Origin of the sequence: Myxococcus sp. NMCA1, from assembly GCF_026810205.1 — a bacterium.
In the GTDB taxonomy this organism is placed as follows: Bacteria; Myxococcota; Myxococcia; order Myxococcales; family Myxococcaceae; genus Myxococcus; species Myxococcus xanthus_A.
Map to the genome: position 1 here is coordinate 5,714,645 of NZ_CP113950.1, position 115,343 is coordinate 5,829,987.

Consider the following 115,343-nt stretch of genomic DNA (forward strand, 5'->3'; position numbering starts at 1 on the left):
AGCGCGGCGACGTCCGCCTGCTGCGCTGGCGTCAACGTGGTGTCACGGCCCAGGAGCACGAGGTGACGCGCGCCCTGCTCCACCATCCACTTCGCCACCGCGAAGCCCAGTCCTCCCAGGCCGCCCGTCACCAGGTACGTCCCATCCGCACGGAGTCGCCGAGCCCCCGTGGCCGGCACCACCACGCGTGCCCCGGGATGATTCAGGGTGAGCGTGCTCACCTCCTCCACGGCGGAAGGCAGGCCCCCGGCTTCGAAGGCATCCTTCACCTCGCGCCACAGCCGGGCGAACCGGTCGGGCTTGCGTCGCGCGAAGGTGTGCACGTCGACCATGCACCACGCGACGTTCGCATCCCCGGCCGAGGGCGCTTCGGACGTCCCTCGCAGGTCGATGACGCGAGCCCCCTCCGCCAGCACGGCGAGGCTCGGCTCGAGGCCGACAGCGCCCGGCGCGATGACGGCCAGGTCCACCCCACGGCCCCCCGTCATGTCCAACAGCCCCGTGGCGAATGAGGCGTCCTTGGGGTCCACGACGTGGGCAGCGCCGAGCTCCCGCAAAGAGGCCCGCTGGTCGCCCGTCGCGGCTTCGGCGAAGACCTCCGCCCCCATGCGCCGAGCAAGCTGGATGGCCGTTCGCCCAAGTCCGCTCGAGGCACCGAGGACCAACACACGGTCTCGCTTCTCCACGCGTCCCAGGTGGAACAGGCCGTACCAGACAGGCAACACGGTCGCGGCCAGCGCCGCGGCCTCTTCGTGCGACGACGAGGGCGGACGCAGCGCGGTGTTCCCAGCGGGCACGCACAGATGCGACCCGAGGCCCGACGTCACCAGCGCGATGCGATCCTCGCCCACGGTGACGTCGTTCACGCCCTCGCCCACGGCCACGATGCGCCCACTGCATGCGGTGGCACCTGCTTCGTCCCAGCGCTCCGGGTTCGACGGCCCGCCCAGCTCCGGACGCGCCGCCACATCGACTTCGAGCTCGACCTCTCCAGGCCCAGGCGGACGGCGGACCGCGGACCGGTACTCCTGGCGTCCTTGAGCATCACGCTCGACCCGGAAGGACTGGCCCTCGGCGGGGACGATGGCCTCATGGGAGGCCCTGCCGGGTACGCCACGGACAATGCGGCCGACATGTCGCCCATCAGGGCGGAGGGAGATTTCCTCCTCCGCGTCCGCCACGAGCAGCTCGCGCACCAGCGCGCCGGTGGCGTCCTCAGTGCTCATGACCGCGGACACATCCACCCGAGTGCACTTCAGCTCGGCGTGCTCCTGCGCGAGCGTGCGCCCCAGGCCCCACAACGGGGCCTGCACGACGTCCGAAGCGGAACGGCTGTCCGAACCGTGGTGGACCCCCTTCGTCACCATCCACAGACGGGGCGGAGTCGACAGGCCCATTCGGGAGAGCCCCTGCACGAGATGCAGGACGCCGCCGCAGCCCATCAACGGGTCCACGTCGCCCGATTCCAGGCCCGTCAGGTGAATCACGCCGCGCGCAGCGGCCCCCTTGCCGAACGTCTCCGCCAGCACCTCATCGAAGGCCATCGGCGACGACACGTCCACGGTGCGGCGGCCCGGCCTGGAGCCACCCAGGTCGATACGGGTGACTTCGCCCTGGCGGGCGCGGAGCTGTGACTCCACCGTGTCCGCCAGCTCGCAGCCATTCGCGATGAGCAACCAGCGTCCGCCCGCTTCGGTTCCCTGTGCAGGGGGTTGCTCGATGGAGGAGGCATGGCGCCACTCCGGAGCGAAGTAGAGGTCCCTGCCCTCCGCATCCGCCACGGGAGCGTCCAGCTGCTGAACCCGCAGCCCCAGCGCCTCCAGCAGCAGCGTGCCGGACGCATCGCGCAGTACGAGGTCGAACTCGTAGACGCCTCGGCGCGTGCCCTCGGGTGTCCGCATCCGGACGTGGCAGAAAGCCTCCGTCGCGGGCTGTGCGTGAAGCCGCAGGTTCTCGAGCGCCACCGGGACGGCGGGCCCCGCATCCTGTGGCACGTCCTCCGAAGGCACCGCGGCGGACACCAGCTGGAAGCAGGCGTCGAGCAACGCGGGATGGATTCGATACGCCGGGGCCCGCGTGGCCAATGACTCCGGCAGGCGGAGGTGGCCGAGCGCCTCCCCTCGCCCCCGCCAGACCTGCTGCACGCCCTGGAACGCGGGCCCGTAGGCCACGCCGTTGCGTGCCAGCGTCTCGTAATGCGCCGCCTGGGTCAGGATGTCGGGGCATCGCTCGCGGATGGCCTCCAATGACTCGGACGCCTGCCCCGCGTGCCCTGCTTCCAAGAGGCGGAGCCGGCCCACGACGTGCGTCATCCACCCCGTCGCTTCCGCCTTCTGGCTCGAAAGCTGGAACGTCAGGGTGCGGCCCTGCTCGCCGTGCAGCGCCAGTTGGACGGTGCGCTCCTGGCCCTCGGGCAGGAGCAGGCCCTCCTTGAAGGAGGTGTCGACCAGTTCGTGCGCGGTGCCTCCCGACATCGCGTGCGCCGCGGACAGCGCCATCTCCAGATAGGCCGCTCCCGGCACCACCACCGAGCCCGCCACGCGATGGTCCGCGAGGAACGCGGGCTCACTCGCGCTCAGTGTGGACTCCCAGAAGCGAGTCTCCTGCTGCACGGAGGTCGTGAACGAAGTGCCCAGGAGCGGATGCCCCCCCGAGCGCACGAAGCGGCCTCGCGCTGCACGCGTGGGCCCCAGCTCCAGCCAGTGCCGTTCCCGCTGCCAGGGATACGCGGGCAGTGCGATGCGCCGCCGCTTGTCCGGATGCAGCCGGAGCCAATCCACGCGGTCCACTCGGGTGGCCAGCGCGCCCAGGGATGCGAGCAGCGACGGCCACTCCTCCTGTTCCCGAAGGAGGCTCGGGACGACCAGGCCTCGGCCAGAGGCGTCGCCTTCCCGCAGCATCGCGTCCACGAAGGGCACCAGGATGGGATGCGGGCTCAACTCGATGAACAGGACGTTCCCATCCTGGATGAGACGCTGCACCGCGTCCGCGAACAGCACGGGCTGCCGCAGGTTGCGCACCCAATACGCGGCGCTCAGCTCCCGGCCGTCGATGGGGGCCCCCGTCACCGTCGAGTAGAGCGGCACCGTGCTTCCCGTGGGACGGATACCAGCCATCCGCTCCAGCAAGTCCTGCCGAAGCGGGTCCATCTGTGGGCTGTGGGACGCCACGTCCACCTTCACCCAACGGCAGAAGACCTCGCGCTTCTCCAGGCGCTCCAGCACATCCTTCAGCGCCGCCGGGTCTCCCGAGAGCACCGTGGCCTTCGGGCCGTTGCTGACGGCGATGGCAATCCGGTCCTCCGCGCCCCGAATCTCCGCCTCGGCCTGTTCGCGCGAGAGGTCCACCACCGCCATGGCGCCCTTGCCGCTGACCCGCCGGAGCAGCTTGCTGCGCTCACAGATGATGCGCGCGGCGTCGTCCAGCGACAGCGCCCCCGCGACATGGGCCGCGGCGACCTCACCCATGCTGTGCCCGACCACCGCGTGCGGCTCCAGGCCCAGTGAACGCCACACCGCCGCGAGCGATATCTGCAAGGCGAACAGCGTCGGTTGGATGACGTCGATGTCATTCCAACGCGGCTGCTGCCCGGGGCTCGTCAACAGCTCGCGCAGCGACCAGTCCGTGTAGCGGCCCAGCGCCTCGTGGCACCGGTCGATGGCCTCACGGAAGGTCGTGTCCTGGGCGTACAGCTGCCGTCCCATACCGAGCCACTGTGAGCCCTGGCCGGGGAACACGAAGACCACCTTCTGGCTGTTGCTCCGGCGCCCGACGGACAAGCCGGGGTGGCTCTCTCCGGCGGCGAACGCGTCGAGCTGCGCGGCCAGCTCCCGCGGGGACTTCGCCGCGAGCGCGAGCCGATGGTCATGGTGCGTGCGGCACAGGGCCGCCGTGTAGCTGAGGTCCGCGAGCGCCCCCACGTCCTCGCTCTTCAGGAACGTGCTCCACGTCCGGGCCAGGTCGGCCAGCGCTGGCTCCGTCTTGGCGGACAGGACGACGAGCTCCGCGGTATCGGCCTCGGAAGCGGCGGGCGTGGCCGCGGGCGCAGGGGCCTCCTCCAGCACCACGTGCGCGTTGATGCCGCTCAGTCCGAAGGAGCTCACGCCCGCGATACGCCGCCCCTCGTGGGCCGGCCAAGGGACGCGCTCGACGGGGACACGCGCTGGGATGCGGTCCCATTCCACGTGGGGATTGGGCGTGTGGAAGTGCAGGTGCGGTGGAATCTCCCGGTGCTGGAGCGACAGAATCGTCTTGATGACGCCGGCGATTCCGGCGGCCGGCTCCAGGTGGCCGATGTTCGTCTTCACCGAGCCGATGAAGAAGGGCCGGTCCTCCGGACGTCCCTTGCCCAGCACGGCCCCCAGGGCCCGCAGTTCAATGGGGTCGCCCAGCGGCGTCCCCGTGCCGTGGGCTTCGATGTAGCCCACGAGGGCCGGCGGCACGCGCGCGTTCTCCAGCGCCTTCGACACGACGGCTTGCTGCGACGGTCCGTTGGGCACCGTCAGTCCGCCGCTGGCCCCGTCATGATTGACGGCGGAGCCACGAATCAGCGCGAGGATGTCGTCGCCATCGCGCTGTGCGTCCGACAGCCGCTTGAGCACGAGGATGCCGCAGCCCTCCCCGCGCACGTACCCGTCAGCCGCCGCGTCGAAGGTCTTGCAGCGGCCGTCGCTCGCGAGCGCCTGCATGCTGCAAAGGCAGACGGTCGTCTCAGGGGACAGGATGAGATTGACGCCGCCCGCGAGCGCGAGATTCGACTCGCCGCGCCGGAGGCTCTCGCAAGCCAGGTGGAGCGACACCAGCGAGGACGAGCACGCCGTGTCGACCGGCATGCACGGCCCCTGCAGGCCCAGCACGTAGGAAATCCGGCCCGGGACGAAGCTGTAGCCGTTGCCCGTCGCCATGTACCCGTCGAAGCGGGTCGCGTCGTTCTCCTTGAGCAGGCGCGCCATGTAGTCGCTGGACATCACGCCCATGAAGACGCCCGTCTTGCTGCCCATGAGCTGACCGGGCGCCACACCCGCGTTCTCCAGGGCCTCCCACGCCACTTCCAGCGCGATGCGCTGCTGCGGGTCCAGGCTCGCCGCTTCCCGGGGCGCGATGCCGAAGAACTCTGCGTCGAAGTGCTCCACGTCATCGAGGAATCCACCGCGGGTGCCGTACATCTTCCCCGGCATCCCGCGCGTCGCGTCGAAGTAGCCCTGTACGTCCCAGCGGGACTCGGGCACCTCGCGGAGCGCGTCGACGCCGTCTCGAAGGATTCGCCAGTACGACGGTCCATCGACAGCGCCACCGGGGAAACGGCACCCCATGCCGATGACGGCGATGGGCTCGGTCCGGGCGCGTTCCACCGCATCGAGGCGGGCCTGCATCTTCTCCACGAGCAATGCGGCGCGCTGCAACGCGGAGGGTTCAGCTGACTTTGGCGGGTTGCTCATGTTCCTTCTTCCATCAGTGCGGCGAGCTTCGCTTCGAGCGAGGCGGCAAGCTCATCCGGCGACAGCTCCATGATTCGATCGAGAAGCACCGTGTCCTGAGCCGCGCCCTGTCCTTCCGCGGCCGGCTGCGGTTCCTGGCCGAAGACTTCGCCCAGCAGGTAGGCCGCGATGGCCTCCGCCGTCGGGTAGTCGAAGACGAGCGTCGAAGGCAGCGACGCACCGACCGTCTTCTGCAGCCGGTTGCGCAGCTCCAGCGCCATCAACGAATCCATGCCCACTTCGAACAGCCGCTGCCGGGGCTCCAGCGGCGTGGAGGCATCCAGGCCGAGCACCCGCACCGCCGCGTCCAGGACGTGCTCCAGCAGCAGCGCCATGCGCTGGCGGGGTTCCGCGGTGTCGAGCCGGCGCCGCAGCTCGGAAGCCGACGGGCCGTCCGCCTCGGGCTCGGCACGCACCTGTCCCGCGACATCGGCGAGCAGCGTGGGCGCCGCCCCCCGAGAGAACTGCGCCAGGTAGCGAGACCACTGCACCTGCAACAGGGTGAGCTGCGGCTGCGCGCGGCTGAAGGCCTTGCCGAAGGCCTCCAGCGCCTCGGCCGGGGTGAAGGCCTCTACACCCTGTGCCTGGTAGCGGGACGCGAGCTCCGCGGCCATGCCCACCTCGGCCCAGGGCCCCCAGTTGATGCTCAGCGCCGGAAGCCCCAGGGCACGCCGGTGGTGCGCCAGCGCGTCCAAGAAGGCATTGGCCGCCGCGTAGCTTCCCTGCCCCGGCGCCCCCAGCAGCGACGACGCCGACGAGTACAGGACGAAGAAGTCGAGCGGCTTGCCCTGCGTCAACATGTGCAGGTGCCACGCCCCATCCACCTTGGGCGCGAGCACCCGGGTGAACCGCTTCCAGTCCTGTTGCAGGAGGACGCCGTCATCCAGCACACCCGCCGCGTGGACCACGCCCCGCAGAGGCGCCAGCTTCTCCGCTTCGTCCAAGGTGCGACGGACGTCCTCTTGCTTCGACACGTCCGCCTGGAGCACGAGGACCTTCGCGCCCGCCGTCTCCAGCGCGCGAATGGCCTCTTGCGCGTCGGGACTGGGGCAGCTGCGTCCGATGAGCACCAGGTTCCTGGCGCCCTGATCCACCATCCACCCGGCCAGCGCGAGGCCCAGGCCGCCAAGCCCGCCCGTGAGCAGGTAGCTCGCCTCCGGGTTCAGGCGGGGCAGCTCCGCCTGAGCCACATCCCTCGAGGCGCGAAGGCGGGCCACGTGACGTTGCCCTTCGCGAATCACCACCTGCCGCTCACCGTCGGTGGCGCCCAGCTCGCGCCAGATGGCGGCAGCCGCGTCACCCGGGGCGGAGGGGTCCAGGTCGATGAGCGCGCCACACAGCTCGGGGTGCTCCTGAGAGAAGACGGCGCCCAGGCCCCAGAGAGGGACCTGCTCCATCGCCAGGGGCGTGGGACGCGTGTCGAGCGCTCGGGCGCCCCGCGTCACCCACCAGATGCGCGCGGTGAAGGCGGAGTTCGCCAGCGCCTGGGCCAGGGACAGCGCGCTGCCCGCCCCCAACTGGTGCGCCTCTCGCAGGACCTCCACATGCTCGCCACCGGGTCCACGCAGCGCCCAGAGGTGGACGATGCCGCCCAGGGACTCGCCGGGAAGCACCGCCTCCTGGAGCAGCCGCGCGTAATCCTCCGGCCGCTGGGCATCCAGCGTGAAGCGCCCTTCACCATGACGGACGAACGCCGCTCCCGGGTGGACCAGCACCGGGCGGCCGCCCTGCCTCAGGATGCGCTCGGCGAGCGCCTCCGCGGTGCCCGAGGTGTCAGCGAACACAATCCAGCGACCGGCTTCGGGCGCCGCCTCGGGCACGGGCTGCGGCTTCCAGCCGAGTTCGTAGAGTGAATCCCGCTGGCCGTGGCGCAGCACCGCCATCAGGGCCTCGCGCGGTGCTCGCTTGTGCTTCAGCCCCTCAATCTCGATGAGCACCTGTCCATCCGCGTCGACCACGAGGACGTCGCCGGTGATGACCTCTCCCACCGCCTCCTCCGCGTCCCGTCGCACGGCGTAGGCCCAGACGGGGCCGGTCGGCTGCGCATGGAAGCGGAAGCGCTCCACGGAGATGGGGACGTAGACGGTGCTCAGCATCGCGTCCTCGCGGATGAGGTCCGTTCCCATCGCCTGCAGGAACGAGTCGACCAGACCCGGGTGGACGTACAGGCTCCGGTCATCCTGCTCCGTGGGCAGGCGCATCTGGCACAGCGCCTCGCGGCCCCCACTATGGATGCGCTCAATCCAGCGGAACGCGTGCCCCAGATTGAAGCCGATGTCCCAGTTGCGCTCGTAGAGCCCTCCGTCGAGCTGACGTGAGCAGCGTGCCTCGATGTCCTGTCGAGAAAGCGGCGCGGGACGCGCGAGCCCGTCTCCCACCGACAGCGTTCCCGTGCCGTTCAGCAGCCATCCCTCGGTCTCCTCGTCGGCGGTGGCGGAGAGGCTGTAGAGCTCGAAGTCGTACCGGCCCTTTCCCTTGGGCGCGAGCACGAGCTGGACGAGCTGCTCCTCGTCGTCCGCGAGCACGATGGGCTGCGAGAAGACGCACTTCTCGATGGTGTACGGCCCCGCACCGAATGACTGCGCCGCCGTCGCGATGATGCGCGCGATGTGGCACGAGCCGGGCACGACGATGGTGCCGTAGAGCCGGTGGTCCTCCAGGAACGGCAGCGACTGCGCGCTGTAGCGTCCCTCGAAGACCAGCGACTTGCTCAAGGGCGAGCGCACCCGCTGACCGACGAGCGACTGCGCGGTGGTGAGCGTCGAGACCGTTCGGGACGTCTTGGAGACATCCAGCCAGTGCCGCTGGTGCTGCCACGGGTAGACGGGCAGCGCGACACGGGTGCGGTGGCGATCGCCGTTCAGCGCACCCCAGTCCACGTCCACGCCCTGGGTGTAGAGCGTGGCCAGGCTGGAGAGAATCTGCGCCTGCTCGGGCTGTCCCTTGCGCAGTGATGGCAGCCAGGTGCCCGCGTCGTCCCCAAGGCTCTTGAGCGCCATGCCCGTGAGCGTCGGATGGGGGCCGACCTCCACGAAGACGGTTCCTCCCAATGCCCGCAGCGCCTTGAGTCCGTCATGGAAACGCACGGCCTCTCGGACGTGGCGGCGGAAGTACCCGGCGTCGAGCACCGTGCCCTCCCCTAGCACCTGCCCCGTGACGTTGGACGCCAGGTGGATGCGCGGCGCCCGGAAGGTGAGGTGTCCCGCCGCCTTCTCGAAGGCATCCAACATCGGATCCATCAGTGGCGAGTGGAACGCGTGGGACACGGTGAGCCGCCGGGCCTTGAGGCCCTGCGCCTGGAACGCGGCGGAGAGGGCCTCCACTGCCTCACGCTCGCCCGCGATGACGGTGTCCGCGGGTCCGTTGACCGCGGCAATCGACACCCGGTCCTCGTACGGGGTCAGCGCTTGCGCGACGACCGCCTCGCTCGCGGTGATGGACACCATCTCCCCGTTGCGAGGCAGCGCCTGCATGAGCCGCGCGCGTCTGGTGATGAGCCGGAGCGCGTCCTCGAGTTCCAGCACACCCGCCACACACGCGGCCACGTACTCGCCCACGCTGTGCCCCAGCACCGCCCAGGGCTCGACACCCCAGGAACGCCACAGCTCCGCCAGGGAGTACTCCAGCGCGAAGAGCGCCGGCTGCGTGTACCCCGTGTCGTCGATGCGCGCGTCCGTTCCGTGCATCACAGAGAGGAGTGAGTCGCTCCACTCGCCCTCGAGCAGGGCATTGCACCGGTCCAGGGCCGCGCGGAAGACAGGCTCCGATTCGTACAACTCACGACCCATGCCCGCGTACTGCGCGCCCTGTCCCGTGAAGACGAAGACGACCTTGGGCTCCTCACCCTCGAAGCGGTGCTGGGCCAGCCGGGGGACTTCATCCCCCCGCGCGAAGGCCTGCAGTCGCTCCCGGGCCTGCTCCGCCGTCTCCACCACGAGCGCCATGCGGTGGAAGAACGACGTGCGTTGGGTGTTCGCCGCGTGGGCGATATCCGCGAGCGACAGCTCCGGGCGCTGGGCGATGTGCTCCCCGACTCGGACCGCGAGCTGCGCGAGCGCCCCCTTCGACTTCGCCGAGAGCGCGAGCACCTGCGCACCGCGCTCGGCCTGCGCCTTGACGGGCTCCGGCCGAGGCGCCTCCTCCACGAGGATGTGCGCGTTGGTGCCGCTCAAGCCGAAGGCGCTGATGCCGGCGATTCGTGGACGCGCCCGCTCCGGCCAGGCGGTGACTTGCGTCGGGATGTCCAGCGGGAAGCCGTTCAGCTCGATGTGCGAGTTGAGCTTCTTGAGGTGCAGGTGCGGAGGAATCACGCCGTGCCGGTGCGCCAGGACGACCTTGATGAGCCCGGCGATGCCCGCCGCGGCCTCCAGGTGGCCAATGCTGGTCTTCACCGAGCCCATCAGCAGCCGCTTCTCAGGCGTGCGTCCCTCGCCGAGCACGTTGGCCACGGCGCGGACCTCGATGGGGTCGCCGAGCGACGTGCCCGTGCCGTGCGCCTCGATGTAGTCCACGTCCGAGGGCGCGACGTTCGCGTTGGCCAGGGCGGCGCGGAGGACCTGCTGCTGGGCATCCCCGTTCGGCACGGTGAGCGCGCTGCTCGGACCATCGTGATTGACGGCCGAGCCACGGATGACGGCGAGGATGTCATCGCCATCCCGCTTCGCATCCGACAGGCGCTTGAGGACGACCATGCCGCAGCCTTCGCTGCGCACGTAGCCGTCGGCGGATTCGTCGAACGTCTTGCACCGGCCGTCCGCGGACAGGGCCCGGAGTTGCGCCAGGTAGATGGTGGAGTGCGGCGCGAGCGTCATGTTGACGCCACCCGCCAGCGCCAGGTTGGCCTCTCCACCACGCAGGGCCTGGCAGGCAAGGTGCACGGCCACCAGTGACGACGAGCACGCCGTGTTGAGGCTCATCGCCGGCCCCTGGAAGCGGAGCAGATAGGCCAGCCGGCCCGCGGCGAAGCTCGCGTCATTGCCGGTGGCGATATAGGCGTCACCCGCCGCCGATGCGCTCCCCACGCCGTTGAGCATCGCGTACTCGTTGCTGCCGATGCCGACGAACACCCCCGTCTTGGTGTTGGCCAGCCGCGCGGGCGCGAGTCCCGCGTGCTCCAACGACTCCCAGGCGACCTCCAGCAGCAGGCGCTGCTGTGGGTCCATGTTCGAGGCCTCGCGAGGCGCAATCCCGAAGAACTGCGCGTCAAACTGGTCAGCGTCGTCCAGGAAGCCGCCCCAGCGCGTGTACGTCTTGCCAGGGACGCCCGGCCGCGCGTCGTAGTAGTCGTCCACCTTCCAGCGCGAGGCGGGGACCTCGCGGATGGCATCCACGCCGCCCTCCAGCAGCTTCCAGAAGGCGTCCGGGCCGGAGGCCTGCGGGACGCGGCAGCCGATGCCGATGATGGCAATGGGCTCCGTCGCGTTGCTGATGACGCGGCTTGCCTCCTCCTTCGCCTCCACATCCAGCCGGAGCACGTCCTTCAGCAGATACGTGGAGAGGGCCAGGACGGTCGGACGGTCGAAGGCGATGGTGGACGGGAGCTGGACACCGAAGCGCGCCACCAGCCGGCGCCGCAGCTCCACGGCGGTGATGGAGTCCATGCCCGTGTCGAAGAAGCCCTGCTCCAGCTTCACCGCCGCGCTGGAGGCGAAGCCCAGCACTCGGGACACCTCCTCACGCACCCACGACGTCACCAACTCCTTGCGCCGCGCTGGCGTGGCGTGGCGCAACTGCGCCAGCGTCTCGCTGCCGTCCACCGGTGCCACCGGCGTGGGCACGGAGGGCGCACCGAGCACCTCCAGGAGCGGCCGAGGCGCCCGCGACTCGTACACAGACTTGAAGAGGCTCCAGTCAATCTGCGCGACGCTCCGTTGCGTCACGTCCATGGTGAGCAGCGCTCCGAGCAACTGGAGCCCGCCCTCCACGGTGACACCGCGCACGCCGATGCGCTCGAACCAGCGCAGTCCTTCCTCGGCGACCATTCCTTCGGCCGCCCACGGTCCCCAGTTGATGCTCAGCGCGTGCTGGCCCCGGGCGCGGCGGTGGTGTGCCAGCGCGTCGAGGAACTGGTTGCCCGCGGCGTAATGCGCCATCTGCGCCGAGCCCCACACGGCCGAGCCCGACGAGAAGTAGACGGTGAAGTCCAGGTCCAGCCCCTGTGTGAGCTGGTGCAACACCCAGCCACCCGCCACCTTCGGGCGCAGGATGGAGGCGAGCGCCGCCTCGTCCATGGCCTCCAAGGATATCTGCGAGGAGACGCCCGCGGCGTGGATGACGCCCTTCAGCGGAGCCGGTCCCCGCTGGACGGCGTCGATGACCTCCGACATGCGCGCCGCATCCGCCACATCCGCGCTGAGGGCGTGGACGACGGCGCCCTCCGCTTCCATGGCCTCGATGGCGGTGACCTGCCGGCCCACATCATTGTCGCGGGGAATGGCGGCCCACGCATCGCGGCTCGGCAGTCCCTTCCGGCCCAGCAGTACGAGGTGCCGCGCGCCCTGGGAGACGAGCCAGCGTGCCACGTGGAGTCCCAATCCGCCCAGGCCACCCGTGACGAGGTACGTCGCATCCGCGCGAAGCGAGAGGCGGGCATCTCCGACTGCAGGCGCCGAGGGAACCAGCCGAGCCACGTGACGGGTGCCATCTCGGAAAGCCGCCTGGTCCTCGCCATCCGCGCCGGACAGCTCGCGCCACAGCGCTTCCACCTCGCCCTCCGGCACGGCGGGGTCCAGGTCCAGCAGACCGCCCCAGACCTCCGGGTGCTCCAGCGCCAGGACACGGCCCAGGCCCCACAGCGGCGCCTGCACGGGCGAGCCGCTCGTGACGTTGCCCACCGGCTGGGTCCCCCGCGTGCACAGCCACAACCGGGCGCCGCTCGCGGACGGTGACTTCACCAGGGCCTGCACCAGCCGCAACGCCGCGTGGACGCCTCGTTTCTGCGCGGACTCCACCTCCGCGAGCGTGGGCTCCGCGCCGGAAACGGTGTCCGCGCCCCACAGGTGAATCACGGCCTTCACCGGGCCCACGTCGTGGAGCAACTGCGCGTAGTGCTCCGCGCTGTCCGGGTGGATGGACCGCACCTTCTGGCCTTCGACGGCCGCGACCTCCCCGGGGACGACCAGCCAGCACGGTTCGCCCTGGGCTTCCAGGTGGGCCGCCAGCGAGGCACCGACACCCTCACGGTTCCCGAAGACGAGCCAGGCTCCCTCGCCCCTGGGCACATGCGGCGCAGGCGCCCCCCGCTCACGCACATGCCAGGTGATGTCGTAGACCCAGCCATCCGGGCGCTGGACGCTCGACGTGTCCGCGCTCCGTGCCACGGAGGCCCGGGTCAGCGTCTTCACGGGGGCATCGTCAATCCAGTACCGCGAGCGCTGCCATGGGTAGAGCGGCAGTGGCGCGACACGGCCTCCATCCGGGAAGAGCCGACTCCACTCCACGGGGTAGCCCTTCACGTGGAGCCCACCCAGCGCGCCCAGCATCACCGTCTGGCCGTCCCGCCCCTTGCGCAGCGACGGCACCGCCGCGCCTTCCAGCTCACGGCGTCCCAGCGCCTGCGTCACGTATCGGCCGAGCGCGGGCTGTGGCCCCAGCTCGACGAAGAGCCGGTGCCCTTCCTCCAGCAGCGCTTCCACCGCCACTGAGAACCGCACGGTCTCTCGGACATTGCTCGCCCAGTAGGCCGCGTCGAGTGCCGTGCCGTCGATGGCCTTGCCACTCACCGTGGAGAACATCGGGACGGACGTCGGCCGCGTTTCGATGTGACCCAGGACCTGGGTCAGCTCGGCCTGGAGCGGTTCCATCTGGTGGCTGTGGAAGGCGTAGTTGACGCCCAGGTCCCTCGTGGCGACACCTCGCGCACGCAGGCTTTCGAGCAGTGCTCCGAGCGCCGCCGGTTCACCCGACAGGACGACGCTCCGGGCGTCGTTGATGGCACCTACCGACAGCCGGTCCGCATAGGGCGCCAGCTCACGCTGAGCCTCTTCGGGAGACAGTTCCACGGAGGCCATGCGCCCCTGCCCCGTCGCCTTCTGCATGATGCGGCTGCGCTGCGCCACCAGCCGAGCGGCCTCGGACAGGCTCAGCGCCCCGGCCACGTGCGCGGCGGCCACTTCACCCACGCTGTGCCCCACGACCGCGGCCGGGACGACGCCCAGCGCACGCCATGCGGCCGCGAGCGCGACCTGGATGGCGAAGATGGCGGGCTGTGCCACCTCTGTCTCATCCAGACGGGACTCGGGCCCGTCCGCCATCAGCGCGTCGATGATGGAGTTCCGAGTGTGCGGAGCCAGCGCCGCGTCCACGTCACGCAACGCGGCGGCGAAGGCTTCGTTGCTCGCGAAGAGGTCACGCCCCATGCCCTGCCACTGCGAGCCCTGGCCTCCGAAGACGAAGACGACCTGTTCCCGGCGACCCTCCGCGACGCCCGTCGACAAGTACGGCGGCGCCCCGCCTTCGAGGAACGCCTGGAGTTGCGCGTCCCACTCCGCCGCCGTACGACCGGCCACCGCGAGCCGGTGTTCGTGGGGGTTGCGCCGCAGCGCCGCGGTGTAGGCCAGGTCTTCGAGCCGCGGCGCCGCGTCCCGAGGTTGAGCCAGGAGCGCGTGGTACGAGCGAACCAGTGCTCGCAGCGCGCCCTCGCTCCTCGCGGACAGCGTGAGCAGCCGCGCGGCGGAATGGGTGGCCTCGGACACGGGCGAAGACGCGGGCGCCTCTTCGACAATCACGTGCGCGTTCGTTCCGCTGATGCCGAAGGAGCTCACCGCCGCGTAACGGCGCCGCGGTGAGGCCGGCCAAGGCTGTTGCTGCGTCGGGATGGCGAAGGGCGTGTCCTCGATGGAGATGCGAGGGTTGAGCGCCTTGAAGTGCAGGTGCTTCGGAATGGCCTCGTGCCGGAGCGCGAGGAGCACCTTGATGAGGCCCGCCATCCCGGCCGCCGCCTCCAGATGACCGATGTTCGTCTTCGCGGAGCCGAGGAAGCAGCGCGAGTCATCCTCGCGCCGGTGGCCATACGTCTCCCGAAGGGCCTCCACCTCTATCGGGTCGCCGAGCGGCGTGCCGGTGCCGTGGGCTTCGATGTAGCCAATGTCCTTGGGCGACACCTGGGCCGCGGTCAGGGCCTCGCGAATCAGGGCCTGCTGCGACAGCACGTTGGGCGTCGTCAGGCCGGTGGAGCCACCGTCCTGGTTCACCGCCGAGGCGCGAATCACGCCCAGGACGTTGTCCCCGCTGGCCAGCGCATCGGTGAGCCGCTTCAGCACCACGACGCCGCAGCCTTCCCCCCGGACGAAGCCATTCGCCCGTGAGTCGAAGGTCCGGCATCGGCCGTCCGGAGACAGCGCGGTCAGCTTGGAGAGCCAGGAACTGGGGCGCTGGGACAGGAGCAGATTGACGCCGCCCACGAGCGCCGCGTCGCACTCGCGGTTGCGCAGACTCTGGCCAGCCAGGTGCAGTGCCACCAGCGAGGACGAGCAGGCCGTGTCCACCGACATGGCCGGCCCCCGCAGGTCCAGCAGGTACGAGAGCCGCCCGGCAATCACGCTGTTGGAGCAGCCGATGACGGAGTAGACGTCGCCCTCCACGTCGCGCTCCGCCTGGAGCATCGCGTAGTCATTGCCGCAGACGCCGACGAAGACGCCCGTCCGCGTGCCCGACAAGCGCGCCTTCGGCAGGCCCGCGTCCTCCAGCGCCTCCCACGCGACCTCGAGCAGCAAGCGCTGCTGCGGGTCCATCGCCACGGCCTCGCGTGGCGCAATCCCGAAGAACTCCGGGTCGAAGCCATCCACGCGCTCCAGGAAGCCGCCCCAGCGCGTGCCCTTGTGCTCCGCCGCGTCCGTGCTGCTCTTCCAGCGGTCGGCGGGCACCTCGCGGACGGCGTCCACGCCTTCACTCAGCAGCCGCCAGTACGCCTCCGGGTCGTTGGCGCCGCCCGGGAAGCGGCAACCCATGCCGACGATGGCGAGCAACTCGGGGCCCTGCGCCGTCGCGCCCACCGCGGGAGCGGCCTGCGCCTCCTTCACCACCGGACGCGCTGTGACGCGCGACTCGGCGTCAAGGACGGGCTCCAGCTTGCCGAACAGGTGCGCCGTCAGCGTCTGCACCGTGGGATAGGCATAGGCCAGCGTCGCGGACAGCGTGAGCTTCAGCCCGGACTCGAGCCGGTTGCGCAGCTCCAGTCCCGTCAGGCTGTCCATTCCGAGGTCGCCAAACGGCTGCTCGGGGTCGATGCGCGCCGGTTCCATTCGGAGGATGCGCCCGAGCTGCTCGCGCAGGTAGCCCTCCAGCAATCCCCGCCGCTGGGAAGGCTCCGCCGCCGCGAGCATCTCCCGCGCGGTGCCCTTGCGCGAAGCCGGCGTGCTCACCCGTTCCTGCATCAGCACGGAGAGGAAGGGCGACTGCGCCGCGCTCAGGTAGAACTCACGCCACTGCCGCAGGTCGAGCGGCACCACGGCCACCTGCGCGGCCTCCTTCGCCAGCAGGCGCCCCAGTGCGTCCAGGGCTTGTGCTGGCGGCATGTTGCCCACGCCGCGCAAGGCCAGGCGGTCGCCCCGGTTCGTCGCCACCGCGGCCAGGCCCACCTCGGCCCAAGGGCCCCAGTTGACGCTCAACGCGGGGAGTCCCGCCGCACGCCGGTGGTGCGCGAGCACATCCATGAAGGCGTTGGCCGCCGCGTAGTTGCCCTGCCCCGGCGAGCCGAGCATCGACGCCGCGGAAGAGAACATCACGAAGAAGTCCAACGGACGGCCCAGCGTCTGGGCATGCAGATTCCAGGCGCCCTGGACCTTCGGAGCCAGCACTGTACGAAGCCGTTCGGCGTCGAGCTGCGCCAGCACACCATCGGCGATGACACCGGCCGCGTGGACGATGCCGCGCAGCGGCGGCAGCTCCGCCCCCAGCGAAGCCAGCAGGCGCGTCACGTCGTCGGCGTGGGTGACGTCCGCCGCATAGACGCGCACGTCGGCGCCGTTCGCCCGGAGTTCGCCCAGCGTCCGGTTCGCCTCGTCGGTGGGCGCGCTCCGGCCAGTGAGCGCCAGGTGCCGGGCGCCCCGCTGGATGAGCCACTTCGCCACTTCCAGCCCGAGCCCGCCCAGGCCGCCGGTGATGAGGTACGTGCCCTCCGCCGAGAGTTCACGGGGCTCCGTCGCCTGCCCAGCAGCAACACCCCGCCCCAACAGGGCGACATGGCGCTGACTTCCGCGCAGCGCAATCCGGTCCTCCGCGCTGTCCTCCAGGAGTTCCGCGGCCAGCGACGTGACTTCCTCGGGGGACGGCTGCGCGCTCAGGTCCACATGGGCGCAGCGCAGCTCCGGGTGCTCATGGGTGATGACGGCCGCGAGGCCCGCGAGAGGCGCGGCCCCCGGAGCACCCGGCGCCGAATCCTGGGCGAGGACGTGCAAGCCCGACGTCACCAGCCACAGGCGCGGTGCGTCTCGCCAGCCCCGCTGGGCCCACGCCTGGAGCAGGGACACCACGCTGGTTGCGCTCAGCGTCACGGCCTGCTCGAAGGACTCTGGCTCCGCCACGTTGGACGCCACGTCGAGCCCGTACAGGTGCACCATGCCCTTGCACGGCGACTGCTCGCTGAAGGCGTCTCTGAGGAGCGCCTGGAAGTCCTCCAGGCGCGATGGGTTGACGCGGTAGTGGTCTTCCGAGAGCCGCGCGTAGGCAGGCCCCGCCTCCACCACGACACTGGTCTCCGCGTGCTCCGAGAGCGTCCGGGCCAGGGACTGGCCGACACCACGCGCGTCCGCGAAGACAAGCCACCGGCCCGCACCGCGCGCGGTTCCAGCGTCCTCCCGAACCACGCGCTGCTGCGACTGCCACTGAACGGAGTACATCCAGCGGTCCACTTCATCGACGGGCTTGCTGGCCGCGGAGACCTTCTTGCAGACCAGCCGATGCACCTCCGCCACCACCCGTCCCTCGTCATCCAGGAGGGTGACATCGCACTCGATGGCGCTTGCCCCCGAAGCGGCCCCATTGACGATGCGAACGTGGCTCCAGAGTGCTGCCTCCGCCGGAGCCAGGGCGCGCAGCCGGGAAAAGGACGACGGGACATACACGCCGCCTTCGCCGTCCACACCGCCCAGCGCCGCCGCCAGGACCTGGAAGCAACCGTCGAGCAACGCGGGGTGCAGGCTGTACCGGGCGTCCTCTCCCGTCCGCTCGCCCGCGAGCCGCACGCGGCCCAGCGCCTCACCGTCCGCGCGGTAGAGCTCCGTGACGACACGGTAGCTGGGGCCATAGTCCAGGCCGATGTCGCGAAGGCCCTGGTAGTGCGCCTCCACCGACACCGGGGTACTCAGCCGCGCACGCAACGCCTCCAGTCCAGCCGGCTCCGCGATCGCCGAGTCGCCCTGACGCAGGGTGCCTTCCGCGTGGAGCGTCCAGTTCAACTCATCCGACGGCGTCTCCCGCAGCACGGGCGCGCTGAAGAGCCGGAACGCGTGCGTCCCTGAACGCTCCGTGGAGAGCCACAGCTGGAGCACCCGTTCCTCGTCCTCCGGGAACGCCATGAGCGCGCTGAAGCTCACCTCCTCCAGGGAGACGGGCGCCCCCAACGTCTGTCTGGCCGCGCTCAGCGCCATGTCGGCCATGGCCGCCGCGGGCAGGGCGGGCACTCCCTGGACACGATGCTCCGACAACAGCGGGAAGTGCTTCGGGCCCAGTTGCACCTGCCACAGCCGGGAGACATCCCCGTGCGCGGACAGGTCGATGCGCTCACCGATGAGTGGATGCCCGGAGGTGGACCTCGACGTCCGCGCCGCACGGGACACTGACTCCATCCAGAAGCGCTCGCGCTGCCAGGGGTACGTGGGCAGCGGCACGAGCTGGCCCTTGCCCGGGTACAGCCGGTTCCACGCAACGCGGTGGCCCGTCGTGTAGAGGGCGCCCAGCGAGGACAGCATCGTGTGCCGCTCGTCCTCTCCACGCCGCAGGGACGCCAGCACCACGCCCTCCGCGTCCGCGGCGCCCAGGGTCTGCTCGACGGCCGGGAGCAGCACTGGGTGCGGGCTCACCTCGATGAACACCGTGTGCTCGCTCGCCAGCAGCCGCCGTGTAGCGGCCTCGAAGCGCACCGGGAGACGGAGGTTGTTGCCCCAGTGGGCGGCGTCCAGTCTGGCCCCGTCCAGGAACTCACCAGTCACGGTGGAGCAGACGGGCACCTGCGCGGCGCGCGGAGAGATGCGCGACACGCGGCCCTCCAGCTCGCGGCTGATGACCTCCACCAACGGCGTATGCGACGGCACGTCCATCTTCACCCAGCGAGTGAAGACGCCGCGCTGCCCCAGCGTGGCGATTGCCTCCTGGACCGCTTCCGGCTCGCCCGACAGCACCTGCGACCGGGGGCCATTCAGACCGCCCAGCCAGAGCTTGCCGCTCCAGGGACGGATGGCCTCCTCTGCCTCCTCCGCCGACAGCTCGACCAGCGCCATGGTCGTGCCTCGGCCGCCCAGGCTCCGCATCAGCTTGCTGCGGTGGCAGATGATGAGGCAGGCATCCTCCAGGCTCAGCGCGTCGGCGACGTGCGCGGCGACGACCTCGCCCATGCTGTGCCCCATCACCGCGTCGGGCTCGATGCCCCACGAACGCCACAGGGCTGTCAGCGCCACCTCGACGGCGAAGAGGACCGGCTGGTTGATGTCGATCTCCGCCAGGCGCGAGCGCTGCTCGTCCGCGGCGATTTCGTCGAGCACGCTCCAGCCCAGATGAGGCCGCAGCGCCTGGTCCACCTGGACGAGCGCGTCCCGGAACACCGGCTCCTGCTCCATCAGTGCCCGGCCCATGCCTGCGCGCTGCGCGCCCTGCCCCGGGTAGACGAAGACGACCTTCCGGCGCGCGCCGAACGCCTTGCGGCCGGTCCAGGTGCCCTCGGGCAGCTCGCCTCGCGCGAAGGCCCGGAGCCGCTCCGCCGTGCGCTCGGGAGCGTCCGCCAGCACCGCGAGCCGGTGAGAGTGATGCGTGCGGTGGGACGACGCCGTGTAGCAGACGTCAGAGAGGCTCGCCGCCCCACCGCGGCCCAGGCGCTCCGCATGACGCTCCGCGAGGGACTGGAGGGCTTCACGGCTGCGCGCGGACAGGGGCAACAGCTCCGGCCGCGGTGGCAGCGCCTCCTTCGCCGCCGGAGCGGGTGCCTCTTCGAGGATGACGTGGGCGTTGGTGCCGCTGATGCCGAACGAGCTGACGCCCGCGCGGCGGGGCTGTCCGGACGTCTCCCACGGCGTGAGGCGCGTGGGGATGGTGAGCGTGCTGCCCTCCATCTGGATACGGGGGTTCACCTGCTTGAGATGCAGGTGTGCCGGGATGCGCTGGTGACGCATCGCGAGGACGACCTTCATGATGCCCGCCACGCCCGCCGCGGACTCCAGGTGTCCCAGGTTCGTCTTCACCGAACCGATGCCACACACGCCACCATCCGCGCGAGGCGCTCCGTACGTCTCGCGCAGCGCCTCCACCTCGATGGGGTCACCGATGGGCGTCCCAGTGCCGTGCGCCTCCACATAGCTTACCTGCTCCGGCTTCAGCCCCGCGCTGTCCAACGCCTGGCGGATGAGGGCCTGCTGAGAGAGCACGTTGGGCGTGGTGAGCCCGGTCGACTTGCCGTCCTGGTTGATGGCCGAGCCGCGAATCGTCGCCAGGATGTGGTCGCCGTCCGCGAGCGCATCCGACAGACGCTTCAGGACGACGATGCCGCAGCCCTCGCCACGGGTGAAGCCGTTGGCGGAGGCGTCGAACGCCTTGCTCCGGCCATCTGGTGCGAGCGCCTGGAGCTTGGCCACGAGCTGCACCGACTGCGGCGAGAGAATCAGGTTCACGCCACCGGCGAGCGCCATGTTGCACTCGCGCGCCCGCAGGCTCTGGCAGGCCAGGTGGAGCGACACGAGGGAGGATGAGCACGCCGTGTCCACCACCAAGCTCGGTCCCTGGAAATTGAAGAGATAGGACAGGCGGCCGGAGAGGACACTGGCGGCAACGCCCGTGGCGCTGAACGCGTCACCCGTCTCCGGCTGCTCCACCTGCATGCAGTGGTAGTCGTCATTGCAGGCGCCGATGAAGACGCCGCTGCGGCTTCCCGACAGCTTGTCGACGTCCAGGCCCGCGTCCTCCAGCGCCTCCCACGCCACCTCCAGCAGCAGGCGCTGCTGGGGGTCCATCCGCACGGCCTCGCGGGGGGAGATGCCGAAGAAGCCCGGGTCGAAGCCATCCACCGCGTCCAGGTAGCCACCCCAGCGCATCGCGCCTTCCCCAAGGCCGGAGACGTCCTCCCGAGGCCACCGCTCGAGCGGAATCTCCCGCACGGCATCCACGCCCCCTTCGAGCAGACGCCAGTAGGCCTCCACGTCATCCGCCTTCGGGAAGCGGCACGCCATGCCCACGATGGCAATGGGCTCCTTCGCGGCTCCCTCCACGGCATTCAGCCGCGACTGCATCTTCTCCAGCGCCACCAGCATGCGCTTGGCGGGAGACAGCTCGTTCGAATCGTCAGTGCGATTTGCCATGTCGGAATCTCTTCAATCAGCCAGCGCGGCGAGCTTCTCCGCGAGGAGCGCCTCGGCTTCGTCGTCCGAGAGTTGCTTGACGTTGTTGACGATCGCGGCTTCGAGCGCGGCGGCTTCATCCCGCGGCTGCTCGGCCTGGGTCGTGATGGGAAGTTGCAGTTGTTCAGCCAGGTGCACGACGAGCGCCGCCACCGTCGGGTGCCGCCAGACCAGCGTCGCGGGAAGCCTCAGGCCCAGGCTGGCTTCGAGCCGGTTGCGAATCTCCAGCCCCATCAGGGAGTCCAACCCCATGCTGCCCAGGGGCTCCTGCGGATCGATTCGCGAAGGCGCCAGCCGGAGCACATGGCCGGCCTGCTCGCACAGGTGCGCTTCCAGCAACGACGCTCGCTTCAGCACCTCCGCGGCCCGGAGCGTCTCCACGAAAGCACCGCGAACAGCGGGAGTATTCGCGGCGCTGGCCTGCTCACGCGCCAGACGTGACAGGAAGGGCGAGCGCGCCGCCGTCAGGTAGAACTCGCTCCACTGCCGCAGGTCGAAACGCATCACCACCACGCGCGACAGAGGGCTGCTCAGGATGCGGCTCAACGCCTCCAGCGCTTGCGACGGTGGCATGGTGTCCACGCCGCGCTGGGTGATGCGCTCCCCGCGCGCCTCGGCCGCCGCGGCCAGGCCCACGCCGGCCCAAGCCCCCCAGTCAACGCTCAGCGCCGGCAGGCCGAGCCCACGCCGGTACGCCGCCAGCGCATCGAGGAAGACGTTGGCCGCCGCGTAGTTCCCTTGCCCCGGCGAGCCCAGCAGCGAACCCGCCGCGGCGAACAACACGAAGTGCTCCAACGGCGCCGATGCCATCAGCGTGTGAAGATGCCAGGCGCCGTGGACCTTGGGCTCCATCACCGTGCGCAGACGCTCGGCGGTGAGGTTCACCAGCACGCCGTCATCAAGGACCGCCGCCGCGTGGAAGACACCCCGGAGTGGAGGCATCTCCGCCGCCACTTCCCCCAGCACCCGCTCCAGGTCCGGGCGCGCCGCCACGTCCGCCTTGAACACCCGGACTTCGACGCCGCCGGCACGCAGTGCCTCCAGCACCGGCTGCGCCTCCGCAGACGCGCCCTTGCGCCCCAGCAAGGCCAGGTGGCGGGCACCCCGGTCGACCAGCCACTCCGCGAGCTTCAGGCCCAGGCCACCCAGGCCGCCGGAAATCAGGTACGTGGCATCGGCTCGCAACTCCGCCGGCGCCGCCGTGCCGCGCTCCATGCGCGACAGCCGCGCCACGAACCGCGCGGAGCCCCGGAGCGCGACCTGCTCCTCCAGGCTCGACGCGAGGAGCTCATCGGCCAGCACCCGAGCCTGGACCTCATCGCGAGCCCCCAGGTCCACGCTGCAGCACCGGAGTTCGGGATGCTCCAATGTGAGCACGCGTCCCAAACCCCAGAGTGGCGCCTGCTCGACATGGGCCACCTGCTCACCCGGCTTGACGGCCTGGACACCTTCCGTCACCAACCACACCCGAGGCATGTCCCGGAAGCCCGACGCGACCAGGGCCTGCGTGAGGTGGAGCGCGCTTGCCGCGCCAAGCGTGCGCGCCTTCACCAGCGCATCCGTGCCAGCCTCAAGACCGGGCACATCCAGGCTGAAGAGGTGCACGACACCACGGCACGCGGGACGCCCGGCGCCGAACTCCGCGTCGAGAATCCGCGTGAATCCCTCCGCTCGTGACGGGTCCACCACATAGTGGCCGGGCTCGACGAGGCGGGGCTCCTCGCCGTGGGAGACGAGGATGCAACGTTCCCCGCGCTCGCTCAGCACGGCGCGCAGCTTCGCGCCGAAACCAGCACGGTCCGCGAGCACCAACCAGGTGCCGGGCGTGGACTCCGAGACGGCCGTGGGCGTCTCACGCGGCTCTTCCTGCCAGTCCACCCGGTACATCCACCGGTCGATTTCATCCGCGGACCGGCGCCGCACCGCATCCAGACGGCGTGCCATCAGGCCGCGGGCCTCCATCAGGACGTTGCCCTCCGCGTCCAGCAACGTCACATCGGCTTCAATCGATCCTGGGCCACTGCCCGTGCCCGGCCGGACACGAGCGTGACTCCACAGCGCACGTCCGGGCCGCCCGTGCATGCGCAGCGAGTCCACCGCCACCGGGACGAACGTCTCTCCCCTGCGGTCCCCCAGCCCCGCGCCGTTGATGGCTTGCAAGCAGGCATCCAGCAGCGCCGGATGGAGCTGATGCGCCGTCATCTCCGCCGCGACGGAAGGTGACAACTCCAGGCGCGCCACCGCCTCGCCCTCCCCCTTCCACATCTCCTTCACCAGGCGGAAGCTGGGACCGAAGTCGACGCCCCGCTCCAGCATGAGCTGGTAGTGCGTCTCGCCCTCCAGGAGCTCGGGGCACCGCGCCCGCGCCTCGTCGAGCGCGAAGGGCTCCGCTCCCGTACTCTCACTCAGTCGCCCTTCGGCGTGCAGTGTCCAGGCTCCGGCGCCTTCCACCGGACGGCTGAAGACCTGGAAGCGACGGGTGCCATCCGCCTCCGGGATGACGCGCATCTGAACCGACAGCGCCTCTTCCCGAGGGAGCACCATCATCTCCTGGAAGATGACGTCCTCCAGCGCGAGCCGTGCCGGCCCGAAGGCCTCGGCGGCCCCAGCGAGCGCCATCTCCAGGTACCCGGTGCCGGGGAGCACGACCTCCCCGTGGACGACGTGGTCCGCCAGATACGAAGGGCTGTCCGCGTACAGCTCCGTCTGCCACAGGTGCGCGCCGTCCTGTCCCGCCAGGGACAGGTGCGTGCCCAGTAGCGGGTGGTGGCCCGCGTCCCGGGCACGACGGGTCCGCGTGGACGACTCAATCCAGAAGCGCTCGTGCCGCCACGGGTACGTGGGCAGCGCCGCGAGCCGGCCCCGCACGGGGTGCTGGCGCTTGAGGTCCACCTCGTGCCCCACGGCGTAGAGCGCGCCCAGGGACGACAACATCGCCCCGCGCTCGTCTTCGTCACGGCGGAGCGAGGGCAGCACCGTCCCCTCTCGCCCGAGGTGCCGCAGGTGTTGCTCCACGGCGGGCAGGAGGATGGGATGCGGGCTCAGCTCGATGAAGATGTCATGGCCGTCGACCGCGAGCTTCTCGATGGCCTTCGAGAACAGCACCGGCTCGCGCAGGTTGTCCGCCCAGTAGCCGGCACGGAACTCCGCGCCATCCGTCATCCGTCCCGTCACCGTCGAGCAGATGGGCACACGGGACGCGCGCGGCGCGAGGTCCTGGAGCGCCGCGAGCAGGTCGGGCCGCAGCGGGTCCATCTGCGGACTGTGCGAGGCCACGTCCACCTTCACGAAGCGGCAGAAGACGTCCCGTTGCTTGAGCCGCTGGGCGATGTCCTCCAAGGCCCCAGGAGCACCCGACAGCACCGTGGAGCGCACGCTGTTGCTCACCGCGACGGAGACCTGCGACTCCCAGCCGTGAAGGGCCTGCTTCGCCTCTTCCAAAGTCAGGTCCACCAGCAGCATGGAGCCCTGCCCGCTCACGCCTCGAAGCAGCCGGCTGCGGCGGCAGATGACCTTCGCCGCGTCCTCCAGGCTCAGCGTTCCGGCCACATGCGCCGCGGCCACCTCGCCCATGCTGTGCCCCACCACGGCGTCGGGCTCGATGCCCCAGGCGCGCCACAACTCCGCCAGCGCCACTTCCATGGCGAAGAGAACGGGTTGGATGACGTCGATTTCATGGAGGCGGCCCTTGCCCTCTTCGGCGGCCAACTCACCCAGGACGCTGAAGCCCGCGCACGCATGGATGGCCGCGTCGCAGCGCTCCATGGCCTCGCGGAACGCCGTCTCCTCTGCCAGCAGCTTCCGGCCCATGCCCAGCCACTGCGAGCCCTGTCCCGGGAACACGAAGACGACCCGGCGCCGGGTCTGCCCCAATGCACGCCCCGTGGACGCGCCCGGCACGGGCTCACCACGCGCGAAGGCGCCCAGCTTCTCCTCGAGTTCAGCGTGCGTGTGTCCCGAAAGCGCGAGGCGGTGCTCATGGTGGGAGCGCGACAGGGCCGCCGTGGCGCAGACGTCGCGGAGTGACACCTCCGGATGCGCGGCGAGCCAGTGCGCGTGGCTTCCTGCCATGACCTGGAGCGCCTCCGGGCTGCGCGCCGACAGCACGAGCAACTCCGCGCCCCGAGCGGGGACGGCGGGCCGTGATGACGGCACCGGCGGCTCCTGCAAGATGACGTGGGCGTTGGTGCCGCTGATGCCAAACGCGCTCACGCCGGCGAGGCGAGGCTGCTCGGAGCGGGGCCACGGCTGGAGCGCCGTGGGAACGACGACGGGCGCCCCGTCCAGGACGATGTCCGGGTTGAGGCGGTGGAAGTGCAGGTTCGGAGGAATCGCCTCGTGGCGCAGCGATAGGGCCGTCTTCAGGATGCCCGTGAGGCCCGCCGTCGCTTCGAGGTGCCCGACGTTCGTCTTCACCGAGCCCACGTAGAGTGGCGTATCCGCCCGCCGTCCCGCGCCCAGCACCCGCGCCAGCGCTTGCAGCTCGATGGGGTCGCCCAGCGACGTGCCCGTCCCGTGCGCCTCGACAAAGGAGACCTGCGAGGGCTTCAGCCCCGCGCTCGCCAGCGCCTGCTCGATGACCCGCTCCTGCGCCGGCCCGTTGGGCACCATCAGCCCACTGCTGGCGCCGTCCTGGTTCACCGCCGAGCCCGCGACGAGCGACAGAATCTCATCGCCGTTGGCCAACGCATCCGAGAGCCGCTTGAGCACCAGGACGACGCAGCCCTCCGCGCGCACGAAGCCATTGGCGGCGGCATCGAAGCTCTTGCACCGTCCGTCCGGCGCCAGCCCTCGGCTGCTGGAGAGGGCAACTGTCGGGTCCGGCATCAGCATGAGGTTGACGCCGGCGGAGAGCGCCAGGTCGCACTCGCGGTTGCGCAGGCTCTGGCAGGCCACGTGGAGCCCCACCAGCGACGACGAGCACGCCGTGTCGATGGACATGCACGGCCCCTGGAGGCCCAGCGTGTACGCCAGCCGGCCCGCCGCCGCGTTCAGCGAGGTCCCCGTCAGGTGATAGATGTCCGGCGCATCCCCAAGCTGTCGCGCCTGGAGCTGCGCGTAGTCGCTGCCGATGATGCCCAGGAAGACACCGGACTTGCTTCCCGCGAGCTGGTCCGGTGGTTGACCCGCGCGCTCCAGCGCCTCCCACGCGACCTCCAGCAGCATTCGCTGCTGCGGATCCATGCGCGAGGCTTCCCGGGGCGAGACGCCGAAGAAGGCGGCGTCGAACTGGTCCACGCCGTCAATGAAGCCGCCCCAACGCGCATAGGTGCGGCCCCGCTTGCTCGGGTCAGGGTCGAAGAGCGCCTCCGCGTCCCACCGCTCACGCGGCACCTCGGTGATGGCGTCCACACCCTGGCTCAGCAGGCGCCAGAAGGCCTCGGGTGTCCGCACGCCGCCGGGAACGCGGCAGGACGCACCGACGATGGCGATGGGCTCCGAGCGCGCGCGCTTGAGGGCTTCGCTCTCCGCGTGCAGGTCGAGCGCCAGCAACGCGAGCCTCTTGGGAGAGAGGCTCGAAATCTTCTCGTAGAATTCCTTGCTCATCGCAGTCGTCCGATTCAGCTCAGCTTCTGGGCAATCAACCGCTCGACTTCGTCGTCCGACAGCTCGGTGACCTGCGCCAGCCGCTCCGACAGGTCACCGATGTCCGAAGGCACCGGGGATGACTTCTGCACGGGAGCCGCCGCCACCGTGGGCAGCGGGATGTCCACCGCGGTGACGCTCCCCGCCAGACGCTTCGCCAGCGCCAGGACGGTGGGATGGTCGAACGCGAGACTCGCCGGCAGCTCCTTCTCGAGTCCGCGCTGCAACACATTGCGCAGCTCCACGGACATCTGGGACGTCATCCCCATCTGGAAGAAGCCACGGTCCGCGGGGGGCAGGTCGCTGGGAGCGAAGCCGAGAATGCGCCCCACCTCGCCCTGGATGCGCTGCACGAGCGTGTCGAACCGGCGATCGGCAGGGAGCGCCTTCAACTCCGAGAGCAACCGTGCCCGCGAGCTGGCACCACCACCTGTGGCCGGCGACGCCGAGCCCATGTTCAGCAGGAAGGGCCGGCGACGCCGAGCCTCCCAGATGGGCTTGAGCACGGACCAGTCCACGGAGGCGACCGTCTTGTGGCTCACGCCCGACCGCAGCACCTGTCCCATCGCATCGAGCGCGCGCTCCGAGGCCATGGGGTTCAACCCGAAGCGTGCGTAACCCAGCGCGTTGTCGGCGCGCTCTCCGCCAATCTCGTCCCACGTCCCCCAGTGAATGGTGGTCGCGGGCAGCCCTTCGGCCCGGCGGTGGTGCGCCAGCGCTTCCAGGAACTGATTGCCCGCCGCGTAGTGCGCCAGACCGGAGGCGCCCCACAGCGTGGACGTCGACGAGAACATCACGAAGAAGTCGAGTTCGAGCCCGCGCGTCAGCTCGTGCAGCACCCAGCTTCCGAGCACCTTCGGACGCATCATCGCCGTCGTGGCGGAGACATCCAGGTCCTCCAACCGGCACTCCGTGATGAGCGCGGCGGCATGAATCACACCGCGCAACGGAGGCAGCGTCGCCGCCGTGTCGCGCAGGAGCGCCACCATCCGCTCTCGGTCCGCCACGTCCGCGGAAATGGGCGTAACAGTCGCCCCGAGCGCCCGGAGCGACTCGAGCTCCTCGCGGCGCCGCACCGACGCCGCATCGTCCGCACCGGAGACCCCACTGCGGCCCAGCAGCACCAGGTGCCGCGCGCCCCGCTCCACCAGCCACCGCGCCACCTTCAGCCCCAACCCGCCCAGGCCTCCCGAGACGAGGTACGTCGCGTCCGAGCGCAGGCGCACCGCCTCCACGGCCGTCCCCGCCCTCCCCCGTGTGAGCCGGGGAACCAGCGAGCGCCCATCGCGGAAGGCGAGCTGGTCCTCTCCATCCGTTCCGAACGCGGAGACTTCTCGCAGCACCGAGGTGACTTCATCCGGCGACCGCGTCGGCGGCAGGTCGATGAGGCCGCCCCACACACCCGGCTGTTCCAGCGAGACGCTCCGGCCCATGCCCCACAGAGGCGCCTGGGCCAGCGACACACGTTCGGTCCCCACGCCCGTGACCTGCGCGCCCCGCGTCACGACCCAGAGCCGCGCACGCCCTGGCACCTCCATGAGGGCCTTCACCAGGTGCAGCGCCGCCACCGTGGACGCGGGTACTGCCGTCTGCCCATCCAACGTTTCGTCGAGGCCCCACAAGAAGAGCGCCCGGCCTTCGTGTCCTGCCGAGAGCGATGGAAGCTCTCGCAGCAAGCGCGCCATGTCCTCCGGCCGCTGCGGGTCCACCACGAAGCTTCGCGTACCCTGGCGCTGGAACGCGTCCCCCGTGGTCACCGTGACAAAAGGGCTGCCCTGACGCCGCAGTTCCTCGGCGAAGGCCGCGCCCCAACCACCCCGGTCCGCGAACACAAGCCAATCCGTGGGAGCCGCCTGGGGTGTCCCCGCCGGCCGCGCCTCCCACGTCACGTCGTGGAACCAGTCCTGCGCGCGGACCTCCCCCAACACCTCGAGCAGCCGCTCCGCCGCCACGTGCCGCAACCGGACACCGCGCGCCACCGCGACCGGGCGACCATCCGCGTCCAGCAGGGACAGTGTGCCCAGCCGCTCCTCAGGATGAGACGCGGACGAAATGGATACGTGAGCCCACCGGGCGTCCACGCTGCCAGGGACGCACTCGAAGGATTCGAGCCCCAGGGGCATGAAGAGCGCCGCCTGCCCCGGCTCGGCCGCCAGCGCAATCGCCAGCGTCTGGAGCCCGGCGTCCAGCAACGCGGGATGAAGCTGATACTGGGACGCTTCCTGAAGTCGCTCCGCGCCCAGCACCACCCGCCCCAGCGCCTCTCCCGGCCGCCGCCACGCCTCGCCCAGTGTCCGCAGCGGCTCGTCGTACTGGACGTTGCAGCGCTCCAGCTCGCCGTAGACCGCCGCGCCCGGGACATGCTCCACACAGCGCGCACGGACCGCGTCGATGGACGCCAACGCGCCCAGGGAAGCACTGAGCACCTGGACATGGCCCCGGCAATGGCGCACCCATCCCGCCTCGGACGAGGCCCCGCCCACCGCGCGGCTGTGGATGTGGAACTCGTGCTTGCCTCCTGCCTCCGAAGAGAGGTGGACCTGCACGAGCCGCCGCGGGGTCTCCGTCAGCACCAGCGCCCGCTCGAACTCGACGCCGGACAGCACCCGGTCCCCAGTGCCCAACGCATTGGCGGCGACGCTCAGCCCGAGCTCCACCAGCGCCGAGGCAGGAACGACCGCGACGCCACCCAACCGATGCGCACCGAGCCACGGCAGCGAGTTGCTCCCCAGCTCCAGCTCGAAGACCTGGCCATCGACCCCGTGAGCCACGCTCACCGGCCGGCCCTTGAGAGACGTCACCGGCTCGACCATCGCGGCCACGGGCGTGGCCACCGCGTCCAGCCAGTACCGCTTGTGCTGCCAGGGATAGGTGGGCAGCGGGAGCGGCGTCCCACCCTCCGGGAAGAAGCGCTTCCACTGCACGGGGAATCCCGCACGGTACAACGCGCCCACGGACTCCAGCAGCACCGTCCGCTCGGCCTCCTCGCGGCGCAGGGACGGAAGCGTCACGCCCTCGCGCCCCACGTGCTGCAGACACCGCTCCACGGCGGGAAGCAGAATCGGGTGCGGGCTCATCTCCAGGAAGACGGAGTGCCCCGCCTCGGCGAGTTGCAGCACCGACGAGGAGAAGAGCACCGGGTCGCGCAGATTGCGGACCCAGTAGGCGGCATCAAAGCCGGAGCCGTCGCAGGAGGCGCCGGTCACCGTGGAGAGAATGGGCACGCTGGAGCGTCCGGGCCGCACCGCCGAGAGCACGGAGAGCAGTTCGTCACGCAGCGGGTCCACCTGCGGACTGTGCGAAGCCACGTCGACCTTCACCCAGCGGCAGAAGACGTTGCGCGACTCCAGCTCGGCGCGAATTGATTCGAGCGCGGCATTCTCCCCCGACAGCACCGTGGAGGTCGGACTGTTGCTGACCGCGATGGCCACGCGGTCCTCGCGGCCCGCCAGCGTCTTGCGCGCGTCCTCCAGGGTCAGCTCCGTCGCGAGCATGGCCCCCTGGCCGCTGATGCGCCGCAGGAGCTTGCTGCGCAGGCAGATGACGGCCGCCGCGTCCTCCAGGGAGAGCGCGCCCGCGACGTGCGCCGCGGCCACCTCGCCCATGCTGTGCCCCACTACCGCGTCCGGCGCGACGCCCCAGGAGCGCCACAGCGCGGACAGCGCCACCGCCATGGCGAACAACACCGGCTGCACGACGTCGATGTCCTGAAGCCGGGAGTCCTCGGCGGGTGCGCGCAGCACGTCGGCCAGACGCCACGTGACGTGGGGCCGCATGGCCGTGTCGATGCGCTCCACGGCCTCACGGAAGACAGGCTCCTGTTCGAGGAGCTGCCGCCCCATGCCGGCCCACTGCGAGCCCTGCCCCGGGAACACGAAGACCGCCTTGCGCCGGGTATCCGTGTCCGTCGCCGCCGGAGCAGGTCCCTCCAAGGCGAACTCCCGAAGCTGCCGCGCCACCGCCTCCGCCGAGTCCCCCGCGACAGCTATCCGGTACTCGTGGTGGGTCCGCCGCAGCGCCGCGGTGAAGCAGACATCCCGGAGCGACACCTCCGGGGACGACATGAGGACGTCCGCGTACTTCCGGGCCAACGCTTGAAGCGCGGCGGGTGAGCGCGCCGACAACGGCAGCAGATACGCCCCTTGAGAAGGCGCAGCGGGCGCCGCCGAAGCCACGGGGGCCTCTTCGAGAATCACATGGGCATTCGTTCCGCTGATGCCAAACGAGCTGACCGCGCCCCGGCGCCTGCGCGTCTCCTGCGCGGGCCAGGGGTACAGTTTCGTGGGAACGGTGAGGGCCTCACCGCCGAAGTCGATGCGCGGGTTGAGCCGCTGGAAGTGCGCGAGCGGCGGGACGGCCCCGTGCTGCATCGACAGGACCATCTTGATGATGCCCGCGATGCCTGCGGCCGACTCGAGGTGGCCGATGTTCGTCTTCGCCGCGCCCACCACCAGCGACCGCTCCGAGGTGCGCCCCTGGGCATACACCTCGTGGAGCGCCTCCATCTCGATGGGGTCGCCCAACGAAGTCCCGGTGCCGTGGGCCTCGACGCAGTCGATGTCGGCGGGTTCCAGGTTCGCGCTCTGGAGCGCCTGGCGGATGAGCGCCTTCTGAGCGAGCACGTTGGGCGCCGTCAACCCCGCCGACTTGCCGTCCTGGTTGACGGCGGAGCCCCGAATGAGCGCGAGGACGGTGTCCCCCGCCGCCAGCGCATCCGACAGCCGCTTGAGGACGACCACGCCGCAACCCTCGCCCCGCACGAAGCCGTTGGCGCGGGCATCGAAGGTCTTGCAGCGTCCATCCGGCGCGAGCGCCTGGGCGCGGGACACACGGCTCGACGACAGCGGCGACAGGATGAGGTTGACGCCGCACGCCAGCGCCATGGAGCACTCCTGCTGGCGGAGACTCTGCGCGGCCAGATGCAATGCCACCAGGGATGACGAACACGCGGTGTCCACGGACAGGCTGGGCCCCTGGAAGTCCAGGAGGTACGACAGCCGCCCCGGCACCACGCAGTTGATGGCGCCCGTCACGCTGCTGGAGTCACGGGCGGACGGGTTGCCCACCTGCAACAGCGCGTAGTCGTCGCTGTACACGCCCACGAACACGCCCGTGCGGCTCCCCGCCAGCCGAGACATGTCCTGGCCCGCGTTCTCCAGCGCCTCCCACGCCACTTCCAGGAGGATGCGCTGCTGAGGGTCCATCCGATGCGCTTCGTGCGGAGAGATGCCGAAGAAGTCCGCGTCGAACTGGTCCACCGCGTTGATGAAGGCGCCCCACTTCGCGCCCAGCTTCTCCTGGGCCTCGGGGTCCATCCGCGCCATGTCCTCACGCGTCCACCGCGAGGATGGCACCTCGGTGACGGCGTCCACGCCGCTGCACAGGAGGTTCCAGTACGACGCCGGGTCGTTCCCTCCGCCTGGGAAGCGGCAGCCCATGCCGATGATGGCCACGGGCTCCGACCGGCTGCCCTCCACCGCGTCGAGCCGCGACTTGAGGTCCATCGCCAGCAGCGCGAGCCGCTTGGGGGAGTACTGCGCAATCTTCTCCGCGAACGTCGTCATGAGCCTTGCGCCATCCTCTGAGCGAACAGCCGCTCGACTTCTTCTTCCGTCAGGTCGTCAATCTCGCTGGCCGTCACATCCGCCTGGGGGGCCTTCGCCGGTGCCACCTCCGGCGCGGGCTCGGGGTGCGAGTCCTCCAGCGGGAGCGCCAGCTTCTCCGCCAGGAACGGCGCCAGCGCGGCCACCGTCGGATAGGTCCACACCACCGTCGCGCTGAGCTTCAGCCCGAGCGCCGCCTCCAGGCGGTTGCGAATCTCCATGCTCATCAGCGAGTCGAGCCCGAAGGTCACGAGCGGTGTCCGTGGCTCGATGCGCGCGGGCGCCATCCGCAGCACCCCGCCAATCAGCTCGCGCAGGTGCGTATCCAGCAGGCCGCGACGCTCGGACGGACGGGCCGCTTCGAGTTGCTCTCGAATCCGGCTCTTGCCCGCGCTCACAGCGGGCCGGCTGGACGGCTCCTGCGCCAGCTTCGTGAAGTACGGCGACTGCGCCGCGGCCAGATAGAAGCCCAACCACTGGCGCGGCTCGAAGGCCATGACGCTGAGCTGCGGCCGCGCCTGTCCCAGCAGCATGCCAAGCGCCGTCAGCGCCTTGTCCGGCGCCATGCCTCCCAGGCCACGTGCCTCCAGGCGCTCACCGCGGATGGACTGCGCCGCCGCGAGTCCCACCTGCGTCCAGGTGCCCCAGTTGATGCTCAGCGCGGGCAACCCCTCCGCCCGGCGGGCCTGGGCCAGCGCGTCCATGAAGGCATTCGCCGACGCGTAGTTCGACTGTCCCGGCGTGCCCAGCGAAGCGGCCACGCTGGAGAACAGCACGAAGTGCTCCAGCGGCAGGTGTCGCGTCTGCGCGTGCAGGTTCCAACTGCCCAGGACCTTCGGTGCCGACACCGAGGCGAAGCGCGCCTCGGTGAGGTTGAGCAACAGTCCGTCCTCGAGGAGTCCCGCGGCATGGAACACGCCACGCAGCGGGGGCATCGCTTCCTCCACCCGAGCCAACGCACCCGTCACGTCCTCCAGCCGCGCGACGTCGCCCTGGAAGGACTCCACCCGAGCGCCGGCCTCACGAAGCGCCGCAAGCGCCTGCTCCGCCTCCGCGGAGGGAGCGCGGCGGCCCATCAGCAGCAGGTGACGTGCGCCCTGAGAAACGAGCCAGCGCGCGAGTTCCAGCCCCAGGCCACCGAAGCCCCCCGTGATGAGGTAGGTGCCATCCTCGCGCAGCAGCGTCGCCGGTTCACGGGCGGACAGCGCATCCGCCGCCCGAGACAGCCGCGCCACCAGTCGCGTGCCCCCTCGCCACGCGGTCTGGTCCTCGAACGAGGTTGATGACAGCTCCCGCAGGAGCGCATCCGCCGCGACGTCCGCGCCGCCTTCCAGGTCCACACGGGTGCAGCGCAGCTCCGGTTGCTCCACCGCCAGCACCTGCCCCAACCCCAGGAGCGGAGCCTGCGCCACCGCGACACGTTCCGCCGCCTTGCCCGCGGAACGTGCCCCACGTGTGGCCAGCCAGAGCCGGGGCGCATCCCGCCAGCCCGCCCCCGAAAGCGCCTGCACCAGGTGCAGCACGCTGGTGGTCCCCAGCCGCCGCGAGTCCTCCAGCGACTGTGGCGTCAGCGCATCCGTTGAGGCCATGTCCAGGCTCCACAGGTGCACCACGCCGCGGCAAGGCGGAACGCCAGCGCCCAACAGGTCCGTGAGCAACCGGCGCCAGTGCTCCGGATTCCGGGGGTCCACCTCGGCACTCCGCGGTCCGGTCACCCGGTACGCCTCACCCGGCGCGACGAGCACGCACGTCTCGCCTCGCGTCCGGAGCTGCGCGGACAGCCGCTGCCCCACCCCGCCGCCGTCCTGGAGAATCAGCCAGCTTCCCGGCGTGTGCTCGGGCCACGCCAGCTCCGCCGGCAGCGGCCGCTCCTCCCAGTCCACCTGGTAGAGCCACGCGCCAAGCTCCTTGCGGGCGGAGGCGCCCGCATCCAGGCGGTACAGGCGCAGCGCTTCGAGTTCCAGCAGCACCTGGCCCTGCTCATCCAGCAACCAGAAGTCGAAGGTGCGCTCACGCGCGCTCTCGTCCCCTTCCCCACGAACCTTCACTCGCGCCCAGGCCGCGCGCCCGGGACGCTGGAAGAAACGAATCCGCCCGATGCCCACCGGCACATGCGTCGCTGGAGCGGACGTCGCGGTCAGCGGAGCAAGGAGCTCCACCGCCACCTGCAGTCCCGCATCCAGCAGCGCGGGGTGGAGCCGGTACGCACCCGCCTCCAAGGCCACCGTGTCGGAGACCTCCAGGCGTCCCAGTGCCTCCTGCTCACTGCGCCAGATGTCCCGCAGACCCTGGAACGTCGGGCCATACATGAGGCCTTGCGCCTGCCGACGCTGGTAGTGCGCTTCAGCGGAGACCGCCACCGTGACGCGCGCCCGGAGCGCCTCGGGTGATTCAACAGCCGCGCCCGCACGTGCCTCCCGCCGCACCGTCCCCGCCGCGTGCTTGCGCCAGGCCGTCTCGCCCTCCGCGCGGCTGGCAATCTGGAAGGTGGCGCGGCCCGGCTCCTCCTCGGACAGCACCACCTGCACGCGCCTCGACTGGCCCGGCTCCAGCGCGAGCATCTCACTGAAGGAGACGTCCTCCAGCACGAGCCCCGTCTCGCCCAGCACCTCCGCGCCGGCGCTCAGCGCCATCTCCACGTAACCAGCGCCCGGGAAGACAACGTCCCCCCACACGCAGTGGTCGGCCAGATAGGGGAACGCCGCCGTGCTCACGGTCCGCTCCCAGAAGTGAGTCCCGGGTTGGACGGACGAAGAGAGTGAACCACCGATGAGGGGATGTCCCTTCCGGTCCTCGAGGACCACTCCCCCCGGCTGCGCATCCACCTCCACCTCGTCCGGGAGCCAGAAGCGCTCCCGCTGCCACGGGTACCGAGGGAGCGCGACGACACGGCCCTTCACCGGGTGCAGCGCCTTCCAGTCCACCGCGCAACCCCAGGCGTACAGCGCCGCGAGGGACTCCAGCAGGCCGCGGCGCTCGGGCGTCTGTCGCCGCAAGGACGCAAGCGCGATAGCGCCCTGTTTCGACTCGCGCAGCGTCTCCTCGATGGGCGCGAGCAACACCGGGTGTGGGCTCACCTCGACCAGCACCGTGAAGCCATCCGCCAGGAGCTGCTCGACAGCACCGTGGAACAGCACCGGCTCGCGCAGGTTGCTGACCCAGTAGGCCGGGTGGAAGTCCGCGCCGTCGCTCGTCTGGCCCGTCACCGTGGAGTAGATGGGCACGGGCGCCCCTTGAGGCGCGACACCGTCGAGCACCCGCAGGAGGTCATCCTTCAGCGAGTCCATCTGCGGACTGTGAGAGGCGACGTTGACCTTCACCCGGCGGCAGAAGACGCCCTGGCTTTCGAGCTGCGGCAGCAGCGACTCCAATGCGTCGGTGTCACCCGAGAGCACCGTGGAGCGCGCGCTGTTGCTGACCGCGACGGAGAGCCGCGTCTCGTGGCCGGCCAGCGCCTCGCGGGCCTGCTCCAGCCCCAGTTCCACCACCGCCATGGCCCCCTGCCCGCTCTTGCGGCGCAGGAGCTGGCTGCGCAGGCAGATGATGCGCGCCGCGTCCTCCAGGCTCAGCGCGCCCGCGACGTGCGCCGCGGCCACCTCGCCCATGCTGTGCCCCACCACCGCGTCCGGCGCGATGCCCCACGAGCGCCACAGTGCGGCCAACGCCACCTGCATGGCGAAAAGCACCGGCTGCACCACGTCGATGTCCTGCAGACGCGAATGCTGCTCGTCCGCCAGCAGTTCCGCCGAGAGCGACCAGTCCACGTGCGGCCGCATGGCCTGCTCGCACGCCTCGATGGCGGACCGGAACACCAGCTCCTCACGCAGGAGCTGACGCCCCATGCCCAGCCACTGGGAGCCCTGTCCCGGGAAGACGAAGGCCACCTTGGCCCGTCCCTCGGGACTCACCCGTCCCTCACTCACACCCGGCGGGAGCTCCCCCCGCGTGACGGCGTCCAGCGCCTCCGCCAGCTCCCGTCGCGAGCCGCCCACCACCGACAAGCGGTGGGACAAGTGGCCGCGGCGCACGCTCGCGGTGTAGGTGACGTCATCGAGCGGCGCGCCCGGCTCCCCACCCAGGAAGTCGCGCCAGTCCGCGGCCAGCGCCTTGAGTGCCTCCGGGCTCCGCGCCGACAGGGGCAGCAGGTGCACGGCCTCCCCGTCATGGTCCACCCCACGCGTGGCGAGTGCATCCCACCGGACCGGCTGTCCCGACGCGTAGAGCATGCCCAACGAATCGAACAGCGTGGCGCGCTCGTCCTCCTGCCGCCGCAGGGAGGGCACCACGCGGCCCTGCCGCCCCAGGTGCTTCAGCGTCGCGTCGATGGGGTGCCGCAGAATCGCATGCGGACTGACCTCCAGGAACGTGTCGTAGCCCTCCTGGATGGTGTGGGAGAGCGCGCCGGTGAAGAGCGTGGGCCACGCGATGTTCCGCACCCAGTGGGAGGCGTCCGCGCTCGTGCCGTCGATCTCCGCGCCGGTGATGGACGAAATCAGGGGAACGCGCGACGGGCGGGGCCGGATGTCCCAAAGCTCCTCGGTCAACGCGTCCGCCAGCACGTCCATGCGGGGGCTGTGCACCGGAACGTCGATGTCCACCTGCCGGCAGAAGACTCCGCGCTGTTGCAGCGACGCGAGCACCTCGACCAGTGCGTCCACATCCCCCGACAACACCGTCGAACCCGCGCCCGAGTCGATGGCGCGGAACAACCGCCCCTCGTAGCCCACGAGCAGTTCGGCGGCCTCCGCCCATGGGACGCCCACGACCGCCAGGCTGCCCTTGCCCGCCTGCGTGTGCATCAGCCGGCTCTCGGCGCAGACGACGCGGAGGGTGTCCTCGATGTCCAGGACTCCCGCCGCATACGCCGCCGACACCTCGCCGATGCTGTGCCCCACCACGGCGCCGGGCTCGATGCCCCACGAGCGCCAGAGGTCCGTCAGGGCCATCTCCACCGACACAATCGCGGGCAGCCCGATGTCGAGCCGGCCCAGCCGCGCCGCCGCGTCGTCAGCGGCCAGCACTTCCAGCAGCGACCAACCTTCGTACTCCCGGATGAGCGCATCGCAACGCAGCAGCGTCGCCCGGAACACGGGCTCGGCGTCCAGCAACGGCAGGCCCATGCGGGGCCACTGGCAGCCGTGTCCCGAATAGACGAATACCGGCTTGCGGACCGCGACCTCCGCCACCGTCCCCACGGACACACCTGGGCGCGGCACTCCCGCCAGGAAGCTCTCCAGGCCCGCACGAAGGTCCTTCCGGGTCCGGACCGTCACCGTCAGGCGGTGCGCATGCGCGCCCGCGTCCGGCTCGGCCGCGCGGAGCAGCTCGGCCAGCGGCAGGTGCTCCCGGGCCGTCACGCGGCCCAGCAGACCCTGCGCGGCGCCCCGAAGCGCCTCCGCCGTCTCACCCGACAGGTGGAGGAGCCGTGCCTCGGGGAGGCTCGCCTCTTCCATCACGACGTGGCAGTTCGCGCCCCCGAAGCCGAAGGAACTGACGCCCGCGATGAGCTTCCGGTCGGGCTCCGGCCAGTCGCCCAGGGTGTGGTGGACCGACAGGCCCATCGCCTCGAAGGGAATGAGCGGATTGGGCTTCTCGTAGTGGAGGCTGGCTGGAAGCGCGCGGTGCTTGATGCACAGCGCGGTCTTGATGAGCCCGGTGATGCCCGCCGCGGCCTCCAGGTGCCCGATGTTCGTCTTGCAGGAGCCAATGAGCAGGGGCTTGCCCTCGGGCCGTCCCGCGCCGAGCACCTCGCCCAGGGCCTGTGCCTCCAGCGGGTCTCCCAACTGCGTGCCGGTGCCATGCGCCTCGACGTACTGCACCTCCGCCGGCTCGACACCCGCGCTGGCGCATGCCTGACGGATGACCTCCGCCTGCGCCTTGGGGTTGGGCGCGGTGAGGCCGTTGCTGCCACCATTGTTGTTGATGGCACTGCCACGGATGACGCAGTAGATGGCGTCGCCGTCCGCGAGCGCCAGGGAGAGCGGCTTGAGCACCGCCACACCCGCCCCCTCGCCGCGCACGAAGCCGTTGGCGCGGGCATCGAACGTGTAGCAGCGCCCGTCTGGAGAGAGGGCCCCCAGCTTGGACAGGGACACCGTGCTCTCGGGGGCGATGGTGAGATTCACACCGCCCACCAGGGCCAGCGTCGACTCGCCCCTGCGCAGGCTCTCACAGGCCAGGTGCACCGCCGTGAGCGAGGACGAGCAGGCCGAGTCGATGGAGAAGCTCGGCCCTCGCAGCCCCAGGACGTAGGAGACCCGGTTGGCCAGGACGCTGTGGTGATAGCCCGTGGACGTGTACGAGGAGATGCGCTTCATGCCGAAGCGCTGCAGCGTCATCTCGTAGTCCATCCACGCGGCGCCGAAGCAGACCGCCGTGGGTGAGCCCTGTAGCCGGTCCGCGGCGATGCCCGCGTCCTCCAGCGCCTCCCAGCTCAGCTCCAGCATGAGCCGCTGCTGCGGGTCCATGTGGAGCGCCTCCTTCGGCGAGATGCCGAAGAAGAGCGGGTCAAAGCCATCCACGCGATCCAGGTAGCCGCCCCAGCGGGAAATCACCTTGCCGGGCGCCGCGGGGTCTCGATCATAAAGGCGGTTGACGTCCCACCGGTCCGGCGGCACTTCCGTGATGGCATCCGTCCCACCCACGAGCAGGCGCCAGAAGGCCTCCGGATCCGGCGCCTGGGGATAACGACAGGCCAATCCAATAATGGCGATGGGCTCATGGGCCCGGGCAATACGTGCCAGGGAGTGCGAAGACGCCCCATCCTGCTCACCCGCGAGGTATCGGGCCAACGCATCCAGCGTGGGATACTCCCAGGCAAGCGTGGGAGACAATGAACGCCCCAGCATCGCCCCCACCTCCGCGATGAAACCGGTGGCCTTCAGCGAATCAAGCCCATACAGACTGAAGCGCTCCCGGACATCCAGAGTGTGAGCCTCGATTCCCAATCGCTGAGCAAGGACCGCGCTCAAACGAGCCCGCACTTCGGCCAAACCCGCCTTCGACAACCCATTTTGTGGCGACACTCGGACCTCTAACTGGCACGCTCGAAAGCCGGGCTTTGCCTCGGCGAACGAGATGACGACGGACGCAGTCCGCCTCCCCCCCGCGATAGACCCGATACAAGGAAGAGCGGATCAATGCCAAATCCATAACGTTGGCGCAAGCCAATCAGCACGAAGCCGTTTCGTGCACTTTCACGAGAACCGGACACTCCAAACGGAGCAACCCATGTCTCTCAACTACCAAGACTCCGACCGACGCATGTTTGATCTAAAAATCAAACATGAGCGACCCCAGTAAAACTAATTGCGAACAGAACGTTCCCAGACCTGGCACGTCAGCCGGGCGGAGTACGCGCCACCGCCATTCCGGGGAAATCTCAGAACCCATACACATAAAACCTATCAGTCGCCCAGCGTCCCCCGGGGCCGATGCCCAGGGGGTTCCACCAGCAAACGCAATGGCCTGGATGTGTCCTCCAGACGCCAGCCGGCTCCACCTGATGGGCAGCCCGAGTTCCGCGCCGCGAAGCAATCATCGGGCGCATGAATTCTTATGATAAATCAATACAGCACCGCGCCGCGGGCGGCCGGCCCCGCACGGCGCACTGTCAGGAAATTCGATGCCGAACGTCCGCGGCCCCGGACCGCGAGGAGGCAACCCGAATGGAACTTTCCCCAGGCGAAGTGGAGCAGTTCATCGAGCGTGGACTCGTGCGGCTGGACCAGGCGTTTCCCCGCGAGCTGGCGGACACGTGCCGCGAGCTGCTCTGGCGCGACACGGGCTGTGCTCCGGACAATCCGGCCACCTGGAAGCAGCCGGTCATCCGGCTCGGCGACTATGCGCAGGAGCCATTCCGGCTGGCGGCGAACACGCCCCGGCTGCGAGGCACGTTCGACCAGTTGGTGGGGCCCGGACGCTGGCTCCCCCGAGGCAGCCTGGGCACCTTCCCCGTGCGCTTTCCCAGCCCGGACGCGCCCGGAGACGACGGCTGGCATGTCGATGCCAGCTTCCCAGGTGAAGACCCGAGCTCGTTTTTCTCCTGGCGAGTGAATGTGGCGTCGAAAGGCCGCGCCCTGCTGATGCTCTTCCTCTTCTCCGACGTGGGAGAGGACGACGCCCCCACCCGCATCCGCGTGGGCTCCCACCGGGACATCGCCCGCGTGCTCGCCCCCGAGGGAGACACGGGACTGACGTTCATGGAGCTCGCCGGGAAGCTCGACGTGTCGGCCCACCGGCCGCTCGCGCTCGCCACGGGAGAGGCCGGCACCGTGTACTTGTGCCACCCCTTCCTGGTCCATTCCGCCCAGCCGCATCAGGGAACCCGGCCGCGCTTCATGGCCCAGCCGCCGCTCCTGTCCCGCACACCTTTCGCGGTTCAGGGCCCGGAGGACGACGCCTCGCCGGTGGCACGCGCCATCCGGCAGGCGCTGAGTGAAACGCGCGCGTAGCCCGCGCGCGCCCCGCGTCGCTACTTCCTGGCGCGCTGACGCTGACGCTTGAGGCTCTCCAGTTGCCGCTTGGCCCGGTCCTGCGCGGCTTCCACCTGGGACTGCGCCGCCGCGGGCCCCTGCCGCGCGAAACGCGCCAGGGTGCTGATGGTGGGGTGCTCCAGCAGCTTCAGCAGGGGCAGGTCCTGTCCCAGCACCGACTTGAGCTGTGTGTGCACCTGCACCATCAGGAGCGAGTGGCCGCCCAGGTCGAAGAAGTTGTCGTGCACGCCCACCTGCTCCACGCGGAGGACGCTGCGCCACACCTGGGCAATCTGCTCCTCCAGCTGCCCCTGCGGCGCCACGAAGGCCGCCTTCGCGGAGCGCACCACGTTCGGCGCGGGCAGGGCCTTGCGGTCCACCTTGCCATTGGGCGTCAGCGGGAGCGCCGGCAGCTCCATGACGAGCGACGGAACCATGTGTTCCGGCAACCGCTGCGCCAGGGCGTCGCGCAGCGCGGACGCCTCCACCGTGGCGCCCTGCGCGGGCACCACGTAGGCAACGAGCCGCACGTCGCCGGGCACATCCTCGCGCGCCACCACCACCGCCTCGCGCACCGAGGGCTGGGAGGTGAGCGCCGCCTCGATTTCCCCTGCCTCGATGCGGAAGCCACGCACCTTGAGCTGGTGGTCCACGCGGCCGAGGAACTCCATGGTGCCGTCGGGCCGCCACCGTGCGCGGTCACCCGTGCGGTACAGCCGGGCCCCGGGCTCACGGGCCCAGGCATCCGGAATGAAGCGCTCCGCCGTCAGCTCGGGCCGGCCCAGGTAGCCACGCACCACGCCCGCGCCGCCGATGTACAGCTCACCCGCCACGCCCACCGGTGCCGGCTGCAGCCGTGCGTCGAGGACGTACAGGCACGTGCGCAGCAGCGGCGTGCCGATGGAGACGACCGCCGCCGTCTCCTCCTCGGCCACGCGCGCCGTGGAGGACCAGATGGTCGTCTCCGTGGGGCCGTACATGTTGAGCAGCTCGGCGGACTCCGGCAGCGCCTTGCGCAGGGACGCGGCCAACGCGCCCGGAAGGGCCTCGCCGCCCACCATCAGCCGGTGCAGGCCGCCCAGCGACTCGACGGACTCGGGCTCGGACAGCAGCGCGCGCGCCAGGGACGGCGTGCACTGCAGGTGCGTCACGCCGTGCTCGCGGAGCTGATCGGGAATCGTCTTCGTCGTGCCCGCGCGGCGGCTGTCCCGCACGCAGCGCTGCCGCACCTCGTCCAGCAGCGGCAGGCTGGCCAGCACCGTGTCGGCGGGAATGCCGAAGTCGATGAGGCAGCCCACCTCGTCCACGCCCAGGGCCTGGAGCTGCCCGACGCGCTCGCGCACCGAACGCGGCGTGCCGAACAGGCCGCTCGTCTCGAAGTAGCGGTCGAAGGCATGGCCGGCGAGCCGGTCCAGGTCCGCCTCCGTGGCCGAATCCATGTCGATGCCCAGCGTGCTCCCCAGGCCTCGCATCAGGTCGGCCGAGCTCTTGAGGTAGTTGCGGAAGGGCTGCTCCACCACCTCGCGCACCTTCGCCATGTCCTCGCCGATGAAGGTGTGCAGCATGAGGGTGACGTGGCCCTCGCCCGCGTGGCCCGCGTCGCGCCAGGCCTGACGGTAGAGGGACAGCTTCTTCTCCAGGTCCTCCCACGTCTGCCCCAGCAGGTGCGTGAGGATGTTGCACCCCAGCCGGCCCGCGGAGATGAACGTCTCCGGGTTTCCCGCGGCGGTGAGCCACACGGGCAGCTCCGCCTGCACGGGACGGGGGCGCAGCTTCACATCCACCTGCGCGCCGCCACCGCCCGGGAAGCGCACCGTCTCCCCACGCCACAGCCGGCGCACGGTGTCGATGCCTTCCATCATCAGCTCGCGGCGCTTCTCGTACTTCTCCGGCGCGAAGACGAAGTCATTGGCGTGCCAGCCGGAAGCGACGGAGATGCCCACGCGCCCGCCGGACAGGTTGTCCACCAGGGACCACTCCTCCGCCACGCGCACGGGATGGTGGAGTGGCAGCACCACGCTGCCCGCGCGGATGGCCACGCGCTTCGTCACGGTGGCGACAGCCGCGCCCACCACGGAGGGATTGGGGTACAGGCCGCCGAAGGCGTGGAAGTGGCGCTCCGGCGTCCACACCGCCGCGAAGCCATGGGTGTCCGCGAACTTCGCGCCCTCCAGCAACAGCCGGTAGCTGCTCTCCCCGCGCGACACCTCCGCGTCATCCGCGAAGTAGAACAGGCTGAAGTCCATGGGGCGCTTCCGGGCCCCCGCGGCGCGCGCGGGCGCCTTGAGTGAGGCCCCCTCCCCTTGCACCACCACCTTGAAGCCGCGGGTGAGCGTCCACAGCAACTCCAGGACGGAGATGTCGAAGGAGATGCTGGTGACGGCCAACCAGGCGCCCGCGGGCGAGTGGCCCACGCGCACGTCCATGGCGGCGAAGAAGTTGGCCACGCCCCCGTGCGGCACCACCACGCCCTTGGGCCGCCCCGTGGAGCCCGACGTGTAGATGACATACGCCGCGTTGTCGGGCGTGGTCCCCAGGGCCAGCGGTGACGCCGGCGTCGCCGCGTAGGGCTCCGCCGTATCCACCAGCACGGTGTGCAGGCCGGCCACGGGCAGCGTCCCCGCCAGATGGGACTGCGTGACAAGCACGCGCGCGCCCGAGTCCTCCAGCATGTACGTGAGCCGCTCCCGGGGATAGTCCGGGTCCAGGGGCACGTAGGCGCCGCCCGCCTCGAGGATGCCGAGCATCCCCGCCACCATCTCCGCCGAGCGCTCGGCGCACAGGCCCACGCGCACCTCGGGGCCCACGCCCAGGCCTCTCAGGTGCAAGGCCAGCGCGGACGCACGGCGCGCCAGCTCCGCGTAGGTGAGCGTCCCATCCTCGGCGACCACCGCCACCGCGTCGGGCGTGCGGGCGGCCTGCTCACGGAATTGCGCGTGGATGCAGTGCGAAGGGTCCTGGGAGAGCGGCGCCGTGAAGTCGTTCCAGCGCTCCAGCAGCGAGCGGCGCTCCGCCTCGCCGAGCAGCGGCAGGTCCTCCACACGCGCGTCCGGAGCAGCGACGATGCCCCGCAGCAACGCCTCCAGGTGTCCCGCGAGCCGCGCCATCGTCTCGGCCGAGAAGAGGTCCGAGCGGTACTCCAGCGCCCCCTCCAGCCCTCGCGGCGTCTCCACGACGGCGAGCTGCAGGTCGAACTTCGCCGTGCCCTCCACGGCGCCGTCCGGCACGGGCAGCACCGGGCGCCACTGCATGCCCGGCACGTCCATGTCCACCGGCGGCAGGCTCTCCAACACCAGGTTCGCCTGGAACAGCGGGTTGTCGCCGCCACGGACCGCGCGCGACGCGCCCACCACTTCCTCGAAGGGCAGGTCCGCGTGGGCCAGGGCCTCGTGGAACGTGTGGCGCATGCGGCCCAGCAGCTCCCGGAAACGGGGCGCGCCCGACACGTCCGCGCGGAGCACCAGCGTGCTGGCGAAGAACCCCACCACGTCACGCAGCTCGGCCCGGTCCCGCTGCGCGAAGATGGTGCCCAGGCCGAAGTCGTCCTGACCGCTGTAGCGGTGCAGCAGCGCCGCCCAGGCCGCCGCGAGCGTGACGAAGAAGGTACAGCCCTCGCTCCGGCCCACCGCCTTGAGCGAATCCACCAGCTCGGCCGGCAGCGCGAAGCGGTGGAGCGCGCCGCGGAAGCCCGGCTCCCGGGGACGCGGGAAGTCCGTGGGCAACTCCAGGCGCGGCAGGTTCTCCAGCTTCCGCGCCCAGTAGGCACGCTGCCCGTCCAGCGCGCCGCCCAGCCCGTGCTGCCAACGTGCGTAGTCCACGTACTGCAAGGCGGGCGCGCCCAGCGACGCGGCGGCGCCAGCCACCTCCGCGCGGTACAGCGCGGCCAGCTCCCGGGCCAGCACCCCAATGGACCAGCCATCGGTGACGATGTGGTGCTGGGTCATCAGGAGCACGTGCTCCTGCTCCTCCAGCGCAACCAGCGCCGCACGCACCAGCAGGCCCTCTGACAGATTGAAGGGCGCCTCGCCCTGGGCCCGGGCCAGCTGATTCAGCCGCGCGTCACGCTCGGCGGGCGAAAGCGCCCGCAGGTCCTCGCGGGCCACGTCCAGCGGACGCAGGGGCGGCAGGAGCTGGCGCGGCTGGCCCTCCACTTCGGGGAAGGCCGCGCGCAGCACCGCGTGACGCGACAGGAGCCCTTGCAGCGCACGCTCCAGCGCGGGCACGTCCAACGCACCGGAGAGCCGGAGCTGGAAGTGGACGTTGTACAGCGCGCTCTCCGGCACCAGCCGGTCCAGGAACCACAGGCGCTGCTGACCGGGCGACAGCGGCAGTTCTCCCTCCAGCGAGCCGGCCTTCAGCGGCGGCACGGCGGGCGCGGCGGAGCCCTTCCACGCGTCCACCAGATGCGCGGCGGCGGCCCCCAGCGTCGGGTGCTGCCAGAGGAAGGCCACGGGCAGCGACACACCGAGTTCCTCTTCCAGCCGGCCGTGCAGCTCCAGCGCCATCAGCGAATCGAGCCCCAGGCTGGCCAGCGACGTCTCCGGCGCCAGGGACGCGGGCGCCGTGCGCAGCACCCGCGCGGCCTCCACGCGGAGGAAGTCCACCAGCAGCGCCGGACGGGCCTCCTCGGACGCCAGGGCCAGGCGCTCGCGCAGGGGCGCGGACGGCGTGGAAGGCACGGCCTCCGGCACCGGAGCAGCCTCCTCGCCCGACACCTCCACCACCTCCAGCGAGCCCGCCAGGAAGCCATCACGACAGGCGCGGCGCTGAATCTTCCCGCTCGACGTCTTCGGAATGCTCCGGGCCTGGAGCAGCACCACCGTGTGCGCATGCACCTGGTGCTCATCGGCGAGCGCGCGGCGCAGGGCGCCCACCACCGCCGGGCCGTCGAAGCCTTCGCGCACGTCGACCTCGGAGACCACCACCAGCCGCTCCTCCCCCTCCACGTCCACGGAGAAGGCGGCGCTGCAGCCGGGACGCACCGCGCGGTGCGCGCGCTCCGCGGTCATCTCCAGGTCCTGCGGATACAGGTTCCGGCCCCGGACGATGAGTAGATCCTTGAGACGGCCGGTGATGAAGAGCTCGCCCTCCGGCGACAGGAAGGCCAGGTCGCCAGTGCGGAGGAAGGGCCCCTCGCCGTTGGCGAGCCGCGCGCCGAAGGCATGCGCCGTCTCCTCCGGACGATCCCAATACCCACCCGCCACGCTGGGGCCAGCGACCCAAACCTCACCCACCTCGTTCGAGGCCCGAGGCACCCGCGTCTCCGGGTCCACGATGAGCAGCCGCTGGTCCGGCGCGCCCTGACCGGAGGACACCAGCGTGCGCGCCGTGGGCCCCTCCGCCGCGCCAGACGCGGGCTTCGCGCGCCCCAGTTCCAGCGAGCCGGTGTCGTAGCGCTCCTGTACACACGGCGTTCCCTTCACGCCGCCGCTGACGATGAGCGTCGCCTCGGCCAGGCCGTAGCAGGGATAGAAGGCCTCGCGCCGGAAGCCAGCGGGCGCGAACGTCTCCGCGAAGCGCTCCATCGTCTCGCGCCGCACGGGCTCCGCGCCGTTGAAGGCCAGGTCCCAGTGGCTCAAATCCAGACGGGCCACGTCTTCGGCGCGGGCCTTTCGCGCGCACAGGTCGTAAGCGAAGTTGGGTCCACCACTGACCGTCCCCTTGAAGTGGGAGACGGCCTCCAGCCAGCGCAAGGGCCGCTGAAGGAACGCGATGGGCGACATCAGCACGCACGGGAAGCCCAGGTAGAGCGGCTGCAACACCTTTCCGATGAGCCCCATGTCATGGAACATGGGCAACCAGCCCACGCCCACCGAGCGCTCCGCCTGCAACCCGAAGTCACGCGTAATCAACGACTCGTTGTGGAGGATGTTGGCATGGCTGACCTTGACGCCCTTCGGGTTGCCCGTGGAACCCGACGTGTATTGCAAGAAGGCCAGCGACTCGGACGTCAGGTCCGGGCGCTTCCAGTCCGCGGCCTCGGCTTCCGGCACCGCGTCACTGGCAATCCACTGCAGCTCACCCAGCTCGGGAGCCTGCGGCGTGAGGAACTCCGCCATCTCCTGGATGGTGCTCGTCGTCAGCACGTAGCGCGCGCCACAGTCCCGGGCGATGGCGCGAAGGCGCGGTAGCGTGCGATCCAACCGCGTGGGGTCCGGCGGGTAACACGGCACGGCGATGACGCCGCCATACAGACAGCCCATGAAGCCCGCGACGAACTCCAGGCCGGGCGGGTAGAGCAGCAGCGCCCGCTCCCCCTTCGCGCCCAGGGCACGCAGCCGAGCCCCCAGCGACCGCGCCCGTGAATCCAGCCGCCGGTAGGTCCACTCCTCCACCGGGCCGTCCACGTCTCCTGTCTCCAGGAAGCGATACAACAGCGCGTCGCCTTGAGACTCGGCGCGTTGACACAACACGTCCACCAGGGTGGGGAAACGGTGAGCTCGCGGCTCGATGTGCTCGGTCATGTCTTCTCCAGCGCTGGACACGGCCCGGGTTGACACGCGGCCACGACCCTTGACTGAGCACGGAGACCCCCCGGTAGACATCTTCCGGCCAAGGCTCCCCGAGACAGCATGCCGCTTCGCCCGGAAGAGGAAGCACGCTCGTACCGCGCTTGAGCCCGCCCCCTCGATACAGCGCAGCTTGTGCCACCGCCGTTGCCTGCTTGTCCATATAAACGATAAGATCTATTATTACAGCGATAGCGGTTCCTGATAAAAAGAACGCGGTATCCGGTTGGACGTCCCGGCCGTGCTCACGAAGACTCTAGCCATGCATCTGACACCGAGCGGCGCACGTCCGCGGAAGGCCCGCTGACGGCATGGCATTTTCAAGCAGGCACGTCGTCACACACCCTGCCCGGGTCTTCAGTCTCATCTGGCTGGGTCAGCTCATCTCGTCACTGGGGACGGGGCTCACCCAGTTCTCGGTGGGTGTCTTCGTCTACCAGAACAGTGACTCCGTCACGGAGTACTCACTGGCGTCCTTCTTCGGGTTCCTCCCGATGGTGCTGCTCGCCCCCGTCGCCGGCTCCATGGTGGACCGCAGCAACCGCCAGCGGGTGATGTTGCTGGCGGACCTGGGCGCGATGATGGCGATTGGTTTGATGTGGTGCCTTGTCGCGGCAGACCGCGCCGGACTGTGGGCCCTTCAAAACTGGCACTTCTATCCGCCCCTGGCGCTGAGCGCCGCCTTCAGCACCTTCCGCATCCTGGCCTTCTCCACGACCACGCCCCTGCTGGTCTCCAAGCAGAACCTGGGCCGGGCCAACGGCATGGTGGAACTGGCCATGAGCGCGGGCCAGCTTCTGGGCCCCGCGATGGCGGGCGTGCTGGTGGTGAGCATTGGCTTGCAAGGCGTGTTGCTCATCGACCTGGCGACCTTCCTCTTCGCGGTGGCCACGCTGCTGAGCGTGCGCATCCCCCAGCCCGAACTGGCTGCCGAGCAGACCGAGGCCAGGAAGTCGCTGTGGACGGACATCGCGCTGGGCTGGCGCTTCATCCGCGAGCGCCCCGGCCTCCTGGGCCTGCTGGCCTTCAGCTCCGCCGTCAACCTGTTCTCCGTGCTGGTGACGGTGCTCATCACCCCGCTGGTGTTGAGCTTCACGGACCCGACGACGCTGGGGCTGGTCGTCTCCTGCTCCGGCGTCGGCATGGTGGCGGGCGGAATCACCATGGGCGTCTGGGGAGGCCCGAAGCGGCGCATCCGGGGCGTGTTGGGCGCGGAGCTCGTCGCGGGCCTGGCCTTGTTGGCGGCGGCGCTCCCCGCCAGCGTATTCCTCGTCGCGTGCGCCGCCTTCGTGTTCATGTTCACCGCCCCCGTGGCCATGGGCTGCTCACAGGCCATCTGGCAGAGCAAGGTGCCCCCCGCCATCCAGGGGCGTGTATTCGCCACGCGCCGGATGCTCGCCCTGATTGCCCCGCCCGTCGCGGCGCTGCTCGCGGGCCCGTTGACGGACAAGCTCTTCGACCCCTGGATGGCGCAGGGCGGCGCCCTGGCCAGCACCTTCGGCCAGGTGCTGGGCACCGGGCCGGGCCGCGGCATTGCCCTGCTCTACGTCTTCCTGGGCTTGATGCTGGCGGGCAGCGTCCTGCTGACCTGGTCCTCTCCGCGCGTGCGGGGCGTGGAAGACGAGCTCCCAGACGCGCTGCTGCCCCAGGCCGTCCCCGCCGCTCAACAGCAAGCCTGAGCCACCGCGGCGCGTCCGCTGGTCAACGCTTCGCGCTCGGCGAGCCTGTCCTGTTATTCCTGCTTTACTGATTGCCGTACAGTCCTTGCAGCTCCGGCTCCCCGGAGCCAAGGCCTCCGCCCGCCCCAGGTGTGGAGCGCCCGAGAAACCCTCGACCGCAAGGAGCACAAGCATGTCCGGCAAGTTCGTGTCACGCAGTCTGGCCCTGCTGGGAATCTGTGGGGGCCTGAGCGCCCTGGGAGGCTGTGGCGACGCCGAGCCAGCGCCCGCCGCCCTCGAAGCAGTGGGCCAGGTGGAAGGCGCCGCCATTGTCGACACCATCACCGAAGGCACCTACGTCATCCGCTCGGTGATGACGAACAAGTGCATCGACGTCGCCTCGTCGAGCACGGCGGACGGCGCCAAGGTGCAGCAATGGGATTGCAACGGCACCAATGCGCAGCGCTTCCGCGTCACGCCCACGTCCGGGGGCTACTTCAGCATGATCAACGTGAACAGCAACAAGGCGCTCGACATCAAGGAGGCGAGCACCGCGGCGAACGCGCTGGTCCACCAGTGGGGTTATGGCGGCGGAGCGAACCAGCAGTTCCGCTTCGTGAAGGAAGTGGGCAGCGAGTTCAGCATCCGCGCGCGTCACACCGACATGGCCATTGACGTGTACTGGGGCAACACGGCCAACGGCACGGAGCTGGTGCAGTACCCCTACGAGCAGCGCACGAACCAGCGCTGGACGTTCGACCGCATCGACGGTGGCGGTGGCAACCCCGGCACGGGGCTGGCCGCCATCCTGAGCGAGTCCACGTTCAACGCCATGTTCCCGAACCGGAACCCCTTCTACACGTACAGCAGCCTCATCGCCGCCGCGAGCACCTTCCCGGCCTTCGCCAACACGGGCTCGCTGGAGACGCGCAAGCGCGAGGTGGCGGCCTTCTTCGCCAACACGGCCCATGAGACGGGCAACTACGTGTACGTGGAGGAGATCAATCGCGGTGACTACTGCGGCGCATGGGGTCCGCCGGGCTGCTACTGCGTCGCGGGCAAGAAGTACTACGGACGCGGGCCCATCCAGCTGTCCTGGAACGGCAACTACTGCGCCGCCGGCACCGCGCTGGGGCTGCCGCTGCACACCAACCCGGACCTGTTGGCCCAGGACGCCAACGCCGCGTGGCGCTCCGCGTTCTGGTTCTGGACCACGCAGGCCGGCGCCGGAACCATGTCCGCGCACCGCGCCATGGTCGACGGCCGCGGCTTCGGTGAGACCATCCGCACCATCAATGGCTCGCTGGAGTGCAATGGTGGCAACCCCGGCCAGGTGCAGAGCCGCATCAACAACTATCAGCGCTTCACCGGCATGCTGGGCGTGAGCCCTGGCGACAACCTGGGCTGCTGAGACGCGTCACCGAGGTGGGGATGGATCGCACCTCCACCTCACGCCTCACGCCGAACGCCGGGCGGCCTCATGCTCCAGGCCGCCCGGCTCCAGCACCTCGCCCTGGCAGCACCCGCGTCCGGAACCGGGCAGCCCCCTGCCCCGTCTCCCGAAGGAACGCGCTGCCGCGCCTGACGGCGCTCCCCGCCTCAGCCGCACTCCCGGAACGTCCCCCCCGAGCCGCCCTGGGGTGCACCGGACAACGCCAGCATCCGCCCTGAAGAGTGCATTGGAGGGATGGGTCTGTCTTTACCACCCGGGTGGTATGGGCAACGCGCGCCAGAACTCCTGAACAGTCCGTGTCTCGCGAAGCCCCCGCTCCGCGCCGCCCGGAATAGCAGGAGACCACGCAGTGCATCACGACATCAGACGCTGAAGCAGGGTGCCTTGGCAGACGCCGAGTCCGCGACGACCTGCGCCGTTGGCAAATCTGACTCACCCAAGCCAGCGAACGGAGCCCAGGTGCATTGGCTCCACTGTCTGCATTACCGTCCATGAACATACCACCCGGGAGGTACAGACACGCGGTGCGCCCGCCATGAACCATTTGGGTGGCGCAGGTGCATGTTTCCGTCGAACTCGCCAGTGCGGCTCCGAAAGAGCACATGCGCGCACGTAGTTGGGCGCGCCAATGGAACCTTCCGATGAGGAGTCAGGATGGAAAATCCAAAACGAGACGAGGAAATCGCGTTGCATGCGCGCATCCTCCAACGAGAGTCAGTGGCGACCTCGGAAGCGTTTGCGGCCCTCGCCGACCCCATCATCGGGGCCGTGAAGCGCGCCCGCGGCTGCACCTACGAAGATGCCCGTGACGCCACTATCGACGTGTTGATCGACTACTTCGAGGCGCCCGAGCGCTTCGACCCTCAGCGGGGTCGCCTGTTCTCCTACCTGACCCAGTCCGCGAAGAACACGGTCACTGACTGGCAGCGCTCGGCGACGAGGCGCCAGGTGCGTGAAGAAAAGTTCGGCGCCCTTGTCGAACTTCCAGGGTGGTCTCCGAAAGTCAGTTTGGAGCAATCCGCGGAGGTGAAGCGAATCGTGGAACGCATCGAACAATCCGACCTTTGCCCGGTGGACCGCGCGTTCCTCGAACTCATGCTCCAAGGGGAACGGTCGACCCAGGAGTTTGCCGAAGTGCTGGGCCTGCGCGCACTCCCCGCAGTCGACATCCAGCGCGAAGTGAAGCGCAACCGTGACCGCATCATGAAGTGGCTGGTGCGCTTTGGAAGGGAGGTTTTCGGTGACGAATCCTGATTGGCTTGAGAGTGCGGCCAGGCGGAGCACAGAGAAAGCCTGGATGCTTGGCCATGTGTTCGAGCGCTACCTCGCGATTGAAGGCATCACCACCACTGACCTCGCGAACCAGCTGGGTTGCTCGCTGGAAGAGCTCCACTGGATGTCCCTCTGCCGACGTCCCGTTGGTGCTTCTTTCGCAACGCAGACCATCGCGGTCGCTCACCGCTTCGCGGTCAACGAGCGGGTCCTGGTCCGAGTGCTTCGACACGTCGAGGTCATCGACGCGCTGACATCCGATACCGAAGGCGAGGCGGTGACCGGCGCCAGTCGCATCCAAATCGCGGCCAGAGACCGCATTCATGACGATGAGGACACCCCATGATGGGTCGTTGGCTGGATGAGGCCATGGCCATCAGCGGGCTCCAGGCATGCACTTCCTATCCGCGCGACCTGGCCGTAGAAGCCCCATACCAGCTGTCCGTGGAGACGGTGCCCATCCCCAAGCTCACGACAGCGCACGTGGCGGAGTGGACATCGAAGCGGAAGGTTCCGCATCCCATCTCCGACACCGACCGGGAAATATACGGGTGCATGGTCGCCTGGAAAGGGAGTGCCCTGCTCTTCCACGATACGGGTGACTCGGAGGATGAACAGCGATTCACCGTGGCACATGAGGTCGCGCACTTCGTGCTCGACCACGTGATTCCCCGCGAGCGAGCCCTGCGCCACTTCGGAGAAGGAATCCTCCCCGTCCTCGACGGAAAGCGAGACGCAAGCCTGGAGGAAAGACTGTCCTCGGTTTTCGGACAGGTCCCCCTGGGTGTCCAGGTCAAGCTCATGGATAGGAACCCGTCCGGGCACCTTGCCTCTGGAGCCATTGCGGAAGCCGAACGGCGAGCAGACCGGCTGGCGCTCGAGTTCCTCGCGCCAGCAGAGCTCGTGCGGCGGATGCTCCGTATCACCCCAGGAGAAGACGGCGTACCGCGGGTGGCCAGCCGCTTCGGTCTCCCTGAAGACAAGGCCAGGGGCTATGCCCGCGCGCTCATGCGACAGGAGCGCGCCCAGCGATTCTCCATCATCGAATTTCTTGGCGAAGACAGGAGCTAGGCATGGCGGGTGGTTTTCACGCCGAAGACGGAGCGGACCTCGTCGGTGACGACGACTTCTTCGACGCGTTTGGAGAGGATCTGCTGACGACGCTCAACCTCGACACATGGTCGCAGGGGCTCGACCTGGAGAGCGTCATGGCACGGTTCCGAAAGGAAATCGCCAATGCCGTGGACAAGGAGGGCGTCGTGAAGAAGATCATCCGGCAACAAGTCCTCCCGAAAATCTCCGCGAACTCTCGCGGTGGTGCCAAAGAGGCTGGAGTCTACAGGGCCACACCCGAAGAATTGGCCACGGTCCATCAGAGCCTGCTCTTCTCTGGGAAGGTGGAGGCCGTCAACAGCATCTCGACGAGCCACGAGAGCCTGCCAATTGGAATCACCCAGATTGGAATCGCCGCTGTGGGTTACGGAGGGACGAGCGGAACATTTTCTCAGCGACTGTTCCGGAAGGAGATGTCGGACCAGCGTTCCAATCCAGTTCAAGAGGCACTCGCGTGCATCGACCAGCGGATGGACCGGTCGGCCAGTCCTCGCGAGAAGTCGCTTTCCAAACTGGCTCGCCGCGGCATCAAGACCTACGCCGAACGGGCCGTGCTCGTGGACAAGTCCGAGGCGGAGTGGCGTATCGGGCATGGCAATCCATGCTCTTACGAACTCATCACGGGTTCGGGCTACATGAGCCTCCTGCGCGCATCCATCACTGTGCTCAGGCGCCTCATTCTCCAGCAGAAGAAGTTCGTGTTCGTGCCAAGCACGCTCGAGGAGCGGGGCATTCTGACCATTGGTCATGCGCTCCAGGCTGGCGAGTACGTCATCTTCGAAACGCTCGAACGCTATGGGAGGCGGGTCATCGAGCAATGGAAGTACGGGGACCGCAGCCAGAACCTCGCGGCGAAGTTCGTGCAGGAATGCTGCCCCGAAGTCATCTCCGGTGTGTTTCGCGCATCTGAGCGAACCCCTCCCCGCTCATTCTATGCGCATCGCGACCACGTCCACCTCGCGGCGCGAGTCGCCATGGCGGACAGCATCCTCCGACCCGATCGGGGATTCCCCATGCTGCTCGATGTCGCGGAAGCGTCGTGCCGGAGCGCCTTCGGTGAGGATGGATTCATGGGCCTCGTGCATGACGCCTATGCCCAGGCAGGAGCCAACCTCGAGTTCTTCAACGAGCACACCAAGCGCCATTAGGCCAGGGGGACCATGAACATGGCTGACGACGGCAGGGGGCAGCGCGCGCCGGGTGCCGGGACTTTCCGGGGGCAATCCGCCGCTTCAGGACAGGCTGGGACCCGGTCTGGTGACGTGTCGGAGGATCCAGGCAATTGGGGCGATCCACCGCCCGGCCACCCCGCGGCAGGAAATGGACCGTTCAGGCCAGGGGCGAGGCCCACCAACGGGCCCACACGCCCCGCCCCCATGCCGGGCCTGGGCGTTGGCCGGCCGCCGCCCGAGAAGAATGGTCAGCACCGCGCTGTCCCCGCGGCGGCAGCACCTGTCATGAATGGCAAGGCCCCTGGGCCCGTGTCCCCGCGGGAGCCTGACGGTGAGGTCGTTCGACCGACCCCAACGAAGACGCTGAACGAGCTCGACGAACTCAGGAACCAGGCCCATACCGGTCCCCAGGTGGATCCAGAGCTGGCAGCGGCGGTGGGTTTCACCCACTTCGACGTCACATCCAGCCAGGACAACCTCATCACCGTGCTGCTCACGCGTGAGGATTTGCACCTGCTCGCGTCCCAGACGCTGGTCCGAGTGAGGTCGAGGGAGGACAACCGCGCCTACCTGGGCGTCGTCGTGCGGGGCCCCTTCGCGGAACCGAACGCGGTGCCCGCCAACTCCACCATGGCCATTGGCGTGGTCACCCACGGCAAGAAGCTGGCGTACACATTCGACTATCACGGGCGTGCGGAGATTGAGATTGTCGGAGAGGAGGTCGAAGGCACGCTGAAGCCTCCCCGCTTCCGGCCCCGGCCGCAGAGCCCCGTCTTCCTGCTCGACGAGGCGGAGAGCGCTCGCGTGCTGGGCGTCGGCGGCGACATGTGCCTGGGGCTGGTGGTCGGGTACGAAAAGATGGAGGCCCGGCTCAATCCCCGGGACAAATCCATCCTTCCACGCCACACGGGCATCATCGGAACGACGGGCGGCGGCAAGTCCACCACGGTGGCCACGCTCATCCACCGAGCCCAGGCGGATGGCATCGCGACCATCGTCTTCGACGTGGAGGGTGAATACACGCACGTGGACCAGCCCACGGACCATGCCGCCATGCTCGAGGCGCTCAAACGGCGAGGCCAGCGTCCGCAGGGCGTCAAGGACTTGCACATCCACCACCTCACCGGGCGCGACAGCCTCAATCCGCGACACCGGAACAAGCACTCGTTCTCGCTCAAGTTCTCCAGCCTGTCGCCGTACGCGCTCGCCGAGATTCTCGACATGTCGGACGCACAGCAGGAGCGGTTCCTCAAGGCCTACGACGTCACCAAGCTCTTGCTCGAAGACTTCAACATCTACCCGCAGACGGAAGAAGAGCGCCGCCAGGTCCTCGACGTGGACGAGTTGTCCACGGGCTTTCCCCACATGACCATCGACCACGTGCTGGACGTGGTCAGCGCGTACATCTACAGCCTCAGTGACGAAGGCAAGTCGGAGACGCGCGGTAAATCACGTGCCACCCCTCGGAAGCAGGCGTCCCTTCTCGAAGAGAACGACGACGCGGAGGCCGACCCGGACGTCACCGCCAAGGCGCCATCGCGCGGACTGATGCTGCGCACCGAGTTCAAGAGCAACTTCGGCCGGGTCATGGCGCGCGTCATGGCCCAGAGCAGCCGGCACGAAATCAGCTGGAAGGCCCTGGCCAGCAAACTCCACCGACTGCGGCGCCTGGGCATCTTCGACGTGGGTAGCGAGCAAGGCGTGGCCTATGAGTCCATGCTCACGCCCGGGCGCGTTTCCGTCATCGACCTGTCGGACACGGACTCACCGCAGCTCAACAACCTGGTCATCGCAGACATCCTGCGAGGCCTCCAGGAAGCGCAGGAGCGACGCTACGAGCGGGCCAACGCGAAGGACCAATCGGTCACGCCGGTCCTCATCATCATCGAAGAGGCCCACGAGTTCCTCTCCGCGAACCGCATTGCCCAGATGCCCGTGCTCTTCGAGCAGGTGGCGAAGATTGCCAAGCGGGGCCGCAAGCGCTGGATGGGGCTCGTCTTCGTCACCCAGCTTCCGCAGCACCTGCCCAACGAGGTGCTGGGCCTCATCAACAACTTCGTCATCCACAAGATCGCCGACAGCTCTGTCATCTCGCGCATGCAGAAAACCGCGGGCAGCATCGACGAGAGCCTCTGGAACCGGGTGTCGCGGTTGGCCCCCGGTCAGGCGCTGGTGTCGTTCAGCAACTTCACCCGGCCGCTGATGGTCGCGGTGGACCCCGCACCGGTGAAACGGCTGCTGGTGGAGTGACACGCGCCCCGCGTTTCATCCCCCTGACACCTTGGGTGCGGGGGGACTGGACGCGAGGGCCAGCCCTGGCCAGATAGCGGACATGAACCGACGCATGAAGGCCGCGCTCGCGGTCGTGGCCCCGCTGCTCCTCCCGGCATGCAGCGGAACCTCCGACGATGACGGCGATGCCTGCGCACAGGTGCGGGTGTTCGCTCGGCCTGCATCGGGCGACGCCGAGTGCCGGAGCTTCGCGACGCCGTGCGACGTGCCGCAGGGGTACGTCGAATGCTGCGGTGGGTTCCATGGCGATTGCGTGTCGACGGGGACACGATGCGTGGATGACCCGCTGGATGCCTGCTCGCCTGGCTCGGGAGCCAAGGACTGCCCCGGCATCTGCCAGTGACGCCGGGCGAGGGAGACTACGCCTTCTTGTTCTTCTCGCCGGAGGACCTCGACGCGTCCTGCCCCTCCCTCTTCCGGTAGCCCCAGGTGGAGCTCCACATGCCGGGCCCAGTGAAAATCACGGTGATGAGCGTCATCACCGCTGCGCCAATCAGAATCTCGATCACCATGCCGCGCACTCCCCTCCGCACAAACTGTCCGTACGGTAATCTCGAAACCCACCGCCGTGCGTTGTCATGTCGTAACGCTCAGCAGGAAGCAATGCGCGTGAGATAAGGACGCCTCCTAGCGACGCTGCGCCCCGCCTGCCTGCCCGCGCCAGGGCCGCGATGGGGTAGTCTCACGGCCCCATGTCACGCCCCCTTCCTCCTGCGTCGCGGGACCGCAACCGCCTCCGCGCCGCTGCCCTGCTGGCCGCCCTCTTGTCGCTGTCCGCCTGCGAGGGGCGTGGAACACCACCGGGGCCGGATGAACCGTGTGTCGGGGCTGCCTGTGTACCGCAGCAACCGCCCGACACCGCGCTCGAAGGCAGCGTGCGCATCGCGGCCTTCAACGTGCAGCGGCTCTTTGACACGGTGTGCGACTCCAGTGAGTGCGGCGGCAGCAACTACGAGGCGCTGCCCACCCCCTCCGAGCTCGGCCTCCAGGCGGACCGGCTCGCGTCCGCCATCTCGCGACTGAACGCCGACGTGGTGCTGTTGGCGGAGGTGGAAACCCAGGCCTCGCTCGACGCGCTCACGTCACGGCTCCCCCGCTTCGGCTATTCAGAACTGGGCGAGACGGGCGCACCGGCGTCCGTGGACGTGGCCGTCCTCTCCGTTCACCCCATCACCGACGTCCGCGGGCATCGGGAACGCACGCTGTGGCGCCCGGATGGCTCCGCCACCCGGTTCTCCCGCGAGTTGCTGGAGGTCCACCTGGACGTGGACGGGAAGAAGGTCATCGTCTTCTCCGCGCACTTCCGCTCCAAGTCCAACGACGACGCCGGGCGCCGCTTCGCCGAGGCCGTGGCGACGCGGGACGTCGTCGCGGGCGCGGCCCAGGCGGCTCCAGACGCGCTGGTCATCCTTGGGGGAGACCTCAACGACGTACCGGGCTCGGAGCCCATCACCGCGCTGGAGCGCGACGGCGCGCTGCTGCGCGTCTCCAGCGACCGGCCGGACAGCGAGACGTGGACGTATGCCTACCGCGGCGACCTCCAGGCCATCGACCACCTGTACCTGGCGCGCGGCGGGGGCTCGTATGTGCCCGGCTCGTTCCGCACGGCGAGGGACCCACGGGGCGGCTATGGCGGGTCAGACCACGCCGCCGTGTACGCGGACTTCCTGCCCGCGCCCTGAGGCCGGCTCAGGCCGTCGCGGGAATGGCCTGGATGTCGAGCTCGAGATCGATCTTCTCGCTGACGAGCCAGCCGCCATTGTCGAGCGTCTTGTTCCAGCGGATGCCGTAGTCGGTGCGGTTGATGGTGGTGCGCGCCGAGTAGATGAGCCGCGAGTTGCCCCACGGGTCCCTCGACGTGCCGATGTGCCGGGCGTCGAAGGCCACGGGCTGCGTCACGTTGCGGATGGTGAGGTCACCCAGGAGACGGAAGCTGGCGCCGCCCGCGGGTTCGACCTTGGTGCCGCGGAAGGTGAGCCGGGGCGCGGCCTCGGCATCCAGGAAGTCTGGAGAACGCAGGTGCGCGTCCCGGTCTGTCGAGCCGGTGTAGATGCTCGCCGTTTCCACGGTCATCTCGACTTCACCCTGAGTGGGCTGCTCGGGATTCACACGGAGGATTCCGGAGAAGCGCTCGAAGCGACCGTGGACCCGCGCCACCACCATGTGGCGCGCGACGAAGAGGATGGACGAGTGAGAAGCGTCGATGTTCCAGGTGCTGACAGACATGGGAGGGCGCTCGGCGGATGAGGGGGCGGGGAAAAACCGGTGCGCGCCGGGGGGCGCAAGCTGACCCTGCCTAGATAATGACCCACTCATTGAAACTCCATGCACACGGTGTGACGAAGCCGGATGCACGAGGAGCCGCGCGCGAAACACGACAGTCTGGAACTTGCGATGGTTCCGTCTCATCCTTCCGCTTGAGCCCGTGTTGCGGGGAGTGGAGTGGACGTTCCTGCATCGCTCGCGTCGGAGGCCCTCGACCCAGCCCAGCCCCACCGGAACCCGCGTACCCCCAACTTCAAGTCGCTGTCATTTTGCGTGAAGCCTGAAATGGGGGGATTCTGCTTTCACGGTCAGGCCGGGGGGAGCCGTACCATGTGACAGATGCTCCTTGCCGCACCGTGGCCACGCCGCCTCGTCTTGGAGCCACGTCATCGCATGCGGATCGCTGTCATCGCCACGTACACGCACCCCACCCGGCTGCGCCTCAAAGAGCCCTCCATCATGCAGTCCTCCGTGCCGGAGCTCATCGCCGGCCTGTGCCCCCCGCACGCGGAGGTGGAGATCTTCAACGAGAAGGAGTGCGACATCCCGATGGACCGCCACTGGGACCTCGTCTTCTTCTCCTATCTGCACTCCTTCTACGAGCACACCAAGGTGCTCTCCACCCTCTTCCGACAGCGCGGCATGACGACGGTCGCCGGCGGCCGTCACGCCAGCTACTTCCCGGACGACGCCCAGCAGTACTTCGACGCCGTCATCACCGGCGAGCCCGAGGCCAACGTGCCCGCGCTCATCGAGGACTTCGAGAAGGGCCAGCTCCAGCCGCGCTACCAGCGCCCGCCACTGGGCCCCGCCGCCATCCGGCCCTACCGCTACGACCTCATCGACTTCACCCACAACAAGCTGCGCCTGCCGGGCATCGAGGCCTCACGCGGCTGCCCCTTCTCCTGCAACTTCTGCGTCCTCACCGGCAATGAGCGCTACCGCTATCGCCCCGTCGCCCACGTCATCGACGAAATCCAGCAGCACATGCACTGGAACCCCAACTTCATGGGGCTGATGGATAACGCCTTCGTATTCCTCGACAACAACCTCGGTGGCTCACCGAAATACCTGCGCGAGCTGTGCGAGGCCCTCATCCCGCTCAAGAAGACGTGGGGCTGCGCCCTCACCTTCAACGTCCTCAAGGACGAGTCGCTGGTGAAGCTGATGGCCAAGGCGGGCTGCCGCTACGTCTACACCGGCCTGGAGTCCCTCAACCCCGACTCCATCAAGGCCATGAACAAGGGCCAGAACAAGCTGAGCGAAGTGGACGCCGTCATCCGCCGCGTCTTCTCCGCCGGCATCCTGTTGTCCTTCGGCCTCATCGTGGGCTCGGACGGAGACACCAACGCGTACCTGGAGAAGCTCCCCGAGTACCTCTCCGACCTCCAGTACTTCTCCGTCACCTTCCTGGGCATCGTCTGTCCCTACCCGGAGACGCCCTTCTTCCGCGAGCTCCAGGCAGAGAACCGACTGCTGCCGGGCACCTTGAGCCGCGACTACGACGGCTACACGCTCTGCCACCGTCCCAAGAACCTGGACACATCGGAGGTGGTGGAGCACTTCCACCGGCTCTGCGCGCAGCTCGGCAGCCTGCCGAACATCGCCCGCCACTACTGGTCCAAGCTCACGATGAGCGACATGCCCCGGTACAAGCAGACCATCCTCTTCTCCGGGCCCGAAATCGTGAGCATCCGAAACCCGGTGAGGAACACGGCACGGCGCTACATCGCCGGGCAGGACGCCTTGGAGTACTGGGACACGCAGCAGATGGCCCAGCTTGGCCTTCAGCCGCAGCGGCTCACGTGAGCGCCGCCGCCAGCATCGGCGCCGTATCCTGAGGACCGGACTCCAGCCGCTCCACCCGCCGCAGCTCCGCCTGCGCATCGATGGCGGTGAAGATGTCACGCGCGCGGGCGAGCAACGCCGTGCGCCTGTGAGGCAACGCCGCCGCCGCGTCCAGGTAGCCCACGCCCGTCTCCCAGCGGTTGGGCGTGGCCTCCAGCACCTTGAGCGCGCGGTCGAACAACGGCTCCGCGGCCTTCGCGCCCCGCTCGAGCGCCTTCGCACGCGCCATCACCCGCATGGCCGGGCCGCGCAGGTACGGATAGAGCGCCCCCAACGCTCGCGCCTTGAGCGCGCAGCGGCGGTAGAGGGCCCACAGCTGCTCGCGCGGCACGGAGACGGCCCCCTGCTCCAGCGCGAAGAGCGCGCCCTCCGCCGCGTCCACGAGTCCAATCTGGAGGAAGGGCACCAGCACGTGGTAGCGCCACAGCGCCTCGTCGGCGCGCACCGCCATCAGCGCCGCTTCCTCCACCTGGTGCTCGCGCACCGCCACGTTGACCAGGTGATTCAGGCTGGCGCACTGGTTGGCCAGGTCCTGTACGTCGATGCTGATGCGCAGGCCTTCCTCCAGCTCCGCGCACAGCTCGCCCACGTCCCCGTCGCCACGCAGGTAGCGGCACATGGGGACCCACGCGTGCGACCACCCCTGATGCATCAACGCGTTGAGTTCCACCCCCACGCGGCCCATCTCAAGGTACGCACGCTCCGCATCCTCGAAGCGCGAGGCCATGAACTGGCTGGTGGCCAGCATCATCAGGCCCGTCTGCACCTCCCACATGTCCCCCACCTGCCGCAGCAGCGCCACCGCCTGCTCGCCGTACTCCGTGGCGCGGGCCTGCGCGTTGGTGAAGATGGACTGCGTGGCCAGCCGGCTCAGCGCCACGCCCTCCGCCGCCGTATCCCGTGAGCGCCGCGCATGCTCCAGCGCGCGCTGGCACCAGTACCCCGAGCGCCCCACCATCCCCGAGCCGAACAGCAGCGAGCCGTAGTAGCTGGTCGCCAGGCTCAGGCCGTACTCACTGCGCGAGCGCTCCGCCATCGTCGTGGCCACCAGCGTGGCCCAGGTGAGCTTCCCGATGTCCGCGAAGTAGTAGATTTTGATGAGCGAGATGAGCGTGGACAGCTGCTTCAAGTACAGCGGCAGCCGCGCGCCCAGTGGCCGCACCAGCCAGGGGAACAGGCCGTAGAGCAGGTGCAGCCCCATGGCCAGCACCGAGCGCAGCACCAGCGCCGCCATGCTCCGCGGCATCGTGCGCCCCATGAGCTCCAGCGCCGTCTCCAGCTCCTGGATGGCGCGCTTCGACTCGCCCTTCTCCTGGTGGGCCCGGCCCAGGCCCAGGTGAATCTCCGCGCGGCGCGGCACCTGCTCCTCGTCCGCCAGGCACTGCTCGAACATGAGGATGGCGCCCGCGTAGTTGCCCGCGTTGAGCAGCGTCTCCGCCAACTCCTTCATCACGACGTGCGTCTTGCGCAGGACCTCCTCCGGGTCCAACGCCACGGTGCCACCCAGAATCTCCATGGCCCGGTTGTAGTGGTGGACGGCGTCGTCGTTGGCGTACTGCTCGCGCGCGCTGCGCGCCGCCATCAGCGTGTACTCCAGGCCCTTCACCTCGTCGTTTCCCGCCAGCGAGTGGTAGGCCAGGATTCCCGCCGACTTGACGGGGTTGTCCCCGGCGCGGGCCTCGATGAAGCGCGCCATGCGCCGGTGCAGGTCCTCGCGCGCGGACACCAGCAGCGTGGTGTACGCCACGTCGCGGATGACGATGTGCTTGAAGATGCAGGTGAAGGGCTCTTCCAGTTCCAGGAGGATGAGCCCCAGCCGCGTCAGCGTGTCGATGGCCTCGCGAATCCGCTCCGGGGACACCGAGCCGGGCGCCAGCGCGGCCACCGCCTCCAGCGTGAAGATGCGGCCCACCACGGAGGCCACGCGCACCACCAGCTTCTCCGTCTCCGTGAGCAGGTCGATGCGCGCCAGCACCACATCCTGGATGGAGTCCGGCAGCTCCAGCCCCTGCAGGCTGCGCTTGAGCTCCAACCGCTCCGCGCCCGGCGCCACCGGTCCCAGGTAGCCCTTCTCCACCATGCCCTGGACGATGGACTCGGTGAAGAACGGGTTGCCCTGCACCTTGGCCAGCAGCAGGTCCTCCAGCGCCGTGTCCGGCGTCTCCATGCGCAGGTGCAGCCGCAGCAGCGCCCGCGTGTCCTCGTCATCCAGGCTGGACAAGTCCAACCATCGCAGCCCGGGCAGCCCCTTGAGGCTCTTGAGGTGCACGCCCGGCCGCATCGTCACCAGCAGCGTCACCCGCAGCGGGGACAGCCGCGCGGCGACGTACTCGATGAGGTCGACGGAGATGTTGTCGGCCCAGTGCAGGTCCTCGAAGAAGAGCAGCACCGGCGCCTGGCGCGACAGCTTCTCCAGGAGCTGGAGGATGATCTGGAAGAGCTTCTGATTCTTCCGCCGGGCATCCAGGTCGCGCGTGAGGGACGACTCCTCCACGTGCAGCCCCAGGATGCCCGCGAGCACGGGTATCCATTCCGGTCCCGTGTCCTCCAGGCCCGCGAAGCCCTGGCGCAGCCGGGACAGCTGCGTCTCCACGTCGTCGCCTTCGTGCAGGCCGAAGAGCTGGACCAGCACCTCCTTCCACGGGAAGAAGGGCGTGAACATCTCGTACGAGTAGCAGATGCCGTAGAGGCTGTGGGCCCCCCGCGCCTCCGCCACCTCCACCACCTTCGCGCCCAGCCGCGACTTGCCGATGCCCGCTTCGCCCGACACCACGCAGATGCGGCCGTGGCCCTCCAGCGATTCGTCGACGGCCTGGCGCAGCGCCTCCACCTCGCGCTGCCGGCCGACGATGTCTCCCTTGCCCTTGAGGAACAGGCTGCGGCGCACCTCCGCCGACAGCCGGTATACAGGCACCGCGCGTGACACGCCCTTGAGCCGCGCATCCTCCACGAACTCGGTGTCGAAGCCGCCCTGGTGCAGCTTGCGCTCCGTCTGCGCGTCGATGTGGATGCCGCTGCCCTGCCCGTGTGTCATCAGGCGGGCGGCCATGTTCACCACCTCGCCGAGCGCGGAGTACCCCTTGCGCCAGGGCGAGCCCATGTCGCCGAAGTAGGCCGGACCGGTGGCGATACCAATCTGCAGCGATGAGACGAAGGGGAACGACTCCCGCTCCCGCATCAGCTTGCACGCGAGCCGGCAGGCCAGCACCTCCTTGCTCTGCAAGGCCGTGGGCGCGCCGAAGATGACGTAGAGGACGTTCCCCTTGTCGGTGAAGTCCGTCATCAGCAACACGCCGCCGTGGTGTGCGCTCTCCCGCTGGACGTATTCGTAGAAGGCGTTCAGCTCGCGGGTGAAGTCCTCCGGCCGTGCGGACGCACGTTGGCTGTCGAAGCGGAGGAAGAAGCAGGTGACGTCGCGGAAGTCGCCGCTGAACTCCTGGTGCGCCGTCGTGATTTTCGTGAAGAGCACCGGGTGCAGCAGCAGCGAGCACCGGGCCACCATCTCCGGCCCCGAGGGCAACACGAAGCCGGGCGCTGGAGGCACGCGCAACGGCGCGGTGGGCGCCAGGCGGTACGCGTTGCCGCGGGCCTCGCCTTGACGGGCCGGCTCCGGCAGCAGGGCCCACGCCTCCGGGCTGAGCAGCACCTCCCCCACCGTGGCCCGCTTCTCAGCCGCCACCGCCTGCGCCAGCGGCTGGCCGATGAGCGCGGGGTGCATCCACATGCCCGTGGCGCCCAGCACCACCCGGTGGGCTTCGCCGAACCCGATGCCGATGCGCGACGACACGCTGAAGCGCTGGCCCAGCAGCTCCAACTGCGCGAAGCGGGACAGCCGCTGCTGGACGTCCAACGCACACCGGGCCGCGCGCTGCACCGCGCCGCTGGCGTCCACGCCCGGCTCCACCTCGAAGCAGGCCAGGATGGAGTCACCGGCGAACTGGTAGATGTCGCCGCCGTGGTCCTTCACGACGTCGATCATCTCCGTGTAGTAGCTCGTCAGGAGCCGCTGGAGCGCATCGATGCCCCGGGGCCCGGCGCCGCTCAGGCTGACGACGATGGGCGTGAAGCCCGCGATGTCCAGGAGCAGGATGGCGCCTCGCACCGGCTCCACGAGCGGCAGCGCATGCGCCTCCGTGCGCTCCAGACGCCGGAGCACGGCGCCGGGGATGTAGGGCGCCAACGTCGCGAGGATGGGGTCGATGTCCACCGGAGACATGGCCGTGCGCTCAGCTCAGGGCGTTGAAGCGGATCCACATGGCCAGCACGCCTACCACCGCATAGAAGCCAATCTCCACCGTCTCCGACACCGGCTGTGCCTTCTTCAGCGCGCCCCAGGTATGGACGACCACCATTCCCGCACACACCCAGCCGATGAGGTCGAAGATGGCGGGGCCTGGCCGTGACACGAAACGGGCCGCCGTGAGGATGATGGCCAGCGCCACCGCGCCCAGGCAGCGCCCGAAGTACACCGTGAGGTGATTGTTCCCCTCCGGCAGCCGCCACCCGAACCAGCGCGCCCACGTCAGGGGCATCAGCAGCAGGGGAATCGCGAAGACGACCAGGAAGAGCGTCCCGGCGATGACGAGAAACCAGCTGGCGAGCGGATGGTCGGGACTGATCATGATGGCGCACTCGAGACGACGCGGCCCGCCCTGCCTGGGTGGCCCCCGCCCATTCCCCCGAGTGCATCATCCTAGACGTTTTCCAGCGGCTACGGCACGGCCAGGCGGAGCGGATCACGCACCGCGGCCCGGAGGAACTCGGCCACCCGCTCCAGGGAGTCCGTCCGCTCCAGCTCCGCTGGGAAGCGCCGGAACGACTCCGGCGGTCCGTAGAGGATGACCGGCTTGCCATAACGCAGGGCCAGGGCCGCCTCGGCCACCGTGCCCGCGCCCCCGGGCAGTGACACCAGGGCGTGTGGCGTGAGCACGTTGATGTGATTGCGGCTGAGCGGATCCGTCCCCTGCTCTCCGCTGAGCGGCAGGTGCGTGTAGATGGGCAGCTCCACGTTGGGATTGGGGTAGCCCGAGCGGGGCCGGTACTCGCCGCCCTCCACCGTGCCTGGGACGATGCCAATGGAGATGCCGTGCCGGTACTCCACCTGGACGAAGGCATCCGCCGCCGTCCGCATCACCCCGCTGCCCGCGCCCGTGAGCAGGTCGAAGCCCGCCTCGGCGATCCACCGGACCAGCGGGATGACCCGCTCCGCGTGGTCCTCCTTGCCAGAACCGAAGACACCGATGATCCGCCGTGGCCTGCGCATGGGCTCTGCTCCTTCCCCCGGTATGACGGGCCCGTCCTCCAGCTTGTTCCAACCGCGCGCCGTATTCCTCTCACGACGGTTCATTGCCCCACATTCCCCCCGCCGGGCGTTCACCGATGGAAGCCTTCACACGTGGAGCGTGACGGATCGGACGCTTCACCTGTCAGACCCCCTCTCTACCTTCATCGGCATGCGACTGGAGGTCGTCCATGTTCGACAGTTGTGGAGGATGTGAGCGCCGCGGAAGCGCTGGTGAAGTGTTCGACTGGTGCGCCCACTGCGAGCTGTCCCTGTGCCCCCGCTGCATGGAGCGCGGCTGCTGCGACAATGAGCCCGCCGAGTCCGGCCGCTCGGCGCCCCGGTGCCTGCCGGAGCCTCCCGAGGACGACGAGGCCACGGCCCTTCCTGAGCACTTCGGCGGCCGGTGCTGCACCCGCGCCCGCGCCGTGGCGTGCTCCTGCGCCTTCCACTGGGTTTGCGCTCACCACGGCGATCAGCACATCGGCACGCATGACTGACGTTCCCGTTGTCCGCTGGGAACGGATCTCCAGGTGCTGGGCTCGACACATCCGGCCATGCCCGGAAAGTGACGTTTCACCTGGTATTTTCCGGGCAGGCACGATTGCTCAGTTCCTGAGAGGATGTGAGTATGCGTGTGAGACAGATTCTGTGTCTCACCCCCACCTTGCGCCCCTCCGAGGAGCCTCCCGTGAGTCCCCCCTTCGCGCGTCCCCGCGAGCTGGCTGTCACCGTGGAGACGTCGCGACCCGCCGCGCTGCCCTCGCACGCCATCGAAGTCGACGTGGGGGTGGCCCTGCCTGTCGCGTTCGGTGGGCTGAGAAAGGTCCTTCGCGCGTGTGAAGCCGCCGCGCCCCAGGTCGTGCACACCCTGTCCCGCGCCCATCCCTCCGAATGGAACCGGTTGTTTCCCGGCGCCATCGACGGCGTGCCGGACCTCGGCGACCTGGCGCTGACGCCCTCCGAGCGCCGCCTCCACCGCGAGTCGGAGCAGATGTTCTGGGTCCTCAACGTGGCCGCGAAGGCCATCGTGGAGACGCTGCGCGTCAGCGGCCGGCCCCTGGTGCTCCATGGCGCGGGTGAATGTGACCTGGTGAGCCTGCGCGCGGTGATGAGGGCGGCCGAGTGGAGCCGCTTGGAAGGGCTGGATGGGACCCTGTTGTTCACCGGGTGGAACGTGCGCCGGCCCCATGGTGCGGAGTCCTTCGAGTCCCGGCGGCAGGCCTACCTGGATGCGCTGTGCGACCGGATGCGTGCGCCCCGCGTGCCGACGCCCGGTCCGGTGTCATCGCGCGCGCTGGAGGCGCCGGTGGACCTGGAGGGGCGTTATCTCCAGGTCGCCGTGGACGAGGCCCAGGCGCCCGAGACACGGGTGGCCGCCGCCATCCTCGCCATCCGGAGCTGCTTCTTCACCACCAACTACGAAGGCGCCATGCTGGCCGCCGAGCAGGGGCTGGCGGTGCTGGAGGCGAACGCGGACGCGGCGTTGGCATCTCGCGTGGTCCAGGCATGGGAGACGCTGGACACGGGCTTCGCCACGCCCGCCATCGAGATTGACCGCGCCAGCCTGGGTGACGTCGAGGAGCTGAAGGCCCTGTTCGCTCGCAGCATGGGCGTGGTCCATGTCTATACCGGCGCGCACGACGCTGCGATGGAGGCATTTGGGCGAGGGCTGGCATGCCGGATTCCTCCCGAGCTGGTGGCGCGGCTGCACATGTTCCGCGCGCTCACCCTGACGAAGCGCTTCGGACAGCTTCCCAACGCGCGGACGGAGGTGGCCGCGGGGCTGGCCGCGCTGGAGCGCAGCACATCGCCGGACCGGGCGCTCCAGGAGGGCTGGCTGCGCAATGTCTGCGCGCTGACGTGGTTTCAGGAGCGCAAGCTGGACAAGGCGCTGGTGGAGGAGAAGCAGGCCATGCGCTGCGTGGGGGACTTGCACGACGCGAGCGCCACGCACCTGAAAATCAACCTCATCTCCAACGCCAGCTATCTGCAGGAGACGGCGCGGCAGTTCGGTGATGCCATCTCCACATGGCGCCGGTTCGAGAAGATCAGCGAGAGCTGGGGCGTGAACTTCGCCAAGCACCACCGCTACCGGCTGGCGGGGCTGGAGCTGGCCGCTGGCGAGCGTGACGCGGCGGTGACCCACTTCACCGAGGCGTTCGCCAACGCCGATGCGCTGGGTGACTCGTTCCACCGGCAGGTGATTGCCGCGGAGCTGGGACGCTTGTTCCTGGACGAGCAGCAACCCGCTGTCGCCGTGGACTGGTTCGCTCGCGCGGAGGAGCATGCGCGCGCCATTGGGGACCCGCTGAAGACGGCGGAGAGCCTGGCCGGGCAGGCCGTGGCGGCTGGACGCACGGACTGGTCGGAGGCGGTGCGGTGCGCGGGGGTGAGCACGACGTGGCCGAAGCAGACCGAGGCGCTGAAGGCCGCGCTCGCACAGGGTGATGCGAAGGCAGTGCACGAGGTGCTGCCTCGCGCCCGGACGAAGCTCAACCGCCCGTTCGACCCGGTGAACCTGTACTGACGTCCCGCTGGGGCGCGGCGGCAAGGCGCCTTGGCTCGGACGTGTACCCCGCCGGCGCGAATCAGCGCATCCGTGAGCGCCGAGAACCTGCTCAGCGCGTTGTGAGCAGCGGACCGCCGGTGATACGCGCGGGCGCGAACGGCTCGGCGGCGGCGCAATGGCCGTGCGCCACGAGCTCCGCGAGCAAGGCACCGGTATACGCACCGGTCAGGATGCCCTGGCCGCCCAGCCCCGTGGCGACGTAGGTGCGCCGGGTGCCGGGATGACGGCCGATGTACGGGTGGCCATCCGGCGTCGCGGCACGCAGCCCCGCCCATGCGCGGACGAACCGGGCGTCACGCAGTCGCGGGGCCAGCTTCGCGACGGTGGCACTGAGGTGCAGCAGGCCCGCGGGCGTCACCTGCTCCACGAAGCCCGCGTCCTCCTCCGTCGCGCCCACGACGATTTCGCCCGAGCGCCACGGCGCCAGGTACGAGGGCCCCGAGACGACGCGCGTCAGGTGCAATCCCGGCTGGTGCACCACCAGCATCTGCCCACGCACGGGCTTCAACGGCAACGAAGGCAACCCCTCCACGCCTGCCGACCAGGGCCCCGCGCACACGAGCAACCGGTCCGCCCGGAGCGTCTCCCCTTCCGTCTGGACCTCGATTCCCGTGGAGGATTCGGAAACGGAGCGCGCGGCCACACCCAGCCGCAACTGCACGCCCACGTGGGCAGCGGCCTTCAGGAGCGCGTCGACGTAACCATCCGTGTCCACGAGGTGGCCCTGGTCCGTCTCGAAGGCACCGAACAGCGGCGTGCCTTCCAGCGCGGGCTCGAGCGACACCAGGCTCGCGGCGTCCCGCCAGGTGCCCAGTCCTTCCGCGTCCGCCACCGCTTTCGCCGCCAGCGCATCGCGCGCCTTCGCGTCCGCGACGATGCGGAGGATGCCATTGCCTCGGCGAAGCTGGTCGCCGCCCGGAAGCGACGCCAGGTCTTCCGCCAGCGTGCCGCGGCCCGCCCGGGCGAACGCCAGCATCACCGGGTCATCGAACAGCCGCACGGACGGAATGGCGACTCCGGCGGCGGCGCGCGAGCCCCGGCCTCCCGGATCCACGGCGTCCAGCACCGTGACGCTCGCGCCCAAAGCAGAAAGCCGGCGCGCGGCCGAAAGGCCCACGACACCGGCTCCGAGAATCAAGATGTCGGCGCCAGGCGTCATTTCACCTGAGACGCTTGGCGATGACGTGAAAGCCACCATCCACGTAGATGAAGCCGTGCCGCTCGGCGCGCTTCACCACCGCGTCCAACTGGGTGTAGCCCACCAGCACTTGGAACCCGAGCCTCGTGGACTCCTCACTGATGGCGGCCACCACGAGGTCAACGGCGGCGCTTCGCTCTTCCTTGGACAGCCCCGGCGCGGCCACCAGGGTTTCAATCATGGCCAGCGAGCTGTCGGTCCGGTAGAGAAACCCCGCCGCCTTGCCAGGAATGATGAAGCCCGTCTGAGGAAGCGTCTCTGGCGTGACGGCATCGTTCCAGAACTGCAGCCACTCTTGCACTTGAGCGAAGTGCAGCTCTGGAACGTAGAGGATGGGCGTCATCCGGCGATGCTATTACGAAACCAGGAACTGCGACATGCGCTGCGCGGACAGCTCGGCCGCGTTCTTCATGCCCAGCTGGCTCAGGCCCGTCTTCGCCGTGTTCTTCAGCAGGTCGCCCACCACGTCGGTGACCTTGCTCTTGCCCGTGGCCAGATTCAGCGCGCTGCTCACCAGGCTGTTGCCGCCCGCGCCGTCCATGAGGAACTTGCTGGCGAACTTGCCCACTGTGTTCTTCAAGGCGCCGCCACCCGGAATCAGGTCCGTCGCCGCGCCCATGAGCGCCTGGAGCGGGTTCTTGCCCTGGATGAGGCCGCTGGCGAAGCCCATCGCCGCGCCCAGCAGCGGGTTGACCGCGGAGACGAACGGCTTGACGACGTTCAGCACCTTGCCAACGATTCCCTTGAGACCGCCCATGGTAGTTCCCCTTGAGAGGATGGCTGCGGTGCAGCCATCAAGTGCGTCTGATGTGAGAATTGTCGGGGGACGGGCATATTTGTTTCCCTGTTACCCGAAAAAACCGGACGCCACTCAAAAGCCCATTTGAATTCAGGGACTTAGCGCAGGGACAAGGCACCGAGGATTCCGGGAAATGCTCCCCGGGCCGGGTCCACCGCCGATCAATTCTTGTCGGTGGAGGGCTTCTTGCCCTCCGCGGCGTGCAGATCGCTGGCGGACGTCCCCTTGCGGCTCTCGGGAGCGCCCGTCTGCGCCGCGTCGGATGCGAGCGCCGACTTGTAGCGAGCGTCCGCGTCCTGGTCGCTGAAGCCGTCCCGCTGATGCGCCCGGCTGATGACGACGCGGCCGTCGACGATGTCCTGCAGGTGCCCCTGAAGCTCCTCGATGGTGGGCACGTTGGGGTCCTTGGCCTTCAGCTCCTCGTCGGGGACGATCTCGATCTGGGGCGGCTTCTCCGGGTTGAGGGCATAGTCGATGATTTTCTCGACGTACTCCTCGACGGGCACCTTGAGCAGACGGGCCTGCTCCTTCACGTCCGCGTCGGCCAGCAGCTCCGCGCGAACCTCCTCCACCGGCCGCTTCAGCTTCTTGACGGGGGGAGCGACGACGTTTTCACCGGACATTGACTGTCTCCTCAAAAGGACCCGAAATCCTGGCAAGGCGGGAAGCACCTCCAGGCCGGGGAAGGGACCATTCTGGTAACCGATGCGCCCCGGTTGTCAAAGGGCGTCAGGCCGGTGCTTCGCTCCAGCGGGTGAACTGCATCCGCAGTTCGCAGGTGTAACGGCCCCGCTCGTCCTTCAGCCAGAGCTGCTCCGGTGCCGGGTACATCTCCTCCACGGACAGGCGCTCCGCGTCCCGAGCCAGGTGTGACAGCAGGTCCACGGCGAAGGGGCTCGCGGTGTCGATGAGGTACGGCTTGCGCTCCTTCGAGCTGCGCATGAACACGAAGCGAGGCCACCCACCCGCGCGCCGCTCCCGCTGCACGGCGAGGAAGAGCTCGAAGCCCGCGGGCTTTCCCAGCCGCTCCGCCGCCAGGTTCCAGCGCTCGCGCTGGTACACCGCGCCGCCCACGCTGAGCCGCGGCAGGTGACTGCCCTGCGTCCGCAGCGGTGCGTGCAGCACCTGGGGATGCGCCAGCGCCGCGAACGGTGGATAGGACGAGAAATCATCGAGCGGCAGGTACAGGCTCAGCCGCTCCCCCTCCCCGTCCACCAACACCGGACCTTCAGGCGTGGGAAGGACCTTCACGTCCCCCGGCGTCAGGGCCCCATCGTCCACATCCAGCACGTCCGACACCGAGTACACCAACCGCCGTCCCGGATAGACGTAGAAGCCCTTGTTGCGCCTGCGGATGGCCAGCCCCACGAGCCCCCGCGCCGCGGCGTCCTGTTCCAGCCAACGCGAAGCCACCGAGGCGTACCGCTCCCGCTCGGGCTGGAACGCGCTCAGCCAGCTCCACAGCAGCAGGTGGTGGTGGACCCGCGCCAGCATCACCTCGAAGCCGCTTCCGTCCGGCTTCGCGGCGAGGCACACGTCCGGCAAGGCGTAGCGCCCGCCCGGCGTGGACGTGCCCAGGAAGTCCACGGGCAGCGCACGCGCGCGGCCCTCCTCGGACTCCAGCATCACCGGCGGCACGGGCGAGAAACGGCTGCCCGTGACGCCATCGGGCCGCAGCCGCACGGCGTAGTCCAGCAGGTCCATGGGGCCCGCGTCCGGGCCCAGTGCGTCGCGGACCTGCTCCCGGAAGCCCTGTTGTACCTTCTCGCCGTAGGCGGCCGACAGCTCCAGCGCGCCTGTCAGCGCCGCCTCCAGCTCCGCGGTGAAGGTCGCGCCGAAGCGCAGCCGGAAAGGCGAGCTCGCCTCCTCGTAGAGGATGAGCCGGTCCGCGTAGACCTGTCCGTCACCTCGGCGCGCGGGCTTGCCCGTGACCTCCGTGAAGGCAGCCTCCAGGCGCGGCAGCAGCTCGCGCCGCTGGGCCAGGTCTCCTGTTTCGAAGTCCGCCTTGAGACGCGCCAGGGCCTCCAACCGCTCCAGCCAGCGTGTGCGTGCCTCCAGGTCGGGGAGCGCCGCCACCGCGTCCCGCACGCTCTCGAAAGTGCTGAAGTCGTTCGGCCGGAACGGCAGGCCCCAGAGCAACAACGCGGTCTTCACCAGCGGCAGCGCCTGGCGCTCGACGTCCACGACCGGCAGGCCAAGCACCGTGGCCGCCTCGGCGAGTGTGGAATGCTCGCGCAGCACGGACAGCAGGCGCTCCGCCTCGGGCGACAAGGCGACGTCCAGCTTCAGCGGCTCGCAGAGTGCGCGGCCCGGTGTCACCGTGAAGAGCGGATTGAGGCGCAGCGGCAGGTACGGGCGCAGCGTGCGCTCCCGCCCCACCGCGCGAGCCAGCTCCGTCACCGCCCAGAAGGAGAAGAACGTGCGGCGGCGCGTGTTTCCGCTGGGCACCGTGCGCACGTCGTAGCCGTCATCGGTGGTGCGCTCGCCGTAGGAAATGGGGCCGAAGAAGCTGGTTGTCTCGTTCTTCGCGCAGAAGCGCTGGAGGTATGTGTAGACCTGCCGCTCCACCCGGCGCGCATCGGACGTGTCCGGCCGCTCCCCGCCGCGCAGGTAGCGCACCCAAACGTTGTCGAACATCGCCGGGCTGGAGAGGAACACGGCCTCCTGGATGGCGGGGTCCGCCGCTCGCTCTCGCAGTCGCCGTCGCAGCGTCTTTCGTTCCGCCGTGTAACTCGCCTGAACGGACTCGCGACGCTCCTGGTAGCGAGCCCATGCGTCCTGACACGACGGCCCCAGCCGTGCGTCGATTCGGGGCTCACGGCCCTGGGACAGCGCATCGAGGAGAGCCGTCGCGGCGGACGCGCCCTTCTCCGCGCGCACGGCGTCCACGAGCGCATCCTCGGCCTCGAGCAAGCGGGCGACGTCGTCCAGCACCGCCTGAGGCATCCCCAGCGACTCCAGCCAGTCGAAGGGAAAACCCGCGTGCCGCAGCACGAATACCTCGCCCAACGTCCAGGGCTCGCTCATCCGTTCACCCTCGTCAGCACCGACCTGGCCACCAGTGTGTCCACCAGCTTCTCCCGCTGCGCCTGGGGAACGGCCCCCAGTACGCTGGCCACTTCCATGGGCCGGACGAGGCCGGCGAGCTTCGGCGCCAGCCGCGCGTCCATCGCGAGCACCGAGCCCGTGCGGAGGTTCGCCGCGAACCACGACGGCTTCGGCGCACCATCCAGCCCCGCCGGGAGCTGGACCCACGCACAGTCCGCATCGAGCTGGATGGCCGCTGCGCTCACGTCCGTTGCACGGGGCCGAGACACCTCGGGAAGACACGCGGCGGCGACCCGGCCCGGGCTCAGCGGTCCTCTCGCGAGCAGCCGCGTCGCGAGTCCAGCAAGCACCTGCGGAACACTGGCACCGGGAATGGAACGGGCGTGCTCGAAGGGCCGGCTCCTCGCGAGGTCCCGGTCGTCGGGAGGCGCGCCGACTTTCACGTCCTGCCACAGCAGCGGGCGGCCACTTTCGGGAGGCGTCCGAGGCCAGTGGAAGGGACGCACTCCCGCGAGCTTGTCGAACACGGGTTCCGCGTCCAGCACAGCGAGCGTCGCGTCGAGGTCCGCTTCGTCGACGCCGGGCGCGCCGACCCACCACTCCGCCATGAGGTGAACCCCCGTGTCCCGAAGTCGGCGAGTGCCCTGAGCCAGCGCCGCTCGGGAGACGCGCGCACCCAACGGGTCGCTCCAGGCGTCGTTGTCCACGGCGCAGAACCCCACGACGGCCACCTTGCAGCCGCTCTCCACCAGCGCGTCCGGATGCAGGAGCGAATCGAGCGACACATGCCCCGCCCACCCCGCCGCGCCTCCCGTGAGGGCACGCACCGTGTCCGGAGTGGTGGCCCTCACTTCCAGCGCCTCGGAAAGCCAGACGAGTGACGTGGGGGCCGTCTCATCCAATCCGGGCGACACGCGCCAGCGCAGTGGGGCCGCGTCCACGAAGGTGGCGCGCTGGAACACGGACAGTTGAGCCAGGACGGCCCTGTGCGCCCAGGCGAACGGCCCCGCGACTTCGAGCGGCACCTGCTCCGGACAGGCCCGCGCCAGCCAGGCCGCGGCAGGCAGTTGCAGGTCGCGTTCGAGCCAGAGCCGCACGCGCTCGGCACCGGCGAAGCGAGCAGCGGCGAGGGTCAGGTCATCCCGATAGGACGCGGGCTGGTCCAAGGAGCGCAAGACGTCCGCGCTCCGCTCGGTGGTGCCGCCTTCCAGCTCCACATCGTCCAGCCGGAGGTGCACTCCGTCGGGCGGCCCCGAGATGGCGGAGAGCACCGCCCCCAACGCGCGCAGGCGGGTGCTCACACTCGAGTCCTCGCGCGCATGCAGCGACTGGGCGGCGCGCAACAGCAGCAGCTCTCGCATCGTCTGCGCGGTAGCGGGGGCCTGCTCGCGTGCGGCGGCGGCGGCCTCCACCGCGTCGCGGGCGAAGACGCGCCGGCAGAAGTCGCGCGCCACGTCGAGGCACTGCCACCCTTCGGGCGCCTCCGGGACGAGCGTCACGTCGCGGTGGGGTGGCAGGACAAGCAGCTTCATTCCCGCGCTCCGGCAGCGGACTGCGCGCCCCACATCAACGTGCAACGCAGCTCCACGGTGTGGCGTCCGCCCGAGGCACTTCGCAGCCAGAGCTGGTCCGGCGAGGGCAGCATCTCCGACAGGATGACCTCCTCCTTCTGCTCCAGCAGGTTGAGGAAGACGCGGAGCAGCGGCGGGCTGCGCACGTCCACCAGCACCGGCTTTCGCTCGTCCTTGAACTTCGCGAAGACACAGTCCGGCATCCCGCGCTCGCTCCACACGTTCACCGCCGCGCGAAGTCTCGCCGAGTCTTCGCGGCCCGCGAGCAGCGCCTCCCGCTCCGCCTGCGACAGCCGCCACTGCTCGCGCTGCACCACCACACCGCCCAGGGTCAACCGAGGCGTGTGCTCGCCCAGCGACACGCGCAGCGGACGGATGCGCGGCAGGGAGAAGGCGGTGTGCACCAGACTGTCCAGCTCACCGTTGTAGAGACACACCTCGGAGCCCAGCCGCTTCGACACCAGCCGCGCCCGCGTTCCATCACTCTCCACGAACAGGTCATCCAGCGGCAGCCGCCACGCGGAGGCGCGGGCACTGACACCGCCCAGCTCCACCACGGGCCCCGGGAACTCCGACGGCAGCAGGCCCGTGCGCCGCGACGCCAACACCGTCACCAGGGGCACCGGCCTGCTCAAGGCCCCGAGCGCCCGCACCATGGCGCTCTCCACCCGGCCGCGCGCCTCGTGGAACTGGAGCGCCCAGCCCCACACCAGCGCCGTGTCGTGCACGTCGCCCATCACCAGCTCGTACTCGCCTCGGCTCCAGGCCTCCACGTCCCGGGCCCCCACGAGCAGGTCGATGGACGTGACGAGTGGTAGCGCCTTCGCGTCTCCATCCAGCGACGGCGGCGTCACCGAGCCCAGGTCCGCGCAGCGCGCGGACGCGTCTCCCACTGCGCCAGCCAGCACCTCCGCCACCGAGCCATCCAACGGCACCGGCCGGTCCGAGTACGCGGCCGCCACCTTCCAGAACGGCACCGTGCGCGCCCCCACCAGCTCCGCCACGGTGGTGCGAGCGGCCTCCCGGGTCCGCCGCGCCGCCGCTCCCATCCACGCCAGCGCGGGCTCCAGGCGCGTCACCAGCTCACGCGCCCGCTCACCTCCGGCCTCCAGCCGCAGGTCACCGCCGCACTCCTCCCGGAGCGCCAACCGGTCCTGGTAGAAGTTGTGCGACTCCGACGCGGGCCCTCGCTCGGATGGCGGCGCCACGCCCCACTGCTCATTCGCGCGCTTCGCGAAGGCGGCCTGGAGCGCCATCTTCCCCGCGGCATCCGCGGCGCCATACCCGGCCATCAACGCCAGCAGCGCGCTCAAGCCCTCCACGTGCCGCCGGGCCGCGGAACACGGCAAGCCCGCAACGCGCTCAGCCAGGTCGTCCACGGGGTGATGCGTGGCGGCGGGTACCTCGAGCTGATGCGTCAGCAGGCCCTTTTCGCAGCCCATCCGCGCCGCCTCGCGCGCCAGGCCCGGGGCCACGCCCAGCGATGATGCGAGCCCCGCGAGCGTGCGCGTTCCATCCACCGCCTCCACCAACCGGGGCAGCAACGCCTCCGCGCTCTCCGGCGCGGGCAGCGTCTTGCGCGAAGGCACCTCCGCGAAGGCCTTGCGGCGCAGCACCAGCCACGCGGCGACCTCGGGGTCGAAGGCAATGGCGCGAACCAGCCCCTGCACCAGCCACGACGCCGCGAAGGTGTTCCGCCCCGTGAGCACCTCCGGCCCGGACCAACGCAGCGTCACACCCGTCGGCGCCTCCGCGTCCGCGCGGCCGTAGTTGATGGGACCGAAGAAGCCCATCGTCTCGTTCTTCGCGCACATGCGTTGCAGGTAGCTGGCCACCTGCCGCCGTAACCGCGCGCCGTCTCGCCCCTCCAGCAGGTCTCTCGCCACGGGTGGGCTGGAGCTGGCCACCGCCTCCAGGAAGCGCGGCTCCTGCCGCAGGGCCCTCAGCGCGTCCTCCACCGCCAGGGACTCCTGCTTCATCGCCGCATGAAAGGTGGCCTCCGCCTCCTGCGCGGCCCGGGCACGGTCGTTCCATTCAGCGAACAGCTCGGGTGACTCCATTCCCTCGATGTCCACCGGGCGCCCGGCCTTCAAGGCCGACAGCACCGCGCGCGATGGCCGCTTCACCCGAGGGCCCTGGGCTCTCAGCGCCTCCAACTCCCGCCGCGCCGAAGCCAGCTGGCGCGCGGCCCGTGCGGCCTCCGGGCACCCCAGCCGCTCCAGCCAATCGAAGGGAAAACCCGTGGTGCGAACCACCAGGTGAGGGAAGAGGGTCCAGCCCTTCATGCGTTTCGCACCCTTCGTCCGGGACGCCGCTCGGCGCCCGGCAGCGCGCCGCTCAGTTACGCGGTTGCGACTTCACTTCGATTTGCTGTCCGGGCACGGCCATCACCCACAGCTTGCTGACGCCGCTGGGGCAGCGCACCAGGACTTCCAGCTCCCGGCCCGCTTCGATTCGTGCCTTCAACAGCGGCGTTCCACCCGGCAGCAACGCGCCACCGACGTGGACTTCACAGCCAGGGGCCGCGCCCGTCACGCTCAGCAGGCCCGTGGTGCCAGGCTCCGGCGAGGCGTCCGCCAGCGTGCGCACGTCGATGCCCTCGCGCTGCTGCGTGGTTCCGAACCGCCGCAGCTTCCCCTCCATCGCCGTGGAGATGAGCAGCGGGCCGCCCGACGGGTCATGCACCTCCGTCCCCGGCTCGTGGCGCAGGCCGCCGACGTAGACGTGCTCCCCGGGCCCCACATTGACGAAGTTCGAGCCTCCATCGCGCGTCATCACCACCGCCACCACGGCCAGCACCAAGGCGCCGCCACCGGTGATGCCCAGAAACTTCCATAGGGGCATCTTGCCCGCCGACGTTTCCGCGGGCGCGGGAGCGCGGCTCGCGGGCGCAACGGGCCGCGGTGGAGGCGGCTGGGCGGGACGGGCCGGGCTCGCGTGAGTCCCCTGCCCCAGCCCTGGCACCGGCCCGGATGGACGCGGAGGCGCCGGCATGGCGGGCTGCGGCTGAGAGGCACGCGGCGCGGGAGCGGGCCGAGGCGGCGCTTCCGTCCGAGGCGGCGGCGCGCCCAGGTTGAGCGGCACCACCTCGGTGCGGTCGTTCGCGTCGTCCTCGGACACGGAGATGCCGGGGAAGGAGTCGTCCGCCGGAGGCGGCGCAGGAGGCCGCACAGCCGCGCTAGCGACGCCCACGGACCGTGTCGGGGGCGGCGGGGGAACCGGTGGGCCAGGGCGAGGAATGCCGCCACTGCCGCCCATCCCAGGACGGCTTCCGGCCACGGGCACACTGCCCCGGCTGGGCGTCCGTCCATCCGTGGGCGCGGCCATCTCCCCACTGCCGATGTTGCCGCTGCCACTGCCCGAAGGCACCGGGCGCGGGTGGCTGCCCGTCCCGCCGACGGCGGACGGCGCGAACTCCACCAGCCGGTCGCCCAGCGTGTCCCGGAAGAACTGGGCCACCGCCGCGGGCGACGAGTTGAGCCGGTGATGCGCCATCACCGCTTCGATTTCCTCGCGCAACGCGGCGGCGGACGGCGTGCGTCGCGCCGGGTCCTTCACCAGCGCGCGGAGGATGAGGTCGGAGACGTCCTGGGGGATGTTCGGCTTGAGCTGCGAAGGGACTGGCGCGGGGTCCCGGACGATGGCTTGCAGCGTCGCCGCGTCGTGGTCCCTGCGGAACGGGAGCGTGCCGGTGAGCAGCTCGAAGAGCACCACGCCCAGCGCGAACACGTCGTTGCGCGCGTCCAGCGTGCGCCCGGACGCCGCCTCCGGGGAGATGTACGAAATCTTCCCCTTCAGCACGCCCGCCTGCGTGTGCTCCTCGCCCGCCACCTTGGCGATGCCGAAGTCACTCAGCTTGATGGCGCCGTCCAGCGAGATGAGGACGTTGTGCGGGCTGACGTCCCGGTGCACCACCGGGTGCGGCGTGCCCGCCGGGTCCACGTAGGCGTGGGCGTAGTGAAGGCCCGCGGCCACCTCCGCGACGATGCGCAGCGCATGCTCCAGCGGGAGCGCCAGGCCCTTGCGCCGCAGCTCGATGACCAGCTTCTTCAGGTCCGGCCCGCGCACGTACTCCATGAGGATGTACGCGACGCCGTCGGACACGCCCACGTCGAACGTCTGCACGACGTTCGGGTGCGTCAGCCGCGCGTTGGCGCGGGCCTCCGCGAAGAGCATGTCGACGAACTCGGGGTTCTCCGCGAACTGCGGGAGAATCTTCTTCATCACCACGAACTTCTCGAAGCCCTTCACGCCCACCTGCTTGGCGAGGAAGACCTCCGCCATGCCGCCCTGCCCCAGCCGCCGGATGATGTTCAGCTTGGTGCTGCCCAGCGAGTTGGAGATGTCCGTGGACGCGCCCTGGCGGGCCGCCGGGTCGATGTTCGTGGCGCCGAAGAGATACTGACTGAGGGCGCGAGTCTCCAGCGCCTCCATGTCCTCCAGCGGCCGGTCCGTCAGCTGCACCCGCGCCAGCAGCCCCTGGAGCTGGGGCATGTGGGGGACGCGCGCGTTGCCGCCGCAGATGGGGCACGGCACTTCCACGCCGGATGCCTGCGCCCGCAGCTTCGCCAGGTAGTCCGCGGCCTGGAGGCGCTGGTGGCTCACCTGCCCGCAGTTGCGGCAATCACACGGCAGCCACAGCGTGGCCAGCCGCACCGGCAACACCTTGGCCGAGCGCGCCAGCACCGCCAGCGCGGCCGGCGGCACCCGGCACAACGCCACATGCGCGCCCTGCGCTGCCGTCTCCAGCACCTGCTCCAGCTTCGGCAGGGCCTCCGGCTCCACCTTGCTGACGTGGCTGAAGTCGAAGCCGACGCGGCCCTCCAGACCCGACGCCAGCCGGCGCACGTTGAGGTCACCCTTCAGCGCGCTGGCCAGGGTGATGTACGTGATGTCGTCCTGGATAATCTTCAGGTGCTGCGACAGCTCCGGCTGCTCCGCCGGCATGCTGGCGCGCAGGTAGCGCATGACGACCGGGTCCACCTGGCCGAACTGCTGCCGCCGCGCGTAGTCGAAGAACTCCCCCGGCAGGTCCGCGAACTCCAGCGCCCCCTGACACACGGGGCAGGAATGGTCGGGCGCACGTTCCTCGGAGATGACCTGCGCCTCGTCCAGCAGGTTCACCAGCCGCAGCCGGTCCTCGTTGCAGGCGCGGCAGGAGTAGGGCGCCAACACGGAGAGGACGCGGGCGACGCCGGCGAAGCCCTCCACCATGTTGAGCTGGTCCACGATGACGGGCGGCGCGTGGACCACGTAGAGGCCCAGGGCCCCCGGGGGCAGCTTGGCGGCGAACTCAATCCACCGCCGCACGCCGAAGGAGCTGATGCGCTCCACCTGCCCCAGGTCCACCACCAGCAGCCCGTTCATCTCCGGGCTGGCGGACGTCAGTGGGAATGTTTCGTCGATGACGCCGGAAATCCGGACGTGGGTAATTGTCCCCACGCGGAGCCGGCTGATGATGGCGTTGGAAACCTGGCTATCCACCGGCCCTGACCTCATTGAAGACAGAACAGCAGCGACTTGGGTTGTGTGGCGCGGCGGCGGGCCTCCCCCAGGTCCACCACGCACAGGACTCGTGACTCACGGCCAGCGGCCACACGGACGGCCACCACATCGCTGTGCTCCAGGATGCGCCGCAGTCCCAGCCCCGCCCCTCCTCCGGACGCATCCACCTGGACGCGCCCGCCCCACCCTCCCAGCGCCCGGGCGAAGGGGCCCCGGACGCAGACCACCGAAGCGGTCCACGACTTCCAACCACATGCGGCCCTCTTCCACCACGTAGGACAGCTCGCACGCGTCCTCCGGCGCCACCTCTCGGACCTCGGAGCGGCGGTGCGCGTACCGGTGCTGGCCCTGCGCGTCCACCGGCGCGTCCCACATCGCGTTGGCCGCCAGCTCATGCACCACGTCGCCCACCAGCGCCGCCGCCGTGCGCGAACCCCGCGCCTGCGTGACGGCCCGCGCGGCGGCCTCACCGGTGGCGTTGATGTCCGCCACCGACTGGAGCCGGTGCCGCGATGCCCCCGCGGGCAGCAGCGGCGCGCCGCGAAGCAGGTCCCCCAACAAGCGCGCCTCCCACGTGGAGGGACGTCCGTCGGAGGCCCGTGTCGCCAGCAGCAGCGAGGGCGGCTCGCCGCGCAGCGCCTCCGCGTGCGCGGGCGTCAGCTTCCCGTCGAAGAGCACCAGACGCCGGGGCCCGGAGGGCGACCCTGGCCCCTGGCACAGCGCCATGCCGCCCTGTGCGAGGACGGGAGCCGCCTGCTCCACCAGCGCCGGAGAAAGCGACTCGTCTGCAATCAACAGGAGGCCGCCGGCCTCCAGGTGGGGGGCGGTACTCAAGGGCTAGTATCGAACCTTGACTTCGCTGAAGAACGACTGGGGCGGTGCTGGGAAACCGTGGGATTCCTCGTACTGCGCATTGAAGAGGTTGGAGCCGAGGAACGACACGGAGATGCCGTCGTAGACGTTGAAGCCCACGCGCGCGCTGGCCGTGACGTAGCTGGGCAGCTGCACACGGGTGGTGGGCAGGCCCGTCGTCTCGTCCACCTCGAAGCCCGGGTCATAACGTGAGCCCACCAGCAGCGCGTACAGCTCCACGAAGGCGACCTTGCCGATGTTGGTACGGCCACGCGCGTAGATGCGATGGGCCGGCGCGTAGTCCAGCGGAGACTGCGGACCGTCGTCGTACGGCAGCGCCTTGGCGTTGAGGAACTGGTACGCGATGTCGAAGGACGAGTTGATGGACGGAATCTGCGCGGCCGCTTCCAGTTCGAAGCCCGCCACCCGCGCGTCGCCCAGGTTCTGGAACTGCGACACGGAGCCGAAGACGAGCTGCTGGTTGATGAAGTTCTTCGCCAGATTGTAGAAGCCCGTACCCGTCAGGCGCACCCTCCGATCGAAGGGCCAGAAATCCACCGATGCCTCGATGGTGTCCAGCGTCTCCGCGCGCAGATTGGAGTTGCCCACCAGTGTGGCCGCGTACATCTGCTGGTTGATGGCCAGCTCAGCCAACGTGGGCGCACGGAAGGCGCGGCCGTAGTTGGTGCGCAGGGTCAGCAACTCCGGCACCGCGTGGAACACGACGCTGGCGCGCGGCGAAACCTGGTCCGTGCGGTTCTGCCAGACGCGCTCCGGAATCTGGTAGCGGTCGTAACGGGCACCCGCGCCGAACACCAGCCGGTTGAAGAGGCGGTACTCCGCGTCCACGAAGCCGCCCAGGATGGTCTGCCGCGTGTCGTCCATGCTCAGCTCGGGCAGGACGTTGGGCACGTTGACGGCGTCCGCCTTCAAGTCACCACCGAAGGTGACGTTGAGGTCGCCCATCGTCCACAGCGCGCGCGCCTCGCCGCCCAGCCGGCGCCGCTTGCCCAGCGCGCGGGTGGGGTCGCCACCGAAGGCGTTCTCCATCAGCACGTCGCGGCGCTTGAAGAAGCCGTACGCCTGGCCGAAGAGGCGCAGATTGTCGGTGACTTGCTGGTCCACCTGCGCGGACGCGTTGAAGTTCTGCACCGACTCGGAGTCGTTCGGCGTGTAGTGGCAGCGGCCGCAGTTGCCCACGGTGGAGATGTGCGTGCCACCCGGGCGGCCAATCTCCGCGTCCGTGAAGTCCGCGTCCAGCGCCAAGGGCCCGATGCGCACCTTGCCGTTGACCTGGTGCACCAGCGAGTCCTGGTTGGTGTCCACCCGGCCCACGCGCGGGTCGTTGAAGAGCTGCGGGCCGTCCGAGCCGAAGCCGTAGTAGCCCAGCAGCGCCTCCACCGGACCGCCACGGCCCGCCACGGTGCCATGCAGACGCCACGTCTGGTCCTGGCCCGCCAGCACCCGGGCCTCGGCGCCCACGTTCTTGCCCTTCTCGATGAGGTCCGACGGCTGGCGCTGGATGACGTTGATGACGCCGCTGAAGGCGTTGGAGCCGTACAGCGAGGACCCCGGGCCGCGGATGACCTCCACCTGCTTGAGGTTGGTGAGCGGCGTGGTCTCGTCCGCGTAGAACTGACCCGTCCACGGGTCCGTCAGCGGACGGCCGTCCTGGAGCAGCAGCAGTCGGTTGGACAGGTAGTTGGAGCCCAGGCCGCGCGCGCTCACCGCCGCCTTGCGCATGGAGCCCCGGCGGCACTCCATGCCGGGGAAGTACTGGATGGCCTCGCACAGCGTGAACTGGCCGGTGCCTTCCAGCTCGTCGGCCGGAATCCAGGACACCGTGAGGGGCACGTCGGAGATGCGCTGGTTGCGCTTGCCGGCGGTGGTCACCACCGCCTCGCTCAGCACGCGGTTGACGGACTCCTCCAGCGCGTCGGCGCCGTCCAGCGGGTCCACACCCAGGCCCGCGAGCCCGGACTGCGGCGGCAAGGGGCGATCCAGGGTCGGCTCCGCGAAGGGCGCGCTGATGGGAATGTTCGACGAGGGCGCGGGCTGGTGCGCGGGCAGCGTCGCGGTGGCCGGCGGGAGATTCGTCGGCGCGTCCGGTGGGTTGAAGTCCGCGCCGACCGGCGGCAGCGCCCGCGGGGAGGCAGGCTCGGCCGTCAGGGGCGTGGCCGGCGTCAGGGGCGCGGCGGTGGGCGGCGTGGGCACGGGTGCCGGCGGGCTCGCGGGCGACGCATCATCCGTGGAAGGCCCGCCACCCAGGACGGGAATCTCCGGCTCGGCCGTCGGGTCATCCGCGTCCGTGTCCTCGACGGGCGGCGGCTTCACGGGCTTCTTCGACTTCTTGGCCGTCTTCGCGGCGGGACGCGCGGAGGCCGCGGGCTTCACCACCCGCTTCCGGCGCTTCACCTTGGCGGGAGCCTCCGCCTCCGCGGCCTCCTGCGCTGCCGCGCTCGAAGGGACGACGAGGGACAGCACGCACAGCATGATGGAAAGAGGCAGGCCGGCGCGCAGGGCGCGGCGCCCGGCAACCGCCTTCGCCGCGCCCTGCCGCGGCTCACCGAACACAGTCGAGTGCATCGTTCTCACATCCAAGGGTGGAGCATGGACACCCGAGGTCCTGTACGTACGATCCGGAGACGGGCTCGGCGCCAGCGCTTGCGTCCGGGGGAACGCGGTTTCACGACTGGACACCAACGCCATCATTTTCAAGCTACCCCAGAGACCACGCCGGGCCAAGTCGCTGGCTCTCATTCTCTAGAAACTCGGGAAAGCATCAGTCGTCCGGCTGTTCCGCGGAGACGGCGAGGTCTCCGACGAAGGACGGAAGCGCGGGGCCCAGTTCCTCCGAGCGCACCAGCACCTCGGCCTCCACGTGAAGGTCGGCCCCTTCCGCCAGCACGGGCTGACGCCGCGGAGGGCCGCGCGTGACGAGCTTGCTGAACTCGTCGAAGTCCTTGTCCTGGAGCCGCGCGAAGGCATCGAAGGGCGCCACCGCGCCCACCTTCCCCAGCGCGCCGGTGAGCGCGGCCTCGTGGTTGCGCAGGTCCACCAGCACGGCCCCCGGCACCCGGCCACTGCGGAAGAGCACGCGCACATCCTTGCCCTTGGGCACGTGCGCCAGCGGGACGAGCGCCGCCTCCGCGCCCTTGGCCTCCAGCATCTTCAGCGCGGACTCCACGTTCGGCACGGGGGCCAGCTTGAAGTGCTTCTGGGCGTCCAGGTCGCCACCGAGCACGACGTGGGTGACGAACTTCGGGTCCGCCGGGCCCGCGCCCTTCACGTGCGCCAGGCGCTTGCCGGCGAGGTCCTTCACCACGCCGCGCTGCAACGCGACAATGGCCCAGCGCTGCTGCGTGTCACCCGCGCGTGAGGCCCAGGCCACCGGCTTCGCCTTCGCGCCCAGTTGCACCGCGGCCCACGCATCCACCACCGCGAAGTCCACCATCCCGCCCGCCACCGCGCGGGAGAAGTCCTCGTAGCGGCCGAAGCTCTTGGCGGCCACGGGCGTGTCCAGGGTCTCCGTCAGCCGGGCGGCCAGGGCCTCCGCGTACTCGAAGCGCTCCTGGCCATCCGCGAGCGTGGTGGCGAGGAACACCCCCAACGTGGACTTCTTCGGCGCCGCGAGCGCGGAGCTGGCCGTCAGGGTGCAGGCCAGCACGAGGCCAGCCAGGAGGAAGCGAGGTGACGTCTTCATGGGGTCTCCTCCACGGTGGCGTCCGCGGGCGCGCCCGAGGCGGGCTCGGCCAGGCCGTGCAGACTCTGCAGGCGTTCCTTCCACTCACGCACCTGCGCCATGCGCGGGCCGCTGCCGCCGGCCAGGTAGCGGCGCCAGGCCTCCACGGCCTCGCCCGCGTCCTTGCGGCGCTCCTGCGCGTCGATGCCCAGGTTGAGCGCGGCCACCGGCACGCTCGACTCCAACCGGCGCCACGTCTCCACGGCGTCCGTCGTGCGGCCCTTGCGCCAGTCGACGCAGGCCAGGTTGTGCTGCACCTGCGTGTCGTCCGGGCTGCCGGCGAGCGCGGCCTTGAAGGCCTTCTCCGCCACCTTCATGTTGCCGGCGTTGTACGCCTGGGACGCCTCGCGCCGGTGGAGCGCGCCCGTCATCGCCGTCAGCCACTTGGGTTGTCCGGGCATCGGCTTCTTCGCCGCCGCGGTCAGCTGCTTGCGCGCGGCGGGCACCTGCCCCTTCTTGTAGAGCACGAAGGCGGTGGCCAGCGCGCGAGTGTTGGGCCAGGCCCAGGGCTGCGTGGACGCGAGGGCCTTGGCGATGGCCGCGCTCGCCTCCGCGTGGCGCCCGGACTCCGCGCGCGCCAGGCCGCGGACGAACTGGGCCAGCCGCACCAGCTCCTTGCGGTTGCCCGTGCCCAGCTTGTCCACCAGGTCCAAATCCCGCTCGGCGGCGTCGGCGTCTCCGGCCTCCAGGCGCACCAGCGCCCGGCGCACCAGCACGCGCGGAAGGTTGGCGCCCGCCACCTGCGCCGCGGCGCGCGACGGGCCCACCGCGGTGAGGCGCTGCACCGCCGCGTCCACCTGCCCCAGCTCCACCTCGGCCAGCGCGGCGCCGACGGAGGCCTCCGCCTGTTCGTCGGGCTCCTCCGTCTGGGTGGCCGCGCGGTTGAAGGCCTCCAGCGCCGCCTGGGCGTCGTTCGTGGCCAGCCGCGCGTACCCCAGCAGCAGGCTGTCACGCCACGCGGCGCCGGGCAGCATCACGCCCTGCTCCATCACCTTGCGCGCGTCCGCGTAGGCGCGCGTCTCCAGCAGCGCGGCGCCCAGCCGGCGGGCCATGGGCGCGCCCCGGTCCAAGTCATACGCGCGGCGCAAGTCCCGGACGGCGTCCTCCAGCCGTCCCGTGCCCGCCCTGTCCCGCGCCCGGTGCGCCAGGGCCCGGGCCAGCCACTGCTTCGCCCCGGCGTGTTCCGGCTCCACCTGCAGCGCGTTGGCGTAGTCCTCGATGGCCTGGTCCCACTGGCCGGTGGCGAAGTGGTCCGCGCCCAGCAGCACGTAGCCCAGGGCCTGACGCGGCGCCATCTCCACCACGCGCCGGTGCACCTCCACCGCGCGCTGGAAGCGGCCCGCGCGCCGGTTCACCGAGCCCAGGTTGGCCCACAGCTCCAGGCTGTTGGCGCCCGAGCGCACCGCGCCCTCCAGGAACTGGATGGCCTCCTCGTGCCGGCCCTGTGCCTGGAGCGCCTTGCCCACCGCCATCTGCCCCAGCACCAGGCCCGGCTGGAGCTGGAGCACCTTGCGGTACTCCGCCTCCGCGGCGGCCGCGTTCTTCTGGGCGAAGCGCACGTCACCCAGCAGCAGGTGCGCGGCGGGCGAGCTGCCCAGCTTCACCACCGCCTGGGCCTGCGCGTCCGCCTTCGCGACGTCCCCCGCGCCCAGGTACAGGCGGGCCAGCTTCTCGCGCGCATCGCCCGCCTGCGGGAAGCGCGTGGTGACGCCCTCCAGCAGCGTGCGCGCCTCCCCCACCCGGCCCTCCAGCTCCAGCACCTGCGCCAGGCCCAGCTGCACCGACGGCGACTCTGGCCGGCCCGCCTGCGCCTGCTGAAAGGACGCGCGCGCCGCCGCGGCATCCCCGCGCAGCACGTGGGCGCGGCCCAGCAGCTCGTGAATCTGGAAGTCGTTGGGTGCCAGTGCCTGCGGACGCAGCGCCAGGTAGCGCTTCAGCCGCGTGGCCGCCGCGTCTCCCTGCTGGACGTAGAGGTAGTAGCTGGCCAGGTAGTAATGAACGATGAGGTGTTCGGCCTTGTCGGCCGTGGCCACCCGCTCCATCAGCGGCACGGCCTCCGGGAAGCGGCGCAGCTTGAAGTACGCCACGCTCACCGGATAGGCCAGGGCCAGCTCCGAGGGGTTCGCCGTCAGCACCGGCTGCACCCGGTCCACGGTGCGCTGCCAGTCATTGAGCGCGTTGGCGCTGGCGCCCAGGCCGGCGGCGGCGGCCACGGAGCCAGGCTCGGCGGTCAGCGCTTGTTCGAAGAGGGCCAGGGCCTTGCGGTACTTCTCCTCGGCCTCCTTCTTGTCACCCGAGGCGCTGGCGGCGCTGGCGGCCACCTGCGCCGCCTCGCCGTCCCGCACCAGCCGCTGGGATTCGGACATGGGCGGCGGGCGGTACTGCGCCAGCGCGGGCGGGCCGCACAGGGTGGTCAGCAGCGCGAGAGCCGGCGTGAGACGGCGCGACCGAGGGTGTCGTGGGGAGCGTCGCATGCGTGTGGAGTCCCGGAAGGAAGTCAGGCGGCGGGGCTGAACTCGGCCACGACGACGGTGATGTCGTCCCGCTGCGGCTGGCCGGCGCTGAAGGCTCGAGCGTCCGCCAGCACCGCGTCACGCAGCGCCTCCGCGGACAGGTGGGCGTGCGCATGGACCGCGGCGGCCAGACGCTGGGTGCCGTAGAGCTTGCCCGCGTTGTCGCGCGCCTCGGTGAGGCCGTCCGTGTACCAGACCACCACGTCCCCTGGCCGCAGCTGGGCCTGGCGCGAGGTGAACTGCGATTCGACGGAGGCGCCCAGCAGCGGGCCGCGCGCGGGCAGCGATGCAATCTGACCGCTGCGCTTGTTGAACACCAGCGGGCTGGGGTGCGCGCCCGCCGCGTAGTCGATGTAGCCGTTGGACACGTCGATGACGGCCAGCGCGCTGGACATCTGGTGCTCACCGCGGCCCACGTTGGCCAGCGTCACGTTGAGGGCGGTGATGAGCATCTGCGCGTTGACCTGCGACGGCTCGCGCAGCGTCATCGCCGAGGCGAAGCCACTGGTGGCGCTGGTGGCCACCAGCGACGTGGACAGGCCGTGGCCCGTCACGTCGCCAATGCCAATGACGATGCGCCGGTCATCCAGGGCGGCCCGGAACCACCAGTCGCCGCCGCACGCATCCGCGGTGACGACCAGGCCGGCGATGCGCAGCGGCCCCACCTGCACGCCCTCGCGCCCCGGCAGCAGCGTCTCCTGCACGGTGCGCGCGAGCGACACCTCGCGCTCCAGCTGCGCCTTGGCGCGCACGTCCTCCAGCAGCACCTTGATGCGCTCGGCCATGTGGTTGAACACCACGCCCAGCGTCACCACCTCGCGGCCCGCGCCCTGCGCCGTTCCCGCCCGTGCGCTCAGGTTGCCGGCGGCAAGCTGCATCACCTTGCCGGTCAGCATGCCCAGCGGCCGGGTGATGCGCCGGCTCTGGTAGGCCACCAGCACGCCCGCCAGCACCACGAAGCCCAGCCCCAGCCCCAGCATGCGCAGCGTGGTGGCGCGCACCGTGGCGCGCTTGTCCTGCTCCAGCGACGCCAGCTGCTGCTGCAGCCCGCCCAGCGAGTAGCTGATGACGACCAGCCCCTTGCCGCTGCTGGAGCCGTAGTCGATGGGCTCCTGGATTTCGGAGATGGGCTGCCCCCGGTAGAAGGCGCTCACCAGCCGGCGCTCGGCGCGGCGGACCGGCGCGGCGTCCTCCTTGTCCTCGCTGGCGCCTTCGCTGTCCGCCATCCGGACCCCGTCCGGGTCGAAAATCTGCACCCGGAGGATGTTGGGGTTCGTCTTGACGATGGAGCCCGCCACCTCTTCGAGGAAGGCGTAGTTGTTGTCGCGCAGGTTGGTGGCGGAGGTGAGCGCGATGGTCTGCCCCACCGTCTGGCCCAGCTCGCGCGCCTGCTCCTGGATGCGATCCTTGGAGACGAGCGCCGTCTCCTCGAACTGGGACTTGGTGGAGGCCACCGACAGCGCCGCCAGCAAGCCCACGATGAGCACCACCAGGACGCCGGTGGTGAGCAGGAGAATCTGGTCCAGCCGCAGGCCCTTGATCTGGGCCACGTTGGGCAGCTCGCCCGCCTCCAGTGGCGCGATGAGGGTGCGGGTGCCACCCTCCGCCAGCCCCAACGGGCCCGTCAGGCGCGTGGCGGTGGACTCCCGCGCGCCGGTGACTTCCTGGGTGCCTGTCCGCTCGGACGGCGGGAGCGCGGCGTCATCCGGGGACTCGTCGGACGCGGGCGCGGACTTCAGTCGCGTATTCGTACTGGACAAGGGCGGGCCGGGGTGGGGACGCGCTGGGGGAGCGCGAGGGAAACAGGGGTGTTTCGAGACTCTATCTCACTTCTCGTGCTTCGCGAGGCCCTGTCCCCACATCCACGCCGCGCCGGGGAAGACGCCACGGCCGGCATGTCACTGAAGCCATGTCATGCCAATGTCATGGCCCTATTGGAACCCCGCGTCATTCATCCGGGGTACGCCGCGCCCCTCCCCCTTCACCGGGCGCGATGCGGGTGTGCCCGTTACAGTCGGATGTCCATGCGGCCCCACTTCCACGTGGCCGGCTTTCCCGTCCGGCTCCATCCGCTCTTCTTCCTCGTCGCGTTGATGACGGGCTGGACGCTCATCTCCGAGCCCGCTCGGCTCGCGTTGTGGGTGGGCATCGTCTTCGTGTCCGTGCTGCTCCATGAACTGGGGCATGCGCTGGCCTTCCGCCGCTACGGCTGTCCCGCTCGAATCGAGCTGCACGGCATGGGCGGCACCACCCAGACCCACGACGCCGCGCACCTCACTCACCCGCAGTCGGCCTTCGTGAGCTTCGCCGGGCCGGGCATCGGCTTCCTGGCGGGCGGGCTCGTCTGGGGCCTGTCGCAGCTCGTTCCGCTGGGTGAGCCGGGCGGACTGGCGGACCAGGGCGTGCGGCAGTTCCTGTGGGTCAACATCGGCTGGGGGCTCTTCAACCTGCTGCCCATGCAGCCACTGGACGGTGGCCATCTGCTGGCGGACCTGGTGCGCGCCCGCAGCGGCTACCGCCACGAACGGGTGGTGCTTGGCATTGGCATCGCCACGGCGGTGGTGGTGCTGGGACTGGCCATCTGGTCGAAGCAGGTCTGGCTGGGAATGTTCGCGATGATGCTGGGAATGATGAACGTCGAGCAGCTCCGCCGGACGCCGAAAGTGCGCCCCGCCGAGCCGCGGTTCGCCGCCCCCCGCGTCGTCCGCAAGCCCCGGACTGCACCGGCGGGCGCCATCTCCATCGAGGGGCTGATGGACGAGCTGCGGGGAACGCCTCTCCCCCCGGACGCGGCTGCCGCAGATGATGACCTGGAGGGCCCTCACGACCCGGCCCTGGTGGGCGAGATGCTCCTGGACAGCGGGCTGCCAGAGCTCGCCGTGGGCTCCCTCCAATCCGCCTTCACGCAGGCGCCCCTGCCGCGCACCGGCCATGCCCTGGTGCTGGCGCTGCTGCACACCGGGCGGCTCCAGGAGCTGGCCTCGCTGCTGGACAGCTCGCACGCCCGGCAACTGTCCGAGGACACCCTGGCCCTCATCTCCGAGCACGCCGGGACGGCCAGCGAGGCCACACTCACCGAGCGGGTTACCGCGCTGCGGCACGGGCGGACTCCTGCCACGGATGAGCCCCGCTGATTGCCGCGCCGCGCCAGAAGGTGCTCTCCGCCTGACGTCCCGGCAGGCGGCCCATCAACTGCCTTGAGCGGGAGGCACCCATCCGGGTTATAGGGGCGTCCCCTCCAGCCAGAGGAAGGTCGCGCGTGTCTCGTCCCCGACTCATCAAAGAATCCTCAGAAGCGTCCGCGCCGCTCGAGCGGGAGCTCCTGGTCCGCATCCATGACCTCATGGTGAAGACGCGCGTCCTCGAGGAGCGCCTCATCCAGATGTACAAGCAGGGCCATGGATACTTCTGGATTGGCGGCCCCGGCGAGGAGGCGTTCAACGTCTCCCTGGGCCTGCTCATGAAGAAGGGCCAGGGCCCCGACTTCGACTATCTGCATGCGCACTACCGGCAGTCCGGCACCCTGCTCGCGCTGGGTGAGGAGCCCATCGGCTCCCTGCGGCAGATGAAGAACACGGCCACGGACCCGTATTCGGGCGGCCGCAACTTCGCGGGCCACTACTCCGCCCGGAAGTACAACGTGGCGCCGGTGTCCTCACCCATCGAGGTCCAGTACGCCATCGCCCCGGGCACGGCCATGGTGCAGAAGCGCCACGGCGGTGACGGCATCACCATCGTCACCGGTGGCGACGCCGGCACGGCCGAGGGCGATTTCGCCTCGTGCCTGGTGTGGAGCAGCCGCCCCGCCAACCCGCTGCCCATCCTCATCATCGTCACCAACAACAAGTGGGGCATCTCCACGGCGGCGGAGGGCCAGCACGGCGAGCAGCGCATCAGCGACCGCGGCAAGGCCTTTGGCATCCGCAGCAAGACCATCAACGGCAACGACGCCGTGGAGGCCTACACCGAGCTGCGCGAGGCCATGGCCTACGTGCGCACGGAGCGCAAGCCCTTCCTCCTGGAGGCCAACGTGTCGCGCCTCTACGGCCATTCGTCCGCCTCCGGTGCCAACTACGTGGGCAACGAGGTCGACTGCCTCAAGGACTTCGAGGCGAAGCTGGAGAAGGACGGCGTCCTGACGCGAGAGCAGATGGACGCCCTGCGCAACAACTACACCGAGGAGATGGCCGCCGCCGCCCGACTGGTGCGCGACGAGCCACAGCCCGACCCGGAATCCATCTGGAAGCACATCTACGCGGAGGACAAGTAACCCATGGCGAACATGGCACAGGCCATCCGCATGGCCCTGCACTACGCCGAGGAGCACCTGGGCGTCACCGACATCTTCGGCGAGGACGTGGGCGCCCCCCTGGGCGGCGTCTTCACCTGCACGCAGGGTCTGAAGACGACGTGGAACTCTCCCCTGGACGAGCGCGGCATCATCGGCGCGGCCATGGGCATCGCCATGGCCGGCGGACGGCCGGTGGCGGAGATCCAGTTCTGCGACTACGTCTACAACACCATCGACCTGCTGAAGCTGGCGGGCAACACCAGCTGGTCCACGTTCGGTGACTGGAACCTGCCCATGGTGGTGCGCACGCCGGTGGGCAGCGGCATCCGCGGGTCCATCTACCACTCGCACTCGTTCGACGCGACGATGACCCACATCGCCGGGTGGAAGGTGGTCATGCCCTCCACGCCGCTGGACGCGTACGGGCTGCTCATCACCGCGTGCCAGGAGAAGAACCCCGTCATGTTCCTGGAGCCCAAGGCGCTCCTGCGCGTGAAGGGCGAGGAGCGGATTCCGGGCGAGCCGGATGATGAGCGCGCGCTGTCGAAGCTCATCGACGCGCCGCTGGGAGACCGCTCCCAGTGGAAGCCGCAGTGGCCCGCGGGCCTGGAGGCGTACGCGGTGCCCTTCGGCAAGGGCAAGATTGTGCGCGAGGGCACGCAGCTCACCGTGGTGAGCTACGGCCGCACCCTGCCCCTGTGCGCGAAGGCCGCGGAGACGCTGGCCGCGGACGGCATCAGCGCGGAGGTCATCGACCTGCGCTCGCTGTGGCCGTACGACTGGGAGCTCATCAAGGCCTCCGTCCAGAAGACGGGCCGCGTCCTCTTCGTCAACGAGGACACCGAGGTGACGAACTTCGGAGAGCACCTGGTGCGCCGCACGGTGGAGGAGCTGTTCTACTCGCTGCTGGCGCCGCCCCGGCTGCTGGCCGGCAAGTTCCTGCCGGGCATCGGCCTGGCGGACGCGCTGGAGATGGCGTCGGTGCCGCAGTTGGGTGACATCACCACCGCCATCCGCTCGCTCGCGGGCGAGCAGCCGTAAGAGCGACACCCACAGTCCCCTGCTCGTGAGTCCCTTGTCTCACGGGAGAAGCACCCCGGGCCGCCATTCCTCTTTGGAGGGATGGCGGCCCATTCGTTAGACTCCGAAGGCTTTGTCACAGCCAATCGTCCGGACAGTCACTCCCGTCGCTGGTGCCGATGCGCCGGCCTTCCGTATTCGTCGCGCCCGCCGGGGTGACGCTGAAGCCATGGCGTCACTCCTCAAGGAGCTGGGCTACCCCCAGGGGACGGACCAGCAGACGGTCCACTGGGTCGTCAGCCATCCGGAGATTGAAATCTTCGTGGCCGGCGACCCGCAGGACCGGCCCGTGGGCATGGTGTCCTTCTCCCACCGTCCCCAGCTCCGGCTGCGCGGGCGCGTGGCCACCATCGACGAGTTGGTGGTGACGGAGACCTGGCGCCGCCGCGGCGTGGGCCGCGCGCTCATCCGGCAGATTCTGGAGCGCTGCAAGGTGCTGAGCGCGAAGCAGCTCCAGCTCGTCTCGCCCATGACGACGACGCCGGAGACGCGCAACTTCTACACCGCGTGTGGGTTCTCCGAACTCGACTCGGGCGTGTTCCGCCACGTCGATACGGAGTCCCAGCGCTAGGGAAGCGCCGGGGCTTGCCCCCGGCTGCTACCGCTTGATGCTGTCCACCACACGCTGAAGCCGGGCCCGGTCCTCGTCGCTCAGGTCCGTGAAGCGCACGCCAATGGCCTCGGCCTCGTCGCGCACCCAGGCGATGACGCCGGTGAGGTGGAACTCCTCGCCTTCAATCGCCATGGACAGCCGGACGTGGGAGCCCACGTCGTAGGACTTCCGCGTCAGCAGGCACAGGCCGCCCGCGGAGATGTTGATGGAATACGCACGCAGCGCCCGCGCCGCGTCCTGCGTCTGGTTGAAGCGAACCTCGAACCGCGCCGCCACACGCTCATCCGCCCGCCGGTTCGCGTATGCGGCTGGATCCCCGTTCTCCATGTCATCCGCCGTCTTGGTTGTCATACGCACCCGATAGCCCCCACGTTCGACGCTACTGGCGAACACCACGCTGCTTCCCACACCCACAGTTCCACAGGGTGACGCGCCGGGCCAACCTCGAGGTCCCGGGCGTCCGCCAAGTGTCCGCTGCTTTCCACGCCTGATTCAAGGGGCCCCCTCTATCGAATTCGGGTGCCTATGTCCTCGGTGACTTCCCCGGGAGAGCTCTGGAATGCGTGTGGACCGCCTCTATGTGTTGACTGGAACCCTGGCTTTGGCCCTCTGGGCCGCCGCCTGCAACGGCGGCAACGGGCCGGGCTCTGGCGGCCAGGGGGACGCGGGCACGGATGGAGGCGGAACGCCCACCGTGGACGGTGGCGGGACGGACGCGGGCGGCGGCGGGCGGGACTTCGCCTGCAACGTGGCGCGGCAGGAGGGCTGTGCCGACGGCCAGGACTGCTACTTCGCGGACCTGGCGGACGGCGGCACCGGCAGCCGCTGCTTCGAAGCGGAGTGCGACGTGGTGGCCCAGGACTGCGCCCAGGGCCAGCGCTGCACGTATGCGATGGAGAATGGCGTCACCCAGCGGCGCTGCGTGGCCCCGGGCACCGCGGACGAAGGCGCGCCCTGCACGCTGGCTCCCAGTGACGGGGGCCTGGCCTACGACACCTGCCGGCAGGGATTGTTCTGCCGCGAGGCACCTGACGGCGCAGGAAGTGGCTTCACCTGCCAGCGCCTGTGCCATGCCACGACCCAATGTGGGAACGCGAGCGAGTGCAACACCGTGCTCCGCCTGGAAGGCACCGACGAGCTGCCGCTGGTCTGCGGCCCGCCGTCCACGGCGTGCAACCCCTTTGGCGAGGACTGCGATGCTCCACTCAGCTGCTACCCGTCCACGTCCGGTCCACTGTGCGCGGGCAGCGGCAATCGGACGGAGGGGCAGTCGTGCGACTTCAGCAATCAATGCGCGCCGGGAAGCGCGTGTGTGAATGCGGGAGGCGGCCTCACCTGCCGTCCGCTCTGTCAGCCCGGTGGCACGCCCGCTTGCTCTACGGGCAGCTGCCGGGCGTTGGATAGCAACCCAGGCGTGGGGGCTTGCGTCCCCTAGACAGCAGGCCGGTCGCTGTGGCGGGCGGCCAGGCAGACGAGGCTTCGGAGGCGGAGGGTTCCCAGACGGCCGGCTGGCAGGGCACGGTGTGGTGTGCATCCTGCAAAGCCGGGAGGAATGGGAATGGGAACGAAGCCGGGGTGGCGGAGGGTCGTCGTGTTCGCGAGCAGCGCGCTGCTGGCGTGTGCTGGCGGCGTGGCGGACTCACCCGACGGGGACCTGCCGCCAGACGACGACAACCGCACTTCCACGATGGAGCAGAACGCGCCGGACGCGTCACTGGAAGTCGCGCCCGTGTTGGTGCTGAACGACGGGCGGCAGGTGCAGGCCGTGCCGCCCTTCGCGCCGTCGGCGACTTCGTTCCAACCGGGCTTCCATCAAGCGCTCCGCGCGTCTCACTCAGCGGGAAGCGTGACGACCTTCCGCATGCGCGTGCCAGTGGCGCGCGACGGCGGGCGCATCCGCGTGACGTTCCGCGCGGGCGACGGAAGCATGACGCTGGTGCGCGCCACCGTGGCCCAGGCGGGCGCCAATGGAGCGCTGGTGTCCACGCCGGTGAAGCTCACCTTCGATGGCGCGGAGGGCTTCACCGTGGACGCGCGCTCGCGGAAGACGTCGGACCCGGTGGACTTCCCGGTGGCGTTCCGGGACGAGCTGGCCATCACCTTCGAGGCCCGTGGCGCGCTGGCGGCCAGCGCCATCAGCGCCTTCCCAGGCAGCTTCGCGCGCGCGGGGAACCATGCGCTCGTGACGGGCGCGCTGGGCGGCACCCTGTTCGACCGCGCCGTCGGCGTGGCCACCGTCGACGTAGAAGGCCCCACGGGCCGCGCCTTCGTGGCCATCGGAGACAGCATCACCGAGGGCTACGTCGACACGAAGAACGACACGCGCAACGCCTGGCCCGCCAAGGTGGAGGCCGAGCTGGGCGTGCCCGTGGTGAACGCGGGCGTGAGTGGCCAGGGCTTCTACGACGCGCTGGCGCTGCTCGACGGCGAGGTGCTGGCGCTCCGGGGCATCACCGACTGCATCGTCCTGCTGGGCACCAACGACCTGGGCGACAAGGACTCCCTGTCCGTCATCCAGGCGCGGATGAACACGATGCTGGGCCGGCTCGCGCCGTTCTGCCGCACCTGGGTCAGCACCCTGCTGCCCAAGGAGAAGTCGAACTACGCGCCCTACGAAGTGGTGAAGACCCAGCGGCTGGAGCTCAACACGTGGCTCCGCGGCGGCGGCGCCGGCCCGGACCTCATCGACCTGGAGGCGGTGACGCGCCAGCCAGCGAACGTGCACCTGTTCCTCGACGGGCTGGAGGTGGACGGCATCCACCCCAGCGTCGAAGGCCACCGGGTGATGGCGGACGAAGTCACGCGCGTGCTGCGCGAAGAGGGCGGCCTCTAGCCGCGCCCCCGCGCTCAACCCTGGCGCGAGCCGAGCACGCCGTGGAGCACCAGCAGCTCCGCGAGCCCCGGCGGCGCCAGAATCCAGTCGTCCTCCGTGGGCACCCAGCGCACCGGGGCCCCGGCCCCCTCCAGCAGGCTGTTCACCTGGAGGAGCAGCGGCTCGAAGGTGGAGACGGGGGCCTCGCGGCTCCCCTCCGGAGCCGACACCTCGTGTCCACCGGGCTCCAGGCGGAAGGCGGCGCGGCCTGACTGGGGCGTCACCTCGAAGCCGGGCAGGTACGGCTGCATGGCGGCCTGGAGCCGCTCCAAGAGCGCGCCGTCCTCGTAGGGGTGTGACAGCTCCCAGTCGAAGAAGGTGGGCAGCTGCGCGAGCAGTTCCTGGTGCAGCGGGTTGGCGCGGCTCTGCCGCCAGTGGTGCTCGGCCAGGTCATAGGCCGTGGCGGGCACGCGCAGTTCGTACTTCTCCAACTTCGCGAGCAGCTCGCCCATCCGCTCCACCAGGTCCGCGGGCGGCTCGGCGCGGGACACCCAGCCCCAGTCCGCCACCGACTGCCCGCGCCGCTGGCCTTCCACCCGGTCCCCTTCACGCAGTTGGAGCCGCGGCTCCGGGGCCTCCTCTTCCGGGTACAGCCCCGCGTGCAGGAGCGGCCCGCCCGATTCGGGCCGCAGCCGCGCGAAGCGGTGCGCCGGGTTGACCTCCACCACGCTGAACGTCTCCCTGGCCATCGCCGTCTCCTCGGATGTCCGACGTCGCGGAGCCTACCCGGTGTTGCGCATTCCGGCGGCGATGCCGTTGAGCGTGAGCAACAGTGGACGATCCACCTCCGCCTGGCCCTCGCGCTTGCGCTTGAGCAGCTCCACCTGGAGGAAGGACATGGGGTCCACGTAGGGGTTGCGCAGGGAGATGCTGCGCTGGAGCTGCGGGTTGTTGTCGAGCAGCTTCGACTCGCCCGTCAGCCGCTTCACCTGCCTGCGCGTGCGCCGATGCTCCTGCTGGATGCGCCGCCACAGCGAACGGGTGGCGGGAGGCGCCAGCGACGCGTAACGCCCGGCGATGGCCATGTCCGACTTCGCCAGCACCATGGTGACGTTGTCGATGACGGCGCGGAAGAAGGGCCACTCCCGGTACATGCGCTTGAGCTGCGCCGCCCCACCCTCCTCCTTCGAGAAGGCCTCCAGCGCGGAGCCCACGCCGTACCAGCCCGGGAGGATGGCCCGGTTTTGCGTCCAGGCGAACACCCACGGAATCGCGCGCAGCGTGTCCAGGCCCCCCGCCCTGCGCTTGCTGGGGCGCGAGCCGATCGGCAGCGACGCAATCTCCTCCACCGGCGTCGCGGCGGTGAAGAACTCCAGGAACCGCGGGTCCTCCCACACCAGGGCGCGATACGCCTTGCGCCCCGACTCCGCCAGCGTGTCGAACACGGTGCGGAAGGTGCGCTCAGCCTCGGGCTCCGGTCGCGGCTGCGCATCCAGCGTGTGCAGCAGCACGCCGCCCAGGATGAGCTCCAACGTGCGCCGCGCCAGCTCCGGGCGCGCGTACTTGTGGTCCAGCGCCTCGCCCTGCTCCGTCGCCTTGTAGCCACCCGCCACCGCGCCAGGCGGCAGCGCGAGAATCGCCTCCTGCGCGGGACCACCGCCACGCGCCACGGACTCGCCGCGGCCGTGGAAGAGTCGCAGCGGGACGCCCGCCTCGCGAGACACCGCCGTGAGCGCCACCTGCGCGCGGTACAGCGCCGCGCTGGCCGCCAGGAGCCCCACCTCCTTGCCGGAGTCGCTGTAGCCCACCATCACCTCCTGGCCACCGCGCACGTCCAGGTGCTTGCGGTACTCCGCGTCCGCGAAGAGCGTGCGCAGCACGTCCGGGCCCGAGTCCAGCGCGCCCAGCTGCTCGAACAGCGGCACCACATTCACCGTGGCGCAGCCCCGCTTCTCGTCCCACAGGCCCGCGTGCTTCAAGCAGCGGAAGGCCGCGAGTACGTCCTCGGCGGTGCTGGCCATGCTGAGGATGAGCGTGCGGCACGCGGGCTCACCCGACTCCGATTGGGCCTCCTTCAGCCGCGCCAGCACTTCCAGGAGCCGCGCCCCGCCTTCCGTCGGCGCCGGGCCCCCGTTGAACGAACCCGCCGCGCTCACCGCATCCTCGGCTGGCGCGCGCACCTCCAGCTCCGCCAGCGACAGTCCCAGCGCGAGCACCCGCTCCCGGACCTGCCGCACGTCGCGAAGTCCCGCGTGCGTGCCCTTCGACGCCTCCAGCGCGCGGCCCAGCACGTCCAGGTCCGCCAGCAAGACCTCCGGCGTGCGGTAGGCGCCCTGCGGCATGGGGACGCTCGCCCCGGCGCGCTGCTGCGTCACGTAGTGGAGCGCACGCTGCAGCCGCTCCTCCATGAAGCGCAGCTTGTGCCGCAGCGGCTCGCCCGGGGTGCGGGGACCGTAGCGGCGCTCGGCGTCGGGCAATTCCTCCGCGTCCTTCGCCACCGAGTTCAGCAGCTCCTCGGACGGCTTCGCGTGACGCGCCGATTGGGACAGCCGACCGCCCAACCGCTCCAGGTCATACAGCAACCGCCGCAGTCCACGGGCCCGGTGCGCGCGCAGCGTGTCCGCGAACACGTCGGGCGTCACCAGCGGGTTGCCATCCATGTCCCCGCCCACCCATGAGTGGATGCGCACGGGCGTGTCCACCGGCCCCAGCGGCTCGCCGTAGGCACGCTCGAAGGCCCAGTCCAGCAGCTCGGGCAGCAGGGCCAGCTCGTCGGCGAGCACCTCCTCCACGTACCAGAGGACGTTCTTCACCTCGTCACCCACGGTGGGGCGCTCGCGGCGCAGCTCGTCCGTCTGCCACAGGAGGGTGATTTCCTCGCGCAGCAGCGCCAGGTTCACCGAGGACTCGCGCTGCGTCAGCTCGCAGCGGTCCCGCTCCTCCAGCAGGCCCGCCATGCGGTAGAGCTTCTCCAGCAGCGTGCGGCGCACGGCCTGCGTGGGGTGCGCGGTGAGCGTCAGCGTCACGCGCATGGTGCGCATGGCCTCGCGCACGCGCTCCGCGGGGATGCCCGCTTCCTTGAGCACGAGCAGCGTTGCCTCCAGCGAGCCGCGCTGGGGCTTGGCGGACGCCGCCTCCGCGTGGGTGCGGGCGCGGCGGATGCGGTGGTGCTGCTCCGCCAGGTTCACCAACTGGAAGTAGACGGAGAAGGCGCGCAGCACCGGCTCGGCCTGTTCCAGCGGCAGGCGTTGGAGCACCTCCGCCAGCTCGGCTGCCACCGCGCGCCGGCCGGCCACGGGGCCTCGGCGGCGCTGGATGGCGAGGCGGCGCACTTCTTCTTCCAGGTCGAAGAGCGCCTGCCCTTCCTGTTCGACGAGGACTTCTCCCAGGAGCCGGCCAAGCAGGCGGACATCCCGGCGCAGCGGCTGATCCACGGCACGCAGTCGGGCCATATGGTGCGACGGTAGCCGCTGAGCGGCGGACTGGCCCGCATTTCCGCGCGAGAAAGTGACGTGCGCCCGCGAATCACGGCGAGGTGGCTGTCATTCCCGACAGACTCGGTCCCGAAACGCGCCAGCACGCGCCACCGCCCGAAAGCCACCCGACCCCGTGGCTCCAGAGCCACACACCCGCCCGGTCCAGGCCTTGCACAACAGGCCACCCGTGGGCCGCGAACGACACCGCGGCCGAGGAGCTTGTCGCCATGTGGACGATGCGGGGGTGGAAGGTGACGTTGCTGTGTGGCTGGCTGGCCACGCCGGTGGCCCTGGCCGAGACGGCGATGCTCGGCGGGGTGCCGCCGGAGGCGAGGGCCGCGCGGAGCGCGGAGCTGCTCCCCTCCGAACCGATGTTCCCCGACGCGGGCCCAGGCGAGCTGGACGGCCCCGTCCTTCGCTACGCGGAGCCGGTGTCCTGCCCCGCCGCGCCCGAGGGCCGGGTGTGGGTGGCGGAGACGCATGCGTGCGACGACGCCGGCTGCGAGTCGCTCACGACGGTGTGGGCGGGCTCGTGGACCATCGAGGACGCGGGGCTGGAAGTGCGCTGTGAGACGGACCGCGTGGTGCTGGCCGCGGGCGAATGGCGGATGGTGCTCACGCGAGGCGCGGGCGGCGGGCTCGAGGTGAGTGAGCTGACGCCGCCGGAGCCCGAGTCGCTGTCGGCGGCGCGTCCCTCGGAGCCACCGGCCTCCGAGGGCTGAGCCGGGCTACACGCCGATGCGGCGGAGCATCAGGATGGGGCCTTCATCCAGGCGCCTGTCCCGCAGGTCGATCTCGCAGTCGATCATCCAGTCGCCGTGCCCTTCCGGGTCGATGATGCGCTGCTGGGTCTCCCACAGCCGCGTGCCCGACTCCTTCAGGAAGGTGTTGGCGGGCTTGCGCGCCTGGGGCGTGAGCACCACGACCTTGTGCTCCTCGAAGTACGGAGCCATGGCCTGCTCCAGCTTGGGGGCCGTCCATTCGCCCAGCGCGTTGTCCAGCATGGCCAGCGCATCCATGTAGCGCTTCTGGCCCAGCGCCTTGAGCAGCCGGTGCAGCTCCTCGCGCACGCGCGCGGCGAAGGCCTTCGGGTCGTCGGTGAGCTCCTTCGGCTTGAGCTCCACCACCGGCTTCGCCTCGACGGCGGCGTCCGGGTTGCGCATGCGCTCCCACTCATCCAGCAAGCTGGAGTCCACCTGCCGGAGCGTGGCGCGCAGGTGGTCGATGAAGTCCTCCACCTCCTCCGTGCGGAAGCGCTCCGGCACCGTCTGCACCAGCGTCTTGTACGTGTCGTTCACGTACCGCAGCAGCACGCCCTCGCTGCGCTGGAGGCCGTACTCACGGATGTAGTCCGGGAAGGACATGAACCGCTCGAACATGTCCCGGACAATGGACTTGGGCCGGATGTTCTCCTCGCCCACCCACGGGTGCTTCTGCGCGAACTTGTTGAAGGTGCCGTAGATGAAGTCGCGGTTGGGCTTGGGCCACTCGAGCTTCTCCAGCTCCGCCATGCGGTCGTCGTACTCCACGCCCTGCGCCTTCAGCTCGTTGATCTTCTCGCCCTTGAGCTGGTTCAGCTGCGCGTAGAGCACCACGTCCGGGTTCTCCAGGATGGCCTCCACCAGCGACACCACGTCGAGCGCGTACGTGTCCGTGGTCGGATCCAACAGCTCCAACGTGTCGAGCAGGTACAGCGACAGCGTGTGGTTGAGGCTGAAGTCGTGCTGCATCTCCCCCGCCACCTTCACCGTGGCGCCCGAGCCGCCCTGCCCCTTCTCCACCTCGATGATTTCCGCGTCGCGCAGCGTGCGGAAGTCGCGCGCGGCCTCCTTGAGATGCCGGCGCTTGAGGTAGTCCGAGTCGTGGCTGCGCTGCACCAGCTTCACCAGCCGCTTGTACCCGCCATTGCCTTCTGTCTGGTGGTCGCTCTGGAGCAGGTTGAGAATCATCCCGTGCGACACCGCGAAGCGGGACTCCAGCGGCTCCGGCATGCCGCTCTGGAGCCGCTCGAAGGTGCTCCGGTCGTACTGGACGAAGTTCTTCTGGGGCGGCTTGGCCTTGGGCGTCTTCTTCTTGCCCGCGGCCTCCTTGGCGGCCAGCTTGATGTTCTCGATGACGTACTCGGGCGCCTGGGCCACCACGCTGCCCTGCGTGTCGAAGCCCTTGCGGCCCGCGCGGCCGGCAATCTGCTGGAAGTCGCGCACGCTCAGCGTGGTCAGCTTCTCGCCGTTGAACTTGAAGAGCTGCGTGAAGAGCACCGTGCGGATGGGGATGTTGACGCCCACGCCCAGCGTGTCCGTGCCGCTAATGACCTTGAGGTGCCCGTGCTGGGCCAGCTTCTCCACCAGCAGGCGGTACTTGGGCAGCAGGCCGGCGTGGTGCATGCCGATGCCGTGGCGCAGGAAGCGCTGGAACTCCTTGCCGTAGGGCGTGTCGAAGGGCGCGTCCTGGAGCGCCAACCGGATGGCCTCCTTCTCCTCCTTGGTGGAGAAGTCCACGCTCATCAGGTTCTGCGCCTGCTCGGCGGCGGTGCGCTGGGTGAAGTTGACCAGGTAGATGGGGTACTTCCCACGAGCAATCAGGTCTTCAATCGTCTCGTGCAGCGGCATCTCACGGTAGTCGAAGTCCAGCGGCACGGGGCGCTCGGCGCTGCGCACGGTGGCCACTTCCCGGCCGGAGAGCTTCGCCAGGCTCTCCTCGATGACGTGCGTGGGGCCCAGCGTGGCGGACATCAGCAGGAAGGTGGTGTCCGGCAGCGCGATGAGCGGCAACTGCCAGGCCACGCCGCGCTCGCGGTCCGAGTAGTAGTGGAACTCGTCCATGACGACGTAGTCCACGCGGGCGCTCGCGTCGCGCAGGGCCAGGTTGGCGAGGATTTCGGCGGTGCAGCAGATGATGGGCGCGTCGCGGTTGATGCTCGCGTCGCCGGTGAGCATGCCCACGTTCTCCGCCCCGAAGGCGTCGCAGAGGGCGAAGAACTTCTCGTTCACCAGGGCCTTGATGGGGCAGGTGTAGAAGGAGACCTTCCCCTCCGCCATGGCCTTGAAGTGGAGCGCCGTCGCCACCAGCGACTTGCCGGAGCCGGTGGGCGTCTTGAGGAACAGGTGCTTGCCCGCCAGCAGCTCCAGGATGGCCTCTTCCTGGGCCGAATAGAGGCTCAAGCCATTGGCCGCCACATAGCCGACGAAGCGGTTGAGGATTTCGTCCGCGTCCAGGGGCGGTTCGCCCTTCTTGGGGAGCAGTGCGGCGAGCGGCGCTTGGGTTTCAGGGGTGGCCATCACCCGTGGACAATAGGCGGCGCGCCCGGCCCCTACCGGGAAAATCGCAATCGGCGGCACGGGGCGTGACGGCAGGCGCCCCCTTCCCGCACGGAAGGGCCGGGGGAAGGCCCCCTGGAGGGGTGTCCACGAGTCCCCGTGCGCAACGGCCGGGGGCGCGATACCCGGGCCCCGGCCCCCTCCATACCGTTGCCCCTGGACTGAAGCTCAGGGGGTGGGGATGCGGAGAACCGTCAGACAGAAGATGACGCGCCTCAAGCGCGCGGCACTGCTGGGAGGTCTGGCTTCCGCGCCCTGCCTCTGGAGCGGCTGTGAGCAGCGACGGGGCCCCACGGTGGACGAGGCCGATGTTGCCGAAGCCCCGATTGTCGCGGGGCTGGAAGGCGGTCCCCCCACCGCCACGATTCCAACGGCTGACGGCGGGAATGCTGGCGCAGGGCCGGGCCCAGCACCAGGCCACGCCGATACCGGCACGGGTGGCGCGGGAGCCCACGGCGGGACCGGCAGCCGGAGCGAGACTCCAGGCGCGAGCGCATACATACCCGGCAGCGGCCCGCGGGACAGCGGCAGCAGAGCCGGTGGTGGCAGCCCCCCCCGGAACAGCGGCAGTTGGACCGTTGGTGGCAGCGGCCCGCGGGACAGCGGCAGCCGGACCGGTGGTGGCAGCGGCGCTGGCCGAGGTCGCTTCGGAGGCGGGGGAAGCCTCACGGGTGGCCACAGCGCCACCGGTGGGGACAGCCTGTCGAGCGGCAACAGTGTGACGGGGGGCGGCAGCAGCACCGGCCAAGGCGGCAGTGGCTCGGGTGGAGCCACGGGCTTGCGCAACTGAGGAAGCAGCGCAGGTGGCTCGGCCTCGGGAAGTGGAGGGCTGGACAGTGCCAGTGGCGGCGACAGCGCGTCCGGCGACGGCAGCGGCGAGGGAGGCTCGCGGTCCGGTGGGATGCTGGGGCTCTGACGCCGCCTCACGCGGTGCACCTCACCGCCACGCCGTCGCAATCGCGCTGGAGGAACGGCCGGAGCGCGTATCGCCTGGACCCGACGCTCCTCGAAAAGCAAACGGGATGAGCGGACCGTGCCGCCCATCCCGCGCGTTCAAACCCAGGTGACGCGGCCTACGTCGTCGGCTGAGTCGCCTGGATGACCGGGGCCTGCGCCCCCTGCGGCCTGATGTCCTCCAGCACGTCGTTCATCGACGCCATCAGCGCATGCGGCCCGGTGCCCGTCCACGTCCCGGCTTCCTGGAGCATGGGAGCTGGCGGCGCGGCAGGTCCACGCGCTGTCCCGCCGGGCCAGCGGTCCCTTCATCGCCGTCAACTGCGGCGCGCTGCTGCTGGAGAGCGAGCTGTTCGGCCACGTCCGGGGCGCCTTCACCGGCGCCACGCAGACGCGCGAAGGCCTGTTCGGCGCGGCGCGCGGCGGCACCCTCTTCCTGGACGAGGTGGGCGAGGCCTCTCCCCGCGTACAGGTGAAGCTGCTGCGCGTGCTCCAGGAGCGGCGCTTCCGCGAGGACCCCTATTACCGGTTGGCCGTGCTGCCCATCGTCATGCCGCCGCCGCGCGAGTGCATCGAGGACATCCCGATTCTGGCCACGCGGTTCCTGGAGCAGGCCGCCGCGCGCAACGGCCTGCTGCTGCCGCTGCTGGCGCCCGAGGACGACGTGCGCTCGGAGCACGTGGCCCGCATGTTCGACCCGCCCACCTCCGCGCGAGCGCGGTCGGATTCCACGCGCGAGGAGGAGCCGGAGCTGCTGAGCGCCTCCGGTGAGCTGCCGACGCTGCGCGAGGCGAGAGACCGCTTCGAGCGGCGCTCCAAGGGCAACGTGGCTGCCGCCGCGCGCATGACCAGCCGCAACCGCACGGACGGCTACGAGCTGCTGCGCCGCCACGGGCTGTCCCCCGCCGACCTCAAGTAGCGGCCGTCGCCCCCCCGTCCACCGAAGCGTTGTCGCGTGCACATCTCGCTCGTGCTTCACGGCCATGGCGGTGTGCTTTTCAACTGCCCAACCTTCAGCTGAACAGCAGTTGAGGGGGACGACAGTCATGCGAATCACACGAGCGATGTTGGGTGTGGCGATGGTGGGGACGGCCGTGATGCTCGCCGGCTGCGGAGAGAGCAGCGCCAGCGAGAACACGCTGGGGCCCCAACAGGCGGCCGCGGGTCATCCAGTGACGCTCACGGACGGCCAGATTCTGGGCGTGCTCCTGGTGGCCAACGCGGGCGAGGTGATACTGGGCCAGGTGGGCCAGGCGCAGGCTACCGACCCGACGGCACGTGACTTCAACGCACGCATGGTCACCATGCACTCAGAGGTCATCCAGCGCCTGGAGAAACTGGCCATGGCCCAGGGCATCGCGCCCGCGGAGAGCCCGGTGTCGCAGCACCTCCAGCAGACGGCGCAGAAAACCGTCGACCTGCTGAGCGCCACGCAGGCCCCTGCATTCGACCTGTCGGTGATGGATGCGCAGGTCGCCGCCCACGCCGGTACCGCCCTGCTGGGGGATTCTCTGCTCGCGATGCAAGTGCAGAACCCAGCGCTCAAGGAAGAGCTGATGGCGATTCGGAAGACGGTCCAGGCCCACCTCCAGGAGGCCTCGAACATCCAGACCACCCTCTACAACGCGAAGCAGCCGTAGCCGTGACGCGCAGCCGTCCGCCCGGCAGTCGCAGCCCCGGGCGTGACGGCGCTTCGCGCGTGACGGCTTCCGAACAGTGCCCCTGTCCCTGGGGGGCGATTGCATGGTGAACGCCCGGTTCCAGCGAGTGCTGGGAATTGGTGGAGCAGCCGCCACCAGGCCCCGTCAGAGCGACGCGCGCATCAAAGCACCTTCACGGCCTTCACCATGTCCGGCGACAGCTCTTCGTGCTGAAGGATGGAGAAGCCCAGCTTTCGGCTGATGGTCTGCATGGCGCGGTTGCCCGCGAGGATGTCCGCGACGATGCGCTCCATGCCCCAGTCCCGGCCGATGTCCACCAGTCGCTTCAGCATCTCCGCGCCCAACCCCTGCCGCTGCACCGGGTCGCTGATGAGGATGGCGAACTCCGCGTCGCGCGTGCCTCGCAGCCGCGTGAGCCGTCCCACGCCGAGCAGCTCTCCGTCCTTGCGCTCCGCCACCAGCGCCATCTCCCGCGCGTAGTCGTTGAAGCAGATGCGGGACAGCCGTTCGTGCGCCACACGCGTGCTCAGCTGCATCAGCCCCGCGTAGCGCAGGAACACCGTCTGCTCCGACAGCGTGCGGTGGAACTCCGCCATCTTCGGCTCGTCCTCCGGGCGGATGGGCCGCAGCAGAATCTCCTCGCCGTTGCGCAACCGGTAGGGCGCCACGTACTGGTTCGGGTACGGCTCGATGGCCAGCTTCGGCAGCTCCGCCTCCGTCACCGAGGCCGGGTGCAGCACCACGCGCGCGTCCAGTGCGAGCAGCCGCTCGGGCGAGGCCAGCAGCGGGTTGATGTCCACCTCCTTCACGAAGCGCTGCTCCGCCACCAGCTGGCTGAAGCGCACCATGAGCTGCTCCAGCGCCTTCAGGTCCACCGGCGGGCGGCCCCGGACGCCCTTCAACGCCTCATAGATGCGCGTCTGCTCCATCATCCGCCGCGCCAGCGTGGTGTTCAGCGGCGGCAGCCCCAGCGCCCGGTCCCTGAACACCTCCACCAACGTCCCGCCCGCGCCGAAGAGCAGCACCGGACCGAACTGCGCGTCCACGCTGCTGCCCACGATGAGCTCATAGCCATCCAGCCGCACCATGGGCTGCACGGTGACGCCGTCGAACGCGCTCCCCTGCCCCATCGCCTCCAGCCTCGTCCGGATGTCCCGGAAGGCGGCGCGCACGGCCTGCGCATCCGGAAGGTTCAGCCGCACGCCGCCCACTTCGGTCTTGTGCGTCACCGTGAGCGAGTGGAGCTTCACCACCACCGGGAAGCCCAGAGCCGCGGCCTCCGCCACCGCGGCGTCCTCCGTCACCGCCAGCCGCGTCTCCACGGTGGGGATGCCATACGCGGCGAGCAGCTTCTTGGACTCGTACTCCGTCAGCAGCGTCCGCCCTTCCGCGCGCGCTGACTCCACCCACCGACGCACTTCGTCCCGGGCGCTGCTCACCGCCTGCGCCAACGCGGGCGTCTCATACAGGCCCGCCAGGTTGTACGTGTAGCGCCACATGTAGTTGAAGATGCGCGCCGCCGTGTCTGGATAGCCGAAGGTGGGGATGCCCGCGTCGTTGAGGATGCGCTCCCCCGCCGCGACCTCCGAGCCGCCCATCCAACTGGCCAGCACCGGCTTGCCGTGCAGCTTCGCGTAGGGCTTGAGGCGGTCCGCCGTCTGCGTGGGCTCCGTCATGTCCTGCGGCGTGAGGATGACGAGCAGCCCGTCACTGCCTTCGTCCTGGCCGGTGACTTCCAGCGCCTTCGCGAAGCGCTCCGGGTCCGCGTCTCCCAGGATGTCCACCGGGTTGCCGTGGCTCCACTGCGGCGGCAGGAAGGCGTCGAGGGCCTGGAGCGTGGACGCGCTGAGCGTGGCCAACTCACCGCCCCCCGACACCAACGCGTCCGTGGCCAGCACCCCGGGGCCGCCCGCGTTGGTGAGCACCGTGAGGCGCCGGCCCGCGGGGCGCGGCTGCCGGGCCAGCGTCTCCGCCATGTAGAAGAGGTCGGCGATGGAATCCACGCGCAGCACGCCGGTGCGACGGAAGGCGGCGCTGAGCACCTCGTCACTGCCCGTCAGCGAGCCCGTGTGGGACGCCGCCGCCTGCGCGGCCTGCGCCGTGCGGCCGGCCTTGATGACGATGATGGGCTTGGTGAGCGCCACCTCGCGCGCCGCGGAGAGGAAGGCCCGCGCGTCGCCAATGGACTCCATGTACAGCAGGATGGAGCGCGTCATCGGGTCGTCGGCCAGGAAGTCGATGAGGTCGCCCCAGCCCACGTCCAGCATCGAGCCCACCGACACGAAGGCGCTGAAGCCCACCGCCTCGCGCAGGCTCCAGTCGAGGATGGAGGTCAGCAGCGCGCCGCTCTGGCTGATGAAGGCCACGTTGCCCGGCCGGGCCATGGCGCCGGCGAACGTCGCGTTGAAGCCGCTGGGCGGGCGCATCACCCCCAGGCAGTTGGGGCCGATGATGCGCACCTGGGCCGCCTGAGCGATGCGGAGGATCTCCTGCTCCAGGCGCTCCCCCTCCGCCCCAATCTCCTTGAAGCCCGCGGAGAGGATGATGGCGCCCCGGATGCCCAGCTCCGCGCACTCCTGGATGACGCCGGGCACCGCTTGCGCGGGCGTGACGACGATGGCCAGGTCCACCCGCTCCGGCAAGGCCCCCAGGGACGGCCATGCCTTGATGCCCAGCACGTTCGGCCGCTTCGGGTTGATGGGGTAGACGGTGCCGCCAAAGGGGTTGCTGATGAGGTTCCACAGCACGGTGCGCCCCACGCTGCCGGGCCGCTCGGTGGCCCCGACGACGGCCACGCTGCGCGGCGCGAAGAGGACGTCCAGCGGCAGCCGCGTCCGCTGCAGGTGGAGCACGTTGTAGGACGGGTCCGTCTTCGAGGTGCCAGGGGCGCGCGTGTCCATGGCCTCCGTCATTGCGGCCGGGCTCGCCAGGGCGCAATGGCCTTCTCGTGCCTGCCCCGTGAACACCCCCCCTTCCCAGGTCCTCGCATGAATGGGATAGAACGGGAATAACTGCACTTCCCGTCAAGGAACCAGGAGGCGCGCCCTGCGCATGTCACCCACATGTCGCTCTGACAGCCAGTACGTGACGCAGGTCGATCTGACACTCGCGGACAGTTTCACTGAACGAACTTTCACCGGTAGGCGAGCATCCCACGACCCGCTCGGTGTATACGGGGCGCCTCTATGACTCCTTCCGAGAAGCTTGTTTTCAACCAGACCGTCGAGGCGCTCTTCGTGCGCGCCCTCGAGAACCGCCTCACCCCGGCGTGCCGTGAGCACCTGCGCCGGGCGGGGTTGGAGCTCGACCAGAAGTTGGAGCGGGCCTACACCCTGGAGCAGTGGAAGGAGTTCCTCCGAATCGCCGCCGGCCACGTCTACGGCGGCGTCCCCGCCGAGGCGGCCTACTACTCGCTGGGCGAGCGGTTCATGGACGCGTACTTCGGCACCTTCTTCGGCCGGGCCCTGCTGGGCGTCGTCCGGCTGGCCGGGCCCCGGCGGATGCTGCTTCGCGCGGGCATGGGCTTTCGCGCCGGCAACAACTTCAGTGTGGTCGAAATCGTCGAGCGCAGCCCCACTTCGGTGGAGCTGCGGATGAATGACGTGCTGGCGGACCTGCCCACCTTCTCCGCGGGCCTGCTGGCGCGCGCGGTGGAGCTGTGCGGTGGGTGGCGGGTGGTCAGCATCCCCGAGGAGTTCGACGGCACCGCGGCCACCTTCCACATCCGCTGGTCCGAGGCCCCGGCCGAGGCCGCCCTCACCGCCACGGATGACGACTCGGGCGCGTCCCGACCTCGCGCGTAGCAACCCCCTGCGCGCCCGTGGCGCTTCGCCACGGGATGCCGCGCAGCACGCCACGCTCGCAAGGCGGCCGAGCGTGGCAACGGGGCCACACGGCGGCCTGCGTCTCAGAGGGAAACGCGCGGCTTCACGGCGGCGCGGACCTGCTGGCATCGCGGCTGCAATCCCATGCGGCATCCCTCGGAGGATGGACGCATGAGCAACCCTGAAGTGGTGACGAAGTCCCCGCGCCGGATGCACTGGGGCGTGGGCGTGGCGGCGCTGGTGATGCTGTTCGCGGGCGTGGGCACGTGGCTGGTGCTGCGCCAGTCGGCGACGGAGCTGCCGCATCCGTCCATGGCGGTCATCCCCAAGCCATCCCATCCCGGCGTGGCGCCGCGCGTGGAGCCGCCGCTGCCCTCCTCCGCGGAGATGGACGCGCTGCTGCGCACACGGCTCGCTCGGGCGTCGCTCATGCCGGAGTTCGCCACGTGGCTAAAGGAGCAGGACCTGCTGCGCCGCTTCGTCACCGTCGTGGGCAACGTGGCCAACGGTGACAGCCCCCGCGAGGCGGTGAGCTTCCTCGCTCCGGCCGGCACCTTCGAGGCACGCCGCAAGGCCGGCAAGCTCGTCATCGAAAAGCAGAGCTACGCGCGCTACGACGTCATCGGCAAGGTGGTGGGCTCGCTCGACGTGGGAGTGCTGGTGTCCACCTACCGCGAGGTGCGTCACCTGGCCGAGCGCCTCCACAAGGAGACGGCCCGCCCCGGAAGCACCTTCGACGCCACGCTCCACCTCGCCTTCGAGCAGGTGCTCGCCGTCCCCGTCATCGACGGTGACGTCGAGGTGCTCTCCAAGGGCGCGCTGTTCGTCTACGCCGACCCGAAGCTCGAAGGGCTGACGGCCGCGCAGAAGCACCTGCTGCGGATGGGGCCGCAGAACCTCCGCCGCATCCAGGACAAGGTGCGCGAGGCGTCCCAGCAGCTCACCCAGCAGGCGTCCCGCCGCTGAAGCGGTCACCAGCCCCACCCGCCTGCCAGGGCCAGCGCGCGTCACCCGCGCTGGCCCTGGCAGGATGCAACGGGGGCCATGCAGATTGCGGCGCTCCGCCATGGGGTGCCGCCTCCGCGCAGAGGGACGAGCCGGGGGCACGGGCGTTGCTACCAGAGAAGCTTTCCTCCGGGACGAAGCGCTGCCAGGCGGCGTCGAGGCCCGGCAAGCACCGGAGCCCCCGCGCCGGTGTCGCCCCTGCGTCCCGTGTTCATGCGCCTGCCTGTCCTCCCCGTGCTGCTGCTGTGTCTGATGCTCTCCGGCATCATCGCGGGCGTCCTGCACTTCATGCAGCGCGACCGGCAGGCGCTGGTGGACCAGATGGCGCGCGAGCGACAGGCACAGCTGCTGGAGGCCGTGCGCGGCGTCTCCGCCGCCCTGGAGAGCGCGGAAGAGGACCTGCGCTTCGCGGGCGAGCTGCTGGCCCAGCCGGGCACCGCCGAGGAGCACCGGCGCGAGATGCGCGCCCTGCTGGAGGCGGCGGGGCAGTACAAGGCCATCCTCGTCTTCGGAACGGACGGCCAGGAACGGCTCCGGCTGGTGGACCGGCGCAGCGCAGCGGCGATGACGCACCAGTTCACCGCGGAGGACCTGGCCCTCACCGTGGCGCAGGCCCGACGTCATCCGCCGGGCCACGTCGTCTCATCCCCGCCCCTTCCCCGGGCCCAATCGGGCTGGCTGCGCGCCTTCGCCACCGCGCTGCCGGAGGACGCGCAGGACAGCGGCGCCGTCGTCGTGGTGCTGGTGGACGCCGAGCCGCTCTTCGCCCCGCTGAAGCTGCTCGCGTCGGACTCGGAGACGCAGCTGCTGGTGCTGGGAGTCCATGGAACGCCAACAGCGTTGACCCACCCGAACCTGGCGGACAGGTACCGGCGGCTGGACACCGACGGCCACCAGACGCCCGGCCTCACGGCGCTGGCGCGGGCGCTTCGCGCGGGCGAGTCGGGCACGCACGTCATCGAGCGCAAGGAGGCCGCCCGGCTCGGACTGGGCGACTCGGAGGTGGTGGCCACCTTCAGCCCGGTGCGGTTCAAGAATGGCGCGGCATGGCCGGTGGCGACGCTCGCGTCGACGCGCGTGCTCCGGACCCATGAGCGCGGCCTGGTGCTGCGCCTGTCGCTGGCGGCGGTGCTCGTCTCCGGGTTCCTCATCGCCTTCGGTGTGTACGTGGTGCTCGCGCACAGCCGGGCGGAGGCCCTGCGGGAGAGCCAGCTCCATGCGCAGCGGCTGGCGCACCTGCACGACAAGACGCAGAAGATTCTCGACAACATCCCCACCGGGGTCCTGGCGCTCTCCTCCTCCCGGCACATCTCCGCCGCCAACCGCGCGCTGAGCGCCCGCATGCCGGCGGACGTCGTGGGCCAGCCCCTGACGGCGGCCTTTCCCCAGGCCCAGGCCCCCGTCATCCAGCGGCTGGAGGACCTGGTCCACGCGGCCACGAGCGACGGCCGGGTGCGCAGCCTCCACGGTGAACCGCTCTGCCTCTTCGAAGAGCCCGGCCAGTACAACGTCCACGCGGTGCCGCTGGAGCCGAACACGCCGGAGGTCCATACGCTGGTCGTCATCGAGGACCTGAGCAGCCTGCGCGCGCTCGAAGGACAGCTGCTGCGCGCGGAGAAGCTGGCCACGGTGGGCGTGCTGGCGGCGGGCATCGCCCATGAGATTGGCACGCCGCTGGGCATCGTCCGCGGCCGGGCCGAGTACGTGCAGGAGAAGCTGGGCCGCGAGCACCCGCAGGCGGCGGGCCTGGGCACCATCGTCGAACAGATAGACAGGGTGAGCCGGACGCTGCGCCAGTTGCTCGACTTCTCCCGGCTCCAGCCAGCGGACGCGCAGGCGGTCCCGCTGGAGCCGCTGGCGCACAGCGTGCGGGAGCTGCTGTGGATGGAGGCCGAGCGGCGGCGCCTGAAGCTGGAGGTGACGGTCGCCTCGCCCATGCTGGCGGTGGCGGCCGACCCCGACCAGTTCCAGCAGGTGCTCATCAACCTGGTGCTCAACGCGTGTGACGCGTGCGAGGCCGGCGGACGCGTCCGGCTGAGCGCGAGCATGGACACCGCAGACGCACCGGGCGCCTGGGGCATGGTGCGCGTGGACGTGGAGGACAACGGCTGCGGTATTGCCCCCCGCCACGTTCATCAGGTCTTCGACCCTTTCTTCACCACCAAGAAGCGCGGCCAGGGCACCGGATTGGGCCTGACGATGGTGGCGCACATCGTGCGCAACCACGGAGGCCGTATCGAACTGGACAGCGCGCCAGAGCGAGGCACCCGCGTCACCGTGCGCTGGCCCGCCGCGGCGCCCGCCGGAGAGGAGCGACATGTCGTCTAGAGCCAGGGTCCTCGTCGTCGACGACCACGTCGAGATGGGGCAGATGTTGAGGGAACCGCTGACGGACGACGGCTACAAGGTCGATATCGCCACCGGCGGCGCGGATGCCATCGCCCAGCTGCGCGCACGCGTCTACGACGCGGTGCTGTGCGACCTGCGAATGCAGGACGTGGACGGCTTCGACGTGCTGGACGCCGCGCGCAAGCTGGACCCGGACCTGCCCGTGGTGATGATGACGGCCTTCGGCGGCGTGGAGAGCGCCGTGGAGGCGATGAAGCGCGGCGCGTTCCACTACTTCACCAAGCCCTTCCGGCTGGACGAGGTGCGCCTGTCCCTGGAGCGCGCGCTGGAGCAGCGCCGCCTGCGCACCGAGCACCGCACGCTCAAGCAGCAGGCCGCGGACCGCGGGGGCCTGGGCGCCCTGGTGGGCAGCAGCGCCGCGATGCGCGACCTCTACGCGTTGATTGAGCGGGTGGCCTGGTCCAGCGCCCCGGTGCTGGTACGCGGCGAAAGCGGCAGCGGCAAGGAGCTGGTCGCCCGGGCCCTGCACTTCGAGGGCACCCGGCGCGCGGGGCCCTTCGTGGCCGTCAACTGCACCGCGCTGCCACACGCGCTTCTGGAGAGTGAGCTGTTCGGCCACGTCAAAGGCGCCTTCACCGGCGCCACCACGGCTCGGCGTGGCCTCTTCGTGGAGGCGGACGGCGGCACGCTGTTCCTGGACGAGATTGGCGACATGGCCCCCGAGCTCCAGGCCCGGCTGCTCCGCGTGCTGGAGGACGGCGAGGTGCGGGCCGTGGGCGCGGACGGCACGCGCACGGTGGATGTGCGGGTGGTGGCCGCGACGCACCAGGACCTGGAGACGCGCGTCAAGGAAGGCCGCTTCCGCGCGGACGTCTTCTACCGGCTCAACGTCGTCACGCTGCGGCTGCCACCCCTGCGCGAGCGCCGCGAGGACATCCCCGCGCTCATCGAGCACTTCCTCCAGCAGGCCAAGGCACGCAATCCGCGCTCCACGGTGCAGCGGTTCTCGCCGGAGACGCTGGCCGCGCTGGGGGCCCTTCCCTGGGCGGGCAACGTGCGCGAGCTGGAGAACCTGGTGCAGCGGCTGGTCGTGCTCGGCTCGACGGAGGTGGTGGACCTGCCGCAGCTGCGTCCCCACCTGCCCTCGGACACCAGCCAGGAGAACCACCCGCTGGCCGCGGCGCTGCGCACCATCGTCCCCCTGAGGCAACTGGAGACGGAGTACATCGCCTGGGCCGTGGCCCGCTGCGGGGGAAACAAGACGAAGGCGGCGGAGCTGCTCGGCATCGACGTCTCCACCATCCACCGGCGCGAGCGCGCGGAAGGCAATCCGCAACGCTGACCTGGGCACGCTGCAACGGTGAGCAGGCCAGGGTTGAGATGTCTCAGAGGGACGGGAGCACGGCACGGGCCTTGTAGATGACACAGGGCATGAACCGAACCCTCCTGTCTCTCCTTGCCGCGGTCAGTCTGGTTGGTTGCGCCTCCAAGCCCAAGACGTCCTCCGTCACGGACAACCTGCCGGACCGGCAGCGCAGCCCCGCCGCCACGGCGGAAACGTCCAACCGGACCTCCGATGAAGACGAGGACGCGGCCCGCCGGGCCACGGGCCCGCTGTCCGCCGAGCCGGTGTACTTCGAGCTCGACTCGGCCACGCTGCGGCCCGAGTCCCGCGACATGCTCGCGCAGCTCGCCACGGGCCTGCGGGAGCGGCCCCTCACGCGGGTGACGGTGTCGGGCCACACCTGCGAGCTGGGGACCACGGAGTACAACATCGCGCTGGGCCACCGGCGCGCGGCCGTGGTGCGCGACTACCTGCGCAACCTGGGCGTGGAGCCCAAGCAGCTCTCCATCGTCTCCTACGGCGAGGAGCGGCCGCTGTCCGAGGCCCACACAGAAGAGGCGTTCCGCAAGAACCGCCGCGCGGAGTTCACCTTCTCCTCGAAGGAGCAGGCCACGCGCGGGGGGCTATAATCGCGCGCGATTGATAACCCAGCGCTATCAATCCACGAACAACTTGTTCCTCCCAGTGTTCGACGTGCGCCGCTACCTTCCGGCTTCCACAAGGGGGGACACGCATGAAGACGTGGGTGAAGTGGCTCTGGGGTATCTCGCTGGCTGTCGTGGTTCTGGGAGTGGGCGCCGTCGCCAGCTTCGTCGCCTTCGCCGCCTGGTCCGAAGGCACGCTCACTCAGTACTGGACCTTCCGCGTGGGGTTCATGGCGGCCCCCGCGATGGTCATCGCGCTGATATCCGCGGGCGCACTCCGCGATGCCGCCTGGCATTGCTGGCTGCGATTCGGACTGTTCGAAACGGTTTCGGTCCTGCTGGTCTGGGCGGTGCCAGGCAGTCCCTATGTGGCGGGGACGCGTGTCAGTGAAACCAACGTGCTCTTCAGCCTGGCTGTGCTCCTGGACGTGGCCGTCTACGGGCTGGGGTTGTTCCTAATGAATCGATTCATGCGGCGGCGGTCGCGAGGCCCCTCCGTCGAGAGGCGGGTCCAGACGAAGCGACTTCCCTCCACCGGAAGGTGGCCGACACCTGGAGGGGCGGGCCACTGACCTGCCCCGCTCGTTCTCGACTGTCGGAACAATTGGGACGACTCAACCCACGGAACTG

58 protein-coding genes and 1 pseudogene (2 of these 59 running past the window's edge) are annotated in these 115,343 nt (G+C 70.0%); 28 read left to right on the forward strand and 31 right to left on the reverse strand.

Features of this window, described 5'->3' with window-relative positions; genetic code table 11:
- The 5 genes in view from OZ403_RS23415 to OZ403_RS23435 are tightly spaced (at most 14 nt apart) and all read right to left on the reverse strand, a layout consistent with a single transcriptional unit that may run on beyond the window.
- A protein-coding gene (locus OZ403_RS23415) for a type I polyketide synthase (RefSeq protein ID WP_268781785.1) crosses the window boundary here: on the reverse strand, window positions 1-5,438 show its 5' portion. Its footprint begins 997 nt before the window's first position; the window shows 5,438 of its 6,435 coding nt (coding positions 1-5,438); its start codon is at window positions 5,436-5,438; its stop codon lies off the left edge, out of view.
- A complete protein-coding gene (locus tag OZ403_RS23420) occupies window positions 5,435-20,977 on the reverse strand; it encodes a type I polyketide synthase (protein ID WP_268781786.1) in 15,543 nt (5,180 codons plus the stop codon). The genes OZ403_RS23415 and OZ403_RS23420 overlap by 4 nt, the downstream gene beginning before the upstream one ends.
- A gap of 12 nt (window positions 20,978-20,989) precedes the next feature.
- The gene (locus tag OZ403_RS23425) at window positions 20,990-26,563 is read right to left on the reverse strand and encodes a type I polyketide synthase (RefSeq protein WP_268781787.1); all 5,574 of its coding nucleotides are present in this window, start codon (window positions 26,561-26,563) and stop codon (window positions 20,990-20,992) included.
- Between the two features lie 14 nt (window positions 26,564-26,577).
- A complete protein-coding gene (locus OZ403_RS23430) occupies window positions 26,578-32,166 on the reverse strand; it encodes a type I polyketide synthase (protein ID WP_268781788.1) in 5,589 nt (1,862 codons plus the stop codon).
- The gene (locus tag OZ403_RS23435; RefSeq protein WP_268781789.1) at window positions 32,163-39,176 is read right to left on the reverse strand and encodes a type I polyketide synthase; all 7,014 of its coding nucleotides are present in this window, start codon (window positions 39,174-39,176) and stop codon (window positions 32,163-32,165) included. Before OZ403_RS23435 ends, OZ403_RS23430 begins: the two co-directional genes overlap by 4 nt.
- 696 nt (window positions 39,177-39,872) lie before the next feature.
- Here OZ403_RS23435 and OZ403_RS23440 point away from each other — a divergent pair.
- Entirely contained in the window at window positions 39,873-40,658 is a 786-nt protein-coding gene (locus tag OZ403_RS23440; protein WP_268781790.1) for a phytanoyl-CoA dioxygenase family protein, read from the forward strand.
- Between the two features lie 20 nt (window positions 40,659-40,678).
- Here OZ403_RS23440 and OZ403_RS23445 read toward each other — a convergent pair whose 3' ends face one another.
- A complete protein-coding gene (locus tag OZ403_RS23445) occupies window positions 40,679-47,143 on the reverse strand; it encodes a MupA/Atu3671 family FMN-dependent luciferase-like monooxygenase (protein ID WP_268781791.1) in 6,465 nt (2,154 codons plus the stop codon).
- 356 nt (window positions 47,144-47,499) lie between these two features.
- Here OZ403_RS23445 and OZ403_RS23450 point away from each other — a divergent pair, with 356 nt between their 5' ends.
- From OZ403_RS23450 to OZ403_RS23485, 8 genes are all read left to right on the forward strand, one after another.
- Window positions 47,500-48,867: an MFS transporter gene (locus tag OZ403_RS23450; RefSeq protein WP_268781792.1), complete on the forward strand. Its 1,368-nt coding sequence runs from the start codon at window positions 47,500-47,502 to the stop codon at window positions 48,865-48,867.
- 172 nt (window positions 48,868-49,039) lie between these two features.
- Window positions 49,040-50,257, forward strand: coding sequence for a glycoside hydrolase family 19 protein (locus OZ403_RS23455; RefSeq protein ID WP_268781793.1), 1,218 nt, complete (start codon window positions 49,040-49,042; stop codon window positions 50,255-50,257).
- Between the two features lie 696 nt (window positions 50,258-50,953).
- On the forward strand, window positions 50,954-51,553 hold the full coding sequence (locus OZ403_RS23460; RefSeq protein WP_268781794.1) for an RNA polymerase sigma factor: 600 nt from the start codon (window positions 50,954-50,956) through the stop codon (window positions 51,551-51,553).
- Between the two features lie 43 nt (window positions 51,554-51,596).
- The gene (locus tag OZ403_RS23465; RefSeq protein WP_140793233.1) at window positions 51,597-51,917 is read left to right on the forward strand and encodes a hypothetical protein; all 321 of its coding nucleotides are present in this window, start codon (window positions 51,597-51,599) and stop codon (window positions 51,915-51,917) included.
- A 107-nt stretch (window positions 51,918-52,024) separates the two neighbouring features.
- A complete protein-coding gene (locus OZ403_RS23470) occupies window positions 52,025-52,642 on the forward strand; it encodes an ImmA/IrrE family metallo-endopeptidase (protein ID WP_268781795.1) in 618 nt (205 codons plus the stop codon).
- A gap of 2 nt (window positions 52,643-52,644) precedes the next feature.
- Window positions 52,645-53,832 carry a hypothetical protein gene (locus OZ403_RS23475; protein WP_140793237.1) on the forward strand — a complete coding sequence of 396 codons (1,188 nt, stop codon included), beginning with the start codon at window positions 52,645-52,647 and terminating at the stop codon, window positions 53,830-53,832.
- A 12-nt stretch (window positions 53,833-53,844) separates the two neighbouring features.
- Window positions 53,845-56,106 carry an ATP-binding protein gene (locus OZ403_RS23480; protein ID WP_140793239.1) on the forward strand — a complete coding sequence of 754 codons (2,262 nt, stop codon included), beginning with the start codon at window positions 53,845-53,847 and terminating at the stop codon, window positions 56,104-56,106.
- An 82-nt stretch (window positions 56,107-56,188) separates the two neighbouring features.
- On the forward strand, window positions 56,189-56,491 hold the full coding sequence (locus OZ403_RS23485; RefSeq protein ID WP_140799011.1) for a hypothetical protein: 303 nt from the start codon (window positions 56,189-56,191) through the stop codon (window positions 56,489-56,491).
- Between the two features lie 16 nt (window positions 56,492-56,507).
- Here OZ403_RS23485 and OZ403_RS23490 read toward each other — a convergent pair whose 3' ends face one another.
- A complete protein-coding gene (locus OZ403_RS23490) occupies window positions 56,508-56,660 on the reverse strand; it encodes a hypothetical protein (RefSeq protein ID WP_162520984.1) in 153 nt (50 codons plus the stop codon).
- A 180-nt stretch (window positions 56,661-56,840) separates the two neighbouring features.
- On the opposite strand from OZ403_RS23490, the gene OZ403_RS23495 reads away from it, so the two are divergent.
- A complete protein-coding gene (locus OZ403_RS23495; RefSeq protein ID WP_268781796.1) occupies window positions 56,841-57,830 on the forward strand; it encodes an endonuclease/exonuclease/phosphatase family protein in 990 nt (329 codons plus the stop codon).
- A gap of 7 nt (window positions 57,831-57,837) precedes the next feature.
- On the opposite strand, the gene OZ403_RS23500 is transcribed toward OZ403_RS23495, so the two are convergent.
- Window positions 57,838-58,374, reverse strand: coding sequence for a YceI family protein (locus OZ403_RS23500; protein WP_140793244.1), 537 nt, complete (start codon window positions 58,372-58,374; stop codon window positions 57,838-57,840).
- A 432-nt stretch (window positions 58,375-58,806) separates the two neighbouring features.
- Between OZ403_RS23500 and OZ403_RS23505 the strand changes: the two genes are divergently transcribed.
- Window positions 58,807-60,222: a B12-binding domain-containing radical SAM protein gene (locus OZ403_RS23505; RefSeq protein WP_268781797.1), complete on the forward strand. Its 1,416-nt coding sequence runs from the start codon at window positions 58,807-58,809 to the stop codon at window positions 60,220-60,222.
- On the opposite strand, the gene OZ403_RS23510 is transcribed toward OZ403_RS23505, so the two are convergent.
- From OZ403_RS23510 to OZ403_RS23520, 3 genes are all read right to left on the reverse strand, one after another.
- Window positions 60,215-64,477: an AAA family ATPase gene (locus OZ403_RS23510; RefSeq protein ID WP_268781798.1), complete on the reverse strand. Its 4,263-nt coding sequence runs from the start codon at window positions 64,475-64,477 to the stop codon at window positions 60,215-60,217. The two genes, OZ403_RS23505 and OZ403_RS23510, sit on opposite strands and share 8 nt — an antisense overlap.
- Window positions 64,478-64,487: 10 nt before the next feature.
- Entirely contained in the window at window positions 64,488-64,883 is a 396-nt protein-coding gene (locus tag OZ403_RS23515) for a hypothetical protein (protein ID WP_140793249.1), read from the reverse strand.
- Between the two features lie 89 nt (window positions 64,884-64,972).
- Window positions 64,973-65,524, reverse strand: a complete 552-nt coding sequence (locus tag OZ403_RS23520; protein ID WP_140793250.1) for a molybdenum cofactor carrier protein — start codon at window positions 65,522-65,524, stop codon at window positions 64,973-64,975.
- A gap of 209 nt (window positions 65,525-65,733) precedes the next feature.
- Here OZ403_RS23520 and OZ403_RS23525 point away from each other — a divergent pair, with 209 nt between their 5' ends.
- Together OZ403_RS23525 and OZ403_RS23530 are read left to right on the forward strand one after the other, a co-directional pair.
- Complete coding sequence (locus OZ403_RS23525; protein ID WP_140793252.1) at window positions 65,734-66,042, forward strand: hypothetical protein; 309 nt, start codon at window positions 65,734-65,736, stop codon at window positions 66,040-66,042.
- Between the two features lie 191 nt (window positions 66,043-66,233).
- A complete protein-coding gene (locus OZ403_RS23530; RefSeq protein WP_268781799.1) occupies window positions 66,234-68,072 on the forward strand; it encodes a tetratricopeptide repeat protein in 1,839 nt (612 codons plus the stop codon).
- Window positions 68,073-68,163: 91 nt separating this feature from the next.
- Here OZ403_RS23530 and OZ403_RS23535 read toward each other — a convergent pair whose 3' ends face one another.
- The 13 genes from OZ403_RS23535 to OZ403_RS23595 all read right to left on the reverse strand — a co-directional run bounded on the left by OZ403_RS23535 (window position 68,164) and on the right by OZ403_RS23595 (window position 89,102).
- Window positions 68,164-69,231 (reverse strand): NAD(P)/FAD-dependent oxidoreductase, encoded by a 1,068-nt coding sequence (locus OZ403_RS23535; protein ID WP_237080575.1) that lies wholly within the window; start codon window positions 69,229-69,231, stop codon window positions 68,164-68,166.
- A gap of 43 nt (window positions 69,232-69,274) precedes the next feature.
- Window positions 69,275-69,655, reverse strand: coding sequence for a hypothetical protein (locus OZ403_RS23540; protein ID WP_011554546.1), 381 nt, complete (start codon window positions 69,653-69,655; stop codon window positions 69,275-69,277).
- 12 nt (window positions 69,656-69,667) lie between these two features.
- Entirely contained in the window at window positions 69,668-70,069 is a 402-nt protein-coding gene (locus OZ403_RS23545) for a hypothetical protein (protein ID WP_140793257.1), read from the reverse strand.
- 203 nt (window positions 70,070-70,272) lie between these two features.
- Complete coding sequence (locus OZ403_RS23550) at window positions 70,273-70,734, reverse strand: hypothetical protein (protein WP_174258870.1); 462 nt, start codon at window positions 70,732-70,734, stop codon at window positions 70,273-70,275.
- A gap of 106 nt (window positions 70,735-70,840) precedes the next feature.
- Window positions 70,841-73,138, reverse strand: a complete 2,298-nt coding sequence (locus tag OZ403_RS23555) for a lantibiotic dehydratase (RefSeq protein ID WP_268781800.1) — start codon at window positions 73,136-73,138, stop codon at window positions 70,841-70,843.
- Window positions 73,135-74,691: a hypothetical protein gene (locus OZ403_RS23560; RefSeq protein WP_268781801.1), complete on the reverse strand. Its 1,557-nt coding sequence runs from the start codon at window positions 74,689-74,691 to the stop codon at window positions 73,135-73,137. Before OZ403_RS23560 ends, OZ403_RS23555 begins: the two co-directional genes overlap by 4 nt.
- The gene (locus OZ403_RS23565) at window positions 74,688-77,015 is read right to left on the reverse strand and encodes a lantibiotic dehydratase (protein WP_268781802.1); all 2,328 of its coding nucleotides are present in this window, start codon (window positions 77,013-77,015) and stop codon (window positions 74,688-74,690) included. The genes OZ403_RS23560 and OZ403_RS23565 overlap by 4 nt, the downstream gene beginning before the upstream one ends.
- Window positions 77,016-77,067: 52 nt before the next feature.
- Complete coding sequence (locus OZ403_RS23570) at window positions 77,068-80,214, reverse strand: serine/threonine-protein kinase (RefSeq protein WP_268781803.1); 3,147 nt, start codon at window positions 80,212-80,214, stop codon at window positions 77,068-77,070.
- A 96-nt stretch (window positions 80,215-80,310) separates the two neighbouring features.
- The gene (locus OZ403_RS23575; protein WP_268781804.1) at window positions 80,311-81,069 is read right to left on the reverse strand and encodes a hypothetical protein; all 759 of its coding nucleotides are present in this window, start codon (window positions 81,067-81,069) and stop codon (window positions 80,311-80,313) included.
- 3 nt (window positions 81,070-81,072) lie between these two features.
- Entirely contained in the window at window positions 81,073-83,847 is a 2,775-nt protein-coding gene (locus OZ403_RS23580; protein ID WP_140855735.1) for a TonB-dependent receptor plug domain-containing protein, read from the reverse strand.
- Between the two features lie 22 nt (window positions 83,848-83,869).
- Window positions 83,870-84,790 carry a PhnD/SsuA/transferrin family substrate-binding protein gene (locus tag OZ403_RS23585; protein ID WP_268781805.1) on the reverse strand — a complete coding sequence of 307 codons (921 nt, stop codon included), beginning with the start codon at window positions 84,788-84,790 and terminating at the stop codon, window positions 83,870-83,872.
- Window positions 84,787-87,303: a tetratricopeptide repeat protein gene (locus tag OZ403_RS23590; protein WP_268781806.1), complete on the reverse strand. Its 2,517-nt coding sequence runs from the start codon at window positions 87,301-87,303 to the stop codon at window positions 84,787-84,789. Before OZ403_RS23590 ends, OZ403_RS23585 begins: the two co-directional genes overlap by 4 nt.
- Before the next feature lie 23 nt (window positions 87,304-87,326).
- Window positions 87,327-89,102, reverse strand: coding sequence for a PP2C family protein-serine/threonine phosphatase (locus OZ403_RS23595; protein WP_268781807.1), 1,776 nt, complete (start codon window positions 89,100-89,102; stop codon window positions 87,327-87,329).
- A gap of 264 nt (window positions 89,103-89,366) precedes the next feature.
- Between OZ403_RS23595 and OZ403_RS23600 the strand changes: the two genes are divergently transcribed.
- From OZ403_RS23600 to OZ403_RS23615, 4 genes are all read left to right on the forward strand, one after another.
- Window positions 89,367-90,476, forward strand: a complete 1,110-nt coding sequence (locus OZ403_RS23600) for a M50 family metallopeptidase (protein WP_237079782.1) — start codon at window positions 89,367-89,369, stop codon at window positions 90,474-90,476.
- A 125-nt stretch (window positions 90,477-90,601) separates the two neighbouring features.
- Window positions 90,602-91,612 carry a thiamine pyrophosphate-dependent dehydrogenase E1 component subunit alpha gene (locus tag OZ403_RS23605; RefSeq protein WP_140793281.1) on the forward strand — a complete coding sequence of 337 codons (1,011 nt, stop codon included), beginning with the start codon at window positions 90,602-90,604 and terminating at the stop codon, window positions 91,610-91,612.
- Window positions 91,613-91,615: 3 nt separating this feature from the next.
- Entirely contained in the window at window positions 91,616-92,674 is a 1,059-nt protein-coding gene (locus OZ403_RS23610) for an alpha-ketoacid dehydrogenase subunit beta (protein WP_140793283.1), read from the forward strand.
- 208 nt (window positions 92,675-92,882) lie between these two features.
- Window positions 92,883-93,284: a GNAT family N-acetyltransferase gene (locus OZ403_RS23615; protein ID WP_237077359.1), complete on the forward strand. Its 402-nt coding sequence runs from the start codon at window positions 92,883-92,885 to the stop codon at window positions 93,282-93,284.
- A gap of 27 nt (window positions 93,285-93,311) precedes the next feature.
- Here the strand turns inward: OZ403_RS23615 and OZ403_RS23620 are convergent, their stop codons facing one another.
- Window positions 93,312-93,677, reverse strand: coding sequence for a TIGR02266 family protein (locus tag OZ403_RS23620; RefSeq protein ID WP_237077360.1), 366 nt, complete (start codon window positions 93,675-93,677; stop codon window positions 93,312-93,314).
- Window positions 93,678-93,885: 208 nt separating this feature from the next.
- Here OZ403_RS23620 and OZ403_RS23625 point away from each other — a divergent pair, with 208 nt between their 5' ends.
- Both OZ403_RS23625 and OZ403_RS23630 read left to right on the forward strand, forming a co-directional pair.
- Window positions 93,886-94,761, forward strand: coding sequence for a hypothetical protein (locus OZ403_RS23625; RefSeq protein WP_268781808.1), 876 nt, complete (start codon window positions 93,886-93,888; stop codon window positions 94,759-94,761).
- A gap of 123 nt (window positions 94,762-94,884) precedes the next feature.
- Window positions 94,885-96,159, forward strand: a complete 1,275-nt coding sequence (locus OZ403_RS23630; protein ID WP_140793291.1) for an SGNH/GDSL hydrolase family protein — start codon at window positions 94,885-94,887, stop codon at window positions 96,157-96,159.
- A gap of 14 nt (window positions 96,160-96,173) precedes the next feature.
- Here OZ403_RS23630 and OZ403_RS23635 read toward each other — a convergent pair whose 3' ends face one another.
- On the reverse strand, window positions 96,174-96,887 hold the full coding sequence (locus OZ403_RS23635) for a hypothetical protein (protein ID WP_140876060.1): 714 nt from the start codon (window positions 96,885-96,887) through the stop codon (window positions 96,174-96,176).
- Window positions 96,888-96,920: 33 nt separating this feature from the next.
- Window positions 96,921-99,590 (reverse strand): phosphoenolpyruvate carboxylase, encoded by a 2,670-nt coding sequence (locus OZ403_RS23640; RefSeq protein ID WP_140876063.1) that lies wholly within the window; start codon window positions 99,588-99,590, stop codon window positions 96,921-96,923.
- 251 nt (window positions 99,591-99,841) lie between these two features.
- Between OZ403_RS23640 and OZ403_RS23645 the strand changes: the two genes are divergently transcribed.
- Window positions 99,842-100,336, forward strand: a complete 495-nt coding sequence (locus OZ403_RS23645) for a hypothetical protein (RefSeq protein ID WP_268781809.1) — start codon at window positions 99,842-99,844, stop codon at window positions 100,334-100,336.
- 6 nt (window positions 100,337-100,342) lie between these two features.
- Here the strand turns inward: OZ403_RS23645 and OZ403_RS23650 are convergent, their stop codons facing one another.
- A complete protein-coding gene (locus OZ403_RS23650; protein ID WP_268781810.1) occupies window positions 100,343-102,892 on the reverse strand; it encodes a DEAD/DEAH box helicase in 2,550 nt (849 codons plus the stop codon).
- 1,112 nt (window positions 102,893-104,004) lie between these two features.
- On the reverse strand, window positions 104,005-104,139 hold the full coding sequence (locus tag OZ403_RS23655) for a hypothetical protein (RefSeq protein ID WP_257792411.1): 135 nt from the start codon (window positions 104,137-104,139) through the stop codon (window positions 104,005-104,007).
- Window positions 104,140-104,141: 2 nt separating this feature from the next.
- Between OZ403_RS23655 and OZ403_RS39495 the strand changes: the two are divergent.
- Window positions 104,142-104,804: pseudogene (locus tag OZ403_RS39495) on the forward strand (sigma 54-interacting transcriptional regulator); the annotation flags it as partial.
- Between the two features lie 127 nt (window positions 104,805-104,931).
- Window positions 104,932-105,525 carry a DUF4142 domain-containing protein gene (locus OZ403_RS23665; RefSeq protein ID WP_237077361.1) on the forward strand — a complete coding sequence of 198 codons (594 nt, stop codon included), beginning with the start codon at window positions 104,932-104,934 and terminating at the stop codon, window positions 105,523-105,525.
- Between the two features lie 182 nt (window positions 105,526-105,707).
- Here the strand turns inward: OZ403_RS23665 and OZ403_RS23670 are convergent, their stop codons facing one another.
- Window positions 105,708-108,446 (reverse strand): bifunctional acetate--CoA ligase family protein/GNAT family N-acetyltransferase, encoded by a 2,739-nt coding sequence (locus OZ403_RS23670; protein WP_174258871.1) that lies wholly within the window; start codon window positions 108,444-108,446, stop codon window positions 105,708-105,710.
- A 285-nt stretch (window positions 108,447-108,731) separates the two neighbouring features.
- On the opposite strand from OZ403_RS23670, the gene OZ403_RS23675 reads away from it, so the two are divergent.
- The 6 genes from OZ403_RS23675 to OZ403_RS23700 all read left to right on the forward strand — a co-directional run bounded on the left by OZ403_RS23675 (window position 108,732) and on the right by OZ403_RS23700 (window position 115,285).
- On the forward strand, window positions 108,732-109,349 hold the full coding sequence (locus OZ403_RS23675) for a DUF2378 family protein (protein ID WP_140793303.1): 618 nt from the start codon (window positions 108,732-108,734) through the stop codon (window positions 109,347-109,349).
- A 192-nt stretch (window positions 109,350-109,541) separates the two neighbouring features.
- The gene (locus OZ403_RS23680) at window positions 109,542-110,336 is read left to right on the forward strand and encodes a DUF3014 domain-containing protein (protein WP_268781811.1); all 795 of its coding nucleotides are present in this window, start codon (window positions 109,542-109,544) and stop codon (window positions 110,334-110,336) included.
- A gap of 252 nt (window positions 110,337-110,588) precedes the next feature.
- Window positions 110,589-112,703 (forward strand): ATP-binding protein, encoded by a 2,115-nt coding sequence (locus OZ403_RS23685; protein WP_174259426.1) that lies wholly within the window; start codon window positions 110,589-110,591, stop codon window positions 112,701-112,703.
- Window positions 112,693-114,066: a sigma-54-dependent transcriptional regulator gene (locus OZ403_RS23690; RefSeq protein WP_140799036.1), complete on the forward strand. Its 1,374-nt coding sequence runs from the start codon at window positions 112,693-112,695 to the stop codon at window positions 114,064-114,066. Before OZ403_RS23685 ends, OZ403_RS23690 begins: the two co-directional genes overlap by 11 nt.
- A gap of 89 nt (window positions 114,067-114,155) precedes the next feature.
- Window positions 114,156-114,698, forward strand: coding sequence for an OmpA family protein (locus OZ403_RS23695; protein ID WP_140793311.1), 543 nt, complete (start codon window positions 114,156-114,158; stop codon window positions 114,696-114,698).
- 104 nt (window positions 114,699-114,802) lie between these two features.
- Window positions 114,803-115,285 (forward strand): hypothetical protein, encoded by a 483-nt coding sequence (locus OZ403_RS23700; RefSeq protein WP_268781812.1) that lies wholly within the window; start codon window positions 114,803-114,805, stop codon window positions 115,283-115,285.
- A 42-nt stretch (window positions 115,286-115,327) separates the two neighbouring features.
- Here the strand turns inward: OZ403_RS23700 and OZ403_RS23705 are convergent, their stop codons facing one another.
- A protein-coding gene (locus OZ403_RS23705; protein ID WP_268781813.1) for an alpha/beta fold hydrolase crosses the window boundary here: on the reverse strand, window positions 115,328-115,343 show its 3' end. It continues 851 nt past the right edge of the window; 16 of the gene's 867 nt are visible here — the last part of the coding sequence; the start codon falls outside the window, past its right edge; its stop codon occupies window positions 115,328-115,330.

Bases quoted from the DNA above. Each gene is read 5' to 3' on its own strand.
- OZ403_RS23560 (WP_268781801.1), bottom strand. From the start codon at position 74,691: ATGAAGCTGCTTGTCCTGCCACCCCACCGCGACGTGACGCTCGTCCCG.
- OZ403_RS23550 (WP_174258870.1), bottom strand. From the start codon at position 70,734: ATGTCCGGTGAAAACGTCGTCGCTCCCCCCGTCAAGAAGCTGAAGCGG.
- OZ403_RS23480 (WP_140793239.1), top strand. From the start codon at position 53,845: ATGAACATGGCTGACGACGGCAGGGGGCAGCGCGCGCCGGGTGCCGGG.
- OZ403_RS23670 (WP_174258871.1), bottom strand. From the start codon at position 108,446: ATGGACACGCGCGCCCCTGGCACCTCGAAGACGGACCCGTCCTACAAC.
- OZ403_RS23650 (WP_268781810.1), bottom strand. From the start codon at position 102,892: ATGGCCACCCCTGAAACCCAAGCGCCGCTCGCCGCACTGCTCCCCAAG.
- OZ403_RS23430 (WP_268781788.1), bottom strand. From the start codon at position 32,166: ATGACGACGTTCGCGGAGAAGATTGCGCAGTACTCCCCCAAGCGGCTC.
- OZ403_RS23445 (WP_268781791.1), bottom strand. From the start codon at position 47,143: ATGACCGAGCACATCGAGCCGCGAGCTCACCGTTTCCCCACCCTGGTG.
- OZ403_RS23545 (WP_140793257.1), bottom strand. From the start codon at position 70,069: ATGGGCGGTCTCAAGGGAATCGTTGGCAAGGTGCTGAACGTCGTCAAG.
- OZ403_RS23540 (WP_011554546.1), bottom strand. From the start codon at position 69,655: ATGACGCCCATCCTCTACGTTCCAGAGCTGCACTTCGCTCAAGTGCAA.
- OZ403_RS23465 (WP_140793233.1), top strand. From the start codon at position 51,597: ATGCTTGGCCATGTGTTCGAGCGCTACCTCGCGATTGAAGGCATCACC.
- OZ403_RS23450 (WP_268781792.1), top strand. From the start codon at position 47,500: ATGGCATTTTCAAGCAGGCACGTCGTCACACACCCTGCCCGGGTCTTC.
- OZ403_RS23455 (WP_268781793.1), top strand. From the start codon at position 49,040: ATGTCCGGCAAGTTCGTGTCACGCAGTCTGGCCCTGCTGGGAATCTGT.
- OZ403_RS23685 (WP_174259426.1), top strand. From the start codon at position 110,589: ATGCGCCTGCCTGTCCTCCCCGTGCTGCTGCTGTGTCTGATGCTCTCC.
- OZ403_RS23515 (WP_140793249.1), bottom strand. From the start codon at position 64,883: ATGATCAGTCCCGACCATCCGCTCGCCAGCTGGTTTCTCGTCATCGCC.
- OZ403_RS23565 (WP_268781802.1), bottom strand. From the start codon at position 77,015: ATGAAGGGCTGGACCCTCTTCCCTCACCTGGTGGTTCGCACCACGGGT.
- OZ403_RS23645 (WP_268781809.1), top strand. From the start codon at position 99,842: ATGTGGACGATGCGGGGGTGGAAGGTGACGTTGCTGTGTGGCTGGCTG.
- OZ403_RS23425 (WP_268781787.1), bottom strand. From the start codon at position 26,563: ATGAGCAAGGAATTCTACGAGAAGATTTCGAGCCTCTCTCCCAAGAGG.
- OZ403_RS23505 (WP_268781797.1), top strand. From the start codon at position 58,807: ATGCGGATCGCTGTCATCGCCACGTACACGCACCCCACCCGGCTGCGC.
- OZ403_RS23655 (WP_257792411.1), bottom strand. From the start codon at position 104,139: ATGCTCCAGGAAGCCGGGACGTGGACGGGCACCGGGCCGCATGCGCTG.
- OZ403_RS23690 (WP_140799036.1), top strand. From the start codon at position 112,693: ATGTCGTCTAGAGCCAGGGTCCTCGTCGTCGACGACCACGTCGAGATG.
- OZ403_RS23460 (WP_268781794.1), top strand. From the start codon at position 50,954: ATGGAAAATCCAAAACGAGACGAGGAAATCGCGTTGCATGCGCGCATC.
- OZ403_RS23600 (WP_237079782.1), top strand. From the start codon at position 89,367: ATGCGGCCCCACTTCCACGTGGCCGGCTTTCCCGTCCGGCTCCATCCG.
- OZ403_RS23485 (WP_140799011.1), top strand. From the start codon at position 56,189: ATGAACCGACGCATGAAGGCCGCGCTCGCGGTCGTGGCCCCGCTGCTC.
- OZ403_RS23510 (WP_268781798.1), bottom strand. From the start codon at position 64,477: ATGTCTCCGGTGGACATCGACCCCATCCTCGCGACGTTGGCGCCCTAC.
- OZ403_RS23525 (WP_140793252.1), top strand. From the start codon at position 65,734: ATGTTCGACAGTTGTGGAGGATGTGAGCGCCGCGGAAGCGCTGGTGAA.
- OZ403_RS23610 (WP_140793283.1), top strand. From the start codon at position 91,616: ATGGCGAACATGGCACAGGCCATCCGCATGGCCCTGCACTACGCCGAG.
- OZ403_RS23500 (WP_140793244.1), bottom strand. From the start codon at position 58,374: ATGTCTGTCAGCACCTGGAACATCGACGCTTCTCACTCGTCCATCCTC.
- OZ403_RS23420 (WP_268781786.1), bottom strand. From the start codon at position 20,977: ATGGCAAATCGCACTGACGATTCGAACGAGCTGTCTCCCGCCAAGCGC.
- OZ403_RS23635 (WP_140876060.1), bottom strand. From the start codon at position 96,887: ATGGCCAGGGAGACGTTCAGCGTGGTGGAGGTCAACCCGGCGCACCGC.
- OZ403_RS23580 (WP_140855735.1), bottom strand. From the start codon at position 83,847: ATGAGAGCCAGCGACTTGGCCCGGCGTGGTCTCTGGGGTAGCTTGAAA.
- OZ403_RS23630 (WP_140793291.1), top strand. From the start codon at position 94,885: ATGGGAACGAAGCCGGGGTGGCGGAGGGTCGTCGTGTTCGCGAGCAGC.
- OZ403_RS23665 (WP_237077361.1), top strand. From the start codon at position 104,932: ATGCGAATCACACGAGCGATGTTGGGTGTGGCGATGGTGGGGACGGCC.
- OZ403_RS23585 (WP_268781805.1), bottom strand. From the start codon at position 84,790: ATGAAGACGTCACCTCGCTTCCTCCTGGCTGGCCTCGTGCTGGCCTGC.
- OZ403_RS23625 (WP_268781808.1), top strand. From the start codon at position 93,886: ATGCGTGTGGACCGCCTCTATGTGTTGACTGGAACCCTGGCTTTGGCC.
- OZ403_RS23675 (WP_140793303.1), top strand. From the start codon at position 108,732: ATGACTCCTTCCGAGAAGCTTGTTTTCAACCAGACCGTCGAGGCGCTC.
- OZ403_RS23475 (WP_140793237.1), top strand. From the start codon at position 52,645: ATGGCGGGTGGTTTTCACGCCGAAGACGGAGCGGACCTCGTCGGTGAC.
- OZ403_RS23555 (WP_268781800.1), bottom strand. From the start codon at position 73,138: ATGAGCGAGCCCTGGACGTTGGGCGAGGTATTCGTGCTGCGGCACGCG.
- OZ403_RS23700 (WP_268781812.1), top strand. From the start codon at position 114,803: ATGAAGACGTGGGTGAAGTGGCTCTGGGGTATCTCGCTGGCTGTCGTG.
- OZ403_RS23615 (WP_237077359.1), top strand. From the start codon at position 92,883: ATGGCGTCACTCCTCAAGGAGCTGGGCTACCCCCAGGGGACGGACCAG.
- OZ403_RS23620 (WP_237077360.1), bottom strand. From the start codon at position 93,677: ATGACAACCAAGACGGCGGATGACATGGAGAACGGGGATCCAGCCGCA.
- OZ403_RS23520 (WP_140793250.1), bottom strand. From the start codon at position 65,524: ATGCGCAGGCCACGGCGGATCATCGGTGTCTTCGGTTCTGGCAAGGAG.
- OZ403_RS23695 (WP_140793311.1), top strand. From the start codon at position 114,156: ATGAACCGAACCCTCCTGTCTCTCCTTGCCGCGGTCAGTCTGGTTGGT.
- OZ403_RS23640 (WP_140876063.1), bottom strand. From the start codon at position 99,590: ATGGCCCGACTGCGTGCCGTGGATCAGCCGCTGCGCCGGGATGTCCGC.
- OZ403_RS23590 (WP_268781806.1), bottom strand. From the start codon at position 87,303: ATGCGACGCTCCCCACGACACCCTCGGTCGCGCCGTCTCACGCCGGCT.
- OZ403_RS23490 (WP_162520984.1), bottom strand. From the start codon at position 56,660: ATGGTGATCGAGATTCTGATTGGCGCAGCGGTGATGACGCTCATCACC.
- OZ403_RS23440 (WP_268781790.1), top strand. From the start codon at position 39,873: ATGGAACTTTCCCCAGGCGAAGTGGAGCAGTTCATCGAGCGTGGACTC.
- OZ403_RS23495 (WP_268781796.1), top strand. From the start codon at position 56,841: ATGTCACGCCCCCTTCCTCCTGCGTCGCGGGACCGCAACCGCCTCCGC.
- OZ403_RS23680 (WP_268781811.1), top strand. From the start codon at position 109,542: ATGAGCAACCCTGAAGTGGTGACGAAGTCCCCGCGCCGGATGCACTGG.